The organism is Paenibacillus germinis (assembly GCF_013141785.1).
In the GTDB taxonomy this organism is placed as follows: Bacteria; Bacillota; Bacilli; order Paenibacillales; family NBRC-103111; genus Paenibacillus_E; species Paenibacillus_E phytorum.
The window spans coordinates 1-99,692 of sequence record NZ_WHOC01000030.1; the positions used below are offsets into that span (position 1 = coordinate 1).

General features: G+C 46.5%; 63 protein-coding genes. 12 read left to right on the forward strand and 51 right to left on the reverse strand.

The features are described from left to right. The coding region (locus GC102_RS06905) for a helix-turn-helix transcriptional regulator (RefSeq protein WP_171688814.1) at positions 1-259 on the forward strand (259 nt) is incomplete at its 5' end. Between the two features lie 962 nt (positions 260-1,221). Here the strand turns inward: GC102_RS06905 and GC102_RS06910 are convergent. The 4 genes from GC102_RS06910 to GC102_RS06925 all read right to left on the reverse strand — a co-directional run bounded on the left by GC102_RS06910 (position 1,222) and on the right by GC102_RS06925 (position 6,927). Beyond that, on the reverse strand, positions 1,222-3,258 hold the full coding sequence (locus GC102_RS06910) for an alpha-galactosidase (RefSeq protein WP_171688815.1): 2,037 nt from the start codon (positions 3,256-3,258) through the stop codon (positions 1,222-1,224). An 82-nt stretch (positions 3,259-3,340) separates the two neighbouring features. After that, positions 3,341-4,960 carry an extracellular solute-binding protein gene (locus GC102_RS06915; RefSeq protein WP_171688816.1) on the reverse strand — a complete coding sequence of 540 codons (1,620 nt, stop codon included), beginning with the start codon at positions 4,958-4,960 and terminating at the stop codon, positions 3,341-3,343. A gap of 123 nt (positions 4,961-5,083) precedes the next feature. Next, positions 5,084-5,974 (reverse strand): carbohydrate ABC transporter permease, encoded by an 891-nt coding sequence (locus GC102_RS06920; protein ID WP_171688817.1) that lies wholly within the window; start codon positions 5,972-5,974, stop codon positions 5,084-5,086. A gap of 29 nt (positions 5,975-6,003) precedes the next feature. Beyond that, positions 6,004-6,927, reverse strand: coding sequence for an ABC transporter permease (locus GC102_RS06925; RefSeq protein WP_171644524.1), 924 nt, complete (start codon positions 6,925-6,927; stop codon positions 6,004-6,006). A gap of 230 nt (positions 6,928-7,157) precedes the next feature. On the opposite strand from GC102_RS06925, the gene GC102_RS06930 reads away from it, so the two are divergent. Both GC102_RS06930 and GC102_RS06935 read left to right on the forward strand, forming a co-directional pair. Further along, positions 7,158-8,696 carry a response regulator transcription factor gene (locus tag GC102_RS06930; protein ID WP_171688818.1) on the forward strand — a complete coding sequence of 513 codons (1,539 nt, stop codon included), beginning with the start codon at positions 7,158-7,160 and terminating at the stop codon, positions 8,694-8,696. Continuing rightward, entirely contained in the window at positions 8,693-10,468 is a 1,776-nt protein-coding gene (locus GC102_RS06935; RefSeq protein WP_171688819.1) for a cache domain-containing sensor histidine kinase, read from the forward strand. Before GC102_RS06930 ends, GC102_RS06935 begins: the two co-directional genes overlap by 4 nt. Before the next feature lie 758 nt (positions 10,469-11,226). Here GC102_RS06935 and GC102_RS06940 read toward each other — a convergent pair. Further along, entirely contained in the window at positions 11,227-15,354 is a 4,128-nt protein-coding gene (locus tag GC102_RS06940; protein ID WP_171688820.1) for an OmpL47-type beta-barrel domain-containing protein, read from the reverse strand. A gap of 162 nt (positions 15,355-15,516) precedes the next feature. Continuing rightward, the gene (locus tag GC102_RS06945; protein ID WP_171688821.1) at positions 15,517-16,410 is read right to left on the reverse strand and encodes a LysR family transcriptional regulator; all 894 of its coding nucleotides are present in this window, start codon (positions 16,408-16,410) and stop codon (positions 15,517-15,519) included. 125 nt (positions 16,411-16,535) lie between these two features. Here GC102_RS06945 and GC102_RS06950 point away from each other — a divergent pair, with 125 nt between their 5' ends. Further along, positions 16,536-17,276 (forward strand): SDR family NAD(P)-dependent oxidoreductase, encoded by a 741-nt coding sequence (locus GC102_RS06950; RefSeq protein ID WP_171688822.1) that lies wholly within the window; start codon positions 16,536-16,538, stop codon positions 17,274-17,276. Positions 17,277-17,350: 74 nt separating this feature from the next. Here GC102_RS06950 and GC102_RS06955 read toward each other — a convergent pair whose 3' ends face one another. Together GC102_RS06955 and GC102_RS06960 are read right to left on the reverse strand one after the other, a co-directional pair. Next, the gene (locus GC102_RS06955) at positions 17,351-18,811 is read right to left on the reverse strand and encodes an MDR family MFS transporter (RefSeq protein WP_312883187.1); all 1,461 of its coding nucleotides are present in this window, start codon (positions 18,809-18,811) and stop codon (positions 17,351-17,353) included. Positions 18,812-18,862: 51 nt separating this feature from the next. Next, positions 18,863-19,318, reverse strand: coding sequence for a CBS domain-containing protein (locus GC102_RS06960; RefSeq protein ID WP_171688869.1), 456 nt, complete (start codon positions 19,316-19,318; stop codon positions 18,863-18,865). 196 nt (positions 19,319-19,514) lie between these two features. Here GC102_RS06960 and GC102_RS06965 point away from each other — a divergent pair, with 196 nt between their 5' ends. The 3 genes from GC102_RS06965 (at position 19,515) to GC102_RS06975 (ending at position 20,639) form a co-directional block, all read left to right on the forward strand. Next, entirely contained in the window at positions 19,515-19,937 is a 423-nt protein-coding gene (locus GC102_RS06965; protein ID WP_171688823.1) for a MarR family winged helix-turn-helix transcriptional regulator, read from the forward strand. Positions 19,938-20,137: 200 nt separating this feature from the next. Beyond that, a complete protein-coding gene (locus GC102_RS06970) occupies positions 20,138-20,338 on the forward strand; it encodes a cold-shock protein (protein WP_028553508.1) in 201 nt (66 codons plus the stop codon). Between the two features lie 70 nt (positions 20,339-20,408). Further along, entirely contained in the window at positions 20,409-20,639 is a 231-nt protein-coding gene (locus tag GC102_RS06975) for a cold-shock protein (protein WP_171688824.1), read from the forward strand. A gap of 96 nt (positions 20,640-20,735) precedes the next feature. On the opposite strand, the gene GC102_RS06980 is transcribed toward GC102_RS06975, so the two are convergent. The 8 genes from GC102_RS06980 to GC102_RS07015 form a co-directional block, all read right to left on the reverse strand. Next, complete coding sequence (locus GC102_RS06980; protein WP_171688825.1) at positions 20,736-21,941, reverse strand: Ger(x)C family spore germination protein; 1,206 nt, start codon at positions 21,939-21,941, stop codon at positions 20,736-20,738. Then, on the reverse strand, positions 21,928-23,028 hold the full coding sequence (locus tag GC102_RS06985; protein ID WP_171688826.1) for a GerAB/ArcD/ProY family transporter: 1,101 nt from the start codon (positions 23,026-23,028) through the stop codon (positions 21,928-21,930). The genes GC102_RS06980 and GC102_RS06985 overlap by 14 nt, the downstream gene beginning before the upstream one ends. A 21-nt stretch (positions 23,029-23,049) precedes the next feature. After that, positions 23,050-24,720: a spore germination protein gene (locus GC102_RS06990; RefSeq protein ID WP_171688827.1), complete on the reverse strand. Its 1,671-nt coding sequence runs from the start codon at positions 24,718-24,720 to the stop codon at positions 23,050-23,052. Between the two features lie 334 nt (positions 24,721-25,054). Next, the gene (locus tag GC102_RS06995; RefSeq protein ID WP_171688828.1) at positions 25,055-25,765 is read right to left on the reverse strand and encodes a YebC/PmpR family DNA-binding transcriptional regulator; all 711 of its coding nucleotides are present in this window, start codon (positions 25,763-25,765) and stop codon (positions 25,055-25,057) included. Positions 25,766-26,063: 298 nt separating this feature from the next. Further along, complete coding sequence (locus GC102_RS07000; RefSeq protein ID WP_171688829.1) at positions 26,064-33,236, reverse strand: fibronectin type III domain-containing protein; 7,173 nt, start codon at positions 33,234-33,236, stop codon at positions 26,064-26,066. A 113-nt stretch (positions 33,237-33,349) separates the two neighbouring features. Next, positions 33,350-34,270 (reverse strand): ABC transporter permease, encoded by a 921-nt coding sequence (locus GC102_RS07005; RefSeq protein ID WP_171688830.1) that lies wholly within the window; start codon positions 34,268-34,270, stop codon positions 33,350-33,352. Between the two features lie 79 nt (positions 34,271-34,349). Continuing rightward, a complete protein-coding gene (locus GC102_RS07010) occupies positions 34,350-35,906 on the reverse strand; it encodes an ABC transporter substrate-binding protein (protein WP_171688831.1) in 1,557 nt (518 codons plus the stop codon). Positions 35,907-35,963: 57 nt separating this feature from the next. Beyond that, on the reverse strand, positions 35,964-36,854 hold the full coding sequence (locus tag GC102_RS07015) for a carbohydrate ABC transporter permease (RefSeq protein ID WP_171688832.1): 891 nt from the start codon (positions 36,852-36,854) through the stop codon (positions 35,964-35,966). A 239-nt stretch (positions 36,855-37,093) separates the two neighbouring features. Between GC102_RS07015 and GC102_RS07020 the strand changes: the two genes are divergently transcribed. Beyond that, positions 37,094-39,337 carry an AraC family transcriptional regulator gene (locus tag GC102_RS07020; protein WP_171688833.1) on the forward strand — a complete coding sequence of 748 codons (2,244 nt, stop codon included), beginning with the start codon at positions 37,094-37,096 and terminating at the stop codon, positions 39,335-39,337. A 372-nt stretch (positions 39,338-39,709) separates the two neighbouring features. On the opposite strand, the gene GC102_RS39040 is transcribed toward GC102_RS07020, so the two are convergent. From GC102_RS39040 to GC102_RS07035, 3 genes are all read right to left on the reverse strand, one after another. Then, positions 39,710-40,048, reverse strand: coding sequence for a hypothetical protein (locus tag GC102_RS39040; protein ID WP_216627973.1), 339 nt, complete (start codon positions 40,046-40,048; stop codon positions 39,710-39,712). 364 nt (positions 40,049-40,412) lie between these two features. Continuing rightward, positions 40,413-41,453 carry an alpha/beta hydrolase family protein gene (locus tag GC102_RS07030; RefSeq protein ID WP_246320772.1) on the reverse strand — a complete coding sequence of 347 codons (1,041 nt, stop codon included), beginning with the start codon at positions 41,451-41,453 and terminating at the stop codon, positions 40,413-40,415. A gap of 38 nt (positions 41,454-41,491) precedes the next feature. Continuing rightward, positions 41,492-42,451, reverse strand: a complete 960-nt coding sequence (locus tag GC102_RS07035; protein ID WP_171688834.1) for an alpha/beta fold hydrolase — start codon at positions 42,449-42,451, stop codon at positions 41,492-41,494. A 233-nt stretch (positions 42,452-42,684) separates the two neighbouring features. Here GC102_RS07035 and GC102_RS07040 point away from each other — a divergent pair, with 233 nt between their 5' ends. Beyond that, the gene (locus GC102_RS07040; protein WP_171688835.1) at positions 42,685-42,861 is read left to right on the forward strand and encodes a hypothetical protein; all 177 of its coding nucleotides are present in this window, start codon (positions 42,685-42,687) and stop codon (positions 42,859-42,861) included. A gap of 120 nt (positions 42,862-42,981) precedes the next feature. Here the strand turns inward: GC102_RS07040 and GC102_RS07045 are convergent, their stop codons facing one another. The 10 genes from GC102_RS07045 to GC102_RS07090 all read right to left on the reverse strand — a co-directional run bounded on the left by GC102_RS07045 (position 42,982) and on the right by GC102_RS07090 (position 55,290). Then, positions 42,982-43,854, reverse strand: coding sequence for an NAD-dependent epimerase/dehydratase family protein (locus GC102_RS07045; protein WP_171688836.1), 873 nt, complete (start codon positions 43,852-43,854; stop codon positions 42,982-42,984). 308 nt (positions 43,855-44,162) lie between these two features. Further along, a complete protein-coding gene (locus tag GC102_RS07050; protein WP_171688837.1) occupies positions 44,163-44,675 on the reverse strand; it encodes an ATP-binding protein in 513 nt (170 codons plus the stop codon). 64 nt (positions 44,676-44,739) lie between these two features. Next, complete coding sequence (locus GC102_RS07055) at positions 44,740-45,612, reverse strand: sugar phosphate isomerase/epimerase family protein (protein ID WP_171688838.1); 873 nt, start codon at positions 45,610-45,612, stop codon at positions 44,740-44,742. Positions 45,613-45,656: 44 nt separating this feature from the next. Then, entirely contained in the window at positions 45,657-46,892 is a 1,236-nt protein-coding gene (locus tag GC102_RS07060) for an alpha-L-fucosidase (protein ID WP_171688839.1), read from the reverse strand. A 114-nt stretch (positions 46,893-47,006) separates the two neighbouring features. Further along, positions 47,007-48,701 carry an ABC transporter substrate-binding protein gene (locus GC102_RS07065; protein WP_171688840.1) on the reverse strand — a complete coding sequence of 565 codons (1,695 nt, stop codon included), beginning with the start codon at positions 48,699-48,701 and terminating at the stop codon, positions 47,007-47,009. A 120-nt stretch (positions 48,702-48,821) separates the two neighbouring features. After that, positions 48,822-49,721 (reverse strand): carbohydrate ABC transporter permease, encoded by a 900-nt coding sequence (locus GC102_RS07070; protein ID WP_171688841.1) that lies wholly within the window; start codon positions 49,719-49,721, stop codon positions 48,822-48,824. Between the two features lie 71 nt (positions 49,722-49,792). Further along, a complete protein-coding gene (locus GC102_RS07075; RefSeq protein WP_171688871.1) occupies positions 49,793-50,719 on the reverse strand; it encodes an ABC transporter permease in 927 nt (308 codons plus the stop codon). A gap of 281 nt (positions 50,720-51,000) precedes the next feature. After that, a complete protein-coding gene (locus GC102_RS07080) occupies positions 51,001-53,247 on the reverse strand; it encodes a helix-turn-helix domain-containing protein (RefSeq protein ID WP_171688842.1) in 2,247 nt (748 codons plus the stop codon). A gap of 191 nt (positions 53,248-53,438) precedes the next feature. Beyond that, positions 53,439-53,849: an alpha/beta fold hydrolase gene (locus tag GC102_RS07085; protein ID WP_171688843.1), complete on the reverse strand. Its 411-nt coding sequence runs from the start codon at positions 53,847-53,849 to the stop codon at positions 53,439-53,441. 64 nt (positions 53,850-53,913) lie between these two features. Further along, positions 53,914-55,290 carry an MFS transporter gene (locus tag GC102_RS07090; RefSeq protein WP_171688844.1) on the reverse strand — a complete coding sequence of 459 codons (1,377 nt, stop codon included), beginning with the start codon at positions 55,288-55,290 and terminating at the stop codon, positions 53,914-53,916. Between the two features lie 326 nt (positions 55,291-55,616). Here GC102_RS07090 and GC102_RS07095 point away from each other — a divergent pair, with 326 nt between their 5' ends. Further along, a complete protein-coding gene (locus tag GC102_RS07095; RefSeq protein WP_171688845.1) occupies positions 55,617-56,198 on the forward strand; it encodes a TetR/AcrR family transcriptional regulator in 582 nt (193 codons plus the stop codon). A 490-nt stretch (positions 56,199-56,688) separates the two neighbouring features. On the opposite strand, the gene GC102_RS07100 is transcribed toward GC102_RS07095, so the two are convergent. The 9 genes from GC102_RS07100 to GC102_RS07140 all read right to left on the reverse strand — a co-directional run bounded on the left by GC102_RS07100 (position 56,689) and on the right by GC102_RS07140 (position 80,668). Further along, a complete protein-coding gene (locus tag GC102_RS07100; RefSeq protein ID WP_171688846.1) occupies positions 56,689-57,702 on the reverse strand; it encodes a M14 family zinc carboxypeptidase in 1,014 nt (337 codons plus the stop codon). Between the two features lie 51 nt (positions 57,703-57,753). Then, entirely contained in the window at positions 57,754-58,620 is an 867-nt protein-coding gene (locus tag GC102_RS07105; protein WP_171688847.1) for a carbohydrate ABC transporter permease, read from the reverse strand. Between the two features lie 15 nt (positions 58,621-58,635). Continuing rightward, a complete protein-coding gene (locus GC102_RS07110; RefSeq protein ID WP_246320773.1) occupies positions 58,636-59,544 on the reverse strand; it encodes an ABC transporter permease in 909 nt (302 codons plus the stop codon). A gap of 73 nt (positions 59,545-59,617) precedes the next feature. After that, a complete protein-coding gene (locus GC102_RS07115) occupies positions 59,618-61,165 on the reverse strand; it encodes an extracellular solute-binding protein (RefSeq protein WP_246320775.1) in 1,548 nt (515 codons plus the stop codon). Positions 61,166-61,471: 306 nt separating this feature from the next. Further along, positions 61,472-67,132, reverse strand: a complete 5,661-nt coding sequence (locus tag GC102_RS07120; RefSeq protein ID WP_171688849.1) for a fibronectin type III domain-containing protein — start codon at positions 67,130-67,132, stop codon at positions 61,472-61,474. 1,243 nt (positions 67,133-68,375) lie between these two features. Further along, positions 68,376-75,476: a fibronectin type III domain-containing protein gene (locus tag GC102_RS07125; protein WP_171688850.1), complete on the reverse strand. Its 7,101-nt coding sequence runs from the start codon at positions 75,474-75,476 to the stop codon at positions 68,376-68,378. Positions 75,477-75,796: 320 nt separating this feature from the next. Beyond that, positions 75,797-77,008: a metallophosphoesterase gene (locus GC102_RS07130; protein ID WP_171688851.1), complete on the reverse strand. Its 1,212-nt coding sequence runs from the start codon at positions 77,006-77,008 to the stop codon at positions 75,797-75,799. A 286-nt stretch (positions 77,009-77,294) separates the two neighbouring features. Then, positions 77,295-79,502 carry a helix-turn-helix domain-containing protein gene (locus GC102_RS07135; protein ID WP_171688852.1) on the reverse strand — a complete coding sequence of 736 codons (2,208 nt, stop codon included), beginning with the start codon at positions 79,500-79,502 and terminating at the stop codon, positions 77,295-77,297. A gap of 299 nt (positions 79,503-79,801) precedes the next feature. Next, positions 79,802-80,668, reverse strand: a complete 867-nt coding sequence (locus tag GC102_RS07140) for a helix-turn-helix domain-containing protein (RefSeq protein WP_171688853.1) — start codon at positions 80,666-80,668, stop codon at positions 79,802-79,804. Between the two features lie 154 nt (positions 80,669-80,822). Between GC102_RS07140 and GC102_RS07145 the strand changes: the two genes are divergently transcribed. Both GC102_RS07145 and GC102_RS07150 read left to right on the forward strand, forming a co-directional pair. Continuing rightward, the gene (locus GC102_RS07145) at positions 80,823-83,474 is read left to right on the forward strand and encodes a family 78 glycoside hydrolase catalytic domain (protein WP_171688854.1); all 2,652 of its coding nucleotides are present in this window, start codon (positions 80,823-80,825) and stop codon (positions 83,472-83,474) included. 346 nt (positions 83,475-83,820) lie between these two features. Continuing rightward, positions 83,821-84,018 (forward strand): PspC domain-containing protein, encoded by a 198-nt coding sequence (locus GC102_RS07150; protein ID WP_171688855.1) that lies wholly within the window; start codon positions 83,821-83,823, stop codon positions 84,016-84,018. Positions 84,019-84,390: 372 nt separating this feature from the next. Here GC102_RS07150 and GC102_RS07155 read toward each other — a convergent pair whose 3' ends face one another. The 13 genes from GC102_RS07155 to GC102_RS07215 form a co-directional block, all read right to left on the reverse strand. After that, positions 84,391-84,528, reverse strand: a complete 138-nt coding sequence (locus tag GC102_RS07155) for a DUF5011/hyalin repeat domain-containing protein (RefSeq protein ID WP_171688856.1) — start codon at positions 84,526-84,528, stop codon at positions 84,391-84,393. 56 nt (positions 84,529-84,584) lie between these two features. Beyond that, a complete protein-coding gene (gene hutH / locus GC102_RS07160; RefSeq protein WP_376769352.1) occupies positions 84,585-86,126 on the reverse strand; it encodes a histidine ammonia-lyase in 1,542 nt (513 codons plus the stop codon). Between the two features lie 159 nt (positions 86,127-86,285). Further along, a complete protein-coding gene (hutP, locus tag GC102_RS07165) occupies positions 86,286-86,747 on the reverse strand; it encodes a histidine utilization transcription antiterminator HutP (RefSeq protein ID WP_171688858.1) in 462 nt (153 codons plus the stop codon). A 512-nt stretch (positions 86,748-87,259) separates the two neighbouring features. Then, positions 87,260-87,703 (reverse strand): carboxymuconolactone decarboxylase family protein, encoded by a 444-nt coding sequence (locus tag GC102_RS07170; protein ID WP_171688859.1) that lies wholly within the window; start codon positions 87,701-87,703, stop codon positions 87,260-87,262. Between the two features lie 39 nt (positions 87,704-87,742). After that, entirely contained in the window at positions 87,743-88,651 is a 909-nt protein-coding gene (locus GC102_RS07175; RefSeq protein ID WP_171688860.1) for an RNA polymerase sigma-70 factor, read from the reverse strand. 282 nt (positions 88,652-88,933) lie between these two features. Beyond that, positions 88,934-89,407 (reverse strand): GNAT family N-acetyltransferase, encoded by a 474-nt coding sequence (locus GC102_RS07180; protein WP_171688873.1) that lies wholly within the window; start codon positions 89,405-89,407, stop codon positions 88,934-88,936. 53 nt (positions 89,408-89,460) lie between these two features. Then, positions 89,461-89,835 carry a GNAT family N-acetyltransferase gene (locus GC102_RS07185; RefSeq protein WP_171688861.1) on the reverse strand — a complete coding sequence of 125 codons (375 nt, stop codon included), beginning with the start codon at positions 89,833-89,835 and terminating at the stop codon, positions 89,461-89,463. Continuing rightward, positions 89,810-90,490 carry a lysoplasmalogenase gene (locus tag GC102_RS07190; protein ID WP_171688862.1) on the reverse strand — a complete coding sequence of 227 codons (681 nt, stop codon included), beginning with the start codon at positions 90,488-90,490 and terminating at the stop codon, positions 89,810-89,812. The genes GC102_RS07185 and GC102_RS07190 overlap by 26 nt, the downstream gene beginning before the upstream one ends. Before the next feature lie 34 nt (positions 90,491-90,524). Beyond that, a complete protein-coding gene (locus GC102_RS07195) occupies positions 90,525-92,543 on the reverse strand; it encodes an S-layer homology domain-containing protein (protein ID WP_171688863.1) in 2,019 nt (672 codons plus the stop codon). A 59-nt stretch (positions 92,544-92,602) separates the two neighbouring features. Beyond that, complete coding sequence (locus GC102_RS07200; protein ID WP_171688864.1) at positions 92,603-93,076, reverse strand: SRPBCC family protein; 474 nt, start codon at positions 93,074-93,076, stop codon at positions 92,603-92,605. A gap of 147 nt (positions 93,077-93,223) precedes the next feature. Next, a complete protein-coding gene (locus tag GC102_RS07205; RefSeq protein ID WP_171688865.1) occupies positions 93,224-93,925 on the reverse strand; it encodes a response regulator transcription factor in 702 nt (233 codons plus the stop codon). After that, a complete protein-coding gene (locus GC102_RS07210; protein WP_171688866.1) occupies positions 93,891-96,038 on the reverse strand; it encodes a sensor histidine kinase in 2,148 nt (715 codons plus the stop codon). Before GC102_RS07210 ends, GC102_RS07205 begins: the two co-directional genes overlap by 35 nt. Before the next feature lie 439 nt (positions 96,039-96,477). Next, complete coding sequence (locus GC102_RS07215) at positions 96,478-99,477, reverse strand: Ig-like domain-containing protein (RefSeq protein ID WP_171688867.1); 3,000 nt, start codon at positions 99,475-99,477, stop codon at positions 96,478-96,480. Between the last annotated feature and the right edge of the window lie 215 nt (positions 99,478-99,692).

The following is a 99,692-nucleotide window of genomic DNA, read 5'->3' on the forward strand; positions in this document are numbered from 1 at the left end:
ACTCGATACGTTAGCGGATCATCTGCATATATCCAAATATTATGTATCTCGTATCTTTAAACAAGAAACCGGCGCTACGTTGATGGATTATATTCTCGCCAGACGTATCAGACAAGCCTGTCTGTTATTAATAACAAGCAACAAAGGAATTGAGCAGATCAGCATTGAGGTGGGGATGTACAATTACCCTTATTTCTGCCAGGCTTTCAAAAAGCTTGTAGGCACAACACCGATGAAATACAGAAAAAAACTACGTTAGCTTATTATTCCAAAATTAATGTTCCAACGAATTTTTTGCAATCTTTAAACACTCTTTCGTGATGTCTCTTTTTCAAGAGTACCTTTCCACTCATCTACTCGAAATAAATATTCGGCATACCCCATTTTCTATCACCACTACGCCTTATGAACAAGGCACGACCTTCACCATCCAATACTATGGCCCGTACCGAGTTTACTATTATTTTTTGCGTTCCAACCACTTTACGAAGTTTACCTAAATAGGAATCATGCCAACTACCACTCATATTTGCTCACCCTTCGGGGAATCAGTTGGCCAAATCCAACTCTTTGGAGTGATTTCGGACATATAAGCTGCTAATCTGAGGATCGCGGGGAACGAGGAGCCGCTATTTTGGAGATTATGCCTATGCAGGGCCTGTAAGCGGAACGTGGGAACGCTATTTTGGCGTTTTACCGGTTTTTACACCTCGAAAGAGGGAAATAGAGGCTCCTCGTTCCGCGAAAACGTGAAATACGCGTTTTTGAGCAAAATAAGGCCTCTACGTTCCGCCAAAATCTGGTGATCCCGGGTCCGGGTTGAATTTCGGATAGAAGAACTATGGGTGCAGCTTGCCTGTGATTGGGCCATGAGATGGATGCACTCCTTTATTGGAGTATATTGTAGAAAGTTGAGTGCGAGGGCAGGTAGATAATCAAGAATATTGTTCACAGGTGGGTGAACATTACTTATTTGGCTACTTGGCAGAAGGAGCGGCTATATTGGAGAATCGATACGAAATGGACGGTTGAGCGGTTTAAGATATGGGACTGGATGGGCTTGGTTTTCGGGAACCGAAAACCGCGTTCTTATGTGGCAAGGATAAACGACTCCGTCGTCCTTCTGGGACGAGCGCGTTTGTCAAGGTAGATGCGAAGCAAAAGTATAAAACTTATACTTTCTTATCTACTAAAAAAGAGCTGCCGAAGCAGCTCTTCCCTCTATAAAATCAACTTAAAAATCTTTGACTCTGCCGGTTCCAAGCGAACGCTTATGTCTCCTGACGTCTGAATGGCAGTTTCCTCCCAGAGATCATGCAGCTCATAAGTCGCATTTTGGTGCAGACCCAAACGCTCAATGGATATGCGTTTCTCAACTGTTTCATCTTTATTATAGTTAAACACGGCTATGAAGCAGTCATCATCTGCCATTTGAAAAAAAACATCAGCAGAAGCCGCATCGGTATTTCCCTCTAGCGGAATAAAACTTTTACCTGTCTTTGCAATTTCCAGCAGCTCCGGCCGGGTCAACCAGTCCTCTGCCCTAGTTCTTGCTTCCTCTTTGCGGAAATCGTCCCCCATGAGAAGAACCGTTCCGGCAATATGGGAAGCGTTTAGACGACTCCTACCTTCCTGCACCATCGTAGGTTCTTGGTTAAAACTCTTATATAGAACGGTATGGTCAGGATCGTTGAACGGATATATAGTCCCATTCATCCACCAACCATATGTGAGTGAATTCAACATATACTCCGTATCTTTCAGTGTACCGAAAGCATCACAAGAGATGCGCCTGCTATGGGCGTATTGATGTGGAAACATCGGCGCGATGGACAAGTTGATAAAGAATGGACGTCCGATAACCATGGGATCAAGCCTAGTCTTGATCAAGGCCATGCCAAGGTTATACGCTTGAAGCCCTGTACGCACTTCCTTATCGAAGTGCACGCCCTCCAAAGCACCATGTCCAAGGAAGTCGAGTTTGATGTACTCGAAACCCCACCTGACAAAACGTTCAAGATGCCACTCCGTCCGCATCAGATTGCCAGGGTGCGTAGGATCAATTGCAAATCCGCCGTCTAAATCGGGTGAAATTTGCCCTTGCTCATCGCGCAGCAGGAGATCTCGGTACGTATACTTGCCGTCCGTGCCTTCCACAACCCGATCGAAATCATTCCCCCAGAAGGCAAAAGGCGTCCAATAAATGCCGGGCTTTTGTCCATTTTCACGAACGTGGCGCACGGCGTCTTCGAGCTGCTGCTGTGTTAAGTTCGTCCAGAAGGAATCAAAGTTTATATAGACCGTCCCCTGATGATGAAATCCACCAACGTACAAGCTCTTTAGGAAGTCCGACGTATGGGTGTAAAGCTCGTAGTCGAGTTCTCCACCTGCCGCCGACCAGCTATTCCATCCGAAAGGAACACCGTGTTCCCATTGAAGAGGTGGAGCTATCACAGCATTGGCCTTTCCATATTCCTCAAGTCCGGTTCTGTAATCCGTATACATGCCCACGAAGATACGCGGTGAAGCAATCGTTGTACCGATCAACGTACCGTGAGGAATGGTATCGCGCGTATACTCGCCAGCTGCTCCACCGTATACCTCCAAATGGTGAATAGCCGCTCCTTCATGACCGACTACTTTCAGGCCGGTTTTCCATGTATCATGGGTAACCGAACCAACTACTAGCCCTTTTCTCGATGCAGGTTCGAAAATAGCCGTTACCTCATAGCTTTCCAGCTGGTTCGGCATGGCGGTTGATTCGTAACGTACCCACTTGTCGTTATCGAAAGGCACCAACAGCGCGCACAGTTCCTCTGCCGCCATTTCCAAAGCTGATGATCCCTTAGCAGCATTCACCGTCAACGGAGAAATGTAGTTTGTCTCCAATTCTCCCGAGACACCCTCCAGCTCAACCTGAACGAAAAAATATGGCACTTTTTCATATAGCCAAAACGTCTGCGTCATAACCGGAAGCGACTCAGCCGAATGAATCACAGATAACCGGCAGCCGGTGCCGAAATCATCACGGATCATTTGAGCGCCGCTAGCGGCCAGTTTGTGCTCCGAATATTCGGTCGAAGCAACGTATTTGCCTCCATCGATCCGCGCTGCGCTGTAAGCGCCACTCAAGCGGCTTCCGGAATCCCATTCATAATCGATTAATCCGCTCGCCAGATCGACGATAATTCGGCATAACCCATTTTCTCCAACCACTTGCCCGTTTAACTCTTGATAGATCACCGTATTGAATGTCATCCTTAACCTGCTCCCTTCATGCCTATAGACATTTAAATGAAGAAGGAAGCCGGAACAGTGCCTCGGCTTCCTGACCTTCATCTTATTTCCAAAGATCCATGCGTTTCTTGTAGTTGTCGTTAATGATTTTCTCGACCTTCTCGTCACCTGCTGCCTTCATATCGGCAAGCATTTTATCGAACAGAGCGGCTGCATCCGTATCGGTCTTGGAGATGATGACTTTCGTAATCGTTTGGCTCATAATATCTGAAATCTTCTGGCTAACGAGCGCATCCGGGGTGCCGCCGGCAGGGCCGAGATTATCATAAGCAGACGTTTCCCATACCGTATCGGACAAGTTCTTCAGTGCCATCTGGTCGATCTCGCCACGCTGGTAACGGCCCGGCAAATCAAACGGCGTACCGTCGGAGCCTTTACCGTTCTTCACGAACCAAGTCCATTTGCGAATACCTGTTTTCTTCGCGAAGTTATCCCAATCATCTTTAAAGCCTTGAAGAACTTCCGGACGCGGCGTATGCTTGCCGTCCTTCTTATCCCAGTGCACACCCTCTATCCCCCACATGAGAAGGTATTGGCCTTCTTCGCTAGCTAGGAAGTCAATGAGTTTCATCGTTCTTTCTGGATTTTTATTCGTCTTTGTGATCGCAATCGCATCCCAACCGAGCGAGCTTTTTGGCCCTAAAGTCGTTTTTGCAGGGTCAACGCCAGGTCCTACTAGCTTATACGGATAAAGCTGCTTTTCAGGTCCGCCTGCTTTCTTAAGCACACCGTTAGGCGTACCGAAATCCCAATAAGCGCCTGGTGATGCAAATACGAGTCCGTTAGAAATCTTTTGCTCCCACGTTTGCTTCTTGTTGACTGGCCATTCCGGATCAATCAAGCCCTCTCGGTACAGCTTATTCAAGTACATCAGCATGTCCTTATATTTCGGGTCCTTCACATCGTACTTCAGTGTTCCATTATCTTCGTAGTATGTCTTCATCCCCCACATGCCTTTAAACGTTCCGAGCACAGCGCCCATATTTTCACCGTTGAAGCTCATCGGGAATACGTCTTTGCCGTCCACTTTACCAAGCTTTGTTTTGAAATCCTTCAACAGCGCTTCGAATTCATCTGCCGTGAACGGCTTTCCGCCTTCAGCTTTGTCCGGAGCAATCTGTTTAAGCCAATCCATGCGCATATTTATGCCGAATACAGGCTCATTCTCCGCGCCGTACCAGTTAGAGAGATAATAGTTTTTCCCGTCGGTAAACCGCGTCTTTTTCAAAGTGTCCCCATACATTTTCTGCACGTTGGGACCGTATTTCGCAATCAGATCATCCAGCGGAATAATCGCCCCTGCGGCGATGTACTTACTAACGATATCTCCTCCGCGGTCCATTAGCACAAGATCCGGCAGATCGCTGCTGGCGAGCATCAGATTCAGCTTTTCTGAAGGATTGCCCGTTGGCTGCTGAATTTCGATCGTAACGCCCGTCCGTTTCGTAATTTCCTTGGCAACCTCGTTCGTGAAGGCGTCGCCTGTATTTTTATCAAAGAACGTCATTTTAATCGGTGTCGTATCGTTTGCTTTGTTATCGGTTGCAACAGCTGGCTTATCGCTTGGCGAAGCCGTATTTTCTTTTGTAGAGCAACCGGCGATGACGGAACCCATAAGGACCGTTGAAAGCAGCATGTTTAACGTTTTCCTGGTCTTGAACATGGAATAAAATCCCCCTTGACTAATTGTATTGGAAACAGCTGATTACCTTGCTTAATAGGATATCGTCCTATCCTCTGCGGATTGCGCTCCCAACCACCGCCTTTCAAGAATGAGAAAGCTGGATTAGGCTTTAACTGCTCCCACGGTCATGCCTTTCACAAAATACTTCTGCAAGAACGGATACACGATGACAATAGGCACCGTTGCCACGATCGTTGCAGCCATACGGATCGAATCCGACGATACGGCGAGGCGTTTGGCCGAATCCGCCATCTGCTGCGCATCCGACACCATAGAAGACGTCTGATACTGATTCAAAATTTTGACGAGAACAGCCTGCAGCGTCTTCAATTCAGGCTTGTAGGTGAATACATAGGAATCGAACCAAGAATTCCAATGGCCGATTGCCGTAAACAATCCTATCGTAGCAAGCACCGGAGTCGTCAGCGGCAATACGATCTTGACGAAAATTTGCAGATCGTTCGCGCCGTCCATCTTCGCAGATTCATCTAATTCCCCAGGAAGCTGCTGAATAAATGTGCGTACCAATATCATAAAAAACACATTCATAAGACCCGGCGCGATGTACACCCAGAAGGTATCAATTAGGTGCAGACTCTTTAAGATCATATAGTAGGGGATTAAGCCTCCGCCAAAGTACATCGTGAATATGAAGAAAAGGGTGATGAACTTCCCACCGACCAAATCACGCTTGCTGAGCGGGTAAGAAAGCAGACTGATTACCAGAACAGCTAGTGGCGTGCCTATCAACGTACGTGCTAGAGTCACTTTGACCCCATTAATAATTTCCTGATCGCCTAAAATCTGTGCATAGCTTGTTAAGGAAAACACCCTCGGCCAGAAATAAACGCCGCCCAGGATCGTATCCTCCGCACTGTTTAGAGACAGCACGAGAATATTCCAGAAGGGGTAGAACGTTGCGATAAATACGAGAAGAAGGAACACATAAACGACCCAGGCGAAGACGATATCGCCACTTGATCTTGTTCTCATTCAGACCCACCCTTTCCTATCTTTTCTTATTAGAACAAAGATTGCTGATTCATTCGTTTGGAGAGCGTATTGACGCTGACGACTAGGATGAAGGCAATGACCGATTTGAACAATCCAACCGCAGCGCCATAAGAGAACATGCCGTTCTGCAATCCGTATCGGTACGTATAGGTATCGATAACGTCCGAATACTTCAAGATGGTGTTGTTTTGCAACAAATACTGCTGATCGAACCCAGCGTTCAAGATACCTCCTACTGACAAAATGGCCAGAATAACGATCGTTGGGCGTAAAGACGGAAGTGTGACGTGAAACATTTGGCGTAAGCGGCTAGCACCGTCAACTCTTGCTGCTTCATATAGTTCGGGATTAATAGCGGAAATTGCAGCCAAATACATGATTGCGTTAAATCCCATATCTTTCCACATATTGGACACAGCAATAATCCCCCAAAAATAATGGCCGTTTTGGAAAAATTGCACCGGTTGCTCCGTGATGTGCATTAGCATCAGCAACTTGTTGATCAGCCCCTGCGAGGATAGCAGCGTTATGATGATGTTTGCCGCTATGACCCAAGATATAAAGTGGGGTAAATACGATACCGTTTGTACCACTTTTTTGAATAAGCCGGTCTTCACCTCATTGATCATTAGGGCTAGCACAATCGGGGCCGGAAATCCAACCAACAGCGATAAGAAGCTTTGCGCAATCGTATTGCGCATGATGATATAAAAATCACCGCTTGTAAAGAAGTACCGAAACCACTCAAAACCGACAAACTTGCTCGTAAAAAACTGGTGGAAAAAGGAACCACCGCCGGGCGAGTAATTGATGAACGCCATGTACAAGCCGAACATCGGACCATATGAAAATAAGATGGTAGAGATGAAGGCGGGCAGGATCATTAAGTATAAATATTTTTGTCCTTTCATCCTTCTGAGTCGCGCTTCCATATGTATAACCCGCCCTTTCCAGGCTGCGGCGGCTTGTGCCGCTCAGTCACAACCATAATCATTTTGTATATTCTTCATTATAGGAATGAGCAGAAAACAATTCTATACAAGCATCTTCAGAATTATATTCCAAATGAACGATCCTTTGGCGAGGTCATTGTTTATTTGAGTTATACGTTTTACAATAAAATTGGGTAATATCAGCGTTTGGAAAGGTGGGAGCGCTTTCAATGTACAGCATACTGCTTGTAGACGATGAAAAAATGGAGCTCGAGATGCTGGCCGATTACGTACGTTGGGGAGACATGGGCATTCGTGTCGCTGGAACGGCGAAGAACGGCAGAGAAGCGCTTCAGCGTATGGAAGAACTTCGTCCTGATATCATATTAACGGACGTCCGTATGCCGATTATGGACGGACTGGAATTCAGCAGACGAGCCAAACAGATCAATCGCAATGTCCAGATCGCATTCCTAAGTGGTCACGATGAGTTTCACTATATTAAAGCGGCACTATCCGTGGAAGCGATCGGCTATTTGTTGAAGCCTCTCGACATGGGGGAGCTCCAGCATTTAATGGAGAAAGTCAAACAGAAGTGCGAGGAATTCCGGATTTCCTCCCAAACCTCGGAAGTACTAAAGGAATCTTATCTGAGAGAGCTGATCTTGGAAAGTAGTCCCATGGTTAGGTCCCAATGGATTGATAAATTGTTACTGCTGCCTTCCATGATGCCTTCGAGCGGTTTTTTTCAGATTTTATATATAACAGTTGACCCTATCCGCAATTATGGTGTGGAGCTCGTGACACTTATCCGCAATTTCGCTCAGACGGAAATACCCCGTTCCTTTCTCTGTCAAATCAAGGAAGGAACATTCGTACTTCTCTGTCACAAGCCTGATACTCCGTCTATAGAACTTTGCCATGCAGCAGAGCAACTGATTCGGTATGTAAACGACAGAAACGACGCGATCATTTCAATCGGTGTATCGGACGTTTCTATGGGCCTCGAAAGCTTATACGATATATGTGCAGGCGCCAAACGAGCAAATGAAAGCAAATTTTATTTCGGCTTGGGATCGTGCACAAAGGCCGATCAGGCCATCGAGCCGGTTTACATAGAGGTGAACCCTGAACCGGCGATTGCATCACTTTGTCATGCCATTTCCCACTTGCAGGAATCTGCGGCTATCACCGTGATTCAAGACTTCTTTGATACTATGCGCACCTCGAAGGTCGATCGGGACCTGGTATGTTCAAGCTCGTTGCGTCTTATTACGGCCATTGAGCAGCATTTTGCCAATTTACTCGGGGGCGACTCCGTCAATTCGATGTATGTCGACGATTGGAAGCGTATCGCCAATTACTCCACCATAAATGAAATCGAAAATCACATCCTGGAGGTCTGCCAATCTATCCTCTCCCTAATGAAGAAAAAGGACAAGGACAAGAATCTCCATATCATTCATCAAATCGCAAGTCTCATCGACCGCAGCTTCAGCAGACAGTTGACCATCGAGGATATCGCTAAACAGGTGTATCTGTCACCCAATTACGTGCGAACCATATTTAAAGATAAAACCGGAGAAACGATATTAGAATATTTAACCCGTGTACGGATTCATCATGCTGCTGAACTACTTAAAGACAAATCCAAAAAAATACATGAGATTGCTGCATCCGTTGGCTACGAAAACGTCTCCTATTTTTGCTCTGTGTTTCAGAAGTTCAAAGGAACGACACCCAACGAATACCGGAAAAAACTTTTATGATACAAGCACGAATGCCAATGCCACTCCGGTTTGTAGCCAAAACGTTTCTTAATCTCAGTTTGCGCAGCAAGTTGTTCGCCGTCTTTTGCATCGTTTCGATCTTACCTTTATTGTTTTTCGTCAAATATTCCTATGACACGACCAAACGGGAACTAACGACGCAAATCTATACCAATATGATTGCAACGACAGATCAACTTAACGCCAACTTGGAAACGAAGCTAGATTCCTATTCGAAAATATCCGCATCCATTTATTTGGATAATACGCTGCGTCTGTTGCTGATCAAAGATTACACCGAAAACAGTACAGACTATTTGGATTCGTACATTTACTTCAATAATGTGATTAATAATGTGCTGGCAACTAATCCTGACATCCGTGCGGTATCCATCTACACGAGCAATACGACATTTCCTGCGGACAGCGTATATATTAAGCGAATTGATGCTGCGGCAAAATCAACCAATTGGTATGAGTCAATCTCCCATTCTTACGGGAATGTGACTTACAGCGTATCCGCAACAACGGCTGACACTGAACCCGTATTCAAGCTGGCGCGTTTGCTTAATAACAACAGCCTTAACTATCCTTACGGTATTCTTACGTTCGATATTGCCGAAGCCGACATTTATCGGCTCATGGAAAAGGAAGATAAACAAAAAGACATTTATATCGTTAACGAAAACGGAAATATCTTATCTAACCGCAACAAAGCGCTTCTGAACCAAAATATCAGCACACTGATCCCCGGTACCTTTGGTGAGAAAAACTCAGGAAGCTTCGACAGCATGTACAATGGCGAGAAATCGCTCGTCGTTTACAACACGATCAAGAATGGCTGGAAAACGATTTCCGTCATCCCTTACAAGAGCTTTATTACAAACGCACAAATCGCCTCCAAACGAATTCTAATCATTGCTTTGAGCAGCATAGCTATCTCCGTCGTTTTGATTTATATAACCGCAAGGTTCTTCACCAAACGGATCGAATCCCTCCTTCAAGTCATCCGGCGGGTAGAACGGGAAGATTTTAATGTCAACATGAAGTTTATGGGGCATGACGAAATTGGCCAGTTATCATTTGCATTCAAGAAAATGACTAGTCGCCTGAAAGAACTGATCAATGAGGTCTATAAGAAGGAAATTTCGAAGAAAGAAGCGGAAATGAACATGCTACAAGCCCAAATCAATCCGCACTTTTTATATAATACGTTAGCGTCCATCTCAGCATTGGCCGTTAAACACAAAGATAACACGACTAACGAAATGGTCTCTCACCTTGCCAAGTTTTACCGGATCTCCTTAAATAAAGGAAAAATGATACTGCCCATCAGTGAAGAAATCAAACTCACCAAGTATTACATCGCCATCCAGCAGATCAGGTTTGAGGGACTCCTTCGACTCCATTATGCGATTGACGATTCCGTACTTGTTTATCAGACGGTCAAACTGGCGTTACAGCCATTTGTCGAAAACGCCATCAATCATGCCGTTTGGGACGATGAAGTCGGAATTAATATTACCATCAAGGTGTACAAGGATGATCGCGATATTTATCTGGAAGTGATCGACGACGGGATGGGTATGCGAGCTGAAACACTGGAGCGTGCTCTGAATAAAACCGACAATGTCTCGGGGTATGGGATTACCAATGTTGACCAACGGATCAAACTAGCATTTGGCGACGAATACGGTGTTACGCTTTATAGTAAATTCGGCGTCGGAACGAAGGCGCAAATCCGTATTCCGCTGCACGGTATTAGTTCATAAGCACGGTTTGAGAAGAATCGGTTTAGGTCGACCTTGGGTGAGAGTAAGATCAATGCAAATCAGACTGAACCCAAGAGACGAAATGCCTGTGCTCAGTTGAGTGATGTTGTAGAAAGTGCAACAATTTCAGCCTAAATCCGCCTCTCTCCCCTTGTTGTTGCAGAATGTACAACAATTTGGACCCAATAAGGCTATTTCGCAACAAATGGGTTCAAAATGTTGTACAAACTACAACTTCATCTTGCAAAATAGCCTTTTGACGTGTGAATTGTTGTAGAAACTACAACATTGGCTAACCACGATAGCCTCTCTACCTTCACGAAGCTGTTCGTCTCCTCCCCCTAACCCCAAAAAATCGCAAAAAAAATGGCTGTCCCAACAATGTTAAATACATTAGAGGGGCAGCTTTTTCATGGATACATTGCATCCATCAGGGTAGGCTTACTCTAAGGGGAACGTAGCGACGCTATTTACGTGAAATATGCTCTAATTCAAGAAACGAGAAACGTAGAGGCGCTATTCCATTGTTTTTAACTTCGAATCGCACAAATTTCATCAAATAAAGCCTCCTCGTTCCGCTAATTCAATTTTCAGCTCATTTCATCCACTTTAGCGGCTTGTCGTTCCGTTAAGAACAACGCTGACCAAAAAGGACCTCCCCCTATTGGAGGAAGTCCTCATAAAAAAGTGTAACCCTCTCAAAGGTAGATACCCCTCATGGTCTATTACCCATTTGGGACAGCCCCTTCTCCTTCCAGCTATTTACTGACATTTTTGATCAAGTAATCAATGTCGGCGATGAGGATCACTGAGAATTCCTTGGTGATCTTTTTGCCGGTTAAAGCTTCCACAAAGATGCGCAGCGCCTTTAATTGACGGACAGTCGCTTCTTTATTGCTGCTGCGCACAATCGCTTCCACTTTGGCAAGTAATTCCTTGCCTTTGTCTGAAATCGTGATCGAACCGTTCGCAACACCGATGTTGATGAGATCAATGAAATGATTGGTATCTATCTGTACCTGAAGCGAATACGTACTCGCCGTTACATTGCCGGCCAGATCCGTCCCGGTTATCTCAATCACATGGTTTCCAACAGCTAAAGCTGCAGGGGCAGCTTTGATTGGATTGCCCGTGATCTTCTTATCCAGTTGAACGGTGCTATAGCTTATGCCGCTTAACGCATCCGTGATCTGAACAGGCAGGTTCAACGAATCTGTTTGCCAGATTGTTAATGAATCGGTTATTCGGACCACGGGTGCTGTGCGATCAATGCCTACAGTCACTTGCTTGGCTTCCTCCACATTACCGTTTCGGTCCTTCGAACGATAATGAATGCTATAAACGCCTTCCTCGGATAGCGTTACAGGTCCGTTAACCGTTACCCAATTACCGCCGTTCAGCTGATATTCAGTCAACAGGATGCCGGATCCACCAGGTTGATCCGCTGCGTTAAATGTCATAGTGATGTCTTTGTTGGTAAAGGTTCCAGAACTGTTGATCCCATCCAAAATGACGCTCGTCGTAGGCGGAATAGAATCAAGGTGAATCTTAAACAGTTTAGACTCGGCGGGCTTCAGGGTTACGTTCAGCTTACCGCTCACCTTATCCTCGGCTCCCGTCCATAAATCCGTTCGTAGATAATTACTGATGCCATTCAATCCCGCACGAGCCAGATCGATGGACTTCGTCGAAGAGGAAGCAGAGCTGTAATTGAAAACAGCCACATAATAAGTTCCGTTGTCATTCAGTACGAACGTATCAGCCGCATTTGCTCCCGTGTTCCCTTCGACCGCTTGGAAAGCTTTACCCAGTAAAGCGACTCGGTTAATTGCCTTATTCGTCAACAACTCGTTCATGTAGGCTTGAGCGCTCACATTACGAACGTCATCGGAATTCAAGAAGACCGTGCCGGAAATAACGGCAGAATTCACTCTGCTTCGCGCTTCATCCAAGGAACTTGCCCTCGATAACGCCATATGATCTGGATCTGTGTATGGATAAATCGTTCCATTCTGCCACCAACCATAGGTGAGCGCATTTAGTTCATATTCCGTTTCACTGATTTTGCCGTACACATCGCAAGAGATTCGACGGCTGTGTGCATATTGGCTGGGGAATAACGGCGCAATCGATTCGCTAATGAACATGCTGCCGTCAATGACACGGTTCACGTAAGCCATCCCTTGATTATAAGCTTGAATACCAGTGGTCACGGTTGTGTCGGCATGCTTCCCTTCCAAAGAACCGTGCGTTAAAAAATCCAATTTGATAAAAGTGAAACCTAATGTCTTAAATTTGCCCAAATAATAGTCCATTCGTGCTTTCGTGCCCGGATGAGTCGGATCAAGTGCATAGGCGCCGTCCAGAGTAGGCAAGATCTTTCCTGTGCTATCCTTCAAAACAATGTCTCCGTACGTATATTGATTGTTCGTACCCTCGACAGTCTGACTCATGTTATTGCCCCAGTAAACGAAGGGTCCCCAATAAATACCAGCTTGCTGACCATTTTCCCGGATTGTTGCCACCGCATTCTGCAGCTGGGTATCCGTTAAATTGTCCCAATAGGAGTCCAAGTTAATGTATAGTGCACCTTTGTTGTTAAAATTATTGTTTTGAAGGTGCGTCTTGAAGTAATTCGACGTATCAATGACATCTTGGTAGGTGAGATTGCTGCCGTAAGCCCCCCAACTGTTCCAGCCTACCGGAACTTCTTGGGCAACAGAGCCATTGAAGCTTAAAGGCGGAGTGAGCACGGCGTTCGTACGTCCGTATTCCTCGAGACCGGCACGGTAATCAGCGAAGTAGCCGACAAACACGGTTGGTGACGTTAATTTAGTACCTGAAATGCTCCCGTGAGGTTCGGCATCGTGCGTTATGTTGGAGGATGCTCCGCCATACACCGTGAGATTATTCAATTTGTTATTAAACCCGTTCCAGGAAATGCCCGTCTTCCAAGTATCGTGAGTGACTGAGCCGATCACGAGACCATTCCGATTCGCGTTATCATAAATAGCCGTTACTTCATAACCAGTGTTCGAAGTGTTGATTGATTGGGCCTTATATCGAATCCAATTATCATTATCAAATGGGACAAATAACGCTCTGTTATCCGCATAGCTACCAATATCCACTCCGCCGCTATTGTTTACAACGATAGGAGCCATGTTATTCGTCGTCATGGATGAAGTGTTAACCGCTTCTAACTGGGTAAGGAAGAAGCTCTTTCCTTCATAAACGGTATAGATTTGATGAAGCGCAGGTTTACCGGGCGATTCGTTAATTACAGTAAACCGAAGGCCAGTACCGAAACCGTCATGAACAGGGACGATTGCAGCATCCGATAAGGTATGATGTGTATAACTCTTGCTGGTGACAAGTTCGCCCAATTGTAAGCTGCCGTATACGCCTTTTACAATTTTGGCATCTTTCCAGGAATAATCAGCCAGACCGCTGTCTGTATGATACGTAATGGTAGTCTCGCCGTTCGAAAAAGTCGCGCCATACGTATAATGCGTTACGGTGATGGAACCATACTGTTTCGACTCGCCGGGATCGCCAAGGCTGCCCCCAACGTTATCGTCTTCGCCAGGATTAGGTTCAATCTTTGGACCGACCACGATTTTATCCAAATCCGGGGAGTAGCCGTTGCCGTCAGCAAACTGGATCGTATTGCTGCCAGCCACTAAAGCTAAAGGAATAACGTACGTATTCACCGTGTTCCAGTCGGGTGTTTTCGGAAAATCGTACGTTTCAGCGGCTCCGCCATTTACACTGACTTGTACAGAACGAGGATCGCCGGATATATAAGAAACCGTTACTTGATAATTCCCGGTTGATCCCACCTCAACCCCATTAAATTGCAGGGAGCTGCCTTGATATAAATTGCCGACTTTTTTGCCTTCGGAACAGCTGCTGCAGTTCGAAATGCTTGCTTTGCCAGCAAGTGTGTTAGTGGAAGCTTCCGCTTCATAGGTAACGATTTTTGGCGACACTGCGATCTTATCGATATCAGGGGAGTAAGCATTGCCGTCAGACAAGATGATCGTGTTGCTGCCCGCTTTTAAAGAAAGATCGACGTCAAACGTGCCGACCGTATTCCAATCCGTCGTTTTCGGCAGATCATATAGGTCGGCCGTCCCTCCGTTCGCACTGACTTGTACGGATCTGGGATCGCCGGAAATATAGTACAGTTTCACCGTGTAGATACCAGGAGCATTCACTTGGATCTGATTGAATTGCAACGAGCTTCCTTGATACAAATTGCCGACTTTCTTGCCTCCTGAACACGTGCCGCAATTGGACACGGAAGCTTTGCCAGTAAGCATATTTACAGCAGACTCAGCCTCGTAATATTGTGCGAATGTCGGGGGCGTTTCGCTTCCGCCGCCACCTCCGGGATTCGGAGTTGCTGTGGGCGCTACTACGATCTTATCAATGTCCGGCGAATACCAATTACCATCGTCGAACACGATTGTATTCGTACCGCCATTTAATTGAAGTGTGACATCAAAGGTGCCGACCGTGCTCCAATCAACCGTTTTGGGAAAATCGAAATTTTCCGCACTCCCTCCATTTACACGGATGTTCACCGAACGAGGATCGCCGGATATGTAAGAAACCGACACCTTGTAGCTTCCAGCTTCGTTCACGGTAATTGCGTTGAATTGCAGCGAGCTTCCTTGATAGAGGCCGCCTACCTTCTTTCCTCCCGAGCATACAGTGCACTCGGCCACTGATGCGTTACCGCTTAACACATTAACCGAGGCTTCGGCTTCATAGGTTTGACTATCCGCATACGCTGTTTGAACGCCAATACCCGCGTTGGTTGGGATCGTCATAAACAAAAGCATGAACAAAGCTACCCATTTCGCAATCCTTTCTCGCATAAAATCTCTCCTTGTCAAAAGTAATTACATTCATGTCCATTATAGGAATGAACTCAAAGAGATCTCTACACGATTATTTTCAGAAATATAACGATAATTAACGGTCTTTGTAATTTACTAGCAAAAAACCCACAGCAACGGGCTGAGGGTCTACGTTTTGAGTCAACTGGGGACATGTTCAAGAAGTTCTTGCTTGAAAAATTGGTAAAGCTTTGAGCTTGCCTGTTTCAACGGATACTCCGAAGGCTTGGAGAGAATGCCGAAAGTCATGTCTATAAGACTGCCGCTCATAGGCCGTATCGTCGTTCCTGTAGGAATTGGTTTCAAAACAATCTCTGGCACAAGGGCAATACCTAGCCCGCTTTCGACATAATATTTCAAAGCTGTCATACTGCCAATCTCCATAGTATCTATTGGAATGTTCCCTGATTCCTGCAAAACCATCTCAAGTTTTCTGCGGTACGGACAGGTTGCTGACGTGATAAGCAGGCGATGTCCCGGAATATCCTCCGGCGCGATAACAGCTTTTTGGGCTAGCGGATGGTTCTCCGGCATCAAGACCACAAATTCTTCCTTAAATAAGGGTTCAAAATAGAGATCGGAACCCAGAACCGGTGCCGAACAAAGAGCCACATCGATATCCCCTTTGAGAAGCCGCTCGCTCAATGTTGGCGTGTTTGCAAATTCAACCGAGATACGAATTTTCGGAAATTGTGATAAAAACCTCTCTAAGATACCAGGTAATCGATAACTGGCAGTTGGCTCCGTCACCCCTAAACGGATATTCCCACTTTCACCTAATTTCAAATCCGACAAGTTCGTTTCTAATTGCTCTATATTTTTTACAATTTGTAAACTCTGTTCGTAGAACATTCTCCCGGCTTCTGTTAACCGGATTTTTTTTCCTCGTTCGATAAGCTGAACACCCAAGTCGGATTCAAGCTTTTGAATTTGCATCGTAACGGTCGACTGCACATAATTCATTTCATCAGCTGCGCGGATAAAACTACCGTACTTTACAATCATTTGAAACGTTTTCAATGTTTTAAGATCCATCGTAGTCCCCCTTGCGCCAAGTTCAATTTTTTTGAACATATCGATCAATTACTTCAATTATACAAATTCAAAATAGCCATATACAATCATTTATATCAAAGTGCAGCAAAAGGAGATGGCTACATATGAATCTAAAAGACAAAGTGGCTCTTGTTACTGGAGGAGGTACAGGGATCGGGAGGGCTACTTGCCTAGCGCTTGCTGAGCGGGGGGCAACTGTCGCGGTGAACTATTCGCGGTCAAAAGACGATGCGGAAGAAACAGCACAAATCATCCGTACAAAAGGTGGCCGCGCAATAGCCATACAAGCCGATGTTTCTCAAGACAAAGAAGTCAGGAAAATGGTAGATACATTGGTTCAACAATTTGGGACAATTGATTTGCTTGTGAATAATGCCAGCATTACACGACATATCCCGTTTGATGATCTGGAAGCGGCAACAGAAGAAGTATGGGATGAACTTTATGATGTTAATGTTAAAGGTATGTATTTCTGCGCTAGAGCTGTTGCCCCCTTCATGAAATTGAATAAACAAGGAGCGATAGTCAATCTCGGCAGTATAGCGGGACAAACAGGATTAGGCTCCTCTCTTCCATACGCCGTATCCAAAGCGGCAGTTCACGGTCTTACGAAATCATTAGCACGCGCCTTAGCTCCAGATATTAAAGTCAACTGCGTTGCACCGGGAGCCGTCGCGACAAGATGGTGGACTGGAAGAGAAGAACAAATGAACAGGTTAGCTCCTAATCTTCTGCTGCAGCGCATTTCCACACCTGAAGATATTGCTAAATTTATCTGTGCAGCCTTGGAACAAGAAGCAATGACAGGTCAAATCATTACCGTGGATAGTGGACAAACGTTATAATCAATTAAAAACAAGGAGCAGCTGCAACGGCAGTCTGCTCCTTGTTCGAAAAACTACTAGTAATCAGTTGATACTTATCCGTTTTTTACGTCCTCCATCTTGCCCATGATCACCCCACCTGCAGAGGGACTTTTTTTCCTGAGGAAAAATGTGAGTGGTACCGCTATGACAACAAGTATCGTGCCGATTATAAACAAGTCCTGTATGCTTAGTGAAAGTGCGCGCGAAGCCGCTTGACTATCATTAACTCCAGATTGTCCCATATAACTAAGGGTTCGGGAAGAAAGAATGGTACTGAAAAGGCTGACAGAAAGCGCAGCGGTTCCTTGACGGATCCAGTTCATAAGTGCCGACGCTTGCCCTGACGATTGTGATGGAATGGCAGACATCCCGGCATTTGTTACGGGCATATTGCTCATAGCGATTCCAACATAACGAATGGCAATCCAGGTAACGATGAAGATTGTGCCTGAAGCCATGCTTAGTCGGGACAACGCCCATGTGGACACACCCATCAGTATGACGCCGGACAGGACCAAGCGGAATGGCCCCACCTTGTTATACACTTTCCCGACCAGTGAAGAAACAAGCGCCATTGCCAGTGTTCCCGGCAGCATGACAAGCCCAGTGTGCAGTGTGGATTCATGTTGAATTTTTTGCAGGTAAATCGGGATAAGGAAAGTTCCTGCATATAGAGAAATTGTAATGGTGCAATTCAAAATTAGACTGTAAGTGAACCTAGGTATTTTGAATAAGCGCAAATTAAGTAATGGTTCGTTTGACTTAAGCGACCGCATAACAAAGTAAGCAATCATGATAATGCCCACAAGCATAAGCAACATCGTTTTCCATGATGTCCACCCCCAGCTATGACTTTGGCTAAAGGATGTAAGCAGCGAGCTCGTTCCGATGATGACGGTAAGGAATCCGACGAAGTCCAAGGATAAACCTTTCCCCAGCCGATAGTACGGAATAAAACGCTGAGTGACGATCATGGCTATGATCCCGATCGGAATATTCATGAGGAATAGAGCTTTCCAGCCATAAGATTCCGTTAACCAGCCCCCAAGCGTTGGGCCGAATGCCGGTGCCAGCATGGCAGAAACGGTCCAAAGGCTGATTGCGCTGGCTTGCTTCTCTTTTGGAATTACCTGATAAATAATAGTCATCGTAGTGGGCATAATAATACCGCTAAAGAGCCCCTGAAGAATTCGAAAAGCAATAAGCGACTCCATATTCCATGCGAAAATGCAAAGTAAGGAGGTTAGTGTAAATCCGCCTAACGCGTAGACATACAGCCGTTTGTAGCTTAATTTATCCCCGATGAATCCAATGACAGGAGCAATAACACCTGTTGCCAGCATGAATCCAGACATCATCCATTGAACGGTATTCAGCGGAGCATTAAAATCGTCCATGAAAACGGGCAAAGCCACATTAATGGTAGTCGTGCTCAAGGCCGCCATGAAATTCCCAAAAAATACAGCAAAAACAATACGCCAGAATGGTTTCTGTATTGAGTCTCTACTCTCCACTTCTTTTCCTCCAACTTGCCGCTGTACGTTCTATTCTTTCCTTTGGCATCCTTATAAAATGGACTGGAAGGAATGCCGAATAACATCCCCCCTGCTGATTATTCCGACAAGAACGCCTTGGTTTAGAACCGGCAGTTTTTTAATTCGTTTTTTACCCAATATGGCCGCAATTTGCTCGATATCCTCTTCAGAATCTACGGTAATTACCTTCTTTCGGGCGATTTTCATCACATTCAAAGGAAGTAAGCTGCGAACTCTTTCGTGGAACTCTTCATTGTCTCCCTTGATGACAGCCGTGTAGAAATAAGAACCGAAGACATGGTCGTCATGCTTGCCGATAAAACGCATAATATCCCCATCACTAATGTAAGCAACCACTTCATTCCGATCGTTAACAACGGGAAGCCCACTGATTCGGTGCTTTATAAATTTTTCAATCACGACGCGTACAGTATCGTCTTCTTTTACTTTGTAGACTTGACGAACCATGATTTCATTTGCCTTAATGACGGTTCCCCTCCAGTTTAGAAATTGCCTTTTGTTCAAATAAGTTGTATGATGAAACTATATACTTGCATTATACAACTATACGGTGCGAAGTCAATCCGTATTCAGTCCGTATGTTCGAAGATATTCAAAACATACCGGGTATGTTACGATAAAAGTAATGAAGTTTTATAAAGAAATTAAGACGAGGTAACCAATGACGAAACATCCTGCCGAAACCATTGAGGTTGAATTAGCCATTCTTATGCGCCGATTTATGGCCGCAACCACTAATAAAAAAGTTGGAAATCTGGATCGTTCTGCCTATCTTTTACTTCATCAAATCTCTTCACATGGATCTGCAGGCGTCAAAGCCTTGGCAGAGGAATTTCATCTGGATATCTCAACAATCAGCCGACAGTCGGCCGCTCTGGAACAAAAAGGCTATGTATACAGGATTCTAGATCCCCAAGATGGTCGTGCCTATTCCCTTCAAATCACGGAAAGCGGGGCCAAAGAACTGGCTTTAAACAAACAGGCGCGTTTCGAACGAGTAGCGGAGCTATTGCATGACTGGTCTTTGGAAGATCAGCAAATGTTCGGAGAACTTCTGAGTAAGTTTAACCGCACTTTTATATAACCCCTCCCTTACTGTTCCACCCTCATTGGATCCATGTTAATTTGCTTTACAGACTTTTGTGTGATAAGATACATCCTATAAACAGTTTTCACATAAATTCACATATTGAAAAGGTGATCATTTGTGTAATGGTATCTTTTTCAATGTGTGATTTTTTTGTTAAAAAAACATGTTAAATAACTATTTGGAGGTAATTTATTATGGAAACAGGAACAGTAAAATGGTTTAACGCAGAAAAAGGTTTTGGGTTTATCGAAGTAGAGGGTGGAAATGACGTATTCGTACATTTCTCCGCGATTCAAGGCGATGGTTTCAAATCACTAGACGAAGGTCAACGTGTTGAATTCAACGTAGCTCAAGGCAACCGCGGACCACAAGCCGAGAATGTTGTAAAACTGTAATACACAGACACAGTAAACTGTCCTTAACACGTGTTAAGGGCAGTTTTTTTAATCTAAGGAGGAGTAAACTATGTATTTTCGAAGAAAATCGTTAGAGGATCTCCCTCAGGAAAACACTAAAATCTGGGCTTGCAACGAAGAAGATTGTAAGGGCTGGATTCGAGACAATTTTGCGTTTGAATACGTTCCAACTTGCCACCTTTGTCACTCTCCCATGATTAGCAGCGTGAAGATGCTTCCTCTGCTTGCCAACTCCAACATAGATATGAAGTCCCTAAATAAAGGCAGACAGATCTCGTAGGGGGAACAAAATACTACTTTAGAATACTTGAAAATTCATTTAAACATACAACCGATGGGATGCACAGGCAGAAGTGAATTCGGCGATGCCTTGCTGCTACCCCTTCTTCGTGCCTCTTGTTCCAAATTCTTGTATTTTCACTTTAACTTTAACTTCTACCTCCACACCGCTAAATTCGTCATCCCAATCCTCTTTCATCTTTTTCCAAATTTGGGGATAATTGATGCTGAGTTTCTTTCCAAATCCGATTACATCAACCTTGAAGTCATTCTGTGTTCTGGTAAGCACCTTCTCGACCAATTCCTGAATGGACACCTCTGTTGCCTGTTCCGCTCTTTTAATAAATTCCTGATCAAAAGCATTTCCGGGATCAACCCAATCTTCCCGCAGTTTTCCTTCTGAATGTATTTCAACCGCAAAAGATAGCTTGTCTCCTTTTACTTGGGGTTTGATTTTGCTTTTCACTGTTCGGATTTCATAGACAATCGTCTCTCCGCTCTTCGGATCCGAGCCTGAAATAATTCCCGAGTTTTTCTTTTCTCCTTTCAACAGGTTCAATCCTACAATTTCCTTCTCGCCTAACCACCCGATCATCTTGGCCGTCTTGCCTTTGATCACGGCAGCCCCGGCAATTTTTGCTTCTTTTTTAGTGGTATCTACCCGCGGAACAATAAAACTGGTTTTTCCTGTTATCTTTTCCGACATATCGCCCAATTTGAATTCATTAGCCATGCTCAAGGTTTTTTGGTAATTATCCGCTAATTCCCTAAGTACCAAGGCTGGGTTTCTAACGATCCCGCTCTTTTCAAAAGCATCCTCGGCTTTTCCTTGAGATATCACAACTCGAATGGACCGCCTCGTTTCTGTATTCCGCAACAAGAAATTGATAAGATTATTTAAATCGATGTTCCGTGCGATAGTCTCACTAATAACAATGATCCTCAAGTGCTCATAGCTGGGGGAACGCTCTGCCCGCGTAGACAATTCACGTATGTTTTCAAAAACGGAAGTTCCTTCGCTAATGAGATTGATATAATCTTTTTGCGATATCCCTGCTTCTTTAGCAGCAAATTGTTTCGGAATGGCAAGTTGATGAATCATGGAAATGGCTTGACGCTTTCCTTTTTTGCCATCGATACTTCCGTTCTTTTCTCGTTCCGTCATGTTCTTACTCGGCTCATCAAATCCGATTCCAAGGACAATCCCGACGTCTTCAATCTCCTTCCGATCCCAGCAACCTGTCATGGAAATGACCAGCAAAAGAAGGGCTAGATATAAGCAGCTCCTTTTAACGACTCTCAAGGCCTTTCCTCCTTAGCTTGGCAATGATCAAGAAGCAGGGGGGCATGATAGCCGCAATAAACAAAGCTGAGTATCCAAGAAAATCACCGAATTTAAATAGACTATTCAAATCGGCAGGAAACATGGCAATGAGATAAATAACCGGCAGACACGCATAAATGAATGTTCGATGCTCCTTCCGGAATAACTGGCCACATCCAAGGGACGCTGCATACTGATAGATGACAAAAGCAGAGTACATCGATATCACCCAAAGGACAGAGAACAAAGATTCGAACCGTTCGAAGAATCCCCCCGGCAGCTCAATAGTTTTGGCTACGGACATCATTGGCCAGGCTACTGTCTTTACTTCATCTACTGTTAACGTAGCGATAGCAATCACTACGACCAAGGTGTACAACGGGATGACCAAAGCAATACCCATAAGTGAAGCTTTCACAGCCTTTCGTGGTTCTATCATAAAGGCAGGCAAAATCAGCATGATTTCGGTCCCGCTGTATGAAAAGATCGAAGGCTTGATACCTTTCAATACAGGCAGCATGCCATCGCCCAGTACCGGACGAATATTGTCTATTTCGAACCCCCCCAAGCTGAATACTATAAACACCAATAGTAAAAAAACAACAACGGGAAGAAACAGTTCGGTCAGGCGGGCAATCGGATTTATACCTCCCACAGTGAGATAGGCCGCCAAACTTAAAAACACAATCATAATCACTTCTAAAGGGGTATTATCCAATAAGTACATACGAATCACTTCTCCCATAAAGCGGAGCAAATAACCTGAACAGACAATATAATAGAGGGTAAGTACAATGCTGGCACTTCTCCCCAGTAGTTTTCCAGCGACCGTTTGACTGTATTGGTAAAAAGTTTGCTTGGGAAAACGTTGACTCAATTTGACGATTATATATCCGGCTAGTAGGGCGAGAAGTCCACTCACGATTACGGAGATCCATCCGTCAGGGGTTCCGACCTCCTTCGATAATCCCTGAGGCAAGATGAGAATTCCTGTACCGATCATACTCTTCGATACCATCAAGGAAGCCTGGGTAGTTGTGATTTGCTCTTTATGGTTTGTGATCACGCTGTATGCCCCTTATCCTCATTATTGGCGTGTACGATCTTGCGGTTTGTTCATTTTAGGTCGCTGCTTCATGATTTTGAGCGGCATTCTTAAGATGAAATCCTTCCAATCTCCTAGTCGAATGGGGGCTAATGGAGACAAATAATCAACCCCAAAGCTTTTTAGCTTCACAAGATGGACCGTGATGAGGATAAAAAACAGAATAATCCCGTAAAGGCCCAATACTGCTGCCGCCATCATCATCGCAAATCGCAGTATTCGGATTGCAATCCCAGCACCGTACTGTGGAAAGGCAAAAGAAGAAATTGCGGTCAAAGCAACAACAATAACCATGATGGGACTCACGATTGCCGCTTGCACGGCTGCTTGACCGATCACCAGACCTCCGACGATGCCAACGGCTTGTCCAATGGGCTTCGGTAGGCGAAGCCCGGCTTCTCGGAGGATTTCAAGGGTAATCTCCATAATTAGCGCTTCCACAATAGATGGAAATGGAACCCCTTCTCTTCCCGCGGCAATGGAGATGACCAACTTCGTCGGAATGAGTCCATGATTGTAGGAGATTAATGCAATATAAAGAGCTGGAAGAAACAAAGCGAGGAATGCAGCGCCATACCGCATTATTCGGATCAACGATGCCGGGAGCCATCGCTCATAGTAATCCTCAGATGAAGTCAACATCATGAAAAATGTAATAGGAACAATCAAAGCAAAGGGGGTCCCGTCTATCATAAGGACAACACGCCCCTCCATTAAAGCACTTACTGCTCGATCGGGGCGTTCCGTATTCTGGACCTGCGGAAATGGGGAGAGGTAATTATCTTCAATCAATTGTTCAATATCCCCTGACTCCAGAATCCCATCAATATCGATCCTCTCCACCCTTTCCTTCACTTCTTCCACCAATTCAGGATTAGTCAATCCTTTTATATAAATCAAGGACACCTCCGTTCTCGATCGGCGTCCAATTGTATAGTTGACAATAGTGAAGCTGGGATCTTTGATGCGACGGCGAAGCATAGCCGTATTGCTGCGGAGGTTCTCGACAAAACCATCCCTTGGCCCACGTACAACCGCCTCAGAAAGCGGTTCTTCGATCGATCGGCCTTCCCCTCCGGATAATCCAATAATGAGGACATCGGCCATACCATCCATGAATAAAGCAACATTTCCGGAAAGTACATCGTGAATACAATCTTTCAGGCTGTGAACTTCTTTCACTTCTGTAGCCGAAATCACACAATCCGTAATTCTGCTTTTCATCTCTTCCGCACTGGCAGGTGTCTGCATGAGTACTTCTTGATCCTTCATCAACGCCTTGACCACCTGTTCGGTTATAGCGACTTTATCGACTAATCCATCGACATAAACAACGGCGGCTTTCCATTTGATATGCCTTACGCTGAATTGGCGAAAAATGATGTCAGGACTATGACCGATGATTTCTCTCATTACCCGTAGATTATCTTCCAGACAGACTGTTAACTGAAGGTTCTGTTGAGGCACCGTCTGTTCCAAATGTTTTTCTTTCTTCTTATTTCTCCGAACGAAGCCCAACCAAAGGGATTTACTCCCTTCCACACCATGTATCCAATGAAATACCTTTGAAATTCCGAACGGGATAACGAAAGAAACAAAAGCTCCCAACCATATATCCGGCTTTAAAAAATAAACCATTACCTTTTGCATCATGATGATGATCTCACCGTCTTTTTGGAATAATTTCTCCGGGAATCGTTTTCTCAGGTCAAGAACTTCTTATCCCCAACCTATTTTTCATCCTACATATCGTTATCATGATTTTCTATTAAAAAAACTCGATCAAGAGCTTATTTGTTTCTTCCGGTGTCTATCCACTTTCTACATCTTCTGGAGGAAATTATCATTCAACTGTATCTTGTGCTTCTTCCAGGTTTTTCATTCAAGTTCTCGTCAACTACAGTAGAAAACAACGAAAAAAGCTGATTCCTTTTTACGTACAGGAACCAGCTTTTTCGTTGTATTATGAGACCAATTTTCTTGTTGGTTATTCCACGTTATGATACACCTGCTGCACATCCTCTAAATCTTCCAATGCATCAATCAATTTATCGAATTGGGCTTGTCCTTCTTCCGATAAGGTGACGTTGTTTTGAGCTAACATCGTTAGTTCGGCAATGGAAAACTCAGTGATTCCAGCTTTTTTGAATGATTCTTGAACAGCATGGAATTGCTCCGGATCAGCGTATACCATTACCATTTCATCTTCTTCAACGATATCACGAACGTCTACATCCGCTTCCAGCAAAATTTCCATGATGTCATCGATGCTCTTATCTTCAATCCCAATAACAGCTGTGGCATCGAACATGTAAGCGACTGAGCCGTTTACACCCATATTCCCGCCATTTTTACTAAATGCTGCACGTACGCTTGAAGCAGTACGGTTCACGTTATTCGTGAGTGCGTCCACAATGACCATCGCACCGTTTGGTCCGAAGCCCTCATAACGAAGCTCCTCATAAATTTCATCTGAGCTGCCTTTTGCTTTATCGATAGCACGATCAATAATTGCTTTCGGCACATTATAGGTTTTTGCTCGTTCGAGGACAACTTTCAAAGCACGATTCGCTTCAGGATCCGGTTCACCCTTCCGAGCGGCTACATAAATTTCAAGGCCGAACTTAGCATAAATCCGACTTGTATTTGCATCTTTAGAAGCTTTCTTCTCTTTAATGTTATTCCACTTACGGCCCACGATTGATCCCACTTTCTATTTTTATTTCATTAATATAATAACCGATTTTCATTCTAAATGGAAAAAAAGTTGCATCATAATTCCCGTACTAACATTTTTCGTTGTTCAAAATCATTTATGAGCTAATCTCCACGGATGCGCAGGTCGGTTTGCCACAGACTGCTGAGAAGTCGTTTTCGGCTTCTCAGACTTTACCGACGAGCTTCGGCTCGCCGAACCATAAGGAAAGGGCTATCCCCGACCGATTCCATTCGGATTCGGAGGATAGCCCTCGAAGATGGTTCACCTATAGACTTACTTACTGCTGAAAAGCAACCGTCGGATTGGAAGAGATATCGTTCACGCTTTCCTTGTGTGTCCCCAGGTAAGAGATCCCGAACGTATAAGAGCCGGGCAACAACTCTTTACTGACCTCTCCGCCGCTCGTGCTTCCGATCATCCGCCAACTGCCCGCATAATAGGAAGCCGCACCTCCGTCAAGCGGATTCCCTTGACTGTCCTTCAGCTGCACCTTGACGTTCACCGTCTGGAAGCCGATGACGGCGTTCGTCGACGTATCCTGCACCTTCTCCTTGTATGTGCCTTCGTATGTCATCGCAAATGTGTAGGACCCGGGCAGCAGTTCCTTGCTGACCTCGCCGCTGCTTGTGCTGCCGATTGTCCGCCAACTGCCCGCATAATAGGAGGCCTCACCACCATTAAGCGGATTCCCTTGACTGTCCTTCAGCTGAAGCTTGACGCTCACCGTTTGGAAGCTAACCACGGCGTTCGTCGACGTATCCTGCACCTTCTCCTTGTATGTGCCTTCGTATGTCATCGCAAATGTGTAGGACCCGGGCAGCAGTTCCTTGCTGACCACTCCGCCGCTCGTGCTGCCGATCGTCCGCCACCTACCGGCATAGTAAGAGCCTGCACCGCCGTCAAGCGGATTCCCTTGACTGTCCTTCAGCTGCACCTTGACGTTCATCGTCTGGAAGCCGACGACGGCGTCGGTGCCGGTATTTTGCACCTTCTCGTTGCGTGTCTCTTCATACGTCAGCGCGAAGGTATAGGACTTGTTCTGCAGCGATTTGCTTACCGATCCGGAAGCGTCCGTGATGCCGAAATCTTTCCAGCCGCCGTCATAGTACTTCACATTGCCGCCGCTAAGCGGATTTCCGTTGCTGTCCTTGAGCTGCACCTTGACGGCGGTCGTAGCGAGCGTAAAGCCAAACTGCTGAGGAAGCTCGATATTTCCCGCTTGATCTGTAGCCTTGTAGAGAAGGCTGTAGGTGCCTTTTTTGTCAAACGTAACGGGCGCCGTATACAGCTGCCAGGAAGTCCCGTTGTCCAGGCTCAGCTCGGTTTTGACCACACCCGATAAACCGTCGCTGCCGACCAAAGTGATCGTGACCGGATTCACATACGTGCCGTTCGGGCCGTCCGGTTGCGCAGGTGATACGCTCGCGCTCGTAACCGGGGCTATTCGATCAATATTGCTTACTGTATAGCTTGTAACGTTAGACACTTTACCATCGGCAGACGTTCCTCTCGCAAACACCGTGTTATTGCCTGAAAAAACGATAGGTGCTGTGTAAGCGGTCCATGAACCGGTCTGACCGATCTTATATTCTTTTACCGCTGCATCGGCAGGGTAGTGGATCGTCACGTTGACATCCGTGTTAGTAGGCGCAGTCTTATCAGCTGTGAAAGTGGCATCCGCCGGAGCCACAGCATTCTTATACAGCATGACATAATCGAACAGAATTTTGCTCGTAAAACGTGATGTACTAAAGCGGAAGGAATCGATGGACGTTGCCGTCGTATTGTTGTTATAGAACGGTATACCGTTGATACGATAAGTACCGTTCGTTTTATCCAAGGTGCCCGGAGTATCCACCGTACCGATGTAACTTTTAAACACATCTGCCTGCATGATAATGTCATACGTCTTCGCAACCATATCCAGATCAAAGCGAAGTGTGATCCACTGATCGCGCGGAAGCGCAAGGCCAGCGGCTTTCGGAATTTTGACGGTCGTATTGGTGCCGCCGATCATCTTCCAGTAGCCGAATGTGCTGTCCGAGAAGCCGTTGAACCGCACGACATCGGTTCCGGCATTGCGCAGCTTCAGATCGAAATTAGCGATATCGCTATTCACCTTGTTGAACATGAATCTGGTTTCGAACGAGAGCTTGCCGCCAAGCGCAGCGTTTGCTCTCAACGCAACTGGACTTTCCGTATAATCGCTATCCGATAAAGCGTAATTGTCTAGCAGCTGTAATGCTTTACCCACTCCATCCGGCGTAGGTACGACCGATACTGACGTCCCACTATTCGTACTCACCGTCCAGTTGTTACCATTCGATACGTTTCCTGTCGTCCAATCGTCAAAGGAATCATAGTATGCGCCGTTGCTGCCTGCCGTAGGGAGCGTTACTATCGTACTCGGGCCGTCGACCGTTTCGTTGCCCTGTTCATCGACCGCCTGAACCAGGAATGTATAGGTGCCTCCTGACTGTAGACCCGTCAAGTCATACGCGTACGTACTGCCGCTCACCGTTGCAGCTTTCACGAAGGACGATTGTGCTCCGTCCTTTCGATAAATCGAATACGATGCTACCGTGCCTGAGTTGTCGATTGCCTGATCCCATGTAAGTCTAGCAGCATTCGGGAACAGATAAACCGGTTGAATCGAGGCTGCTCCGCCCCATGCAGGAGCCGTTGTATCAGCCAAAGTTGTCTTGTACAACGTCACATAATCTAGCAAGAATTTGCTTGTATAACGGAACGAACTGAAGCGGAAGGAATCGATCGCAATTGCCGTTGTATTGTTGTTATAAAACGGAATCCCACTAACCTGATAAATACCGGTTTTCTTATCCAGCTTGCCGGGAACCGCCACCGTTCCATTGTAGCTTTTGAAGGCATCCGCCTGCATCGTAATGTCATACGTCTTCGCAGCCGAATCCAAATCAAATCGGAGCGTGATCCACTGATCGCGTGGAAGCGTAAAGCCGGAGGCATTGGGAATTTTGACAGTCGTATTGGTGCCGCCTATCATATTCCAGTAGCCGATTGTGCCGTCCGAGAAGCCGTTGAACCGTACGACATCCGTCCCGGAACCGCGCAGCTTGAGCTCGAAATTACCGATGTCACTGCTCACCTTATTAAACATAAATTTGGTTTCGAATGTGACCTTACCGCTAATAGCCGCATTATTTCTTATAACAATCGGGCTTTCCGTATAGTCACTATCCGATGTTGCGTAGCTATCCATCAACTGGAGCGCGTTGCCGATCGAAGCCGGCGACGGCACGATCGAGACCGACGTTCCGCTATTCGTAGTCACCGTCCAGTTGCCGCCGGAACTCATTTCTCCCGTCGATCTGTCGTCGAACGATTCATAATAGTCGCCGCTGCCGCCTGCTGCAGGCAGCGTCACGGTCTTGCTCGGGCCATCCGCCGATTCGTTGCCCAGCGCATCCGTTGCCTGAACCCTGAACGTATACGTGCTCCCCGGTTGCAGACCCGTTACGTCATAGCCGTATACACTTCCGCTCACCGTTCCTACCTTTACGAAGGACGATTGTACGCCATCCTTCCGATAGATCGAGTACGTCGTTACGGTGTCCGAATTGTCCGTCGCTGGATCCCACACAAGTCTTGCCGAATTCGGGAACAGATGCTCCGGCCGTAGCGAGGCCGACTCCCCCCACGTAGGAGCCGAAGTGTCTTGGGTCAATACATTCAAGGCATCACTTACTAGCGACCGATTATTGCTCGTATCCACTGCCACAATCGTGATGGCAAATGTATTTCCAACCGTTAGACCCGTGATCGTCGCAGTCACAGTATCGCTCGGAACGACATTTTTCAATACACCGTTTGCATACACTGCGTATTCCTTTACGGCAGCATTGTCCGTTGATGCGCTCCAAGCTACGGTAGCTGTCGTATCCGTCTGCGAAATAAGATGCACTCCGCTCGGCGTTGTCGGACGCTCCTCATCGCTTTTCCGCTCGATAAGGCCGATCCAGTCCAGATTCATTGGGCCCTTATCGTTCCACATCGTAATGTCTATCGGTCCTGGGGTCAGCTGCTGCCCCAGCTTGACCCGAAGCCCTCTCCAATATTCCGGCGCCGTCCCATAATCGTATGTTTTAGGGGCCTGAAAAGATGTCGCTTTGTCTCCGATCATAACACTTCTGCTTGTGAGCTCTCCAGGATTCATGCCCCAACCGGCTACATACTTTATCACCAGATCGTAGGTACCCGCTTTCGGTACGTTAAAGCTCCACGCTACCTTCTGTCCCTGCTGATCCCAGGTGCCCAAGCCCTTCTTACCGGACAAGAACGGCCGTGACGTATACACGCTGATTCCGGGATCCGCATCCGTATAGGACTCCGCTTCAATCCAGTCAAAGGATAGTTGGTTCCTCATCGCATCCGGGTCCGTCCATGAATCCGCATCCGCAAAATTACTGCCTCCGACCTTGCTAAGTTTTACAGTACCAAGGTCCCCACTAATGATGATGTTGGCATTCGCTTCGAGGTAAAGATCTTTCGGATGACCGTGCTTTTCAAAAATAAAGCCTGGAGGCGCTTCCACGACATGGTACAAACCCGCTGCATTCCCTAGTTTGCCCCAAGCGACGGGAATCCCTTCCTTATCGCTGTACACCTGCAGCGCCGCCTGCCCCTGCACCCCGTCGAAAACGGTCTGCAAAGTTACGGGACCCATCGCTTGTGGCATCGGCGCATTGCCGAGCTTGAACGCATGCTGTCCTTTCTCGACATTAAGGGTAATGGTGTTCCCTGCAGCACTCCAATGCACGCCCCACAATCCCATTGCTTCCGAGACCAATCCGCCGCTCGGGATGTCCCGGCCGCTGTCTGCATCACGCAAACGTGTGATACTAGGCACATTTACATCTACCTGTGTATCTGACGGGCTCGACACGGATAGTTGGTCGCCGCCGTATACAACCGTCGCAGGCTGACTGCTCTGGATAAGGGTGACGCCGTCTTTCACAAGCTTCGTGCCGTCTACGAGAAGCACGGTACTTCCTTTCACTGCCACAGCGGTTCCGTTGAATCGAATGCCGCCTGCGTCCACTTCCCCGCCCGAGGTCGTTCGCACGTAGACGACTGAACCATCTTCGAATGAAAGTTTCGTATAAGTCCCGTGATTCTCCGAGACCACATTCTGAGGCTGTGTCCCCTGCTTAAAGGCTTCCATTGTAGAAACAAAAGTGGTCGCGTTCGTTTTCGGCGTAATGAAAGCTGCATGCAGCTGTTTTTTGTTTGCATAAACCGAGTCTTTGTCCGGTTTCCATTCCGTTCCGGCCGCGTCCAAATATTGATCTTCAAATGTCGTTCTAAGTCCCTCAGGCGCCTGGAAACGGACTTTCAAACCGGCTTCTTTCTTCCAAATTGTCGCGCCCGCCTGATCAGCGTCGAGATCCAATTGATTATCGGCATGGAGGCGCCATTCGAATTCTGAGCCTTGCGGATTAGCCGACTGAAGCTGGTCAATGACGACGAACATATCGGGTCTGACATAAACGATACTCCGATTCGCCTTATTCAGCTTACCTGCATAGGCTCCGGCGGCATCGCCGCTCGTTGCATCAAAATCCGGATGCGTGACGAAGCTCATGATCTTGCCGTCCGCATCGATATTGTCGATCGGCTGTCCCTGCTTCCCGTCAACCGTAATTGCATTAGTAGCAAACGTCTGTTTCGTATAGTTTGTATTGTGAGCGCTGCCGTAGTAGTCATAAAAACCACTCTCGACAGCAAGCGATTCGCCGAAGGCGTTGACAATGAGACCATTCTGATCCGCAAGACTATGGTTGTAGGTGCCAAATGGGCTCGATTTGAAATAGAGCGACACGCTATCGGGATCGTATAATTTCGAATGCATCGTCACAAGACCGATGTCCTGAAACCACTTGGAGTCCGGCAAATCAACCGGGGGTCTCGCTTCCAGATTATTGTCTCCATAAAAATAGTTGCTCAATTCCCCGTTCAAGCCCGTTCCAATGGCCCCGGCCGCCCATTTCATCCGGGGATCGCCGTACATTTGCGCGAGACGGTTATATACCGTCACACTGGGAGAGCCTGGGGCGTATTCGCTGTCGTCTCCAAAAATCCCTTTCGGACTGCCTTTCGGGAACGCATAAAGCGGATACAAGCCTTCGTTTCGCGAATAGGCTTTATCATAGAGATTGAAACCGCTTGCACTCAAGAGGACGTCCATGAACTGTTTCGAAAGTGTTGACGACCATTGCCAATAACCGGTCCCTTGCGACCAACCTCCGTCCTCCCCGCCCCACGGAGGCAAAATATTGATATACGCAGGGACAACTTGCCGAAACCAAGTTTCGGCTTCCGGTATATCGTTCAGCAGAGCTGTTGCGATGATGCCGACAAATCCGAATGCCGTCCAACCGTGTGAATCATAAGGTTTACTCTGAATCGGGTATTTGATAACGACTTCATTCACCAGTGTCTGGGTGCGCGCTTTCACCATATTCAGTACTGTCTGTTTCTCCGAGGGTGAAAACAAGTCGTTCAACCAGTCGTAGGCCATAGCGGAATCTAACGCGATGAGCCTATGTACCTGATCATGGATGAAATAGCTCGTTGTTCCGTCCGGATTCCAGCTGGCGAGGTCGAGCAGTCGGGCTTTCGCGTACTGTCCGATTTCCGGGGAACCCGTCAGGAAGTAAATGAATGCGGCATTAAACATCTTATTGATAGCCGCTTCCGAATAAGTACGGAGGACACGTTGTGCTGCTACAAATTCAGGAGCATTATGATTATAGGTAGCCGGATAGGGAAAGCTCGGTTCGATCAAGTCGCACCCATGCGGTTCTTGGGTAGTCGGCGCACATAAATTGGCATTCACCGACTGACTTATCCTTTGAAACATATCTTTACCGACCGTAAATCGCAGATTTCGAAAATCGGCAAGCGTCGATGAATTCGCCCAAATGCGCGGATGCGTGGAGCTGATATTGCTCAATAATTGATCGATGGAAGGAACCACAAACGGGACATTCTGTTCCTCAATCCGGAACTTTCGAATGTCGCTCCATTCCGACCAGCCAGAGACCGGTTTGTGAAATCGGACGCGCCAATACCAGGTACCAGCGTCAAATACATGATTAAAATTGTAAAAATTCGACGTTAGTGTTTCTTGTTCATATACAACACTAGCCACTGTCTGGCTGCGGCTAACCTGCAGATCGTAGTTATCGGCCCCGCTAACAGCAGGCCATCTAAAGTCGGGCGGATTTTGGGTCGTGACAAGGGAATCTACCGGGCCGAACGGCATATTGGTCCCCGATAATACCGACGTTGGCCATCCCTCAGCCGCTTCCGCAACGGGAAGTCGGGCAAACGGCAAAGCGCTGAAACAACTAAACATCATGAGAAATACCATAATAAGTGTGAGTTTACGATTTGAATTCCGGACCATCATTGTTAATAATCAGCTCCCTTTTCAACTTACAAATATCCTTACATCTAATCCTTTTAATCCAAAATTTACCATTTCAAAACGTCGGACATCCCCCCTTTCATCGCAACCTTCTCTTAGAATAAGGCGCTTTCTTTTTTGAATCTTTTTACGGATTCATTCGTGATCAGAATAATGAGGAAGCAAAGGACGGACTGGTATAAGCCGACTGCCGCCGCCATGCCGAATTCCTGCAAATCGAGAAGTGCCCGAAATGAGAAAGTGTCGATAATATCCGTTTTATCGTATAACAGTCCGTTATTCCCGATCAGCTGGTAGAACAAGCCGAAGTCGCCTCTCGCAATTTGGCTGACTTTAAGCAGCACCAGAATGATCATCGTCGGAATGATGGAGGGGATGGTAATATGGATGATCCGCTGAAGAATGTTCGCTCCGTCGATTTTGGCCGCTTCATACATTTCCGTGTCAATCCCGGCGATGCTCGCAAGATAGATGACTGTTCCATATCCCACCGACTTCCATGCGCTAAAAAAGACCAAAATATAAGGCCACAATTCCGGATTATTATAGAAGTTTACCGGTGTGAAGCCGAGCGACTTCAAGAACGTATTCACCGCACCGAACTCATAATTGAGAAAATTATAGACAATTGCTCCGGCTACGACCCATGAAATGAAATAAGGCAGAAAAATCACCGACTGCAAAAATTTCTTGATGTATTTGCCTGCCAGCTCGAATAAAACAATGGCGATACTAATTTCCAACACGTTGTTCACAATCATGAACAGGAAGTTGTAAACGATCGTATTTTTCGTAACCAGGAAAGCTTTGCCCGAATGAAGGAAGAAATCGAAATTAGCCAGACCGACCCATGGGCTGCCAAAGATACCATCCTTGTAAGAATAGGCTTTAAAGGCAATCACCATTCCCGCCATCGGGAAATAACAGAAAATAAGAAAAAATAAAAACGCTGGTAATATCATCAGATAAAGCGTGCGATTTTTCCGCAAATCGCCTAGTAAACCTTTCGTATGCATAAGAATCTCCTCCTGATAACAGAAAAACGAGAGTGACTGTTGCATGATCACCGCAGTCTCTCTCGTCCTTTCTTAAACGTTATTTATTATTCTTTACATATTCGTCAAGCTGTTTCTGTGCTTCGGTAATCACTTTATCCAGACTCGCTTCTTTATATTTGGTGTTGAGCGTCTTGACGACGGCTTCCACCGAATCATTCATGACACCAAGATTAATTGGATTCCGGTATTGATCCCTAACGCTTTTGAGCGCTGCCAATTCATTCTTCACATTCGTCGTATCGAACACAAAGTTAAGCAGCGGATTCGTAATCGCGGTTTTCGTCCAAGCTGCTTTAATGGCTGCAACCTCTTTCGGTTGATCGGCAAGCGGCTTAATCAACCCTTCTGTTCTCCAGCCCCAAGGTGAACCGGAATCAATCTTGTAGCCGGAATCAGTTCCGCCAAGAGCCTGTATTTTTTTATCCGCCGTTAACTCGTAATGTTTGCCCTTGATGCCGTAAGTCGTAAGGTTAAAATAATCCTCGTTGTTCCGGAATAAATCGAGCAGCATCAAAGCTCTCTCCGGGTTTTTGGCATTAGCGTTGATCGACATCCCATTGCCGATATACGGATTCACATAAGTCGCCTTGCCATTGTAAAGATCGAACAGCTCAACTTTCCATTCCGGATGTTTTTGATTCGCTGCCGTTACACCTAGACCCATATCCTGAATGTTTCCGGCCATCGAGGCACTTTTGCCAGCAAGGAACGAATCTTTGACTGGTGTCTTATTGAGCAGAGCATTTTGGGACCAGTAGCCTTTCTTGTTCCAATCAGCCATTTTCTTGGCAAATTCCAAATATTGCGGCGTTTGCGCAATGTCAATCAACTTCCCAGACTTATCTTTTAAGTCGATTGAAACGAGGGAATTACCAACAATGACCTTTGGCGTAAATTCGGTGCCGACCATGAAGTCGAACATCGCATTAGCATTTATACTTTCATCGAAAGGCACCATGTTTGGCTCATTTTTAGAAATAGCTTCCAAATATTTCTCGAAATCATTGATCGTTTTGAGTTCTGGGATGTTGTACTTCGCTCTCAAATCCCCTCTGACGCCGACAACCGACATTGAGAAATCTTTGGTCGAGGCAGGCATCATATACACTTTATTCTGCACCTTTGCCTGCTCCCAAGCTTCTTTCGGCATTTCCTTCATCGTCTGCGGTGCATATTTATTTAACAGATCCGGCGTAAGCTCAAGGAAAGCCCCTTTAATCGCTTGCTCGCCATACTTGATCCAGTTCGCTGAGAAAACCAAATCGAAGTCTTCACCCGTTGCGAAAAGCAGCGGATACTTCTGCAGGTAATCACCCCAAGACAAGAAAATAGGCTCTACAGTAGCGTTAATATCACGTTTCAGCATCTTATTGACTTCGTCGTAGACAAGCCCAATGTCCTTAGGCTGGTCCCCGATCAGGTACATTTTCAGCTTCACTTCTTTAGAAATATCCGGTTTGTTTGATGCTGCTGCAGTACTCGTGCTTGCCGTCGGTTTAGGCGATGTCGTTCCTTGGCCTGAGTTTGTCGAGCAGCCTGCCATAAGCATGACTGTCGCCAAGCTGACAGCCATCAGCGTTTTTGCATGTTTCATTGATAAAACCTCCCCTGTACTTGTTCACTCATCTATGATCAACGGCAGAAGCCGGAGTCATCCTTTGACGGAGCCTATCGTAATACCTTGAATAAAATACTTTTGAACAAAAGGATAAAGCAGAACGATCGGTCCCGTCGCGATCACCGTCATGGCCAGTTTGAAGGATTCCTTCGGCGTATCCATGACGACTGAACCCTGCGAAGCAACCGAGGAGTTGGCAAAGGCGATACTGCTCAAGATTTTATAGAGAAAATATTGCAGTGGATACAGATTCTCTTTATTGATGAACAAGGTGGCATGATACCAATCGTTCCAATAATTGAGAGAAATGAACAGGCCGATCGTAGCCAGAGCCGGCTTGGTCAGCGGCAGTATCATGGAAAGAAAGATGCGGAAATCGCCGGCACCGTCCATCTTGGCCGATTCGCTGATCGCATCGGGAATCGTGGAGCTAATGAAGCTTCTCATAATAATGATATAAAACACGTTTAATAAAGCAGGCACAATCAAGGCCAAGAGCGAATCCTTCCACCCTAAATACTTGACGATCAAAATATACCATGGCACTAGTCCACCGGAAAATAAGGTGGTAAAGAAGAAATAGAAGGAAAATACGTTTCGGTTCTTGAAGTCTTTTCGCTGCAAAACATAAGCCGTCATCGCCGTTATGAACAGTCCGACTATCGTACCCACGATCGTGACCAATAACGTAATCTGATAAGCGGAAATGATCTGCTGCGGATTTTTAAAGATAAATTCGTAGGCGTCTAATGAAAGTACACTCGGAATGAGGCTATAGCCGTTTTTAATAATATGGGATTCCTCCGTCACTGATCCAATGACAATCATCAGGAATGGAATCAAGCACATAATTGCGAACAGCGTTATGAAGCAATAGCCGATGATTTGGAACACATATTTCTCTACAGTATGCTTACTCTCCATGGAGCCCTCCATCACTTCGCTTTGTTTAGGACAACCGGTTTCCTAATTTCATAGTAGACTACGATCATGTTCCCCGTATACTTCACAAATCAGTGAAAAGTCTCCATTTTTTTGTAAAATGCAACTAAACGAATTTGTTCAGCTTTACACTTTTTGTACGTGCACTTACCTGTTTACAAATTATTCATTATAATAATGAATGCAACGATCCCGAATAACGAAGGAGCATGGACTTTACGATGAAACTCACAGAGGCTCGCACATCCAATAAGCTTTACGCCAACATCTTTCTTTCGCTCATCGTTTGCATCATCCTCACCATCGTGACCTTGTCCTCTACACTCTACGCCAGCTTCGAGAAGATCGCCTTATCGAACATCTATGCATCGGAGAAGAGCAGCTTGTCCCAGACAAGCTACAGCGCCAAATCGATGATCGAAAACTCAACCAGCTACGCGCTGCAAATTTACGCCGATCCGCTTTTCGATAAGCTCCTGCACTATACGTCCCCAGGCAGTGTGGAGACGAACGCCGCATTAATTCGCTTGAATGCTTATTTGAATATGAACTATTTCATCCATTCCATCTACCTTTACAGCAAAAGCTCGAAAACGTTTTATTCTGCCACCTTGTCCTCTGTCAATACGATTCAGAGCTTCGACGATTTCTACGATGCGGACGCGCGCAAGCTGATCGAGCATTTCAGCAGTTACAAACGTTTGGCGCCTATTCCCCGGGCAATACCCGTTCAAACTCCGTTTCAGGAGGTCAGAACGGCCAATGTGTATACGTTCGTCTTTTATGATTTGCAGGGACAATCTAAGGATATCGACAATATGATTATGCTTAACGTACCCGAACGATGGATGAAAGAAGCCATTTCAAGCCTTGATATGAACAAAAATGGGTCAACATTCATTATCGACAGCAAGGGCACCCTGGTGACCAGCACGGATTCGATGCCTTTCCTGGCAGATCTGAAGGATAAGCCCTATGTGCAAAAAGTATTGGCTGCTTCCGCCAATCAGGCATCCGATTATTTTGTCGAAGATGTGGAGGGTGTGAAATCATTAGTTGTGTACTCCAAACATGAAGTTACCAACTGGCTTTTCATCCGGGTACTTCCTTATGACACCATTATGGGAAAAGTCGAATCGATAAAGAAAAACGTTCTTCTCATCTGCTTCGTCATTTTGCTACTCGGGCTCAGCATTTCCTTCTTCTTATCGAAAACGCTTTATAAGCCGATAGAGAAGGTCACATCTAAATTACATGCACTGATGAAAGAAAAACGCAATAATCACGATAAATTGAAGCAAAATTTCTTACGCCAGCTTGTTCATAATAGCGGGTTTAAGAAACCGCTTGATATAGAAACCAAACTCAAGGAATTCGATATTGCGATGGATCCGGCCAGTGACTATGTGATCGTTCTTTTCGTGATCGACCGATTTGATTCGTTTTCCAAACAATATCACTTCGAAGACCGTGTGCTGCTCAAATACGGCATGATGAACATCGCATCCGAACTGTTCGCTAAGGTCGGCAGCTGCGAATGTATTGATACGGACGAGAAGACCATTGCGGTTCTACTAAATGGCAGCTTTCTGAGTGACCACGCATGGATGGACACGGTAAAAAACGTGCAAGACTCAGCAGAGCAATACCTTGGCATCTCGATGTCCGTCTCCATCAGCAGAACCGGCGACAGCCTGGTTGAAGTATCCGATTTATACACAGAGGCGCTGCAGCAGTTGAAATACAAATTTACCGACGGTTACCGCTGTATTTTGCACAGTCGTCAGCATCGTCCGCAAGCGCTCACTCCGTTCATCCATCCAGCTGTACTTGAGAATAACATGTTGGAGACGCTGAAGCTTGGCAAAGCGGAAGAGTCTAAGAAATGGTTCGGTGAAATCGTACATGCCGTCGAACCGCCCTCCTATATCGTTTACAACATGTTATTTAATCAGTTAGCTTTCTCACTCAGTACGACAGCGCTTCAAATGGATAAGAACTCTGGCCTACCTCTGGATTACGATTTCAGTTCCTTTATCCATCACATGCATAAACTGGAGACGCTTCAAGACGTACATGATCATTTCAGCGAGTTGATCGATCAGCTTTGTCTTGGCTTCAAAGACAAGAAAAGCTCAAAACATGATAACTTGATCGCATCCATTGATAAAATCATTCATCAGAACTACGCCGACCGGGAATTGTCCTTATTTAAAATCGCAGAGCTTCTCGATTTGTCCCCGGCCTATCTGGGGCGTATTTTCAAAAAGCTCGCCAACCAGTCGGTTCCTGATTATTTGAACGAATACCGAATCGAGCGGGCCAAGGAGTTTCTTGCTTCTACACATGCCCCGATTGAGGAAATCTCGCAAAAGACCGGCTATAACAACAGTACCTATTTCTATAAAGTGTTTAAAAAATATACTGGAATTACGCCAGCTGAATATCGAAATAACGGATATTAACACTAAGAAAAACCGTCAGGGAAAAACATCCTGACGGTCCTTTTGCGTGTAAACCCCTACTTTTGTGCATGGGGAGAGATGGATGTGGGGTTCCAACCGCTGTTGAAGTCGTGTTTTTTGAATTTATTATGCGGTATAAACACGACTTCAAAGGCGGCCCGTAAACTTTCCACCCTCACACCCATCCCTCTTCTGTTCTACTTTGAGTTGCCTTCCACTTCTTTATTCTCTAACCGGTCTGAGACCCGGTATTCGTATCCATGTATTCCTTTGTAATACTCTGGATACATGGCTCCACCACAGCTTTCACATGTGAATTGTGGAGGTACAGCTCTATCTCCTTGATCCATTCGGTCAAAATCTCTTACAACATTAAGCGGTATGTTTTCGCTTTCCGAACAGGTCAAACATATATAATTCACTGTCTGTTTGGACAGTAGGTAATTGCTTACCGACAACTGTGGTTTCTTCTTTTTGTTTTTCGTTTTCTTGCTTCCCTGTGAGATCTCGAATCATCCTTTCCAAGCAGCCGAAGGCCAGCTGATTGCTCTCCTTCATACGCACCTGCTGTTCCTCAACAGGGCTCATGCTCTCCGGTGCCTTATCGTCCAGCACCTCTATCATCTGCACCTTGGCATACGGCCCAATGCGATCCGGTCCACGAGATAGCGCTCCTTCAATTTCCCTACGGTTAATATCTTGTATACACATAACCAACAATCTCCCCTCATTTGCTCCATTGGATAAAATACAATCAAATGAGGCTCATTCACCTTATTTGCCCGCTTTCATTGGAATTAATCCAACAGAACGCTCCAAAACCAGCTCTTCTGAGCTATTTCCACATATTCTACTGTATAAATCCAATGAAACTAACCCCAACCGCCGATGTCATGAGACATCATTGGATATAATCCAATCAAATATCCTTCAAGTTCATGTATTTCGACCTTTCTCCCAACTCAAATAAATAAGGGGTAAGCTTCGCTTACCTCAAAGCATATAAATTCTTATCTGTCAAAAAAGGCTTACGCATGCAAGATACAAGCGTAAGCCTTTTCGGTTGTTATATCTATTATTCGCCTTCCTTCTTCAACCATTGATCCAGGAACCGGTAGGCCAGCATCCGTATCTCCTCAGGAAAATCATGTCCGCCCGTCCCCAGGTAGGACTGAAAGCGGTCTTCCTTACCTAACCAGCGGTACAGTCTCGAAAGCTCCAACATCCCTTCCCCAACCGATTTCCAATGGGGAAAAATATGATCATCCTGCCCCGCGTAGCTGAGGAAAGGCGTAGGGGCGCATAAGGCTACAATTTCGTGAAATTCAAAAGGGATCCGATCCTGCTGCAAATCCGCCGAAACTTTCGGGATATGTGTATATGGATAAGGTCGGTAGCCCCAATGCTCCGGATGCGGATCCCCAGTGAATGGACTAAACCCGCAACTTGAAACAACGGCCTTAATTCGATCATCCATGCCAGCCAGAAAATAAGCGTTATAACCGCCAAACGAATGTCCGATCGCCCCGATGGCAAGCGGATTAACATAATCCAATGAGCATAAAACATCAATGCCCTGAATGTGATCTGTTAAATTCTTGGCTACTGTCGACCACTCAGGATACTGTTCATAAAAGGGCTCGCTCACAAATGCCGCTCTGCCCGGATAAATCCGTTCACCAGCAGTCAGTGAATCAGGGACGAGCACCACATAACCGCGCTCAACGAGTTCAACTGCATACATGCGATTTTTTCCGCCAGTAGAAAGAGCAATAAAGTCTTTCCCTTGCTCATTTGTTGAATGGAGCGCAATAACAGCAGGGTAACCTGCTTTTCTTGGACGATTGGATACATTTTCATCTGGAATAAGGATATAAGCGGTAATTCTATCCCCATAAACGGTATCATATTCTACATGAAGCCGGCTATGGCTGGATTGCTTGCTCTGTGATTTGACTTGCACTCGGACAGGTACTCTTGCAGGCAGTTCGCCAATGTACTCAAGCCATGTCCGGCGAATTTCAGACAACTTCTCTGTCCATTGTTCATAACTCTCAATCCCATGCAAAAGAGGTGGAATGCCCATTTGGTTAATTTGGGATAGTACATAGGCCAAAATTGTATCCCTTCTTTCATTAATAATTGACTCGTAGGTTAAAGCTCCAACATAAACGTGATCATTTTATCATGCAGTCCAGGCAGTCCCTCATGACCAAAGTCAGGGTAAATCTCGAGGCTCTTTTTCGCAGTTATTTTGTTATAGGCAGCAAATTGAGTCGAGGGTGGACAAATGCTGTCCATTAAGCCAACACCCAACAACACTTCTCCTTTGATTCGTGCTGCTAAATGCTGAATATCGATATAACCCAGCTTCGTGAAGATCTCTTCCTCATGCGTATGTTGAGGATCAAAGTGACGAAAAAAAGTTCTTAACTCGAGATAAGCATCCTTTGCTTGATCCATTTCCCATACCCGCTTGTAGTCACTTAAAAAAGGATAGACAGGTGCAAGCTTCTTAATTCGCGGTTCTAGCGCTGCACAGGCTAATGTAATCCCACCACCTTGAGAAAAACCAGCGACTCCAACTCGATCCGCATCGACTTCAGACATGTCCATCACGATTCCCGCCAGCTGTGCCGCATCCAAAAAAATATGTCTAAACAACAAATTATTGGGCGTATCGTTTAACCCGCGAATGATGTGACCGCTCTGCGTTGTTCCTTTTATTCCGCCTGTATCTTCCGATGATCCACCTTGCCCGCGACAGTCCATTGCAATTACGGAAAACCCGAGCGAAGCGTAAATTAGTTTATCGTGCCAATCTCCCGCGTTTCCTGCATAGCCATGAAACTGAATGATTGCCGGATGAGGCTCTGAGATATGTTTCGGACGGACATATTTCGCATGAATTCTAGCCCCCCGTACACCTGTAAAATATAAATCGAAACAGTCCGCAAACGGTACCTGGAAATTACTTTCAACCAGCTCAACATTGGCGTCAACGGATTTCATTTCGTCGAGCGCACGACTCCAGTACTCCTCAAAATCTGCAGGCTTCGGATTGCGCCCTTCGTACTGCTTTAACTGCTCTAATGGCATATCTAAGATTGGCATGTTCTTCATTTCTCCTTATACAATGGAATCAAACATAGGACGACCGGTTTCCTAATCTCATAGTAGTCGATACCGCAATCCCCCGTATACTTCACATTCTGTAGAAAGAACTGAAGTTTTTAACGTAAATGACTATACTAATTTGTGTATCTATACACTTTTTGCATATTGACTTACATGTTCATGAAGTATTCATTACAATAAGCCTGAACGTTAATCTTGGGAGGAGTGGTATGAAGTTTGCCGTAAACAAAGACTCAAAAGTAAAATCCGTATTGCTACCCATTAAAGCTTCCGGCACGAATGCGTATGCTGCTGCATTGGGCAGCGGATTCGTAGACTTCTACGGAAATGCATGGAATGCTACGAACCCAAGTATTGGAGCGATCCAATATGGAGCGACGCCGTGAGAATCAACACTTTTGGTACAGGAGATTCACAATCGTGATATTCCACAATTAATTAGAAAACGGAGCCCGCAACCCACGCGACTCCGTTTTTTGATGATATTGAGACTCCATCCGTCTATATCACATTGCCGGGATTTCAGAAGGCACCTTCAAGTTAGTTACATCGATCCCTTTTTCATCGCGTGCTTTTAAGTCTTTTAAAAACTCAAGGAAGCCATAACGAGGTTTCCAACCAATTGCCTTTTCAGCCTCAGAAAGGTCATGTTGTTCCACTTGCTCAGGCAATTCGATCTCGTATTTATTCAGTAAATGAGTTGCACCTGGAACATGTGACTCACACCACTCTGGACCATATTTTTTGAAGTCTTGGATTACTTCTATCGGCATCCCGTGATTTGTATGAACAATTGTACGAAAAAGCCCTACTTTCTTCTCCAAAACAGCCTTGACAGAGGCAACTGTAGCTTCAGCAACATCCCTTCTATCCACGCCATTACGAAGCAAACGTGAGCCAAACTCTAAGTAGGGGCGAGGTATGAACTCATGGTAACGAAGCATAGCTATCGACGCACCGGTCATTTCATGATAAGTCTTACACAAGTCTTCCCCAATAACTTTACTAACGCCATAGACCGAACCCCATCCATATGCCATTGAAGATGCATATACAATAGATTGAATCCCAGCTTGTCGGCATGCTTCCAGAACATGGAATGTTCCATCCACATTTACAGCAAAAATCGTTTCATCACTTACGGGTGGATGATGTGCGCAATGCCATGCTGCTAGATGAACAACCGCATCCATTCCATTTACAGCTAGACGTACATCACCAGGGGTTCTCGTGTCGCACCTAACGAATTCAATTTCTCTTAAATCATCCGCATTTGGGGGCATAACGTCTGCCATCCTAACCGAAAAACCTGCTTGAATTAATGCTCTACAGACAGCTTGACCACCATTGCCGGCAGCACCGGTAACAAGTACTTTCATGATTTCACACCACCTAACTTCAATTCCATCCTTTAGCGATAACCGGTTTCTTTTTATTATTCAAAACCCTACCTAATAAACTCAATTTCTTTTTTCGTTTGAGAGCGAGTTTAACACCTTCAATTAGTAATATTGATCTCAATTCGTCGCGACGATTGAGTGTGTGTAACCTCTTTATGAACTGCTTGTCCATGTTGACCATCCTCTCAAATGTCTGTAAATGAGTAGCAGGACTTCTTATTCTGATATATATACATTATAAGCTTGCATCGGATAAATGTTTGTCACATTATAAATGAGTATTACGCTTATTTTGTCGACAAATGGATATGTCCATGTACCCATTCACTTATTTGAATAGCCACTTCAATTACCCCTGTTTTAGAAGTATCGACGGTCGGCATTGGTGGTGTGTATGCTTTGTCAGCATTTTCAAGCAACCACTTTGCAAAGGATTTATGCTCTTGAATCATTTCCTCTGACCAATTCCTTGCACGTAATCGTAATTCACGGGTTTCATCGTCACAATGTAAGTTCAAATAGTAAATATTCTTGAAGTATAGATAATCCTCACACTTTTCAACATCCCAAGGCATCATTGTTCCACATATGATAGATATTCGACCACTTTCGGCTATATTTCTTGCAACACGAAGCCAAATATTTTGAATTTTGTTCCAGTCGTCTCCAACAAATGGATGAATGGAATCAATGTCGAAAATATCAACATCTGGTAATAATCCTCTGAGTTCCTTAATAACTGTCGTCTTCCCTGCACCACTTGCACCTGTCACTATAAACAACGGTATTTTTCCGTCCATGTTTCTTCCCCCTTATGCGAAAAAGGCAGCCAATCCATACGGAACGGTTGCCTTTTTCTTTCACTTAAATTTCATTCCACAATTTTTTCAAGTTATTCATGCCTATCCGTGAACCGATTTCGCAGTCTTCCATCCCTTCGAATTCTACGGTTACATAGCCGTCATAGCCCGTATTTTTGATCAGCTTAATGATTTCTCTAATCTCAATGTCCCCATGGCCAACGATCGCGCCCCTTAAATAATTGCCGTTTGTCGTCCGGAACCAATTGCCTTCTCCCGGGTCTTGATAGTACGGTCTGAAATAAAAGTCTTTAAAATGGATTAAGGAAGCGTAAGGCAGATTTTTGCGCACGCCGACAAGTGGGGCTTCGTCCACGCACATAAAATTACCTACATCCAAGGTCGTTTTAAAATTGGGGCGGTTCACTTCGGCTAGCACACGCTGCACCCGGTCGCTCGCCTGAACGGAGAAACCGTGATTTTCAATCGTTGTCGTTATGCCGTAGTTTGCCGCATAATCGGCAATAATTCGGCTTCCACGAACGATGAGCGGTAAGCTATTTTCAAAGTATTCGATTGTCATTTTCTCCGGAGGCAGTGTAAAGGCAGTAACATCATGGCGCATATGTCTCATACCCAATCGATGCACGAGATCAACGTGCTGCTTGACGCGATCCATCTCCGCTTCGAACTCTTCCTCCGTCCCCTGCACGAAGTTAGCGGGTATTGAATAATTCGATAAATCGATGCCGACCGATCTTGCCTTATCTCTGAGTTCATCAGCCAGCTCTAGGTTATCCACAAGCGTATAGCCATACGGAACGAGCTCCAAATGCTCGCCACCGTTGTCTTTCACCCACTGAACAACATCCAGAATGGTCATTTTTTCCGACTTCAACGCCTGCAGTAAACTATAAGAACTAAGCCCGATTTTCATCTTCATACCTCCAAGTATTCATCGATTAACGTTCTGCCTTCGAATCAGTTTACAGAATAAGCAGCAAATCTGCGTACAATCGGCGTCGCTGCGCACGCGGTGAACCGAACTCTCAGTTCTCTTGTCTCAACCGCTTTAAATCTATCGATTTTCTTGTGACCGATTGCGCTTCCTTTTACAAGCTCTACCCACTCGCCGTTACACTTCGCTTCAAGCACATATTCCCGTACCCGTTCGCCGTGTGCGATGTCTTCCATAATCATAACATGGTCGACGGATTGCTCGCCATCCAAATGAAGCTTTACTTCCATGCCTTCTCCTATTGTGACAGCTAGCGGAGCATCAAACCGGCGACGGATTTCATCGCCTAGTTCGATTACGCGCTGCACGTCCACTTCCGGCAGTAGACCGCGGTCATCAGGAGCCACGTTTAACAACAGTGTCGCGCCATGCCCGACAGAGCGGTAGTAAAGATCCATCAAGTGTTCCAAGCTGTGCAGGCTGCTCTCGTCGTCCGGATGCCAAAACCAATGGCGTTTGCGGATCGGCACATCGCACTCCGCAGGCACCCATGACGTCGTCCCTTCCATCCAAGTAAGCATGTCGCTTGTGAACATGCTCTCTCTTGCACTCTCCGCCGTATTCCAGCACGGGTATGGGGCAACGCCGTCTTCGTTTCCAACCCAGCGAATCGTCGGCTGCCCCATATTGAACACCATCGCATCCGGTTGGTACTGTGTGACAAGTCCGATAATTCTCTGCCAGTCGTACTCCCGTCCCTGAGAGCCTGCCCCATCAAACCATACCTCAACAAGCGGACCGTATTGTGTCAACAGCTCCGTCAATTGTTCGGCATAGAAATCGTCGTATGCCGCTTTGTCCGAATAACACGGCTCATGACGGTCCCAAGGCGACAAGTACAAACCGAACTGCAAGCCTTCCTCCCGGCAAGCATCGGACACTTCACGGACAACGTCCCCTTGTCCGTCTTTCCATGGGCTCGACTTGACCGAATAATCGGTCGTCTTCGTTGGCCATAAGCAGAACCCGTCATGATGCTTGGCAGTCAAAACAAAATATTTAAACCCCGCCTGCTTGGCCGTCTGCACCCACTGGCGCGCATCCAGCTGCGCTGGATTGAACTTTTGTGGTGAGTCTGTGCCCTCTCCCCATTCCTGATCACAAAACGTGTTCATGCCAAAATGACAAAACATGCCCAGCTCCAGATCCTGCCAAGCCATCTGCTGTAGAGTTGGTTTCGCTAAAACTTCAGTATCCATGAATCAGCCACACTCGCTTTCTATCATTTGTATGATCATACACTTAGCTATAGTAGTCATAAATCGCATAGTTCCGCCATCCGATCAAATCCGAAGGCGGAACCTATTTTCGTATTATTTTTTGGCAATGGCCTTTTGATAGATTTCGATATACTTGCCTAGCTGCAAGCCGTCAAAACCTTTTACATAGCTATCCCAATCTTTCTCGATGTCTTTGCTGCCCGTAATGAACTGCGCCATGTTCGACTTAATGTAATCGCGAATTGTCGTTTTCAATTGGGCCGCCACTTCCGCATCTTCCAGTGCGATAAACACGCTGGACGGGTACATTTGCTTCGATTGGAAAGGTTCATATTTCGCCGATTCACGTTTCAATCGAACTTCGTACGCGCCTTCAGCAAAAGGATCTTGAAGGGCTGCCCACGAATCGCGGTATTGGAACGTGCGGAGAGATGGACCGATCTGCTCCCAACCATCGTTGTGCGTCGTTTTGGTATCAGTTTTCGGAATAATCGCATATTTCGCCGGCTTGCCGTTCATATCCTGCTCGCCGTCCTTCGCTTTGCGCCATCCTTGGCCTTCCGGACCGCGCTCTTCAAGTACGATCGCTTCCTCCGTATACAAATAGTCGGCCAAACGGATTGCGGCAATTTGCTGTTCTTTCGTCGCTTTATTGGTAATCGCCATCTGCGAGCTGCCCACTCCTGCAAAATACCCTGCTTGCTGCACACCGTTTGGTCCTTTGAGTGGAGGAACAGTTACGTATTCTCTATGACGCGGGTGCTTTTCGTCCGGCGAGTGCGCGTAACTGATCAAAGCCGTTGTAATGCCCCCCATCACATTTGCGTCCTGACGGTTGCCCAACTGCTGAATGGCATCGGAATTTTGCGTAAAAGACGCTGGATCGATCAGTCCTTCCTTGTATAACTTGTTCAGGTACAATAATCCCTGCTTCCATTCTGCCTTATTGGCGGACAAATCCACTTTGCCGTCCTTCAACTGAAGGAACGTGCCGCTGTCTTTGTCCACCTGGTCGTCGATAATGAACGAGTTCATCAAGAAGGAGGCGATATTGCCTGCCCACATGTCGTCGGAACCAGTAAGCGGAATCTCGTCTTTTTTACCATTGCCATTAGGATCTTTTTCCTTAAATGCTTTCAGCACTTCGTAAAACTCGTTCGTCGTTGTCGGCATTTTCAGCCCGAGCTTATCCAGCCAAGACTGGTTAATCCACAGCTTCTGGGCATAGTTACAGTGATAGCACTCGTTTATTTGCGGAAGCGCATAAATGTTGCCATCCGGTGCCGTGATAGAACTTTTCAGATAAGGCAGATCGGCCATCGCTTTCTTGAAGTTCGGCGCGTATTTATCAATCAAATCGTTCAGCGGAATAAACACGCCTTGCTTGCCATACTTCATCTGCTCATCTTTGGTCAAGGACCCATGTAAAATCACTTCCGGGTAATCGCCACTTGCCAGCATTAGTTGTTTGCGGTCGTTAAGTGCTTTGTCAGGTACGAGGTCCCATTTAATTTGAATGTTTGTCTTGTCCTGAACGTATTTCGTAAATGTATTGGTCTCCATATTCTCGATGCTGGCGAGCTGAGGTGCAAACATTTTAATCGTCATCGGTTTCTTTACGATCGGGTATTGTCCAACAGGTGAGAACGCATCGCTAGCGACAGGCGCGCTGCCTGAAGGTGTGTTTGCCGCAGGCGTACCTGATTCTGTGCTGCAAGCGCTCAAAATGAGCGAAAAGCTTAATGCTACCCCCATCGTACCCGTGTAAGCTTTATTCCATCTTTTCATATAGACGACTCCTCCCGTTTTATCGAACCATGTAATTTGAATCTAAAGGAAGTAATCTAAGCTGCAAGACTAACGTACCACCACCCTTCATGTTAATTGGGCTACTTGGCTGCCATAGCGTTACCCTTTCAATGAACCGATCATAACGCCCTTAACAAAATGCTTCTGCACAAATGGATATATGATCAGCACAGGGGCACTCGCAACAACGATAAGCGAATACTTGAGCAAGTCCTTCAGCCCCTGCTGAGCCAACATTTGATCCACTTTGGACACCATGGTCGCATCAATTGTGTTCAGAATCAGAATGTTGCGCAGCACGATTTGCAGAGGGAACAAATTCGGTGATTTCAGGAAAATCAATGCATCGAAGTAAGCGTTCCAATGGCCGACTGCATACATCAGCGTTAACACAGCCAGAATCGGTTTGGAGAGCGGAATCACGATACTGGTAATGAACCGGATGTCGCTGCAGCCGTCGAGTTCAGCAGCTTCGGCAATCTCATCTGGAATCGTTGTCTGGAAAAAGGTGCGGGCGACAATAACCTGAAACACAGCCATCGCCCCCGGCAAAATCATCGCCCAGCGAGAATCGAGCAAATGCAGGTTTTTCACAACCAGATAGAACGGGATAAGCCCTCCATCGAACATCATCGTGATTACTAGAAGTACCATAATAAAATTGCGGCCGTAGAACGTTTTTCTGGCCAGCGGATAAGCTAGCATAACGGTCAATGCTACATTGACAGCCGTACCGGCGACGGCATAAAAGAGCGAATTCGAGTAACCGGAAACGATTTGCGGATTGCGGAACACTGCTTTATAGCCCTCCAGCGTAAAATCTACTGGAAACAGCCACACCTTACCGGATACGACTGCTTGCGGTGAGCTAAACGATGAGCTGATGATGAAAATGAGCGGGAACAGGACGACGATCAGCACCACTGTTAATAAAATGTAGATGCCTAGCAGAAACAACCGATCGCCCTGCGATTCCCGAATCGTTGTCGTTTTTAACATAAATGATCCTCCTTACTGCGGACTGACGCTCCTGAATTGTGCGCAACATCGGGTGCTTGCGGCTCCGTCCGTTACCACAAGCTCGAATTGGACAGCTTCTTGGCTATGTAGTTAACACCTACGAGAAGAATCAGGTTGACGACTGAGTTAAAGAAGCCGATTGCTGCTGAGAAGCTAAAGCTAGAGCTAAGCAGACCCACCTTGTACACATAGGTCGAAATGACTTCCGACGTGCTGACGTTGAGTGGATTTTGCATCAAGTATATCTTTTCGAAGCCAAGCTTCATTATGTTACCTAAATTCAAAATGAGCAGGATGACGGAAACTGGGATCAGACTTGGGATATCGATATTGATGATCTTCTGAGGTCTGGACGCGCCATCCACTTTAGCCGATTCATACAGTTCAGGGTTAACGCCTGACAGAGCCGCTATATAAATGATGGCACCGTAACCCGTATACTGCCAAACATCTGACCAGACATAGATCGATTTGAACAAGCTGGGGATGCCCATGAAGTTTGTGTTATCCACACCGAGCATTTGCAGAAACTTGCTGATGATTCCGACGTTCGGCGACAGTGTTACGATGAGAATGGACACCATGATAACCGTTGAAATAAAGTAAGGCGCGTAAGTGACCATCTGCACGCTCTTTTTGAAAAATCCGTTGCGTATTTCATTTAAAGCCAACGCCAGTATGATCGGGGCTGGAAAACCAACAAGCAAACCGTACATACTGATGCCGAGCGTGTTCTTCATATACAACCAAAAATTCGGCGATTCAAAAAATTGTTCAAAATATTTCAATCCGACCCAGGGACTTCCCCAAATGCCTTTGATGACGTTGTAGTCTTTGAAAGCAATGACAACACCAGCCATAGGAATATACTTAAAAATGACCAAATAAAGAAGCGGCAGCAATACAACCAAATATAACTGCCAGTGACGCTTCATCTTTTTCCCAACAATGTTGAAAGATGACTTGCTGCCGGGCATTGCCGTTTTATGCTGCTTGCTGTGGTTTGGAGGTGTGGACGTCCTTAATTCCTTTTGGATGATTGACATTAGCTCCTTCTCCTTTCGTCTGTACTGATTGCGCTTTCATATCCTAATACTAGAGTGCGATAACAGGTTGCTGCAAGAAACAAGAATCGTGGCCCTAACCTTTTTCGCATAGCCTGAAAATACGCGCAGCTCCGGTTAATAGCCGGAGCTGCTGCTAGATAACCAATATTAAACTGATAGGTGAACAAGCTCTGCAAACTCTTTTCTACCACTTAACCAATTTCACCCAGTTGCCTACGTGCCGCTTCCTCACGGAATTCACTAGGGGAGCAGCCAATCACTTTCTTAAACGCGCGGCTGAATGAAATCGCGCTCGTATAACCGACCTGTTCGGCTACCTCCTGCATGGAAGCTTGCGATTCCGTAAGGAGACGCTGCGCAACCTGCATGCGGATATCGATCAGGAAGTCTACGAACTTCTGTCCGGTCTCTTCCTTAAACAGCTTACTTACATATTTGGCATTGATGTTGAAGTTTGAACTGAGATACTCAAGCGACATATTCGGATTGGCGAATTGCTCTTCGATGAATTTTCGCATATCACGAATCGTAGCTGCATGAAGACGCTGCTCCTGCGCTTCCTGCAAAACAGTGCCCAGACTATTCAGCACAGCCAGAGTCTCTTCCCGCATTTGATCGAGAGAATGGCTATTATCAATGGTTTCGCTGAGCTTCGGCAAACCGTCCCTTACCCATATTTCTTGAAACTCTTTCGTCATGCCCGCCATTTCCCGGCCCAAATAGTAAATTAAATAATTCATCAGATTCGTAATCTCATCTTTCGTCAGCAGCCCCTGTTTCATTTCTCCAAAAAGTTCGTCGTACTTCGGCTTCCATTCGTCATCGAGCAATCTGAACAACTGGACAATGGAGCGAATCGCGTTCAGATGCGAGAAGACTTCTGCTTGGCCGTGATTTGCGATGTGTTTGCTTGTAATGATCCGGTTTTCCCCGAGCACAATTTTGTGTTTCAACGCCGTAAGCGCCTCTTTGTATGAATTTGCAACATCGGAAAGTTGTTCAACCTGCTCGCCGATACCAATAGTTACCGTAAACTTCAAGTTATCCTGCGTCCACACACGAACGCTCTCAAAAAGCTCGAGAATCACAGAATGCTCGCTGGCCTCCTCCTCGCTATCGACGAACACCATGACGCTGAGCTGAGACGCGGAAGTCCACTCTGCCCACAGCTCGAGCTCATGCTTGGGCGCAAGCTCTTGAATGACGCTGCGAAGCGCGAATTTAAGCAGATTCTGGTCTATGCGCGAGTATTGGCGGCAAAAGTCGTTGTATTTATCCATTTCGATCACTAGCACTACTTGTCCGTCGGAAGGGCGCGGAAGCTGCAGACTGCTCGTTTCTTCCATCCATTCATCGATCGTTAATCCCGTACCGCCTTCAATGAGCTGATGAAACAAATACTTCGTTCGAAGATGCATGTCTTCTTTGTGCTTTTGCTGATACTGATTGGACTGCTCAATAATATTTACGAGCGCCGATTCGATGAACGAGAACTCATCCCCGCCCTCCTTAGACAAACTACCTGACAGCGGAAGACGGTAACCTCGAATACGCGCCACAATCTGCTCAAGCGGCTTGGAATTGCGTCTGGTCACATAAACGAGCCATATGAATCCAAACACAATCATCACGATCCCTATAATAAACCACACGTTATACAGAGAGGAGACGATATGAAACACCCTGCCGTTGACAAGTCCGCTTTGATAGGACCATCCTGTATAGCTCGATACGTAATTGGAGAATACCCTTGCTTGTTCATTAGAGCTTGAATCTTTAAATAAATCTTTGCCTGATGCGTCCTGAACCCCGATAAAGCTTGCTTTCGAATCGTACAGATCGGCTATATTTTTTTGCAAAGAATCGGTCGCCACATTTACAACGATCATTCCTTTCTCGCTCGTTATGAACGGCGCCCCCCGGACAAGACTGACAACAGGCTTGCTGCCTTTTACCGAAAATTGCTCAAAGTCTCTAACGCCCGACCAGTGTTTGGACATCTGCGGAACCATGGCTCGTTTAATGAACGGCTCATCCTTATAATTGCTGAGCTGATCGCTTGTCGCATTACTGAGAACAAAATTGTCTTCAAAACGCACCAAATAGATCGAATCTATAATTGGATAGGAGGAGATCATATCCTGCATTTTTTTTACCGCACTTATGTTGATGTAAACGTTATCTTTTGCTTCATTATTAAAGAAATCAATCAATTGGTTATTATTAATCGATTCGGTCATCACCATATTGTCAATCGCTTTCAGGGAGGTATCGATCAGGCGCATTGCCTGCAGTGACAGCATTTTGTTGGCGTTCAGCGCCTCTTTCCGGCTTTGCTCGCTTAGCAGCTGAAAAAACACGAAAAACGTAAACGTGACCACGATAAAAAAGATCGGTACATACGAAAGCAGCAGCCGATGAAATAACGTTTTTCCCATATTCAGCCTCCAGTTTAGAATACCTGCTACTGTTTATTTCTTTATTCAGAGGTTATTCCCTTTGAACTTATTAAAAACTTTTTGAAAAAAGTTAGACTTAATGGAACTATAGCCTTTGGTTGAATAACAAAAAGTGACCCACAGCAATGGGCTGAGGGTCTGGGGTTTATATATTTAAACAAATCGTCGCATTAGTCTCTATTTAGAAACATAGAAACATGTTCGGCAAACAAATCCGCATATTGGAACAGGAATCCATGACCGGAATCCGGATAAATAATCAATTGTGCATTAGGAATACGCTGGGACACCATATAAGAATTGATAGTCGGAATCATAATATCGTTGTCTCCATTAGCTACAAGAACGGGCTGTTTGATCTCTCCCAGTTGGTCGAAGGATGATTTCGTACCCCATGCCATAGCTCCCTTTATTTGCGCTTGTACGGATTCAGGTCTAACTAGCGGTGCTCTGTTGTCTTTTCTCCTAGCAAGCCGTTCCAGATATTCAAGTCCTGCAGCTCTGCTCGTTTCCGTTTGTTCGAAGAATAGGGAAGTATCAATGGTTTCTGCTGTTGCTCCATTTTGTTTAACTGTATTCATGAACTATCTTTCCCCCTGAGATTAATTTTTAGTTTTAGTCCAAAAGATGATTCTTATTTAAAACTTATGCCATTTGTGGTTTTCTTAATGTCAATCGGAGGTAACCGATCGCGCAACCGATGGATAAGATTACAACAATCGCTAGTCCCCAATAAATGTTGCTATAAGCACTCGCTAGAGGAATGTTCTTCTGCCAAACAAGGGCACTTGCTGACATAGCAACACCAAAGGCTCCGCTAAAAAATTGAAGAAGCTGAAATAGACCGAGTCCAGATCCAATCTGCGAAGGCAGCAGTATTCTAGACATTTCATTGGATACACTACTATTCAAGATAGTGATACTAACACTCATTAACATGTAAATTAACATGATCGAAACAAAAGAAGTTCCTTCGAACAAAGCGAACAAAATAACAGAAGCGAGAAGGAACAAAGGTAGAAATCTGATAATCGTATTGTTTCCACGCGCATCAATGATACGGCCGACCCGTCGGGAAACGAACACGGCTAAAATCGAGCCTGGAAAAATGACAAGCCCTGCTTGAATAGCACTTAGGCCATACTGTTTAACAAGAATCTGCGGCATTAGGAATAGTGTAGCAAAGCTACATAGATACGCTGCAATCCCCACTGCTCCTAGAATGAGAAATGACCGATTCTTGAATAGTGATGGGAGAACGAAAGGCTCCTTAACCGATCGAATGCGAACTATAAATAAGGCAAGAGCGATAAGCCCAATCAACAGCATAAACCATGAATGGTTGGTTAAGAAAAGAAGCAGTCCTGTTGTTCCAACGCCAATAAATAGTGCGCCTAGGGCATCAAAAGACCCTTTCCGCGGCTCTTCTTTAGGAATGAGCACTACAAAAAAAGGTACTAACAGCAAAGTAACTGCCGTCACGGCGAACAAAATGTGCCAGCCTAGGTATTGGACAATGGCTCCACCTACAACCGGACCTAATCCAAGACCAAGCGAAATGGATGACATGATCAGAGCCATTGCTTTACCCCGTCGCTCGATTGGAACATAACGGGAAATCAAATTTAGGGACAAGGCTGGGATTGAACCTGCTCCAGATGCTTGTAGAATGCGAACGATGAGCAGCATGATAAAATTGTTACTGAACAATCCGGCGATTGCCGCCAGGCTCAGAAATAAAATTCCTATAATAAAAAGCCTTCGGATAGGAATGAAATCAGCTAATCGGCTATACGTAATGGATGCCATCGCGAATACTATGGAGTAGCCCGTCACAATCCACGATGTTGATGAAGCAGACAGATGAAAATCTTTTGAAACAGCAGGTAAAGCCAAATTAAACATCATCGTGTTCATGATGACGAGTACGATCGTTATACCGAGTAGAAGGGTAACCACACCTTCTTTCATAACACCCTGATCTTTCACATGGCTAGAAGTGTTCTTTATCTTAAACGTCATTGTTTACCCCTCCCTCATACTTTATTCTTCTTATAGTTCCCCATATGTGATAAGTGAATAATAGAGTCATCCAGAATTCTTCCTTCCCAATTAATGTATCGTTTAAGAATGATCATTCTTAAATAGACAGCGAGATAACAATTATCGGCTCCGTTATCTAAGCCCAACTATACGCCATTTAAGAATGATCAGTCAACTATAATATTTGGTTATAAGGATATATAATGGTTTTTTAAAGCCGTGTTGATGATTTCCCATAGAATATTAGTCATTTATTTTGACTAACCGTTCTTAAATAACTATACTATCCTTAAGGAGGTTATCCTATGCCCAGACCGAAAGAATTTGATCAAGAACTCGCATTAGATAAAGCCATGGAGCTATTTTGGCAGCAAGGCTACGAAAGAACTTCTATTCAAGACCTCGTGGAACAGACGGGGGTTCACCGCGGAAGCCTGTATGATACGTTCGGAGACAAAAATCAATTTTTCTTGACCTGCCTGGATCGGTTCCGTCAAGTTCCCAAATATAGACTTTTTTCCATCTTAGAGGAAGAAGGTTCTCCCAAAGAAGTGCTTTCCCGTTTCTTTGAAAAGGTGATCGACAGTGCCTTGGGTAACGGGACACAACGAAGGGGATGTTTTATAGCAAATACGGCCATGGAACTGGCAGCAATCGATCCCGGTATCGCCAGTAGGGTTGAAGCTTTTAACCTCGATATGGAGTCCCGATTTTATCAATTTCTGTTGAAGGCCCAAAAAGACGGGAAAATGAAGTTCCACCATACGCTACGCGAGCTTTCACGGTTTTTGGTTAATACGCGTAACGGCCTTTATGTACTGGGCAAAACCGCTTCAGATCGGCAATCTCTAGAGGACGTTGTGAAAGTAGCCTTATCTATCTTGTAATCGAGAACAGCCAACTATAAGTTCCATGATTTCATGTTGAATAAATTCAACAATTTTACTAAACAATAAAACAATAATCTAAAAACAGAGGCTCCCATCCGATGTAATAAACGGGCTGTCCCAAATGTAGATCGGCTATATTATGGTTACCAATGTTGTAATTTCTACAACAATTCACACGTCAAAAGACTATTTTGTAAGTAGAAGTTGTAGTTTGTACAACATTTCGAGACCATTTGTTGCGAAATGGCCTGTAAGGGGCCCAATTGTTGTACATTATGCAACAACGAAAGGAACTGGGCGGGATCTTGGCAGAATTGTTGCACTATTTACAACATCAATATCATTCAACCAAGAAGATGGATTCTTTCAAACCTTATATCCCACGTGTAATTATTAACGTAAAAAGACCCGAGAGAGGTCACTTTTCTCAAAGTGTCCATCTTTCGGGTCACAGTTCATTATCTACTTAAGGACAGCACCCAAAACCTTACATAACGCTAAACCGGAACATTTCCTCAAACAATACGAAGTGACTGTCCAGAATCTCTTCAGGCGTTAATTTAACTCCAGGAGCTTCCAGCCCCATATTGGATTCGAAAGTCATGCTCATTCCACCGCATACGTGGTGGATGGCTGATGTTAGATTAAACGAAGGATTAGGCTTCCTCCCATCATCCACCACCAGTTGATTCCTTTCCGTAAATGGCAGTTCCTGCAACGCAAAAGCATCAACAAGTTTGTGATTAAACTCCTGCTGTTTTTGCATGACGGCATATGGCAAATAAGGAATTTCACAAAAATGATTTTCATTATTTGCACCACCATGCAGCAAAACGGATAGATCAGGTGCTTCCGCATCGGCCAGCGCGAGCAGCGCACGGGTCTCCTCTGCCATCGGAGCAAAGAAATTGTCGTGCATCAGATTAACGCCATCATCGTTAAAATAAGAGCCGAGATAGTCCGAAGCGTCCTTGATGGGATGAACCGCTTTGCAATCTGGCCATGAACAAAGCGTGCCGTCTTTCCACGTTCCCTGCATATAATAGACGAACATCTCGTATGGCACATCGATCAATGAATCGACCGGCAGCCTTGCTCGTCCGTCCGGATTCATGCAGGGGATGAGCAGCAGCCGGAATCTATGGGCATTTTCAAATAAATAATCATGCCGTTTCCCCCGGTAATCTGACCCTGTTTCGAGCAGTTGGATGAGGTTCATCACGGCGACGATGCCCTCCAGCTCCCCACCGTGAATGCCTCCGACAATCAATAAAACGGGTTTGTTATCCTTGCCTTTACGCGCGTAATGCTCTGGATTTCCCGCTCCGCAAGCCGAATTGTAATTGGCTCTCCGTCCGAAGCTCTCCTTCTCGCCGTATTCAACGGCATAGATATCTCTCCCACCCGCAGATGAAGCCAGCACCCTCGATTTTCCCAGTTTGATATTCAACATGCATGCTTCGATTTCCATCAATTTACTCTTCCAAAACGGTTTAATCATCGTTTATCCCCTCCCCCATTTTCCGAGCCTCTTTGTTTTCCCGCCTATGATTTATCCTTTTACAGAACCCATCATTGAGCCTTTAACAAAATGCTTCTGAATGAAAGGGTACACCAAAAGAATTGGCAGTGTGCCCACGAGAATAACAGCATACTTCAGCGATTCCAATACGACCGCCTTTTCTCCGATTGCCGTACTTACGGTGGTGTCCGTGAGTTGGCCGATCAGGACGATATTCCGAATCGTAACCTGAAGCGGATATAAGCTGGCATCCCGTATATAGATAAGTGCGGAGAAGAAGTTGCCCCAGATTTGTACGGCATAGAACAACGAAATCGTCAGCATCACAGGTTTAGACAAGGGGAGAATAATTCTTATTAGGATGCCCAGATCAGACAGCCCGTCGATTTTACCAGACTCCTCGAGCTCCCGGGGAATGCCTTGAAAAAATGTGCGCATGATGATCAGGAACCAGGAGGAAACAAGACCTGGCAATAACATTGCCCATATGGTATCTAACAAACCATAGCTGCGAACAACGAGATAAGTCGGAATCAATCCGCCTGTGAACAGCATGGTGAACACGATGATCATCATAAATGTTCTGCCGAAGACGAGATTTCTTCGCGACAATGAATAGGCTCCCATCGTAGTGAAGACAAGCGAAAGCGTGGTTCCCAGCACAACATAGATAAGTGTATTTTTGTAGCCGACCAGAATACGATTGTCCTTTAGAACCGCTTTGTATGCGTCGAAATTAATGCCTTTTGGCCATAGACTGATCTGATTTCCAGTCACATATTCGGAGGAGCTTATTGAAACTGCTGCCATATGAATGAAGGGAAACAACATGCAACACGCGAAGATCCCCATCAGCAGGACGTTAACAATGTCAAAGAGACTAGTACGTTTATTCAAACCTCATCTTCTCCCTTACCATAGGCTTGTTTCCCCAAATCTGCGGCTGAGCTTATTGCTCGTATATACCAGTATGAAACCGATGATCCCCATAAATAAATCAATAGCCGTGCCGTAACTGAATCCACTTTGCAATAGGCCCACCCGGTAAACATATGTTGATATGACGTCTGATGTGTCGTAAGTAGCTGCATTTGACAATAAAAACACTTTTTCAAAACTGATTTCCAGAACATGACCGATCTGTAAAATAAACATAATAACCACCGTCGTCGCAATTCCGGGAAGCGTCACATGCCAGATTTGCCTTAACCTGCCAGCACCATCCATTTTTGCTGCCTCATACAGCTGTGGATCAATGGTCGTAATTGCGGCGAGAAAAATAATAGAGCCCCAGCCCACTTGCTGCCATATTTCCGAGCTGACATAGATCGTTCGAAACCATTCGGATTGCTGCAAAAAATTGATGGTGGGAAATCCCAACCGTTGAAACATATGATTGAGCCAGCCGGTGCTCGGCGATAGTAACATAACAATTATGCTTGAAACTACTACCGTAGATAGAAAATAGGGAAGATAACTCACCGTTTGCACGAATCGTTTATACCCCGTACTCCGAAGTTCATTCAACAAAAGGGCCAGCACGATGGGAGCAGGAAATCCAAAAAGGAGCTTATATCCCCCGAGCATTACTGTATTCTTGATAATGATAAGAGCATCGGGATTTTCAAGGAACAGCTTGTAATATTTAAGACCTACCCATTGACTACCTATCAGTCCCTTGAACAGATTGTAGTCCTTAAAAGATATGACAATTCCGAACATGGGAACATACCTGAACAGAATATAATAGACCAGCACGGGTGCCAGCAGCAGCAAAAAAATCTGATCACGCTTTATTTGCTTTAAAATGGATGGCTTCAATGCTGGTTCTCCTTCCTGAAGAGATAGGGCTGAAGCACCGTCAGCAAGCGTTCAGCCCTATCGTTATCACTCACTACTTATTATTTTTTTTGAGTCGGTCCAATCCAATCTGATAGGCATCAATCAGCTTCTGTGAGCCCATCTTGTTCAACTCGGCAAGGAATGCATCCCACTGCGTCATTGGGGTCTCGCCCAAAATAAATTTGGCTACAGATGATTCATAATATTTGTTAATTTGCTCCTCTAAGAGCGAGATAGCACTTTTCTCTTCGCTTGTTAACGGAGGTAGCGCGTTGATGACAGGGAATTGATACTTAGCAGCTTCCGTGTAAGAATACTGTTCATTTTCATTACTGAGCGACTTCGAGGCCTCAAAATCAGCCAGCCCATAAGCACCTGTCGTAAACATACCCATTTCTTTGCGCAGGTCATTAGGCTCTTTGAATCGTGGCAGAAACTTACGTTTGTTGTTTTCAACTGTATAGGTTTCTCCTTCTTTACCCCAACTGAGAATGTCTTTCCCTTCTTTGGAATAGATGAAGTCAAGATAGCGAAGTGCGGCGTCCAAATTTTTCGTTTTGGAGGACACGGCGAATCCGAATTCTTCAAAGTTCGTATTTGGGATATACGCCTTGCTGCCGTTGCCGATCGGTGGTGCCATGAACTTCAAATGAGCGCCATTACCGCCATTCTGAAGCTGCGTGTTCATGATTTCGATTTGTCCGATAAACTGAATGGTCATGAACGATTTGTTCGTTGTAATGAATTGTGTCCATGCCTTATAGTCCATCGAGAGCCAATCCGGCGGCGTCAGACCTTCCTTATGAAACTTATTCAAATATTCCACCATTTTCTTGAAACCCGGATCGGTCACCCCATGCTTGATTTTACCGGTAGCTTTGTCCTCATAGAAAGTTGGTAAAATACCGAAAGCTGGAGCAAAATATTTCAAGGTATTGATTCCATGTCGGAACACGAATGGATAGCTATCAGGGTATAGCTCCTTTAGTTTCTTTGCGGTTGCGTATACCTCATCCCACGTCTTCGGCTCCTGGAGAGAATGCTTCTTGAAAATATCATCCCTATAAAAATAGACGGTCTGGTTTCCTGCCCCCATACCATCATTAAGCACATGGTACATTTCTCCACCCGGTGACGTCATTCTTTGAGCAACATCGGGTCTGGAAGTAAGGAAAGATTTAAGATTAGGCATTTTGTTCAGATGTTTGGACAAATCCAGAAAAGCACCCTGCGGCCCATACTTTTGTGCGTCAGGCGGAAAAACAGACATTAAATCCGGCATGTCTCCGGATGCGATAGCAAGTGCCAATGACTCTGGACCCGTTTGCGTCTCCTGATTGATCGTGATGTTCGTCTTCTCCTTGACCCACTTCCATACGGCCCAATCTTTCTTGACAGGCCAGGCACTTGACAGCTCGGTTAATAAACGTAGAGTTGCCGCTTCAGCTGGTTTGACTGAGGCTGCTGCACCCGCAGTTGTACTCGGGCTAGGCGCATTCGTTTGAACCTGCGTACCGCTTTCTTTACCCGTACAGCCTGCTAGTAACGCTGTTATTACGGTGAATACAAGGGCTCCATTTTTCATTTTTTTTCTCTTCATCAAGTTGAATACACCCTCCTTTTTATTGTCCTTCGGAACACTGAATCTTCTGCATCAAGCGAATATGTATTCGTTTTCAAATGTGATAGCCTGCCTGATATCGTCATCATAAGGCATCTCTTCAGCATCGGTAAATCAACAGAACTGATCATTTTGCAACTACTTTACGCTTTTCTAATAATAATACCAACTTTCGTAAAAAAGCTTATTCATTTATTGGGCTATCCTGAGCCCATTCCTAGCTTGCTGCCTTCGGGAACAAATGGACCGGCCGGGCAGCGGCCGGTCCTCCCAAAGAAGGTCTCTTTACTTGTACATCGCCACGTAATCGAACAGGAACTTGCTCTTATACTTTTGCGTGGTGAAACGGAACGTGCCGATCGACGATTCTGTCGAGTTGTTGTAGAAATCAAGACCACTAACCGAGTAAACGCCAGATGTTGCATTCACAGAACCTGAGGTCGGCGTTCCGGTGAATTTCTTGAGCTCATCTATCTGCATCGTGAGGTCATACTTCTTCGTTCCCGTATCCAGGTCGAAACGGAGTGTGACCCACTGATCGAGCGGAAGCGTGAAGCCGGAGTTCGGAATTTTGTTGTTTGTCGTACCATTTATCCAATAGCCGAGTGTGCCATCCGAGAAATAGGTGAACCTCACAACTTCAGCCACAGGGCCGTACAGCTTAAGCTCGAAGTTACCGGTTGTGGTGTCATTTTTTTTAAACATCAATCTGGTTTCGAACGTGACCTTCCCGCTTAGCGCCGCATTCTTTCTCGTAATCATCGGACTTGAAGTCGTCGTATCGTTGACATTATCCGTTACCAGAAGCGTTTTGCTGCTAGCGTGCGGAGTCTGTACAATCGATACTGACGTCTCGCTGTTCGTCGCTACCTCCCAATTGCTACCATTCGAGACATTACCTATTTCCCATTCGTCGAACGAGTCATAGTACGCGCCGCTGCTGTCTGCAGCAGGCAGCGTCACCGCTGTACTCGGGCCATCTGCAGAAGTATTGCCCTGCGCATCCGTTGCCTTAATCTGGAACGTATAGGTCCCGCCCGGCAGCAATCCGGTTACGTCATAACGATACACATCGCCGGCTACCGTCCCCATTAAGGTCAACTGTGTGGCGTCCTTCCGATAAATCGAATACGAGGCCACATTGCCCGAGTTGTCCGTCGCTTGATCCCATTCCAGTCTTGCAGCGCTAGGAAACAGATGAACCGGCCGGACCGCGGCCGTCCCCCCCCATACTGGAGCCGTCGTGTCGCTCCTAGATGGGTACATCGTTACGTAATCGAACAGGTACTTACCCGTATTTTTTTGCGAGACGAATCGGAACGTATCGATCGCTGACGCATCCGAGCCGTCGTAGAATTTAAGTCCGCTGACCGTGTAAACGCCAGTTGTCGGATTCAGCGACCCTGTATCTTCCGGCGATCGCGTATAGCCCTTGAACGCATCTGCTTGCATGTTGATGTCATACGTATCTGTTACCGTATCCAGATCGAAGCGGAGTGTGACCCATTGGTCGAGCGGAAGCTTGAAGTCGGAGAAAATCTTAGGGATCTTGTAGTTTGTTGAGCTATCTTTATAATAGCCGAATGTGCCATCCGAGAAATAGACGAACCTCACGACATCCTTCGAAGAGCCACTCAGCTTGAGCTCGAAGTTGCCAACGGCGGTGGTCAGTTTTTTGAACATGAACCTCGTTTCGAACGTGACCTTTCCGCTTAGCCCCGCGTTCGATCTCACTACCAGTGCGTCATTCGTAGCACCGCTGTCCGACGGGTCCGTCACTTGCAGGACCTTGCCTCCTGAATCCGGAGACGGCTCGATTGTTACCGACGCCCCGTTATTCGTCGTTACCGACCAATTGCCGGATGGCACAGTGCCTGCCGTCAAGTTGTCGAACGATTCATAAAACTCGCCACCGCTAACTGCAGCTGGCATCTTGACCTGCATAACTGGTCCGTCACCCGACTCGTTGCCCTTCGCATCCGCCGCTTGTACTTGGAACGTATAGGTTATTCCCGACTGCAAGCCGTTCACATCGAATGCGCTCATATGTCCGGCAACCGTCCCGACCTTCTCGAAGGACGATGTTCCAGCCTTCCGGTAGATCGAATACGCTGCCACCGTACCCGAATTGTCCGTTGCGGGGCTCCACGTCAACCTTGCCGTATCCGGGAATAGACGATCCGACCTGAGCCAAAGCGATGTTCCCCATGAAGGAGCATGCGAATCGATCGTCAAGATGCTGATCGCCCCGCTTCCGCTATCCAGAGAACGATTATCGCTCGTGTCCACTGCCACAACTTTGACCGAGTACGTCTTTCCAGGCGTTAAGCCCGTGATATCGGTCGAGATCGTACCCGTGGTCGAGCTGTTCTGAACGAATTTGTTCTGCATGCCATTCACATAGAGATCATATCCCTTCATCCCGGCATTGTCGGTCGACGGCGTCCAACTAACGGTTGCTTTGGTTTCCTCTTGAGGAAGAACCTGCTGCAAATTAGTGGGCGCTGACGGCCGTGCCTCGTCCGTCTTCGCTTCGATCAATCCGATCCAATCTAGCTTCATTTTGCCGCTGGCATGCCACATTGTAATATCAACAGGGCCGGCTGCTAGCTGCTGCCCCGTCTTGACCCTGAGTCCCTGCCAATCAATCGCATTGTCTCCAGTACCGGAAGTCTTCGGCGCCCCGATATAGTACGCCTGATCTCCGACCATCGCCAATCGACCCGTAATCGTGCCAGCCGGCTGATCCCAGTCCGCCGTATATTTCAGGACGAGATCGTATTTGCCCGCTCTTGGAACATTAATCGTCCACTTCGCCCACTGTCCCGACTCATACCAACTCCCCAAGCCGGTTCCACCGGACAGGAACGACTGAGAGATTTTCTCGAGATTCCTGCCGCCGGAAGCGACGTACGACTCCGCTTCCTGCCATGTAAGGTACAAGTTCGACCTCATCTGATCCGGATTCGACCACGAAACGGTACTAGTAGGGGTACCCGGTCCAATCTTCTTCAGCGTAAGCGGACTGGTCGCTCCTTGCAGAATGACAGCTGCGTTCGCTTCGAGGTAGACGTTGCGCGAACGTCCATGCTGATCGAACAGCAAGCCGGTAGGAGCCTGCTCCACCGAGTACAAACCCGCACTGTTGGTCAATTTCCCCCAAGCGACGGACGCCCCTGTCGTGTCGCTGTAGGCATTCAGCATCACCGATCCAGGCACGCCGTCGACGACGGTCTGCAGTGTTACACTGGGGAGCGGCTGCGGCTGCGGCGCACTATTCAACTTGAAATCCCGCTGCCCCTTCTCCACATTAACGGTCAGCGTACTTCCGGACATGACCCAATGCACGCCGCGATTTTCCAAGCCTTGCGTAACCAATCCGCCGGATGGAATGCTCGCCCCGCTGATGCTATCACGTAGACTGTTGACAGTGTTTGAAGTAAATAAGGCAACCTGCGATTTCAAAGGACTGGACACGGACAGCCGATCTCGTCCGTATACGATCGTGGACGGCTGATCGCTCGCGATCAACGTGACGTCGCTCAAGCCTTTCTTGACGACTTTCGTCCCGTCGACGAGCAGCACCGTATCGCCTTTGAACGCAACTGCGGTCCCGTCAAAGCGAACGCTGTCCGCATTGATTTCCCCGCCTGCCGTCAACCGGATGTAGACGATCGTACCGTCCGCGAACGTCAGCTTCATGTGATCCCCTTTGTTTTCCGACACAACGTTCTGTGGCGCCGAATCCCGCTTGTAGGCTTCCAAAGTTGTGACGAACGTCGCTTTATCCGTCTTCGGCGCTATGAATGCCGCATGCTTCTGCTGCCCATCGCCGTACACCTTGTTAGGCAGTACTTCCGTTCCATCGAAGGCGAGGAACCGGTCCTCGTATTCCGTGCGCAGATTTTGCGGAGTGTAGAATCGGACCTTGAGGCCCGCTCCCCCCTTCAGGATCGTCGCTCCGGCCTTATCCTGATCGAGCTGAAGCTCATCCTCGGCATGCAGACGCCATGCGAACTCGTTGCCTCCCGTATTTGCGGATTGCAGCTGATCGATGACGACGAACATATTCGGCCTGACATAGATGACACTGCGGCCCGCTTTGGACAAAACATTGACATTTCTGTTGTAAGCGTCGGTTGCGTCACCGCTCACCGCGTCGAAGTCGGGGTGCGTGACGAAGCTGACCACTTTGCCCTTGGCATCCATATCGTTGATCTTCTGGCCGTACTTCCCATCGATGGTAATCGCATTAGAGGAAAACGTTTGCTTCGAAAAATTCATATCATGGGGGGTGCCGTAATCGTCGTAATACCCACTCTCGATTGCGAGCGGTTCGCCGAAGGCGTTGATGACGAAGCTGTTTTGATCGGCTTGGCTATGATTGTAGCTGCCGTAAGGACTGGATCTGAAGTAGAACGATACGGCATCCGGATCGTATAATTTGGAGTGCATCGCCACGAGCCCGATGTCTGGAAACCACTTGGAATCCGGCAAATCCATCGGCGGTCTCACCGTTAAATTACTGTCACCATAGAAGTAGTTATTCAAATCCGGGTACATACCCGTTCCGACTGCCTGAGCCGCCCATTTCAGCCGAGGATCGCCGTTCATTTGCGCTAGCCGGGTATAGGCGGTTACACTCGGGCCGCCTGGAGCGTCTTGACTGCCATCGCCGAAGATCCCATTCGGGCTGCCTTTCGGGAACGCATAAAGCGGATATAGGCCTTCGTTCCGGGAATGCGCTTTTTTGTACAAATTAAAGCCTGTTGCAGAAAGAAGAACATCCACAAACTCCTTGCCGAACAAGGACGACCACTGCCAGTACCCTGTTCCTTGGCCCCATCCCCCGTTCTCTCCGCCCCACGGAGGCATCATGTTCGTGTAGGCGGGAACGACAAAGTTGAACCACGACGCGGCTTCCGGAATATCGTTAAGCATCGCCGTCGCAATAATGCCAAGGTAACCGAATGCCGTCCAGCCGTGGGAGTCGAACGGCATACTTGGAATCGTGGAAAGATGACTCCTCATCGTTGTGGCTCGCGTTTGAATCATATTCTTTACAGTTGCTTTATCAGCACCCAGTACATCATAAAGCCAGTCGTATGCCATTGCAGACTTATAGGCAATGTAGCGATGTACCTGATCGTTGGTTGTGTAACCCGTCGGATCATTGTCCCCCGTCTTCCAATTGGCGATGCTCACCAGTCGTTGTACCGCCTTATTCCCGACAACCGCATTCTGCGATATGAGATAGATGAAGGCCATATCCAGCATCTCGTCGACTGCATGGTAGGTATAGTCCTTGAGGTTGGACTGCCCTAAAGTCGGCTCCTGCGGCGGCGTTTTAGGCAAATTCGCATTGACCGACGCCAGCTTCGCATCATAGAACTCCTTTCCTGACGTCTGGGACAATCTGCAAAACGCGGCCAGCGAATCTTTTTTCGCCCATACTCGCGGATGCTCAGTTCCGACCTGGCTCATGAGCTGCTGGACGGAAGGTACGACGAACGGGACATTTTGCTCCTCGATGCGGAATTTGCGGATTGCGCTCCAATCCGACGAGACGCCTGCCGAAGTACGGTACTTGACCCGCCAATACCAGGTACCGTAATTGAATTGTTGAGGAAAATTGTAATAGTTCACGTTCAGCAACGTTATCTCGTAGTCGATGGTTGTCATCGAAGCGCTGCGACTCACCTGTACATCATAGCTATCCGCACCAGTGACAGCCGGCCATCGGAAATCGGGCGGGTTCTGTGTCGTCACGACAAAATCCGGAGGGCTGAACTTAACAGCTAACCCCGTATCCGATGGGAAAACCACCGCCGCCTCAGCGACAGGGGAAGGAGCAAACGGCCATGCATGAAACAAACTCGCGGTCAATGCGGCAATCATTCCTATAGCGATCGTTCGTTTTCTGATCCAACCCGTCAACTTCATCATTCCCTTCATTTCATTTGGAAGAAACCCCGTCTGTTCGGTTCCTTCGACAAGCTTTCTGCTGGCCGTCTAGTTCAAACTTGCTCAAGCAGACTGTCCTTTTCTCACGCTCCTCCCTTGATAACCCCTCATGTATCCGCTTACATTTTTCCTCCTTTCTCTTGTTTGATATTAGAGTAGCTGCCCATTCCTTCAGCGTATATAAACGGAACCGATAAAGCTTAAACTTTTCTCCATTCTGTTAAAAAAAATACCAATTTCAGTAAAGTAGATCAGACTCTAAAAAAACAGATTACTCGTCCATTGCACATTAGAGTCTATCATTATATTCATAATGCTCCTCACCACTGGTAGGCATACTCCAAAATTTGATTTTAGAATCATTTAGCTTTCATGATGGAAAATGGGTATAGTGGTTACCAATGTTGTATTTCCTACACAATTCACCTGGCTTATGGCTATTTTGCAACTTGAAGTTGCATTTCGTACAACATTTCGAGCCCATTTCTTACAAAATCGCCTGTATGGAGACCAACTGTTGTAAATTATGCAACAACTAAGCGAGAAACGCGGGATCTAGGCAGCAATTGTTGCAGTTTCTACAACATACCTAATCAAGTTTCTCATCTTCTGAGTTACTCAACCTAGGCTCAGTCGATCTATGCTGTACAACTTACCTTCCTAACTCTCACTTCTCTCACAGCTCAGAAAAAACATCAGAAAAATAGTTATTTAACGAAGGAATATGCACACGTCCACACTCTCACTCAGCAAAATCAGCAAATATCTATGCTAAAAAGGGGGGAAGCTTTGCCTTCCTCCTAACTCAAAACATATATTCAAGAAAAGGAGCTATCCCAAAAATGTTAAATACATGTGAAGATCAGCTTCTTCAAGGGCACAATGCATCCATCTACCAATGCTAGGCTTCCACTAAAGGGAACATAGCGACGCTATTTCCGTGAAATATGCTCAAATTAAAGAAACGAGGAACGTAGAGATGCTATTCCGTTGTTTTCAGCTTCGAATAGCACAAATTTCATAAAATAAGACCCTCTCATTCCGTCAATTCAATTTTCAGCTCATTTCATCCACTTTAGCGGCTTGCCGTTCCGTTAAGAACAATGCTGCCCAAAAAGGACCTCCCCCTATTGGCGGAAGTCCTCATGGACAGGTGTAACCATCTTCATGGTAGATACCCCTAAAGGTCTATAAACCTTTTTGGGACAGCAACCAACAAATAGAATCACATCTGAAAATCAATCGTTGGGCTTACGGTGGTATCGGCTACGCTTTCCTTGCGTCTTCCTCCGTATGCGATACTGAACGTATACGAGCCGGTCAGCAGCTCCTTGCTCGTCACGCCGCCGCCGCTTGTCGTTCCGAATGTCCGCCAGCTGCCTGCGTAATAGGAAACCTGGCCACCGTCAAGCGGATTGCCTTGGCTGTCCTTCAACTGCACCGTGACGTTCGCTGTCTGGAAGACGACGATGGCATTCACCGACGTATCCTGCTCCTTCTGCATGCGCGTGCCTTCGTATGTCATCGCAAAGGTATAAGACCCAGGCAGCAGCTCCTTGCTGATCTCACCATAGACGGCCGTACTGACCGTCCGCCAGCTGTCCGCGTAATAACTAGCGTTGCCGCCGCTAAGTGGATTCCCCTGACTGTCCTTCAGCTGTACCTTGACGTTCACCGTCTGGAAGACGATGACGGCATTTACCGACGTATTCTGCTCCTTCTGCAATCGCGTGCCTTCGTACGTCATCGAGAAGGTATAGGATCCGGGCAGCAGTTCTTTGCTGATCTCGCCATTCACTGCAGTGCCGATCGTCCGCCAGCTCCCCGCGTAATAACTTGCGCTGCCTCCACTAAGAGGATTCCCTTGGCTGTCCTTCAGCTGTACCTTGACGTCTACCGTCTGGAAGAGGACAACAGCGTCTGTTCCCGTGTTTTGCGACTTCTGCATGCGTGTTCCTTCATATATAATCGCAAAGGCATAGGACTTGTTCGGCAGCGATTTGCTAACCGTTCCGGAAGCGTCAGTGACTCCGAAATCTTTCCAGACGCCGTCATAATACGATATGACGCCGCCACTCAGCGGGTTGCCGTTGCTGTCCTTGAGCTGCACCTTGACGGCGGTCGCAGCAAGCGTAAAGCCGAGCTGCTTGGCAGGCTCAACATTTCCCGCCCGATCCGTCGACTTGAAGAGTAACCTGTAGGACCCTTGCTTGTCGAACGTGACTGGAGCCGTATAGGTTTCCCAGGAAGTCCCGTTATCCTGGCTGAATTCTGTTTTAGCCACACCCGATACGTCGTCGCTGCCAGAGAATGTGACCGTGACCGGCCCCATGTACGTTCCGTTCAGCCCGTCCGGCTGCGACGGGGATGCATTAGCACTTGTTACTGGAGCGGTCCGATCGATATTGCTTACCGTATAGCTCGTTACATTTGACACCTTGCCCCCCGCACTCGTTCCCCGGGCATACACTGTGTCATTTGCGGAGAGGACGAGTGGGGCTGCGTATGCCGTCCACGTGCCGCCGGAGCCTATTTTATATTCCTTTATCGCAGCGTCGACAGGGTAATGGATCGTCAAGGCGACATCCGAATTGGTAGGCGTCGTCTTATCGGCGGTGAAAGTAGCATCCGCTGGAGCGACCGTTTTTTTATACAACGCCACATAATCGAACAAGTACTTACTCGAAAACCGATTCGTACTGAACCGGAACGTATCGATCGAAGTCGCAGACGAGTTATTGTAGAATTTGACCCCGCTGACTTTATATTCGCCGGTAGTCGGATTCACCGAACCCGCATCCGTCGAACTGGTATAGCCCTTGAGCGCATCCGTCTGCACCGAGAGATCATACGTCTTCGTTACCGTATCCAAATCGATCCGGAGCGTGACCCACTGGTCGCGCGGCAAAGTTAAGCCGGTGGACTTAGGGATCTTGTAGGCCGTCACATTGTTAAAATAGCCGAATGTACCGTCCGAGAAGCCGGTGAACCGCACGACATCATTACCTGCACTGCGCAGCTTGAGCTCGAAGTTGCCGAAGTCGGTGCTCAGCTTCTTAAACATGAATCGGGTTTCGAACGTGACCTTCCCACTTTGCGCCGCGTTCGTTCTCGTCACAATCGGGTCTTCCGTATAATCATCATTGTTCGCGTAGGTTGAATCCTTCACCTGCAGAACTTTGCCGCTTGAATCCGGAGACGACTCGATCGTTACCGTCGACGTCGACCCGGTTTTGAGTGTCGCCGTCCAATTACTGGCGGTCACATTGCCCGTCGTCATGTCGTCGAACGACTCATAATACTCGCCGCTGCTGCTTGCGGCAGGCATGGTCAGCGTCGTACTCGGACCATTTGTCGATACGTTGCCCTTGCTATCCGCGGCCTGAACCCGGAACGTATAGGTGCCCCCCGGCGTCAGACTGGTTACGTCATACCCGTACACGCCGCCGGTAACCGTACCTGCATTCACGAAGTCCATCTGCGCGGCATCCTTCCGATAGATCGAATACGAGGCCACTTTGCCCGAGTTGTCCGTTGCCGGATCCCACTCCACTCTTGCTACGCTTGGAAATAGCTGAACCGGCCGAACTGCACCCGTTCCTTCCCACGAGGGAGGTGTCGTGTCTTCCGTAGAATCGTACATCGTCACGTAATCGAACAGGTACTTGCCCGCGTATCGATTCGTACTGAAGCGGAACGAATCGATCCCCTCGAGAGTAGGGGCGTTGTAAAACGGAATCCCTATGACCTTGTAGACACCGGTCGACCGATTCAGCGAGCCATTTTCCACCAATCCGGTGTAGCCCTTGAACGCATCTGCCTGTAACGTGATGTCATACCTCTTCGTCGCTGTATCCAGATCGAAGCGTAGCGTGATCCATTGGTCGCGTGGCAGCGCGAAACCGTTCTGCTTCGGAATCTTGAACGACGAAAGGATGCTGTTATCCAGCTTCCAGTATCCGAATGACGCATCCGAGAAGCCGGTGAACCTTACGACATCCGTCCCGAAGCTGCGAAGATTAAGCTCGAAGTTATCGGAGTCGGGGCTCGTGTCGCTCAGTTTCTTAAACATGAATCGGGTTTCGAAGGTGACCTTCCCGCTTAGTGCCGTGTTCATTCTCGTCACAATCGGGTCTACCGTGAAGTCATCTATGTTCGCGTTGGTCGAATCCTTCACCTGCAGTACGTTGCCGCTTAAGTCGGGAGACGGCTCTATCGTTACCGTCGACGTCGACCCGGTTTTCAAATCTACTTTCCAGTTACTGTCGGTCACATTGCCCGCAGGCAGGTGATCGAACGATTCATAATATTCGCCGACGCTTACCGCACCTGGCATCGTGACCGAAAAACTTGGTCCATCGCTGGTTTCGTTGCCTTGCGCATCCGACGCTTGCACCCGGAACGTATAGGTTGCTCCTGGCTGCAGGTCTTTCACGTCATATGCGTTCACATGTCCCGCAACCGTTCCTACTTTCATGAAGGACGCCTGGGCTCCATCCTTTCGATAGATCGAATACGCGGCTACATTGCCCGAATTGTCCGTTGCTGAGCTCCACGTCAACCTTGCCGTGCTCGGGAAAAGATGACTCGTAAGGAGCGAGGCCGCCTCACCCCATACAGGAGCACTCATATCGATCGCCGCAAAGCTGAGTGGCACGCTATCTAGGGAACGATTATCGCTCGTATCCACAGCCACAATAGTAACCGAATACGTCTTCCCTACTGTCAATCCCGTGATCGTCGCGGTGGTCGTGCCGCTCGGGACAACCAGCTTTTGCACGCCATTTGCATAGACAACATATTCCTTCACTCCGACATTGTCAGTTGACGCCGCCCAACTGACGGTAGCGGTCGAGTCCGATTGCGAAGCCAGCTGCAGATTGGTGGGCGCTAACGGCCGTTCCTCGTCCGATTGCTCTTCGATCAATCCGATCCAATCCAGATTCATCGCGCCGCCGGCGTGCCACAGCGTAATATCGACAGGACCTGCCGCCAGCTGCTGCCCCGTCTTGACTCGGAGTCCTTTCCAAACATCGGGAGTCGTCCCCCAGTTGGGATTCCCACTCGCGTCGGTAGTCGTAGGCGCCTCGAGATAGTACGCCTGATTTCCGATCATCGCCAATCGGCCTACAAGCGTGCCGGCCGGCAAACCTGACGTATATTTCAGGACGAGATCGTATTTGCCGGCTTTCGGAACATTCATCGTCCACTTCGCCCACTGTCCCGACTGATCCCAGCCCGCTAAGCCGACTCCGCCGGACAGGAAAGGACGGGTCGAATATTTGGTAAAGCTCTTGCCGCCGAAGGCGACGAATGATTCCGCTTCCTGCCAATTAAAATATAAGTTCGACCTCATCTGATCCGGATTAGACCAAAATTCGGTATTGGAAGGTGCTCCCGATCCAATCCTCTTCATCTTCAGCATGCCCGTCGCGCCTTGCAATATGATGCCTGCGTTCGCTTCGAGGTAAACGCTATGCCGCTGCCCATGCCGCTCGAACAGCAAGCCAGATGGGGCCTCCTCCACCTCATACAGCCCCGCTTCGTTCGTCAATTTCCCCCAAGCGACGGATGCCCCTTCCTTGTCGCTGTAAGCATGCAGCGTCGTCGATCCATACACGCCGTCAATGACGGTCTGCAGCGTCAAGTCGGGGAGCGGCTGCGGCATCGCGATATGGTTCAGCTTGAATTCGCGCTGCCCCTTCTCGACATGAACAGTCAGCGTGCTTCCAGACGTATCCCAATGCACACCGCGCAGTCCCATGCCGTCAGTCACCGATCCGCCACGCGGAATATCCGATCCGTTGCTGCCATCGCGTAGGCGATCCACACCCGGAGCATACAAAGCAACTTGTGTATCCGACGGGCTTGACACGGACAGTTGATCGCGTCCATACACGACCGTGGACGGTTGGTCGCTCTCGATCAACGTCACGCCGTCTTTGACGACCTTTGTTCCGTCGACAAGCAGCACGGAATCGCCTTTCAGCGCTACAGCGGTTCCGTTAAATCGAACGCTGCCTGCATCGACTTCATCCCCTGTCGTTGTCATCCGGATGTACACGACAGTACCGTCCGCGAACGTCAACTTCATGTAATTCCCATGGTTCTCCGAAACAACATTCTGTGGTGCCGAATCCCGTTTATAGGCTTCCAGCGTCGAGACGAACGTCGCCTTCTCCGTCTTCGGCGTAATGAATGCCGCATGCTTCTGCTGCTCGCCGGCGTACGCCCCGCCAGGTTTTATTTCCGATCCGTCGATGCCAAGAAACTGGTCCTCGTATTCCGTTCGCAGATTTAGCGGCGCGTGGAATCGGACTTTGAGGCCCGCTGCGCCTTTCAGAATCGTCGCTCCGGCATGATCTGCATCGAGATTAAGTTCATCCTCGGCATGCAGGCGCCACGCGAACTCGTTTCCATCCGTACTCTTCGATTGCAGTTGATCGATGACGACGAACATATTCGGCCTGACATAGATGACATTGCGGCCCGCTTTGGACAAGGCAGTGCCATAAGCGACGGATGCATCGCCGATCACCGCGTCAAAGTCAGGATGCGTGACGAATCCGACCACTTTGCCATCGGCATTGATGTCGTTAATCGGCTGACCGTACTTACCATCGTAAGTAATCGCATTAGAGGAGAACGTTTGCTTGTTGTAATTCATGTGATGGTCAGTGCCGTAGTCGTCGTAAAACCCGCTTTCGATCGCTAGCGGTTCGCCGAAGGCGTTGATGATGAAGCTGTTCTGATCGGCATGCATATGATTGTAGCTACCGTAAGGGCTGGATCTAAAGTAGAGCGACACGGCGTCCGGATCGTATAATTCGGAATGCATCGCCACGACCCCGATATCCTGAAACCATCTGGAATCCGGCATATCGACCGGCGGTCTCACGGCCAGATTACTATCCCCGTAGAAATAGTTGCTCAAATCCGGGTACATGCCCGATCCTACCGCCTGCGCCGCCCATTTCAATCGGGGATCTCCGTTCATTTGGGCAAGACGGGTATAGGCGGACACGCTATAGCCTCCCGGCGAGTCTTCGCTGCCATCACCGAAGATGCCCTTCGGACTGCCTTTCGGCCACGCATAGAGCGGATACAAGCCTTCGTTCCGGGAAAACGCTTTATCATACAAATTAAATCCGGTTGCAGACAGAAGGACATCCATAAACTCCTTGCCGAACAAATGCGAATACTGCCAGTACCCTGTTCCTTGAGACCATCCCCCGTTCTCCCCACCCCAAGGCGGCATGAAGTTGATGTAGGCAGGAACGCTACTTCGGAACCAATCCTCGGCAGCCGGGATATCGTGAAGCATCGCCGTTGCGATGATGCCGATATAGCCGAACGCCGTCCAACCGTGTGAGTCGAATGGATTCTTCGCAATCGAATGATTATTGACGAGATCTTGCATCATTGTTACGGTTCGGGTTTGAACCATGTTTTGGACCTTCGGCTTCTCTACTACGGGCTCCAGTATGTCATAAAGCCAGTCGTATGCCATCGCAGACTTATACGTAATGTAGCGATGAATCTGATCATGGGATATGTAACTTGTAACCCCATTCGTATCCCAACCCGCAATATCAAGCAGGCGTTGTTTCGCCTTATTTCCGACCTCCATGTTCCCCGAGATGAGATAGACGAAAGCCATATCCATCATTTCATTGACGACTTTATCGGAATAGGCGCGGTCAACCGAAGTCGGCGCTGGTGGCGGATTTTTGCTTAAATTCGCCATTGTCCACGCATATTTCGCATCATAAAACTCCTTGCCCGAAGTCTGGGCTAAGCTGCGAAACTCAGCCAGCTTATCGACTTTGGTCCAGATTCGCGGATGCTGGTTGCCGACCTGGCTCATGAGCTGTTCGACGGAAGGAATGACGAACGGTACATTTTGCTCCTCGATACGAAATTTACGAATGCTGCTCCATTCCGACCAGCCGCCCGCCGAAGTATGGTACCTCACTCGCCAATACCAAGTACCGCTATCAAACACATGAGGGAAATTATAATAGTTTACGGTCAGTTCAGCATTCTCGTAGACTATGCTCGAAACCGTAGCGCTGCGGCTCACCTGCAGATCGTATTTGTCCGCACCGGAAACGACCGGCCATTTGAAATCAGGCGGATTCTGCGTCGTCACGAGCGAATCCGCCGGTCCGAACGGCATATTAAACCCCGTTAAGACTGCCGACGGCCATGCTGACGCAGCCACGGCCACGGAAGGGTTCAAAAATGGAACTAGATTAATAGAACTTGCAATCAACACAAAAACCATACCTATCGCCAGTTGTCTTGCCTTTATCCAACCTCTCACTTTCAAATCACCCCTCCATCAACTATTGAAAAACCACAATTGCCGATCCCTGTTGAGTGAATCCGCTTTCAAATAATCAGCCTCCTTTCGATAGAATAATAGTAGCCGGAAGGAATCGGCTCGTATATCAACGGAAACCTCCGATCGTTCAACTTTTTTACAATCTTCCAAAAAAAATGCCAACTTCCGTAAAAGAGCCTAATAAACCCATAAAACAATGATAGGAATGATAACGGGGTATAAACGGAAGAGCTGTCCCGCGGGACAGCTCTTTGTTATGGTTGCACTTCGTGATCAACAGACTCTCATAAGTACTTGACTCAATTCTTCTCCTGCTTCTTGTTTGCCGGGATCGGAGCGGGCTCTGCACTTTGGTCGTTCGCGGTAAGATCGATGCCGTAGTCCTTGGCGAACACCATAAAGGTATTAACAAGAACGTTCTCGGCGTGTTCATCGAGCTGGAATACCCGGGCGCCACGCAGACGATTCCGATCTGCGCCGGGCAAACCGTAAGCGCCGAAGCCCGTGCTTCCGGCATAGCCCAGCAACACGCCATAGTAGTTGCCGTGATACGTATTGACGTGATCATGGCCGCAAAAGATGCCCCTGACATCGCCTCTGGCCTGAATTGCTGAGAACATGCCGCTATTGATCGGACCAGGGCATTCATCTTCGTTCCGTTCCCCCACAATCTGGTGCTTGCCAACGGCCCTTGCATGGTCAGCCTCGGACCTTCCGTCCACGCTTGCGTACCACATGAATCGGTGCTCCCAGAGAGGGATATGAATGAACATAAGCGAAGGCACTTTATAACCCTGTTTCTCCTCCAGCTTTTTGGAGGTTTCGTAATACCACGCTACTTGATCGAACCGCAGCCAATCCCAGACCGGGTATCCTTCGAAGTCTTGCCCAGCTATCGTATGCGGCGCATACCTTCCACTATCCAGCAGCCAGAGGTTGAAGGCCGCCTTCGACCCTTTGGAGGACTGGATCAACAGGTTGGTATTCCCCGTCCCGGTAATCCCTCGTTCTCCGGGCTGGTTCACATTATATTTGTACGCCATATAAAATTGCAGCATTTCCTCTTCGCCCAGACCAGCGCTCGGAGTCGAGTCTTCGTCGTGATTCCCGAAGGTTACAGCCCACTTGATTCCGCGTTGCTCCATTGGCTGGGCAATGTTGTTCATTGCCTGCTTCATCTCTATCGCCGTATCGCAGCCCCCGGTAATACAATCGCCATTAAGGACGACAAAATCCGGCTTTTCGGCGTCGAGCACTTTCTCCATCAGCTCCACGGTCCGCCGATCGATATGCTCGTCGTCCTGCATGTCGTTGAACTGGACGATTTTGAACTTTCCGTCGTTGTTGAATTGCAGCTTCACATTGTCATTGGTTGCGGCCTGTACCTTTCCTCCGCCAAACAATCCGGCGGGAACACCCGCCGATCCGAGCGTGATCGCCAGCGCACCCGCCCCTCCGACTTTAATAAAATCCCTCCTGCTGATGCTTTTACTTGTTTCATCAAGGCTCATCGTACAAATACCTCCTACCACTATTGAAATAACCACACCCCCAATCTATCTGAAAAATGTGTGATGAATATTAATTCGATCTAAAAGTTATGTAAATCTATTAATCCATGGCATGTAACGCGACTAATAATATTTCGATTTAGACATGACATGGCTCCACTTTTTTAAATATTTATGACAATTTATGAAAATCCGGGAATGCCTGCAATCTCATTCCGCTCTTGATTTTCTTATTACGCGAATGAAAAAAAAACGGATAAAGCCATCTAAAAATGGCCTATCCGTTTCAATTTGTTATGTCCATTCTTTTCCGATATTCGCTCGGTGTCGTTCCTGTATATTTTTTGAACATCCGGTTGAAAGACGTCATATTCTGATATCCGACAGCCTTGGCGGCATCATGAATTTTGATCTGGTTATCGGTGAGGAGGCTTGTCGCTTTCGTGATTCGGGTTTCATTGATATAGTCAACGATGTTCTTGCCGGTCTTGGCCTTGAAATAAGAAGACAAGTATCCGCTGCTCATCTTTAGCTTTTCTGCCAAAATATCCAGATATATTTCTTCTGCTAAGTGCTCATTTATATAGTCAATCACGAAGGATGTGACCGGGTACTTCTCTTCCTTTTTTTCTCGAACAGCTTCCGATGTTTGCGTAACCCAATCAAGCAAAAGCAGCTCCAGCTCTCTTAACGTGCTGCATTGCAGGATTCTTTCTCCCGCTTTGTCCAATATGATCTCCAATCGAATGGGATCAAGGTGATAAGGAATGGTTGCATTCTTGATCTTGTCGATCAGAGATTCGGCAAACCGCAGCATCACGGCAGCCGTCAATTCCTTACTATGCCATCTCGCAAACAGACGTTCCATAAGTGCAATCAGCTGCTGAGTATTCCCTTCTCGCAAATGAACTTCAAACTCTTTATCCTGATCAGGCGAAAAGCCAACGGCCATTTGCGTCACTGCACGCTTGCGTATAATCTGCGTTTCGTTAATTAACAGACGTTCTCCAACTAGTTCCTGAACTTCTTCGTAGGCTGCAGTCAACTGAGCTGAATCCGTATAAATCGAAGTGATCGCAATGGTAACGATGCCGTACTCCCGATCATGATTGAAAACAGATTTCATTTCGCCAAGCACATCGGCTATAACTGTCATTTGATCCGTAAAAACGAGACTTAGTATTTGATCGCGTTCAATTTGAAACGTTAGTGAATCTGGATATGTCGGTACTAGCCTGCTGTCTATATAGGTCTTCATATAATAAAGCCATTGCTCGATGGATGATTTTGAAATCGAATTCCTGTGGTAAGGCTGGATTTGAAAAAGAACAAAAACGAACGGTTTATTGGCAAAATCAAGCTTCCAAGCTTCATGTTCGTGATATCGAATAGCTTTGAGATGGTTGATAAAAGAGAGTTGTTTCCGAATCATATGATTGCCGTGAATTTCATCACTAATAATATTAAATTCCTTGATGTTCGATCGATACGGCACATTGTCGTTCATTTGACGCAAAGATTCGATCACTCTCTTTAGCGGGTTATTGATGCGTGCCGTAAACAAGAATGAAAAAATGATGCTGAGCGATATCGCTGCCGCCATACTGACAATCAGTGTAATGCTCAAACGGGACTGGTTTGCAATTCGTTCAACAGGAACCCGGTAGAGATACTTATATCCCGTTCCCTGTCCTGTCATCACAAAATGATATTTGTTATCCCGAATGAAGTCTTTGCTTCCGTATTTCTGAAGATCGTCAAAGGAAATGCCCGGTTCATGTTCCGCACTCTTGAATAAGATCTCTCCAGATTCGTTGTAAATAACAAAATCGTTATAGATACTTCGATGTAGCGCTTGGTACATTTTCATGGCATCGAGAAAAACGACCATATAAAAATCATCTTTATTTTTGATAATGATTGGCATCATTTCCCCCAACCTCTGCGGCTGGTTTTGAAAAATGGAATTAGTGACAGGAGTAGATGGTAAAATTCGGCTTGTGTAAGGTTCTTCGAACTGTTTTTTCCAAAAGTCCAAAGGATATTTATCGCTTGCGTAAAATACGTTGAACATCGATTCTGCATTCGTGCTCGTACCTTTCTCCAGCACAAGTTCATTCTTCTTTGAATAAAAAACGATGTTATCGATAAACAGGTAGGGATTCGCTGCAAAACCAGATATTTCACGAACGAGAAGAGGAAAATTGACATAGTTGGGCGTATTCTGCAACCTCTGAACTTCTTCACTGAAAAAAAACAGAACCATCTGTTTTTTGACCAGATCCAAATGTTTTTCATAGCTCTCACTCGTATTTTCGAGCATCAGCGTGTTGTACTTGACAATCTCTTGCCTAACATTCTGCTTTGAAACCGAGATGGAATAAATGATCAGAGAGGCAAGTAGAAGAATGATGCATAGAAATCCCACAATGAGCCGTATAAAAAGCGAATTAGATCTATTTCGAATGAAAAGGATCGGTTGAAGAGTTTTCATGCAACCCCCACTTTTATTATGATTAATCAATCACTTTAAAATTTCTTGTTGATACATATCTTAACAAACAGGTTGAAGAGTGTAAACCGCCCTCCCTTCATGTCAAATACAAACCGTTTACCTTCCCTAATATCCGCATCAAGATCGAAATGGTAGTTCATGCTTCCGCAGAAATGCGGATAGCCTTGCAGGCACCAATCTCCGAATTCATAGTTTATTATGGCAGGTCCTTTCTGTTAACGCTTTCCCTTTTCCACGATTTTATTGAACAATTCCGCGAATCCGCCTACCCTGAGCATTTATTTAAATTGCTGGCGATAGCTGCTAGGGGTCTGTCCGATCATTCTTTTAAACAATCCAATAAAAGTATTGATATCTTTGTACCCTACCGATTCAGCAATTCTGCTGATTTTAAACTGAGAATTCCTTAATTGCTCACAGCTTTTGCGTATTCGTATGCTTTGAAGATAGTTATGATAGCTTTGGTTTGTATGCTGTTTGAATAAGCGCTGTAAATGCCTCTCGCTCCATTGAAATTTTTCGGTCAAATGGGATAAGGTGAGTTCCATCGCGTAATTTTGTTCGATATATAGTAGAACTTGCATAAATCGATCTTGTTTACTGGGAAGTGCCTTAATTTCATTATGTTTAAATCGGTACATCGTGACAATTAACTGTAGGAAAAGACTGTTTAAATAAGTAGAAGAACCGCTTTGTTGCAAAGAATATTCCTGGTAAAGAGATAGAAACAGCTTCTCCATCGCAGCATCGATATCGGAAACCGAATAATAACGGAGCCCCTCTTCTTTTAACTCTTCCATAAAAGTAATGATCGGCTTATCGATGACGAAAGGAATAATGCTTTCGATGAGTTCTGGTGTAAATATGCAGTTATATATAATTAACGGTTCTTTGGCTACATCTGCGGATGCGGGGCGAAATACATGCGAAACCCCGATAGGAATGACAAATAACTGACCTGGAGATATGCGCTCGACCTCGCTTTCAACATAATGAAAGCCTTTACCCTCCATAACGTAGGCCAGCTCAATAAATTCATGCGCATGTTGCGACAAGCTAAAAGCTTCTGTCTCCCGATTGACGTAAAGATTCAAATCATGACGGAAAAAGCGTTCCCCTTTGAGTGTTTGCTTCGAATGTTTCATCCATTGATCTCCATTTTCCGGAAAAATGTCTATTTTACCAGTATCGAATGTCCTTTATACCGAGATAAAACGGAACGGGTTTTCTCTTATTATTATAATAGAAATCAAAATTATGGTAAATCAGACATAGTTCTCAGAAAGGTGTGAGCCCATCATGTCAATCGTTAATAAACTGCGATGCGAATACAGGGAGAATCCGATCGGAATTGATTGTACGCAACCAAGAATTAGCTGGCAGATTCAGTCCGATACGCGGTCATGGCTTCAAGCTGCCTATCAGATACAAATTTCGCAGGATATCGAATTTAAGAACCTCCTCTGGAATTCAGAGAAGGTCCTCTCGAATCAATCCGTTCACGTCGAGGTTCATCATTTGGTTGTAGAAAAATGCAAACGCTATTATTACCGCGTAAGAGTTTGGAGCGAGCAAGGCGAACAGACGGATTGGTCCGAAATCGCTTTTTGGGAAATGGGATTGCTCCAAGCCAGTGATTGGCAAGCGGATTGGATCAGTACTCCGACTGAGCAATTCCCATTGGAAACAGAGACATGTCCGTTACTCCGACATACGTTTCAGGTGAAAGGTCATGTACAGCGGGCCCGTATCTATGCGACTAGCTTGGGGCTTTATGAAATGAAACTGAACGGCTTAAGCGTGGGCGAACAGGCTTTCACTCCTGGCTGGACCAGCTATAAACATCGTCTTCAGTACCAGACGTATGATGTAACGGACTTATTGACAAGCGGCGGCAATGCGATCGGTGTCATGCTTGGAAATGGGTGGTACAAAGGAAAATTAACAGGGCGTGGAAAGAAGAATATGTACGGAGATCGTACTGCCTTCCTCATGCAACTGCACATTCAATATGAAGATGGAACCGAAGAGATCATAACGTCCAATTCAAATTGGCGCGCAGCTGAGAGTCCCGTTTTAATGTCCGAAATTTATCATGGTGAGACCTATGACGCTCGTTTGGAGAAAATAAATTGGAGTACGGCAACCTATGAGGATGCGGATTGGTTTCCTGTGGAAACACTGCAGCACACGAAAGATATGGTGGTGGCACAAGAAAACGAACCAGTTCATAAAATCGAGGAGATTTCCCCCATTGCCCTCATCACAACGCCTTCTGGAGAAACGGTTATCGACATGGGACAAAATATGGTCGGTTGGGTACGGTTTACGATTCAAGGTCGATCGGGCCAGGAAGTGACGCTGGAGCATGCTGAAGTCCTTGATCAGGAAGGTAACTTCTATACGGATAATTTGCGAAACGCGAAACAAACCATCCGATATATTTTAAAAGGGGGAGCACCCGAAGTATATGAACCTCACTTCACCTTTCAGGGATTCCGTTTTGTGTTGCTTACCGGATTTGGCGAGTCTATTCGACTTGCCGATTTTACTGGGATTGTTCTTCATTCCGATATGGAACGAACGGGTTATTTCCAATGCTCGGATCCGTTAATCAATCAGCTGCAGCACAATATACTCTGGGGTCAAAAAGGCAACTTTCTTGATGTGCCCACCGATTGCCCGCAGCGAGATGAACGATTAGGATGGACTGGAGACGCTCAAATGTTTATTCGCACCTCCACTTTTTTAATGAATGTAGCCACATTTTTCAGCAAATGGTTGCATGACTTAGCGGCCGACCAGTTAGAAGATGGAGGTGTTCCCTTCGTTATTCCTCATGTATTAAGTGAAAAGAGTCATTCATCAGCCGCTTGGGGAGACGCAGCCGTCATATGTCCATGGGTCATCTATCAATGTTATGGTGACAAACGCATTCTGGAACAGCAATATGAAAGCATGAAGGCATGGGTATCCTACATACGCAAACAAGGAAATGATGAATTCCTTTGGAATACTGGCTTCCATTTCGGCGATTGGTTAGGTTTGGACGCGAAGCCGGATAGCTATATTGGCGCCACTGATCGTGACTTTATCGCAACGGCTTTTTATGCCTACTCCGTTTCATTGCTCGCTAAAACAGCAAAAGTGTTGTCGAAGGAAGCCGATTGGGAATTATATACCCGCTTATATGCTCAAATACGTCATGCTTTTCAGCAAGAGTTTGTCACCCCCTCCGGAAAGCTATCTGTCCCTACACAGACTGCCAACGTATTGGCGCTCATGTTCGATCTTCTGGATGGAACCGCTAAGGAACGTGCGGCCAAAAAGCTTTTAGAGCTCTTGGAAGAAAGTAAGTTCCATTTGACTACTGGCTTCGTCGGAACTCCCTACTTGAATCTAGTATTAAGCCAAATTGGCCATACGGAAGCGGCATATCAGCTATTGTTTCAACAAGATTATCCATCTTGGCTTTACCAAGTTACCAAAGGGGCCACCACCATTTGGGAGCATTGGGATGGTATCAAGGAAGACGGCAGCTTCTGGAGTAAGGATATGAATTCGTTTAATCACTACGCCTACGGCGCGATTGGCGAATGGTTGTACCGCTGCGTTGCCGGTATTGATGTCGATGAAGAAGCACCGGGATATAAGCATATTCAAATCAAACCGCAGCCAGGTGCAGGCTTAACTTGGGTAGAAGCAAAACTGGAATCTATGTATGGATGGATTTATGCAGAGTGGCGGCAGTCGAGTGAGCATCTAATGGAAATTAGGATAAGTATTCCACCGAACACGACTGCATCTGTCCTTCTTCCGAATGCTAAAGAAACTCATCTCCGCGAGAATGGTGCAGCGCTGGATCAAACTACTGGAATTAGTGAAATGAGGCAAACGGAAACTGGAGTATCACTGATATTAGGGTCAGGGACGTATAATTTTACTTATTAAAGGCAAGTTCCACGGGGACAATATTTCTGATATCGTATCCTACCCCTATAAAAATATACGCTGATTAATCAATGAGGGATCAACAAAAAAATGAGGTGGCAAGGTTATACTTGCCCTCTTTTTTACGTTGTCCGGCAATGACAGCTTTGAAATAATGGATACCGTGGCGGCCCCAGCCTTATCGACTAAGCCTAAACTCCCCTTAAGTAGTGGACCTTCCCCGACTTTAGTACAGCTTCCATAACCGTCAACGGTCCGTTTTCGTAGAAGTTCAAAGAAGCTACAATAAAGACATAAGAACGAAGCAGACACACAAAACGCTTACATTTGAGAGGAGACTTATACAATGAACAAATTATTCAGATCCACTACAGACAGTAAATTAACCGGCCTTTGCGGGGGAATTGCAGAATGGTTCGGAGTTAATCCAACCATCATTCGTCTAATATTTGCTTTTGCTGCACTTTGCAGCTTTGGAACCGTCACACTGCTTTACTTCATCGGCTCTATCCTTGTTCCGAAAATGCCATATAGCCATATATAAAAAAGGGGGGCTGTCCCAAAAGTTCATTATGAACTGGGACAGCCCTTTTGTTTCGACTATAATAGAAAGTCACCCCGAACTCTATTTAGAGGAACGTAGGGCCGCTATTTCGAGAAATATGCGAATAAAATCGTATAAGAGGAACGTGAGAGCGCTATTTGATCAAAAGGGGCGATTCGGAGACAAAAAACCGTGAAATAACGCCTCCTCGTTCCTCTTCCTCATCATTTCGGGTGTTTTTCAACCAAATAACGCCTCTACGTTCCCTCGGTACGTTTTAGTTACCAAACCATAGCACGTTACAGTAACGGTCAAAGTGCCTGCCATTACTCCAAAAACGCCTTTTGAGACAGCCCTTTAACTTGGTGCTTATTAGTTATTTCCAGATTGATCATGAGGCACCGTGACGGTTGCAGTTTTAACCGTTTTGTTGCCCGCTTTATCGGTAGCCGTGTACGTAATGGTGTAGATGCGTGGTTTTTCCGCAAGAGTGATTGGGTTCCTGATCATATTGTCTTATCGAAACGGTGCATCAAGGAACCAACACTTGCGGGCACCCAACAAAATTATTGAATACTTGTAATTGGTGCTATTTCAGCCGCAATATCTGTCTCTTGTAACATGGAAGTTATTTTTTTGATGTCATAAGACAGCACTCTATCTTTTTCCAAAAACGGTACCTGTTCGCGGCACTTGGCATAAATCCACTTTGTCCCTTTGCCAAGAAGCTCGGGATTTCTAAAGTCGATAGCTTGAGAAGCACATAAAAGTTCAATAGCGATAACTGAGTAAGCATTTTCTACAATTTGCTTCGCTTTTCGGGCTCCGATCGTCCCCATACTCACGTGATCCTCTTGATTGCCTGAAGATGGAATTGAATCGACACTGGCTGGATGAGCTAAAGATTTATTTTCGGATACCACTGAAGCGGCAGCATATTGAGCAATCATAAACCCAGATTGAAGACCACCATGTTTCGTCAAAAAGGGAGGTAGATTACCATTTAAATGCGGATTTACTAAGCGCTCGATCCTTCTCTCGGATATATTGGCTATTTCTGACATGCAGATGGATAAAAAGTCCATGGCCAATGCGATCGGTTGCCCGTGAAAATTACCGCCAGAGATTACCCTCTCTTGCTCCTCGAATATGAGTGGATTGTCAGTTACTGAATTCATCTCCACCTCAATTTTATCCAATACATAAGAAAGTGCGTCACGGCTTGCTCCATGCACCTGCGGTATACAGCGAAGAGAGTACGCATCCTGAACCCTTAATTCCCCTTGATTTGTCATCAATTGGCTTCCCATCGTCAGTCTTTTTATATTTTCGGCAACCTGCAGTTGGCCTTTGTGCGGTCTAATTTCATGCGTTTGCGCATCGAAAGCGTCCCTAATACCTAATAATGCTTCGCAACTTAGAGCTCCCGTCGCATCCGCCCATTTCGCCAAATTCAAAGCGTCATAACTGGCAATTGCCCCGACCGCGGTCATGACTTGGGTTCCATTAATTAGCGCAAGTCCTTCCTTAGCTTCTAAAGATATCGGTTGAATGCCCGCCAATTTCATTGCCACTCCGCCATCAAGGCGCCGACCTTCGTAAACCGCCTCACCTTCTCCAAATATGACTAAAGCTACATGCGACAAAGGAGCCAAATCGCCACTGGCACCGAGCGAACCTTTCTCTGGCACAACCGGAACGACATCTTTATTCAGCATCTCGATCATCGTTTGGACAACCTCAAGCCGGATGCCCGAGTAACCTAACGAAAGCGATTTGATTCGAAGCAGCATAATCGCCCTAACGACTTCTACAGGTAATGCTAGACCTATACCGCAAGCATGACTGCGAATGAGATTTGCCTGAAGCTCTTGTGTATCTTCACTTGAAATATAAGTATCACTGAATTTACCAAATCCGGTGGTAAGTCCATAAACCGTTTTTTTCTCTCGAAGGAGCTTTTCCACATAAGTTCTGCTGCGATTAATTTTTTCCACGCTCGTATGATTCAATACCACTTTGGCCTTGTTTCGAGAGACTTCAACTACATCTTTTAATGTTAGTGTTATTCCACTACCTACTAAGATATCTGTCTTTAATGTCTGCATCATAATCTCTCCTCGTATGAAAATATAAAAAGGAGCCAATACCAAATAAGGTATCGGCTCCTAAATCACTAAAATTACTAATAGCCTGGTTTATTATTAAATTCACTTACAATGTTTCATGTGCAAAGAATAGTCATTAGTCACTAAATATCTAAATATCTAAATATGATTAAATCCATAACCAAAGGCTTCATGCTCAAAACCCTTTTTGGGAGCACCAATGGTTCCGTAAATAGATACAGCAATCCACTCACCGCTTTGCTCAGAAGATTCTCCCAACTTACCGCGAACAATGGAGAATGTCAGCCCTACGGTTCGCAATATATCACCAAACTGTACCATACCTCTGCCAACTCCCTGAAGAGCTTCAATGATAGCGTGGTATAAAGCGTGCACTTCGTGATAAAGATCTTTGTTAATAATATGATTGTTTTTAGCCGTCGTTTCTATGGCTGCGATAACTTTGTTTAAATCCATCGCTCCAACTTTGCCTACAACGTATCGATAGCCTTTTTCTTTCAACTCATTTTCAACATCTTCATTCCATGAATGATCCCTCAAAACTGCCAATAACATAGACAATTTACCGATCGGAAAAGAGTTATTTCCTGGACTTGTCATTGGATCCGCCTCCTAAAAATCTTATTTCATACTTTTTGAATCCAATGCATCACTGAGCTACATTAGCTTTAATGTAATCCAACTGTTTTAACTTTATATAGCGCTTACATGCAATAATTAAGCGTTGATGACAAACCTGATCATTGATTGTCTGTTGCTTTTATTTCAATAAAAAACAAAAAAAGATCGTGTTAAAAGTAAGCAGATACTTAGCGTATCCCAATTACTTTAGCCCCGATCTTCTAAATAACTAATTTCTAAACGACTGAACTGTATAATGAAATATAACATGGTGGTTGGTTGATGTCAACAAGAAGAGAACATTAACGAAATGACACTACTAGGTTCAGAGTTTTCATTTTCGCCTATTGTTTTTGGCTTTCTTCATACATGAAACCCCTCGCTATCCGATTTTATCTTTTTCGCAAAAAGTAATGGTAAAAGCGGAAATATGATCCGATAAAAAAAGAAAAACCGCCATTTAGGCGGTAATGAATCGGACTATTTACTTGTTACCTGGCAGCAGGGAACATTCCGGTAGAAATGGCAATGCGGTTCCAAGCATTAATCGTATTGATCGCCATGATAAGAGTTACATATTCCTTTTCGTCAAAATGCTCCCTTACTTTCTCATAAACGGCTTGTGGTACACCATTCTCCGAGATTCGGGTCACGGCTTCTGTCAACTCTAGCAATGCTCTTTCTTTGTCGGAATAAAAGGGGGCTTCACGCCATGCAGTGAGTAAATTAATCCTTTGCTCGGTTTCACCCATGTTCCGCAGATCCCTTGTATGCATGTCGATGCAATAAGCGCAACCGTTGATTTGTGACGCTCTTATTTTGATAAACTCATATAACTTTTCATCTAAACCGCTTGATTTAATAAAACCTTCCAGCTTCAGCATCGTTTGCAATGCTTCTGGATTTACCTTGCTATGCGTTAATCTAACTTCCATGTGAATCTCCTCCATAAACGATTGAATTTTGGTTTGCCTCTATAAGACAAATAAGTCCGGAGATTTGTGACAATCCAGCACGGAAGAAATATGTTCCAGTTTATCTGGATTCAAAATCAGAAAAACCTGATTTGCTTTCAACTGATTCTCATCCATATCAAAACAAATAACCATATCAGCGATTTGATCCTTTACGAGCACAAGACCGGTTTGACCGTTGATGAGAATTGGAAGCCATTGCCCCTGTAGCGAGCCTTTCGCTGCAATACCTTCGAAGAGGGACTGAATACGTTGCTTGCCGAATATGGTTTTGAGAGCTGCTCGTCTTTTTCCACCACCATCTGAAATCAGCACGGCATCATCGGTCAGCAAGGAGACAAAATCTTTAAAGTTCCCTGTATGGACAGCATGCAAAAATTTCTTTACAAGTGGTTCTGAGTCCTCGAGTTCCTCCCAATTCCGCTCCCTTCCTTGGTTGACTTTCACTTTTGCTCGACTATAGATTTTACGGCAATTACTTTCAGTTTTATTGAGCATTTCTGCGACCTCACCGTATTCATAGCCAAGCACTTCTCTTAGCACGAATACAGCTCTCTCCACAGATGACAACTTTTGCAGCAGTACCAGGAAAGCATAGGAAATGGTTTCGTCTTGAACGACCTGTCCTATGGGATCATGGTTGTTTTCCATAATCAGCGGCTCAGGCAGCCAATCACCAACGTAAATTTCTCTTTGCTTGCTAGCCGATTTCAAGTAATTCAGGCAGCGGTTGGTCATCATTTTGACTAAGTAAGATTTCAGGTTGCTGATGTTATCTGTATCTAACGTTTTTAGAGATGTAAACAGATCCTGCATCATATCTTCCGCGTCTGACACAGAGCCTAGCATCCGGTAACCTACTGTGAATAGTAAATGCTTATACGTGCGATAAATCGTTTCGAAGTCCATAAGATACATTTATCTCCAATCTTCTGTAATTATTCCCCTACTTTCAAAAGTAATTCAGTCGCCTTTTGGGAGGCTATTATTACTTATTATAACGATTATTCAAGCCATCGTCCTCAGTTCATGCAACTTTCGCGAAATCGAAATCATGCACATAATAAGGAAAGGACAGGCCGAATGCAATCATTCGTCTGTCCTCTCTGCAATTGCACACCCTTGTGTGACGTCATAATTATTGAGAATTTATAAGTTCAAAACGTTGGTATACCAACCTCAAATTTCACATTATGATCGCTTAAGAATCCAGTTCCCCGGCTGGGATTCGTAACCAAGCTTGTGGTTTACGGCTAGCATAGGCGCGTTGGTAGAGTGATTATTGGTTCGCAGCTGCTTCACACCGTTTGCTTGAGCAAATCGGATGGATATAAGTTTTAGCGCATGAGCGATTCCTTTGCCTCGGTATTCCTTGACCACTCCTGTGAATAACGTGTACATTTCGTTGCCTTGCGGAACAAGACAAGTAATCCCCACAATTGCTTCTCCTGCCATCGCAATAAAAATACAGCGCGAGTCCATCCGACGAACCATAGCGGCGAACGTTTCAAACGGAAAATCAAGCGCGCCTTGAGAGTCTGGCGTGTCGCCTGAGAGCTGCTTCACTACCTGATACAAACGCTCCATATCGTCCTCAAGCGAAAAATGCTCGAAAGTTCGGAATGTAATACCGTGTGCTTCAGATGCCCGAATACCCGTGTCGATCGATTCTAACGGAAACTATGTCAGATCCAGTACAGACTCGAACTGGTGCGACTTTAACGTAAAGCCACGGCGCTCCGCCCAAGCCCTGCCGTTCGGGATTGTTGTCCCGAACGGCAGTCTGCAAGCCGATGGGCTGTTCTTCCTGCATCCAGAGTGCGAGAGCCTCGTCCGCGATGCGCGGCGTCGACAATGATGGTTTGGCTTAAGAATCCTTGCGGTGTCATCCCTGTGGCGTGCAAGAGCTGAGCCATTCCAACGACTTCGTTATTTACAGTAAAGACGATCCTTTTATAAAACGGATACGTTCGTATTCTTGCCTCCTGCATCTCAAACATGTCTTCGCCAAGCGGCACGTTGCTCGTTTGATTGAGCAGCTTACAAACATCTGCCTTATCGGATTGTTCATACGGGCGAATGATGATTTGCATATGAGATCACACTCCTGTTTGATTCTTCAATGCTTTTAGCAAGTAGAAATTGAGCAAGATAGTAGGAGATCATCACCCCGTAACCCGCCCATGAAACCGACGTGACAAACAAATTCCAAGCAAGCAGCGAATCAGACATGAAGAATATAATTGCACCTGCTATGGCAATCCAGCTCCTACTAATAATAGCGCTCCAAATCATGATAGAAATCATGATGACATAAACCAACACCGGGATCCATAATCCAGCATTTCCGCTTGCAAGCATGCCTTCATGAAGTCCACGTAGTAACCAAAAGGAGTATGCCAAAATCGGAATAAGACCAAGTAAATGGAAGGGAGAAAACCGCCAACGAGTCATAAAAGCAGCGACATATACGAGATGCGCGATTAAAAAAGCAACTAGCCCAAACGTAAACCATTGGTTTCCTGATAACAATAAGAAACAATCGCCAATGGCGGAGAGGAATAACCCTGCAATGATTAGATTTTTATAGGGTTTGACAGCATTTCGTATGGTTGCCGCCAGAAAGATCATAAGAATTATTGTTCCTGGCTTTAAGATCCAACGCATCGCCATATTTTCACTTGATAAAGCAACAAGGTAGCCTAGGCCTGAAAAAATAATAGCGACTATTAATAGCTTTCTATACATGGCAATACCTCCAAATCTCCTGTTACATATAACGCTAAATGTGCATCGCCTCCAGCAGCTTGTAGATCATCGCCACAGCTTCCGCTCTTGTCGCCACATTGCTAGAACGAAACGTACCGTCCTCGAAACCGTTTAATATGCCCGCTAATGCGGCTGCGGTAACCGACGGCTTAGCCCAACCCGGAATGTCAGTTTCATCTTTAAATCGAATCGTTTTGCTGTTAGTTAGCGCAACATCTGTCTGAAGCGCCTTGGCGATGAGCACTGCCATCTCCGCTCTCGTAATCGTCTGGTCCGGCTTGAACAGCTTTGCGCCGTTTTCCTCGTAGCCATGGATGTAGCCTGCTTTCACCGCAGCGACTACAGCTGATTTCGCCCACACAGGAATGTTGCTGTCATCGGCAAAAGTTATCGCGCTATCGCTCATCGGCAGCCCAAGCGCATCTACGAACATCTTGGCAAATTGTGCCCGCGTTACCTTTTCCTCGGGGCGGAACGTGTGATCAGGATAGCCCGAAATCACCTTCATGCCGATAAGACGTTCCGTATATGGCGCTGCCCAATGGCCCTCTAAATCCGAAAACACCTTCGGCTCATAAACAAACACGGCAAACTTCGCGAAATGATTGACGTAAGCTGTTACTGTTCCATCGCTGTTCTGCGTTCCTCCAATAAAAATCCAACGCTGTTGCTGCTCGTTGAAATAGTACACTGCGCCTCTTTGCCCTTTGTTGGCATGCTCGGCATCGTAAGTGAATGTCAACTCCACAGGCTTCGCGAACGTACGACCTGTCGTGCTTGTCAATTCAAATGTTGCGGTTAATGATTGCTTACCATCCGCCGCTGGGGCCTGATTTTCAGGCACTAAGGCTACCTTGATGGTGCCTTTTGCCGATACAGCTCCCGCAGGAATAGTTACACGAATTTGGTTTTTCAGCTCCACTTCCGCACTTATGGTCGAACTTATATCTGCTTGTGCTTCGGCTTGATCAGCTGCTTGCTCACTCGTAACGGGCCCGCCGCCGGTATCCGAGCTGCTGTTTGGTCTCGATATGGCAGACGCCTCAACGATCACGTTAAAAGTGACTCTCGCACTTGCGCTATACGTATCATATACATATGCAGTTATGGTGGTCGAGCCTGCTGACTGAGGCATGATGCTCAATTGTCCGTTGCTCACGGTAAGATTCACGATGCCGGGAGTCTGTGCACTCGCCGAGTCGATCCTTAATTGATCTCCCACATCCGTATCACTGGCCAAATCATTCCCATGCAAAGTAAGTCCTTTCCCGGTGCTAATGGTTTTGTCGCTAACGGAAATGGCAGTCGGTTCATGATTGATCGGGATGTCTTTGAACCCCGATTTCAACGAAATTTGAAACGAATCCAAATTGGCGATTTCCAACGGCGAAGCGCTGGTATTGAGTGGATCGGGAGCTAGCGTAAATGTAACCAAGCCGCCACTTGCGCTTTTTGAATATCCGCTTTCATAAGCGATGCTTGGTGAGTTGTTAATTTCAAATTTGACATCTGGATTATTTGTGTGCGCAAAAATTTCGGTAAGACCATCAACAAATTGATGCTGCGCGCCATAAACGGCGAATGTCACATCCACATGCTGAGCATTTGCAGCATTCGCTGATACGCTTTGAATTTCAGCGCTCACCGCTGGGATCGTAGGCTTGCCCCAGTCATTGTATAATTTCGCAGTGTTGTGTGTGTAAATAACGTAACATCTGCAAAAATCATTTTGAATATTATCAGGAACCCAGCTTACTGTGCCATTAGTTACAAAACCGCTTACAATCGTTTTATTCGAAGCATTGTTCATCAAATAATCGTCATGCGTCTGATTGGGGGCCGTCCCTTGATATACGGCTTGTGTTACGGTGCCGTCTGCGTACCTGGCATAAACAGAATCCTGAACGGTCATGTTGCCTTTTTCGATTCGGAAAGTAATGCTTGGGGCGTTGGAGACACAGCCCGCTAAAGCAGCTGCGCCCATAACCAACATTAGCAAAATAAGACAACCTTTAATTTTTGTCGTAAACAACTTCTGTCACCTCTATGAGTTAATTAATCAATGTTTAAAACGATGGCTTGAAACATAACTTAATTTGAAATCAGCTTTATTCCTAATGCAGCAGCAATTCCTTTAGCACCCTCATCCATAACTTGATCATGATTCCATACAAAAGCAGGTCTCAAGACCGGGGCCAGCCTATTCATCCATTTCTTATTTGCATTTACCTGCCAGACATATTGGACATGCGTAATGTTACTTTCTTGTGATAGTTTCCAAACGCCTCTGCCTTCCAATTCACCGGTAGCTTTGATTTCTAAATACCTGGGCTCTTCTTTCCCTACTATTTCCGCCATGAAAGCTAGCTGATAGGAAAGCTTGGTGCGGAAAACATAGTTGTACTTATCGCCAATCCCATCTTGCCTAAAGCCTTGATATATACTCTCAGAACTTACTCCACGCCACCAATCGCTATACTTAAATCCGGCGATGAGTCCCCAAACTTGATGGATATCAGACTCGAATTTCCAATTTGTTTCAAAATTATACTTATACGAAGCCATACAGTCCCCCCCAAAACCGATTCATTTTGCACAACGATAAACAGATATTTAAGTTACGATTGTATCAACCCAAGTTTAAAAACTGTTAAAAAAACAAAAAAAACGACATTCCTCGCAAGGAATTATCGCTCTGCTTAAAACTAAAACTTATACATCCAAGCAAAATTTATACCCAAAGCCTCTAACCGTATGAATATACTTGTGCGCTGCCGAATCAGATTCAATCTTCTTGCGCAGATTGCTAATATGTACCATTACCGTTCGCTCGTCGCTGAAACTATCCCAGCCCCATACCTGCTTGTGCAGCTGTTCCGCACTAAACACTTGGTTCTGATTTTGCAGTAGAAAAAGCAATAGCTGCCGCTCTTTGGCGAACAAATCGATAAACTCTCCCTTCACCAGGACCTCTAAGCTCTGCAAATTTGCCTGCAATTCGCCGCACGTGATAAGCATGTCTTCCTTGTCTCGTTTTTGACCGACTGCCGCCCGCCTCAGATTCGCTTTAACCCGAGAGACGAGCACCATCGGGTCGAACGGTTTGGTCATATAATCGTCCCCGCCGGTATCGAGTCCAGTGATAATATCTTCCGCCTCCCGCTTGCAGCTTAGATAAATAATCGGTATATCCGAGTGTTCCCGAATCCGCCTGCACAGCTCTACACCATCCGTATCAGGAAGCACAATATCGAGCACGATCAGATCCGGTTTTTCCTGCTTAAGTTGTGCAATTGTCTGGCTACCGTCTTTCGCCATAACCACCTGAAATCCTTGATTTCGCAAATAGAGGCCGATCAGTCCCCGAATTTCCTCTTCATCATCGACGATCAATATTTTCGCTGCCTTTGTCATGCGCCAGCTCCTCCTCCATATCGTTCATGACCGGAAGTGTAAAGGTAAACGCGCTACCGCTACCTAACTTACTCTCCACCTCAATCGTACCGCCATGTTGGGCAATAATCTCTTTGCAAATCGCTAGCCCGAGACCCGTTCCGGTCGAACTGTTCTTGCTGGATTCCTTCCCTCTATAGAAGCGATCAAAAACAAACGGCAAATCTTCCTCGTCAATTCCTCTTCCGGAATCCTGAACAGTGACCCTTACACCCAAGTCACCCTTCTCCCGGGAACCGGACTGCTCGACGATAAGATGAATGAATCCACTTGAGGGCGTAAATTTTCGCGCGTTGAACAACAAGTTTGTAACGACTTGCTCCATTCGCAATACGTCAATCCAAACGGGTGCCCCTCTATGTGCAACAGAAGCAGAACGATCAATAAATTCAAAGCTGTATCCTTCTTGCTTAAAAGACAGCTCGTATTTATCGTAGAGCGAGCGAATATACGCTGCCGGGGAAACCGCTTGACAGTCAAAGCGGATTTTGCCTGTTTCTAACTTCGACAGCTCGAACAAGTCGCCGATAATGCGATCTAAGATCAACGTCTTTTCATAGGTCAACCGCAAATACCGATCGTGGTTCTCTTCGTCTACTCGGTCCAAAACCGCCTTCACATATCCTTGAATGAGCGTCAAAGGGGTTCCCAGTTCATGGGAAATATTGGTTAACATATGCCGACGCGACTTCTCCATTTTGACCAATTCCTTATTGACCCGTTGCATGTTCTCGTTGGATTGTTCCAGTGCCTCGGTTCTTTCCTGCACCTTTTCCTCCAGCATTTCGTTCCACTCTTTCAACTGCGCAGACAACGTTTCGACACGCGCAAACGACTTTGAAAATTGATGCGACAAGTTAACTGATTCTATGAATAGGTAAAATAGCATCCCCAGCTGCACCAAATGTCCGTTAGCAATAATCCGATTGTCGAAAAGGACATCATTCAGCGCGAAGACCAAGAACACGGCCACCGCTGCCATATTGAGGCGAGCCCCATCTCTTCTGCGCATGAAAGCTCGCACAAAAACATAGAGAGCAAAGCCTATCAACACAAGAATAACAATTTGAAAATGCAGCATCGTGTAGGTATAAACGGACGCATGTGTTACAAGAACGAACAGACTGTATGCCAATAACACCCCAACAAACAGGTTGCGCAAACCTTTATGCATTTCGGCAGGATACCGGTAATAGACGAACAAGGCGAACATGATCATGCTAAAACTCGCCGACAGATATTCCAAGTGAACCTGTAATTCCCAAGAAATGTGCGGAAACAGGTAAGCAACTAGCGTTTGCCCAGTGACCATTGTCCTAATCCCAATAGCAAAGGAAAAGAATCCGAAAACTAGTGGTGACTTATCCTTTCTGCGTGCCAAGAAGAGACCCATATGGTAAAGCCCCATCGTAAACAAGCTTCCGACGATCAGCAGTTGAGAAGTCATCTCCTTCTCCCGCTCATAAATCACTTCCTGCGAATCACCTAAACGAAAAGCTTCCCACAAACCGCCTTTACGCTGCACAAAATTGGATACTTGAATAACAAGCTCCGTCTGACTACCCTGTAAATGGAAAAATACAGGCTTCGGAAAGTTGGCTGGAACCATTTCCTCTTTGCTCGTTCCGACAACACCGTTCATGGCTGCCAGCCTTCCGTCAATCCATAGTTTATATGCTGTCGCAACACTCGGGACATAGAGCCCCATATCTTTACCGTTGTCGGCAGAGTCTGTACGAATCAGCAGACGGTATGTCGCGTATCCTTGGTTTGACAGCTGCCCGCCGTCCACCCGCAAAGCTTTCCATTCCTTCGGCACTTGCGCATAGGTTGGAGAACTACTGTACGAGCCGCGAGCAAAATCATCTGGCGTCAAAAGTCGGCTCCAGACCAACTCCCACTCGCCATCCAGCTTGGCAAGCCCGCTGTGTTCCCAATTCCACTCTGACAAATCGAGAATGCCTTTCACTGCCTCTGGCTGAGAGCCTTTGCCTAAAGCAGAACCGCCGGGAAGCAGTACACAAAATAACAAGACAAGAAACAGTACATATGGTTTGTAAAATAATTTTCTCATACGGCCTCTCTCTCACAATAATTTATGACCCTTAAAGTAAATTGAAGCGTTTGGTTAGCACCTGCATTACGTTCGCTACACATAGACAAAAACAAAGGGACTTTACCCCACCTTGACGAAGTTTTCGGTGACGTAACCTAACCCCCCAAGAGCTGACATAGTCACTATGTATATTCTTCAAGAGTGTCTCTTTTCCTTTGAGGAGATGCTATACATGCACGATTTTTCAGCAATTTCCGCTTGAAATCGACATATTCCATCATATGAGGAATCCGAACTTTTCAGTCTCATCTAATAGAGGCCGTCGCGCCACCAGCAGCAAAAGAAAAAAAGAGATCAATGCCTGTTAAGGACATCATCTCTTTTCTTTCTTGGTGTTTATGACTAGGGACTATTTTAATGTCTTTTTATCTCTACGAGCAAAACTTCTCCACGACCCTTAGTTCATCAGAAGCTTTGCGAGCAAGGTTAGGTCGGTGGGAGTCAGAACGCCGTCTCCGTCCAGATCGGCCGGCTTCAAGCGCTTCCAATCTGGATCAACGCTACCTTTGCCCAGGTTTATGGAAGCGACGGACAAGTCGCCTACGGATACTTTGCCGTCCCGGTTTACGTCCCCTGGAATAACACGTTCAATGAGAATGTCCAACGAGGCAGAAGCCGCTTCGCTTTCTATGCCCAGAGCGTCGCCTAGCATAACTTTCGATACCGTAACATTCGCTGTACCCGTTTGTTGAATGTTTTTGGCTTTGAACGCGATTGCGATTATGTCCCCATCGCCGGTGAACCCGCAGCAGGACCCTTGGCTCGCTACAATGACCTGCAGCTTGCCTTCAGCTTGTTTAACAGCTCTTACAATGCTGATGCCTTCCCGTAAAGATTGAACGGAAACGTATTTCAGCAATGCAGGATCGAAACTGACAATAATATCTTGAGCGTACACGCTTTCCGTTACTCCCTTTAACCCGTACCGTACCACAAAATCCTCTCCCGGGCTTACGAACCCGGCACCGGTTAACATCGATTCTGCAGCTGTGCTGGAATTGCTGCTCTGCACCATCACAGGAACAGCCACTGACAAATGGCTGTAAGTTGCTGTAATGACCGTCGAACCTACCGACAAGCCGGTTACTTTACCCGCAGCATCCACTCCCGCTATGAGCGGGCTGCTGTTCGCAAACTCGGCATAAGCCGTCACATCCCGAGATGTGTTGTCTGAAAAGAGTGCCGTCACCGCCAGTTGCTGCTCGCTGCCTATGTCAACGGGAGAGGAAAGCCCGCTAAGCTGCAGCAATCGCACCCCGATAGCTTCCACCGTCAGCTCGTAGACCGCGGTTCGCCCTCCGAACGTCGCCGAAATCGCAGCCGTTCCCGCGCTTAATCCCGTTACTAAACCGTAACGCGTCACCGTCGCTACCGCATTGTCGCTGCTTGCGTACTGCACGTCGGCCGTCACATTGCTTTCCGTTCCATTATTGTAGCTTGCCGCTGCCGACAATTGAACTCGATCTCCCTTGATTAACGGAGCGGAAGAGGCCGAGCTCAGTTGAAGCGCTTGGACCGTCCCCCCTACAGCTTTCTCCGAAAGCGAAACGATGCTGTTAGGCGCGACCGTAACCGTAACCTCTCCGGCCGCTGAGCCTGCAATATCCTGTCCCAGCGAGTTCCGTGTAAATTCGCCGCTGCTGCGCACGGAAAACATGCGGCTTCCGACCCCGGTAAGCTTCAATTGGCGCGTTTCGGTTGCGGCGTTAATCAGGACGATTTCCAGCTTTCTGTCGGGCTTTTCGAACGCGACGGTGTACAGATCGGAAACTGACGAAGCATCAGGATGAGCCCCGATCATGACGGAGCCCGGCGGCGCCGCATCATAAAAATGCTTAAGCATGTCATAGACGGGGTACCACGTTTTGCCGCTGTAGCTGTAAATGACCAAGCCTCCGCTATCCGTCGCCGAATACGCGAAGTATTGCAGCAAATTCGCCCTGCTGTAAGTGAGCGAATCGTGAATGGCAACGGCGTTATTCATCGCGCGTGACCATTTGTCTTTGTCCGTTACGATGATCTGGTCTTCTTGCTCGCCGACATGCAGCTTGACGCCGTAAGTCCGGGCCGCTTCCTCGTACCGCTGCAGCCCAGCGACAGATCGCTCGTAAGCGTGATAGGAAAGAGTGTTAAACAGCCTTTGCCCTTCTGGATTCGCATAAGCGTCTTCAAACAAGACGCTTTCCGCATACTGTGCGGCGGATATGGTCGCCGCGTTCGTATCGCCGGCCAAATACTCGGCACGATAACCATTCGCTTCCAGCTTCTGTTTAAGCTTTTGCGTAAGCGACGCGTATCGTGCTGGCGTAATGCCGTTGATATAAACGCCTCCGCCGTTCGGCTCGTTGGCGACCGCAATATAGTCGAACGTCACGCCGTATTGCTGGCGGGCATATAGCAAATAGCCTGCCATGCTTTCCGCGTATTCGTCATCCATATCGGCCGGCAGCGTCATCTGGGCGCCGGACCAGTTGTACCCCGGCGGCTTGCCGACCATCCAGTTCGGAAACCGCCACGAACCGAGCGTCAGCTTCACGCCCCGGTTATAGAGCATTTGCAAAGCTAGCAGTTCCTTATGCACATCTCCTTTGTCTCCCGCTTGAAACTCGCTCCAGTCGAATGTTTGCGAATCGCCGTCGTCGTTCGCTTCCTCCATCAAATACCAGTAGCTGCGAACGCGTATATTCGTCGTTTTCAACTCATCCAGCATCTTGTTCATGTAATTCGGATCGTTCGCCGCGAACAGAGGAATAAATTGCGGATACACGTTGCCGCCCCAGCCCTCGATCGTCTGGTGCCGTTCGGCCGTATCAATATGTACGGTCTCCAGGCTTGGCCCGGCGCTCTCGTAAACTTCGATCTCGAATATGCGCGCCACTGTATCGTATTGACAGCCGTCCGTCACATATACGCGAAGCTTTTGCGTCTGAACGGGCGCAAACGTCAAATCGTTAAACTGCCCGAGCTTGCCGTCCTTGGCATTGTCGGAAACCGCAGCTGCCGTCACCCACCCGGAACCGTCCCAATATTGAATCTCGAAATCGACGAGCTGCCAGCCGGGCGACGTCATATTGCCGCTCCACAGCCGGACGTTATCTATACTCACAGGAGCATTCCACTCCAGTTGAAGCCACTGCGGAGTCTTTGGCGTGCCTGCCGGCGGCGTTGCGTACCATTTGGAGCTCCATCTGCTCGCATTATTGTCCTTGATCCCGTCTATCGCTTTGTCCGGCGTGTCCTGCGCTCCGTATGTGCTGGCCGTTACGGTTGCGCTCGGAGCGATGTTCGCGCCCCCTGACGCTTCGGCCAGAAGATTCGACCACGGCGAAGGAGCAATCAGGCCGATCACAAGTGTAACAATCAACATTATGATTACAGGTAATATCCTTCTTTTCATCAGTTAACCTCCGTTACATTATCATCTTCGCTCGCTTGAAAGCGTTTACTTCTTATTGGAAAGAAAAGGCCCGCCAACCTCGTATAAGCGACCCGAGCCTATTCCCCGATACCTGCAACGCTATTTTTTCTCCCCGAATTTCAGCTTGTACTGATCGGCATACTCTTTCAATATTTTTTGAACGTCAGGATCCGCCTTCAAACGGTTCACGTAAG

Bases quoted from the DNA above. Each gene is read 5' to 3' on its own strand.
- GC102_RS07145 (WP_171688854.1), top strand. From the start codon at position 80,823: ATGTCAATCGTTAATAAACTGCGATGCGAATACAGGGAGAATCCGATC.
- GC102_RS06935 (WP_171688819.1), top strand. From the start codon at position 8,693: ATGATACAAGCACGAATGCCAATGCCACTCCGGTTTGTAGCCAAAACG.
- GC102_RS06950 (WP_171688822.1), top strand. From the start codon at position 16,536: ATGAATCTAAAAGACAAAGTGGCTCTTGTTACTGGAGGAGGTACAGGG.
- GC102_RS06925 (WP_171644524.1), bottom strand. From the start codon at position 6,927: ATGGAAGCGCGACTCAGAAGGATGAAAGGACAAAAATATTTATACTTA.
- GC102_RS07095 (WP_171688845.1), top strand. From the start codon at position 55,617: ATGCCCAGACCGAAAGAATTTGATCAAGAACTCGCATTAGATAAAGCC.
- GC102_RS06975 (WP_171688824.1), top strand. From the start codon at position 20,409: ATGTATTTTCGAAGAAAATCGTTAGAGGATCTCCCTCAGGAAAACACT.
- GC102_RS07055 (WP_171688838.1), bottom strand. From the start codon at position 45,612: ATGAAAATCGGGCTTAGTTCTTATAGTTTACTGCAGGCGTTGAAGTCG.
- GC102_RS07190 (WP_171688862.1), bottom strand. From the start codon at position 90,490: ATGTATAGAAAGCTATTAATAGTCGCTATTATTTTTTCAGGCCTAGGC.
- GC102_RS06970 (WP_028553508.1), top strand. From the start codon at position 20,138: ATGGAAACAGGAACAGTAAAATGGTTTAACGCAGAAAAAGGTTTTGGG.
- GC102_RS07135 (WP_171688852.1), bottom strand. From the start codon at position 79,502: ATGAAAACTCTTCAACCGATCCTTTTCATTCGAAATAGATCTAATTCG.
- GC102_RS07015 (WP_171688832.1), bottom strand. From the start codon at position 36,854: ATGGAGAGTAAGCATACTGTAGAGAAATATGTGTTCCAAATCATCGGC.
- GC102_RS06940 (WP_171688820.1), bottom strand. From the start codon at position 15,354: ATGCGAGAAAGGATTGCGAAATGGGTAGCTTTGTTCATGCTTTTGTTT.
- GC102_RS07045 (WP_171688836.1), bottom strand. From the start codon at position 43,854: ATGAAAGTACTTGTTACCGGTGCTGCCGGCAATGGTGGTCAAGCTGTC.
- GC102_RS07115 (WP_246320775.1), bottom strand. From the start codon at position 61,165: ATGAAGAGAAAAAAAATGAAAAATGGAGCCCTTGTATTCACCGTAATA.
- GC102_RS07080 (WP_171688842.1), bottom strand. From the start codon at position 53,247: ATGGGAAAAACGTTATTTCATCGGCTGCTGCTTTCGTATGTACCGATC.
- hutP (WP_171688858.1), bottom strand. From the start codon at position 86,747: ATGACAAGTCCAGGAAATAACTCTTTTCCGATCGGTAAATTGTCTATG.
- GC102_RS07070 (WP_171688841.1), bottom strand. From the start codon at position 49,721: ATGTTAAAAACGACAACGATTCGGGAATCGCAGGGCGATCGGTTGTTT.
- GC102_RS07100 (WP_171688846.1), bottom strand. From the start codon at position 57,702: ATGATTAAACCGTTTTGGAAGAGTAAATTGATGGAAATCGAAGCATGC.
- GC102_RS07150 (WP_171688855.1), top strand. From the start codon at position 83,821: ATGAACAAATTATTCAGATCCACTACAGACAGTAAATTAACCGGCCTT.
- GC102_RS07085 (WP_171688843.1), bottom strand. From the start codon at position 53,849: ATGAATACAGTTAAACAAAATGGAGCAACAGCAGAAACCATTGATACT.
- GC102_RS06915 (WP_171688816.1), bottom strand. From the start codon at position 4,960: ATGTTCAAGACCAGGAAAACGTTAAACATGCTGCTTTCAACGGTCCTT.
- GC102_RS07205 (WP_171688865.1), bottom strand. From the start codon at position 93,925: ATGACAAAGGCAGCGAAAATATTGATCGTCGATGATGAAGAGGAAATT.
- GC102_RS07130 (WP_171688851.1), bottom strand. From the start codon at position 77,008: ATGAGCCTTGATGAAACAAGTAAAAGCATCAGCAGGAGGGATTTTATT.
- GC102_RS07000 (WP_171688829.1), bottom strand. From the start codon at position 33,236: ATGATGGTCCGGAATTCAAATCGTAAACTCACACTTATTATGGTATTT.
- GC102_RS07185 (WP_171688861.1), bottom strand. From the start codon at position 89,835: ATGCAAATCATCATTCGCCCGTATGAACAATCCGATAAGGCAGATGTT.
- GC102_RS07065 (WP_171688840.1), bottom strand. From the start codon at position 48,701: ATGAAAAGATGGAATAAAGCTTACACGGGTACGATGGGGGTAGCATTA.
- GC102_RS07005 (WP_171688830.1), bottom strand. From the start codon at position 34,270: ATGCATACGAAAGGTTTACTAGGCGATTTGCGGAAAAATCGCACGCTT.
- GC102_RS07200 (WP_171688864.1), bottom strand. From the start codon at position 93,076: ATGGCTTCGTATAAGTATAATTTTGAAACAAATTGGAAATTCGAGTCT.
- GC102_RS07090 (WP_171688844.1), bottom strand. From the start codon at position 55,290: ATGACGTTTAAGATAAAGAACACTTCTAGCCATGTGAAAGATCAGGGT.
- GC102_RS07120 (WP_171688849.1), bottom strand. From the start codon at position 67,132: ATGATGAAGTTGACGGGTTGGATCAGAAAACGAACGATCGCTATAGGA.
- GC102_RS07140 (WP_171688853.1), bottom strand. From the start codon at position 80,668: ATGAAACATTCGAAGCAAACACTCAAAGGGGAACGCTTTTTCCGTCAT.
- GC102_RS07215 (WP_171688867.1), bottom strand. From the start codon at position 99,477: ATGAAAAGAAGGATATTACCTGTAATCATAATGTTGATTGTTACACTT.
- GC102_RS07175 (WP_171688860.1), bottom strand. From the start codon at position 88,651: ATGGACTTCGAAACGATTTATCGCACGTATAAGCATTTACTATTCACA.
- GC102_RS07060 (WP_171688839.1), bottom strand. From the start codon at position 46,892: ATGGATACTGAAGTTTTAGCGAAACCAACTCTACAGCAGATGGCTTGG.
- GC102_RS07010 (WP_171688831.1), bottom strand. From the start codon at position 35,906: ATGAAACATGCAAAAACGCTGATGGCTGTCAGCTTGGCGACAGTCATG.
- GC102_RS06920 (WP_171688817.1), bottom strand. From the start codon at position 5,974: ATGAGAACAAGATCAAGTGGCGATATCGTCTTCGCCTGGGTCGTTTAT.
- GC102_RS07075 (WP_171688871.1), bottom strand. From the start codon at position 50,719: ATGCCCGGCAGCAAGTCATCTTTCAACATTGTTGGGAAAAAGATGAAG.
- GC102_RS06990 (WP_171688827.1), bottom strand. From the start codon at position 24,720: ATGATGCAAAAGGTAATGGTTTATTTTTTAAAGCCGGATATATGGTTG.
- GC102_RS07050 (WP_171688837.1), bottom strand. From the start codon at position 44,675: ATGGACGGAAAAATACCGTTGTTTATAGTGACAGGTGCAAGTGGTGCA.
- GC102_RS06930 (WP_171688818.1), top strand. From the start codon at position 7,158: ATGTACAGCATACTGCTTGTAGACGATGAAAAAATGGAGCTCGAGATG.
- GC102_RS07020 (WP_171688833.1), top strand. From the start codon at position 37,094: ATGAAACTCACAGAGGCTCGCACATCCAATAAGCTTTACGCCAACATC.
- GC102_RS06965 (WP_171688823.1), top strand. From the start codon at position 19,515: ATGACGAAACATCCTGCCGAAACCATTGAGGTTGAATTAGCCATTCTT.
- GC102_RS07155 (WP_171688856.1), bottom strand. From the start codon at position 84,528: ATGATCAGGAACCCAATCACTCTTGCGGAAAAACCACGCATCTACACC.
- hutH (WP_376769352.1), bottom strand. From the start codon at position 86,126: ATGCAGACATTAAAGACAGATATCTTAGTAGGTAGTGGAATAACACTA.
- GC102_RS07170 (WP_171688859.1), bottom strand. From the start codon at position 87,703: ATGGAAGTTAGATTAACGCATAGCAAGGTAAATCCAGAAGCATTGCAA.
- GC102_RS07035 (WP_171688834.1), bottom strand. From the start codon at position 42,451: ATGCCAATCTTAGATATGCCATTAGAGCAGTTAAAGCAGTACGAAGGG.
- GC102_RS07040 (WP_171688835.1), top strand. From the start codon at position 42,685: ATGAAGTTTGCCGTAAACAAAGACTCAAAAGTAAAATCCGTATTGCTA.
- GC102_RS07210 (WP_171688866.1), bottom strand. From the start codon at position 96,038: ATGAGAAAATTATTTTACAAACCATATGTACTGTTTCTTGTCTTGTTA.
- GC102_RS06910 (WP_171688815.1), bottom strand. From the start codon at position 3,258: ATGACATTCAATACGGTGATCTATCAAGAGTTAAACGGGCAAGTGGTT.
- GC102_RS39040 (WP_216627973.1), bottom strand. From the start codon at position 40,048: ATGTGTATACAAGATATTAACCGTAGGGAAATTGAAGGAGCGCTATCT.
- GC102_RS06945 (WP_171688821.1), bottom strand. From the start codon at position 16,410: ATGGATCTTAAAACATTGAAAACGTTTCAAATGATTGTAAAGTACGGT.